Consider the following 111,396-nt stretch of genomic DNA (forward strand, 5'->3'; position numbering starts at 1 on the left):
AATGCTCCGGGTTGCCGACACGGGCGGCCACGCCCTTAAGTCACGGCTTAAGGGGCCACTGCCGTGCCCGGGTGGCGCTACCGGTTCCCGTCGAGCAGCTCGCGGCCCAGGGCGGTGGCCATGTGCAGCACGGAACTCCCGCGCCGGCTGGTGGTGATGAGACGTGCGTCGCGCAGCGCCTTGGTGTGCTGGCTGACCGCCGGCGCGGAGACGCCGAGCCGCGCGGCCAGCTCGGTGGTGCTGCACCCGCCGGCGGCGACCCGCAGGGCGGCGGCCCTGGTACGTCCGAGCAGGGCGCCCAGGGGATCGTCGGTGACCGCGCCCCCGGTGTGCCACAGCGCCGCGCCGACGGCCGGGTCGGTCACGGCGGGCACGGTCAGCCGCGGCACCGCCTCGTCGTCGTACGGGTCGTACAGCAGGCTGAACCGGCGCCAGGAGAACACGGTCGGCACGAGGATCAGCCCTCTGCCGCCCAGCTGGACCTCGACCGGGCGGGGGTGGCGCAGCTCCAGCACGGGCGGCCGCCAGCGCACCAGCTGAGGGCTCAGTCCGGCCAGCAGGGCTTCGACGCCGCCCTCCATCACCGTGCTCGCGTACTGCGCGCGGACGACGTCCAGTTGAGACCGCAGCGCCGTCCAGTACGGGGCGACGGCCACCCGGTGGCACGCCACGAGGCCGGCCGCGAGGGCTCGCCGGGCGTCGGCGCCCCCGTCGGCCACGGATCTCGCCCACGGCATGTGGGCGGGGCTGACGCCGACGGGCTCCAGCTCGCGGCGTAGCAGGGTGCGCGGTGCCCGCAGCAGGGCCTCCACGGCGTGGTCGATGTCGGGCGAGTCGCCGGCGAGCGCCAGCAGATCGAGGCCGGGGCCCCGGCTCGGCAGCAGGGCGAGGAGCGGCCCGGCGTCCTCGCCGAGCCGGCCGGCCACAGAGGCCCGCCACCGCCGGAAGGGTCCCGGGAGGGAACGCCCGCGCAGCATCTCCAGGCCGTAGTACGTCTCCGCAGCGGCCCCGACGGTGCCGGCGACGCGGGTGCGGGCGAGATCCTCCGCGGTGAAATGAATGCGCAGCACCACACACCCCCGTCACGGAGCGGGGACACCCTCGGCTGCGGGGTCGGTCCCGGCTGCCGCCCCCGTGGCGACCGACACATCGTCGTCCGGGACGAGCGCAACGGACAACGCGTTTTCCGGACCTTCGCCACGGGGGGGGCGTCCACGGTTCCGGGGAGCCCCTCGGTGCCTGGCCGGTCAGGATGCCGTACCCGTCCGAAGGGGGGCGGTCCGCCGCTCCCGACACCTCGCGGCCCCGGGGGTCACGTCACGGACCCGGGGTCTTGCCCTCGGCCGCTCGCGCCGTCGCCACGTAGTCCCGCAGCATCGCCTCGAACTCCTCGGCCGCGAGTTCGCAGTCCTCGAACTGCCCGTGGAGGTCGACCAGTCCGACGGTCCCGGCGCTGACGCGTTCGACCCCGGCCGACATGGTCGACAGGGAGAATCCCGACCCCCACCGCCGCGAGTCCGCGCACCACGCCGCCAGGTACGTCTCCGCGGCTCCGGCCGAGGCGATCCCCATGACCAGGGTCTCCACCGCGAGTCGCAGGTTCTCGTCGTCGGCGGGTTCCCTGGCCGCGACCCAGTCGTCGTCCTCGTCCAGGGTGAACGTCCATACGGCTGGGCGGGCGGGGCTGGCCATGACACCTCGTCGTCTGCGGACCGGAGCGGTTGCCACCACCATGGTGCCAACAGCTGCCGCGCCCACCGCCGCCCGCCCCGGAAGCCGGGGCGCCCGCGTCGGGTTGCGCTCCGGGCGGACGTGTCGACGCCGGCGTCCGAGGGGTCAGCGGGTGGTGAGCATGCCCTCGCGCAGTCGCGCCAGCGTGCGGGTCAGCAGCCGGGAGACGTGCATCTGCGAGACGCCCAGGCGTTCACCGATCTGCGACTGGGTCAGCTCCTCGACGAACCGCATGTGGATGATCTGCCGGTCCCGCTCGCCCAGTTCGGCGATCAGCGGCGCCAGCGCGTGGAAGTCCTCCACCAGCTCCAGAGCGGCGTCGTCGGCGCCGATGAAGTCCGACAGCGCGCTCTCGCCGTCCTCGCTGCCCGAGATCGCGGCGTCGAGAGAGGCGGAGTTGTAGCCGTTCGACGCGAGCCGCGCCTCGATGACCTCTTCCTCGGTCAGGCACATCAGCTCGGCGAGTTCCTTCACGGTGGGCGCCCGGTCCAGGCGTCCGCGGAGCTCCTCGGTGGCGCGGGCCAGGTGGACCCGGGCCTCCTGCAGCCGCCGCGGCACGTGCACGGCCCACGAGGTGTCGCGGAAGAACCGCTTCATCTCGCCCACGATGTAGGGAATCGCGAAGGTGGTGAACTCCACTTCGCGGGACAGCTCGAACCGGTCGATCGCCTTGATCAGCCCGATCATGCCGACCTGGACGATGTCCTCCATCTCCTGCGGCCCGCGGCTGCGGAAGCGTCCCGCCGCGAAACGGACCATGGACATGTTCATCTCGATCAGCGTGTTGCGCGCGTAGCTGTACTCGGGTGTCCCCTCCTCCAGACGCGCCAGCTGGTCGAAGAAGAGTCGGGACAGCTCGCGGGCGTCCCGCGGAGCGACCTTGCAGGGATCCGCGACCTCCGGTAGCTCGGCTATGTGCGTGTCCGCCGTCACCGTGCCCGTGAGTGCCATGATGTTCCCCTCCAGTAGCCGATCGACCGCTTCCGTCCTCTGTGAAGCCGCCGACGACAGGTCGCCTACCCCGGCATCCCCCGTGCATGCCTGCCATCTCCTCGACGTCCCCGAGGTCGGTGACGTGCACGCGGCCGCCGCCCGGGGTCACACGACCTCCGAGACCGTTTCGAGCCAGGTGAGGAGCAGGCGGTTGACCTCGTCGGGGCGCTCCTCGGGGAGCCAGTGGCCGCAGCCGTCGAGCAGGTGGGAGGAGACCAGGCCGGGCAGCGTCACCGGGTACGCCTCGATGGCGTCCGCCATCCAGGTCGTGGAGGCGTCGAGCGTTCCGCCGATGAACAGGGACGGTTGCGTGACCGGCGAGCCGTCGAGTCGCCTGAGGTCCTCCCAGTCGCGGTCCATGGCGCGGTAGCGGTTGATCGCTCCGGTCACGCCGGTACGTTCGAACTCCCCGGCGTAGAAGTCGAGATCGGCCTCGGTGAGCCAGGACGGCAGGCGCCCCTGGGGGAACCGTTCGCGCAGCGTGCCTCCGTCGGCGACGAAGTGCGGGTCGGGTTCGTGCGGCCCCGGCATGGTGTCGGCGGACAGGGCCGCGTAGAAGCCGGCGAGCCAGCCGCGGACGTCGGGTTCGATCTCGGCCTCGGCCCGGCCCGGCTCCTGGAAGTACGAGACGTAGAACTCCTGGTCCCCTCCCATGCCCGCGAAGACGTCACTGGGCCGGGGGCCTCCGGGCGGGGCGTAGGGGACGCTCATGAGGCCCACCGCGCGGAAGACCTCGGGGTGGAGCAGGGCCGAGGTCGCCGCGATGTTCGAGCCCCAGTCGTGCCCGACGATCACGGCCGTCTCCTCACCCAGGGCGTGGACCAGGCCCACGTTGTCCTGGACGAGGGCCCGCATCCGGTACTCATCGGTCGCGGACGGCGTGGAGGAGCGGCCGTAGCCGCGCACGTCGAGGGCCACGGCGCGATATCCCGCCGCCGCGAGCGCCGGGAGCTGGTGACGCCAGGCGTACCAGGACCCGGGGAATCCGTGGACGAGCAGGACCAGTGGCCCCGCGCCCTGTTCGACCAGGTGCAGTCGTACGCCGGATGTCTCGATGGTGCGGTGGCGCGGCGTCGCGGACGGCTGGCGCTCGTTCATATTCTCTCCTCGCACTGGCGGTGGCCTCGGCCCCGCACCGATCATGCGTCGCGCCGCCCGGGGAGGGCGACTACCCTTGTCAGATTGGCAAATGGCCACGTCAGAGACCCGGAGTACGGGCACTGACCGAAAAGGGGCGATGTCGATGACGGACGAGGGCATCGCTCGATCCCTGGCCGCCATCGGGCCACGGCTGCGGGCCGTGCGCGAGGGGCGCGGAGCGACACTCACCGAGGTGAGCCGCGCGACCGGCATCTCCCTGAGCACGCTGTCCCGGGTCGAGAACGGCAGGCGCACACCGAGCCTGGAGCTGGTGCTGCGCCTGGCCGGGGAGTACGGCTCCTCACTGGACGAGCTGACCGGCCTCGCCCCGGGCCCCGCGCGGAAGCCGGCGGGCCCGCCGTCCCGGCGTCCGGTGTCCGGCAAGGTGGTGTTGCCGCTGACGCACTACGTGGGCGGCCTGCACGCCCACAAGCACGTCCTGCCCCCGGCGGACGAACAGCCGCAACGGCCACGGCAGATGACGCACGAGGGGTACGAGTGGCTGTGCGTGCTGTCCGGGCGCCTGTGGCTGGCGCTCGGCGACCACGACCTCGTCCTCACGGCGGGCGAGGTCGCCGAGTTCGACACGCGCACCCCGCACGGAGTGGGCAACGCCGGGACCGGCGGCCCGACCGAATACCTGATCCTGTTCGGCCCCCAGGGCGAACGCCCGAGACCACGGGTCCAGCCGACGGCCGGGTGAGTGCCATGGGGGGCCCATCGCGTCCGAGAACTCGCAACCTGAGGGCGATCGAAGCCCGGCCGACCACGCTATTCAACCATTCGGTTGACAACGCAGCGAGCCGGGTCGTACGGTTATTCAACCGACTGGTTGAGGATGTGAGGTGCGAGGTGGGCGACGACCGGCTTTCCCGGGTGTTCTCCGCTCTGGCCGACCCGACCCGGCGCGACATCGTGGCGAGGCTGGCCTCCGGGGACGCCACGGTCAACGAACTGGCCGAGCCGTACGACGTGACCGTGCAGGCGGTGTCCAAGCACATCAGGGTGCTGGAGGACGCCGGTCTGGTCAGTCGCGGCCGGGACGCCCAGCGGCGCCCCTGTCGCCTGGAGGCGGACGTGTTCGACCTGATGACGAAGTGGATCGAACGGTACCGGCGTGAGGCGGAGGACCGCTTCCGTCGGCTCGACGCCGTCCTCGAGCAGACGGCGCGGCAGCCGGTGACGGACAGCGCGACGAAGGAGGCGGCATCATGAGCGCCGCGACGACGAACGGCCGGCACGAGACGCGGATCGTGGCCGACCCGGATCTGCCCACCATCCTCATCACCCGGGAGTTCGACGCCTCGCCAGACCGCGTGTTCCGCGCGTACACGGACCCCGAGCTGGTCGTCCAGTGGCTCGGGCCGCGCCGGCTCACGATGCGGATCGAGGAGTACGACGCCCGCAGCGGCGGGTCGTACCGCTACGTGCACAGCGAGGACGACGGCACCGAGTACGGCTTCCGCGGCGTCTTCCACGAGGTGCGCCCCGCCGAGCGCATCGTGCAGACCTTCGCCTACGACGGCTTCCCGGACGGCGTCAGCCTGGAGACCACCACTTTCGAGGACCTCGACGGCCGCACCCGCGTCACCACCAAGTCCCTGATGGACTCCGTCGAGGCCCGCGATTCGATGATCAAGAGCGGTATGCAGCGCGGCGTCCGGGAAGGCCACGAGCGCCTGGACGAACTGCTCGGCCGCCAGAGCGGCAGCGCCGACCGGCGTACCGAAACGAAAGGCGCAAGATCATGACGAGTGCAGCCGACGAACACCGCGTCGTAGCAGGGGTGTTCACCGAGCGCGTGCGCGCGGCGAGTCCCGCCTCCTGGGACGACCCGGCGCCGTGCGAGGGGTGGGTCGCCCGGGACGTGGTGCGCCATCTCGTCGAGTGGTTCCCGGCCTTCCTGAAGGCGGGCGCCGGGGTCGAGCTGCCCACGGGGCCGTCGGTCGACGACGACCCGGTGGCCGCCTGGACGGTGCACAGCGACGGCGTGCAGGCCCTGCTAGACGATCCGGCCACGGAGCACAAGGTGTTGTCGAACCCGCACATCGGAGAGGTCCCGCTGGACCAGGCGGTGGACCGGTTCTACACCGCCGACGTCTTCATGCACACCTGGGACCTGGCGCGGGCCACCGGCCAGGAGGAGCGCCTCGACCCCGGCAAGTGCGCCCAGCTGCTCGACGGGATGCTCCCGCTCGACGAGGTGCTACGCGCCAGCGGCCAGTACGGGCCGCGAGTGGAGGTGGCCGAGAGCGCCGACGTGCAGACCCGCCTGCTGGCCTTCATCGGCCGCAACCCCTGACCTACGGGCCCGCCGCCTCGACGGCGAGCCCGGAGGCCTGGACCTCGGTCCCGTGCCCTGGGCGAGAGACCGCCGCCCGCCGATGTGCGGACGGCGGCTGTACGGCTACTTCCACATGCCTCCGTGCTGGGAGCCGTGCTGGTTGCCGTGGTGGGACCCGTTGACGCACGCGTTGCCGAAGGCCGGGTTGAGCAGCCCGATGACGTTGACCGTGTTGCCACAGACGTTGACCGGCACGTGGACGGGGACCTGCACGACGTTGCCGGACAGGACACCGGGCGAGTTCGCCGCGACCGCCTGCGCGTCGCTGTCGGCCGCCGCCACGGCGGAGCCGCCCAGTACGGCGCCGCCGACAGCGGCCAGCAGGGACAGGCTCTTGATCACACGAAGCATGGAACTACCTCACAGACAGGTGCGTTGCGCTGCCGCTGGTCGCGGCCGCCCGGGCCGCACTCTTCGCGACCCTCGTACGCTGGTCCGTCCGCCGACCCCGCCCGGATTGCCCCGACGGGACTTCTTCACTCGTATGGGGCACGTTTTCATATGGACGTCGGCCGTCGTCACCGTCGACCGCCCGACAGCAGTTCCCCCTCAGCGACTCCTCAGCGCCCCGACCAGGTCAGCGAGGTGAGCTCGCTGACGGGAGGTCTGGCTGGCCCGGCCTACGGGTGCGTGTCCGTGATCGCGATGACCTCGTCGAGGCGGTCCAGGGCAGCCCGCAGGTCGTCGGCCTTGGCCTGGATGCGCTCGCGCTCGGCTCGCAGCATGGCTCGTTGTTCCGCATCGGTGTGCCCGGCGTCCCAGCACGGAAGGAGTTCCGCGATCCTCTGGCTGGTCAGGCCGGCGGCGAACATCTGCTGGAAGAAGCGGACCCGGGGGATGGCGTCCTGCCGGTAGAGGCGCTGGCCGGACGGGCTGCGCTCCGCGATGAGCAGCCCCTGCTGCTCGTAGTAGCGCACCGCGCGTACCGAGACGCCCGCGCCCCGCGCCACCTCGCCGATGCGGATCAGCCGCTCGGCCGCGGCCCCTGTGACGGTCATGGTGATTCCTCTCACCCCGGCCCTGACGGTCGGCACTTGCCCCTGACGTTGGCGTCAGGTTTTAGCGTACCGGGCATGGACATCAACAACTCCGTCGCCCTTGTCACCGGAGCCAACCGCGGCCTGGGCCGCGCATTCGCCCAGCGCCTGCTCGAAAGGGGAGCCCGCAAGGTCTACGCGACGGCACGCCGGCCGGAGACCGTGGACCTGCCCGGGGTCGAGGTGCTGACCCTCGACATCGCCGATCCCGCATCCGTGAGGGCCGCCGCCGAGGCCGCCCCGGACGTCTCGCTGCTCATCAACAACGCGGGAATCAACACGGGGACCGACCTGGTGACCGGTTCCCTGGACGCGGTACGGCACGAGCTGGAGACCAACATGTTCGGCCACCTGGGAATGATCCGGGAGTTCGCGCCGGCCCTCGCCAGGAACGGCGGGGGCGCGATCGTCAACGTCCTCTCCGCCATGTCCTGGTTCGGGGGCAAGGGCGCCAATACCTACCACCTGACCAAGGCCGCCGCCTGGGCCATGACCAACGGCGTCCGCCTGGAGCTCGCCGAGCAGGGCACGCTCGTCACAGCGGTACACCTCGGCCTGGCCGACACCGACATGGCGGCGGGCTGGCCCGTGGACAAGATCGCGCCGTCGGACCTTGTCGACGCGGCGCTCGACGGAGTCCAGGCGGGCTCCGCCGAGGTCCTCGCCGACCAGTGGAGTCGGGACGTCAAGTCCCGTCTGCCGCTGACACCGGAAGAGTTCGACGCCGCGATGGACCGCGCCCTGGCGGCGCTGATGGCGGCCTGAGAGCCCCACCGAACGGACGCTCACCCGAAGGCCTTCGGCGATCACCGAGCTCGCCTCAAGTAGCTCGCGACGACATCGAGCAGCCCCTCCCCGCACGGATTGCGGGGAGGGGCTGCTCGCGGAAGTACGGCCTGAGGGACGATCGCCCACGCGGCGAAGGCGGTCTGACGGCGAGGCGCCGACCACCCGTCGCTCAGGTGCAGTTGCCGTTCTCCGAGTTGTAGTAGATGTCGAACGAACCGCTCCACGTCAGGCACTGGCCGTCGTCCGGGACGTCCTTGTAGACCGGGCCCGCGTAGCTGCCGTAGGAGCCGGAGTCCTTGGCCTCGCCGCTGCTGTAGGGCCAGGTGTCCAGCGTGACCTCCATGAAGACCCGGGTACCGGGGTTCGTGCGCACGGTGACCGCGCAGACCTTGCCGGCACTGCTGTTGTAGGTCACGAACGTGGTGGCGGGGACGGTGGACTGCGACGAGCGGATCGGCGTCGCCCTGATGACGTCGTAGCCGGTGCCACAGGCACCGTTGTACTGAGTGGGCGTGGCGGCCGAGGCCGGCGCGGTCGCGGCGAGCGTGCCACCGAGGGCGAGTGCGGCCAGGACGGTTGCGGTGACTGCCTTGCGGCGGGTCGACTTCATGATGTGTTCCCCCTGTTGTGGTGTGCGCGGATGCGCTGCGAACGGCCGGTCGTCGCCGTCCACGGAAGATGAGACCCGGCGTGCCCCCTGATAGTTGTGGGGCATCCCGTCACCGTTCTGTCACCAGTGTCACGACAGCGAACGACAACAACGGTGCAGAGCAAGGCGGTTGGGGTGCCGCGGACTTCGGGGTGGGCCCGCGCGCCTCACTCGCGCCGGCTCCACCGCGCCGCGAGTGCCGATCGAGTACCGCATGGAACGCTCTCGGTTCGTGAGCTCCGATGCAGCTGGTCATGAACCTCCGCGGAGCGCCGAACCGTCCGCTGGTGCCCCCACCATCCCCCGAGGGCACCGGCGGGCTCTGCTGCGTGCGCGCACGGTCCGGCCGCCCCGGGGCCTCCCGTGCACCCGGGCCGCCCCGAACCGGTCCCCAGTGCGCCACTCGGCCGACCCCGGCGCCCGCGGTACCCCACCGAAGGCCTCCCCATCGGACGTTCCAATAAGAAACGTTGCCACCATGACGCCAGTGTGGCGCGCGCTTTCACCTGCATAAACCTAAGATTTACCCCGGCCGTGGTTACGTGACCCCAGCATGTGGCGCCAATCACGGCTCCACATGGCGCCAAATATGTGCCACCATGGGGTCACGGAAACGGAGCGACGCCGGGAACGGTGTTCGACGTACTAAGGAGCCCCCCATGTCTGTCACCTTCAGCGACCAGGACAAGGTCACCCTGCGCAACGCCGCTTACGGGGCCGTCACGCTGATGGCCGCCGCCGCCGGGGCCGACTCCCCGCACAAGGTGGCCACCCCGGGCAGCATCGCGCTGACCTCGGCGACCGGCCCGGTCGGGCACGTGCTGGCGGAGAAGTCGTCGGTGGGTGACCTGGGCGGCAAGTCCGCGGCCGAGATCGCCGACCGTGTCCTGCCCGCCCTCACCCAGGCCATGGACCTGCTGAGGAAGCAGGCGCCCGAGGAGGCCGGCAACTTCCGCGACACCGTCCTGGTCGCCGTCGAGGCCGGCGCCCGCACCGCCAAGGGCGCAACCGCCAACCCCACCCTGGCCGCCATGACCCGCAAGATCACCGACGCCCTCGACGCCGCCTGAGTCACTGACAGGAGGAGATCCCGTGACGCTGACGGGAGTTGACCCTCACTCGACGCCCGGGCCCCGCCGGACAGCTCTCCGGCGGGGCCCGGGCGTCGGCCGTACCACTTGTCCTGTCCCGCCGGCGGGACAGGACAAGTCCTCGGGCCGTGCGCCCCCTCACGGGACCGGAATGCCTTGAACCGCGTGCCCCGCGTGCGTGACGGTGGAGGCGACGACGTGACGGGCGCAGCGTGACAGAGGGGGACGACGTGGGAGACGCCGGCATGGACACGGATGTGGTGATCGCGGGCGCCGGGCCCACGGGCCTGATGCTCGCCTGCGAACTGCGGCTGGCGGGTGCCGACGTGGTGGTGGTCGAGCGACTCGCCGAGCGGTCGGGCGAGTCACGGGCCGGCGGGATCCACTCCCGCACCCTGGAGGTGCTGGACCAGCGCGGCATCCTCGACCGCTTCCTCGCCGAGGGCTCACTCCAGCCGGTGGGCCACTTCTCCGGCCTCTACCTCGACTTCGACGAGTCCGAGTCGAGGCACCCCTACCCGCTGATGATCCTGCAGTCCGCCATCGAGCGGCTCCTGGAGGAGCGGGCGGAGGAACTCGGCGTACGGGTGCGCCGGTCCTGCGAGGTGAGTGCGCTCCGGCAGGACGAGAGCGGCGTGAGCGTCGAGCTGGACACCGCACGGGGGCGCGCAGCGCTGCGCGCCCGCTATCTGGTGGGCTGCGACGGCGGGCGCAGCACGGTGCGCAAGCTGGCGGGCATCGGCTTCCCGGGCACCGAGGCGACGATGACCGCGCTGATCGGCGACGTGGAACTGCCCGATCTGCCCGAGGACTACGTGTGGGTGCGGCGCACTCCCGGCGGCGACTACTCCGCGATCGCCTTCGAGCCGGGGTGGTACCGGGTGATCACGTCCGAGTTCGACCGGGTCGCGGACCGCGACGAGCCCGCCACCTTCGACCAGTTGCGGGAGTCCCTCGTCCGGGTCGCGGGCAGCGACTTCGGGATGCGCAACCCCCGGTGGGTCTCCCGGTTCAGCGACGCCGCACGGCAGGCCGACCGGTACCGGGCGGGCCGGGTACTGCTCGCGGGCGACGCGGCGCACATCCACTTCCCGGCCGGCGGGCAGGGGCTGAACATGGGAGTGCAGGACGCGGTCAACCTCGGCTGGAAGCTCGCCTCGGTGGTGCGCGGCCAGGCCCCGGAGAGTCTGCTGGACACCTACCACGCGGAGCGGCACCCCGTCGGGGAGCGCGTGCTGCACAACACGCGGGCGCAGTCGGCGCTGGTGCGGCCCGGCCCGCAGACGGACGCGCTGCGCGAGGTGTTCAGCGCCCTGATGGTGTTCGACGACGTCAACCAGTACCTGCGTCACCTGCTGACGGCGCTGGACCTGCGCTACCCCGTCGACGGCGAACACCCGCTGGCGGGACGGCGGGTGCCGGACGCCGACCTCGAAGGGTACGAGGGCGCGGAGGGGGTGCACGAACTGCTGCACGCCGCCCGCCCCGTGCTGCTGGACCTGCGCGGCAGCACCGAGGTCGCGGCGGCCGCCAAGGGCTGGGCCGACCGTATCGACCTGATCGAGGCACGCAGCGCGGACGAGCACTGGCCCGTCCCGGCGGTCGGTGACATCCCCGCTCCCGACGCGCTCCTGATCCGGCCCGACGGCCACGTCGCCTGGGCGGCCTCCGGCGGCGTACCCGACACCTCCGCACTGCGTACGGCGCTGGCCACCTGGTTCGGGCCGCCGCTGCGGGGATGAGACCACCACCGAGACCGACAGGCCCAGGGCGCGGGCGCCGCTCGCCCGGCCCGGACGAAGGGACACACCGACAGTGAACAGCACGTGGTTCCGACGCTTCACCACGGTCACGGGAGACGGGCCGCGGCTCGTGTGCTTCCCGCACGCGGGGGGCTCCGCGACGGCCTTCAAGGACCTGACGCACGCCTTGCCGGGGCACGTCGACGTGGTGTGCGTGCAGTATCCGGGGCGTCAGGACCGTTACCGCGAGGAGCCGTTCACCGCTCTCACCGCGCTCGCGGAGGCGGTCGCCGAGGAGCTGGCCCGCGAACTGGCCGCGGGCGGCGCGCGGCCGTACGCCCTGTTCGGGCACAGCATGGGCTCGCTCGTCGCGTTCGAGACCGCGCGGCTGCTCGCCCGGGACGGACTGCCGGGCCCCCAGCGGCTGTTCGTGTCCGGCCGGGGCGCGCCGGACACCCCCAACGACGTCCCCTACCACCTCTACGACGACGCCGACGTGCTGGCCGACGTGCGCAGGCTCGGCGGCACCGACCAGGCCATGCTGGAGGACCCCGACATCCTGGAGCTGGTGATGCCGGCGCTGCGGGCCGACTACGGCGCCCTCGGCACCTACCGCTGGCAGGCCGGTGAGCCGATCGCCGCCCCGGTGACGGCCCTGATCGGGGACAGCGACCCGATGGTGAACGAGCGGCAGGCCCGGACGTGGGCCGCGCACACCACCGGCGCGTTCGACCTGAAGGTCTTCCCCGGCGGTCACTTCTACCTCTTCGACCACCTCGGCGAGGTCGCCGCGGCCCTAGCCGAGGGGCTGCTCACCGAGGCCGCCGCTTCCTGACATCGCGCACCACGCGGTCGCCGGGCCACAGGTCCCACTCGACGAACCGCCCGTCCCCCGCCACCGGCATACCCGGGACGGTGGCGGCAGGGCGGCGTCGGGTACCGGCGGGCGCGGAGCGTACGGCCGCCCCCACCGCGTTCCTGTCGAGGCTGGACGGGCGTCGGTCTCGGCCGATGTGACGGCGGCGGGGCCGGACGGTGTGAGGGCGGTGGACGCCTCGGTGTAACGGGGGTGGCCACGGTGGCGCTGGTACTGGTGTCCGCGCGGGCGCCGCGTCCCGAGCCGGGCGTGACCGAGCCCTCGCGACGCGAGACCACGGCACCGTAGCGGCAAGGCGCTGACCTGGGCTTCAATGGTTCCGTCGCGGTCGGCCGACGGGAAACGTGGCTCCTGGAACCCCGGATTCCGCGCCCGGGACCCGGGGCGGCCAGCCCGGTGAGCGGGTCGTACAGATTCCGTGGAGATTACGCCACCGAAACTTACCGAGCCGTAAGTAATCTGTCCGCCCCTTCCCCATGTGCGCGCATTTTCTCGGCTGACCTGTGCGTACGGCGTGGTGTCCCGCTCCTCGGCCCCCCTCCCGTCCGCTCCCGGGGTGGGGTAGCTTTCACGGCGCTGTGCCGAGCGCCACAAGGAGCGGGTTTGCGCGAGTTCACCAACCCTCCGCCGGCGTCGCCGCCGCCCGTGGGCGGTCTGGCCGACGTCGTGTTCGACCATGCGCAGGAGGACCCGCTGCGCGTCGCCCTCGGCCGCAAGGACGAGCGGGGGCAGTGGCGTGACGTGACCGCCGCCGAGTTCCGCGACGAGGTGCTGGCCCTGTCCAAGGGGCTCCTCGCCCAGGGCGTCCGCTTCGGCGACCGCGTCGCGATCATGTGCCGCACCCGGTACGAGTGGACGCTCTTCGACTACGCGCTGTGGACGATCGGCGCGCAGGTCGTGCCCGTCTACCCGACCTCGTCCGCCGAGCAGGTCTTCTGGATGCTGCACGACGCGCAGGTCGCGGCCGTCATGGTCGAGCACGAGGACCACGCGATGACGATCGCCACGGTCGTGGACCGGCTGCCGCAGCTGCACAAGCTGTGGCAGCTCGACGCGGGCGCCGTGCAGGAGCTGTACGAGGCCGGCGCGCACATGGACGACGAGGTCGTGCACCGGCACCGGCGCGCGGTCACCCCCGAGTCGGTCGCGACCGTCATCTACACCTCGGGCACCACCGGCCGCCCCAAGGGCTGCGTGCTCACCCACGCCAACTTCATGTTCGAGGCGGACACCGTCATCGACAGGTGGGAGCCCGTCTTCCACTCCAAGCGCGGGGACGAGGCGGCCACGCTGCTGTTCCTGCCGCTCGCGCACGTCTTCGGGCGGATGGTGCAGGTCGCCGCGGTCCGGGGCCGGGTCCGGTTCGGGCACCAGCCGCAGCTCAACGCGTCGGCCCTGCTGCCCGACCTCGCCGCCTTCCGGCCGACCTTCTTCCTCGCGGTGCCGTACATCTTCGAGAAGGTCTTCAACGCGGCCCGCCGCAAGGCGGAGAAGGAGGGCAGGGCGGCTGCCTTCGAGAAGGCCGTCGACGTCGCCGTCCGTTACGCCGACGCGATCGAGGCGAAGGCCTGGGGCATCGGCCCGGGCCCCTCCGCCGCCCTGCGGATGCAGCACCAGGTCTTCGACAAGCTCGTCTACGCCAAGGTGCGCGCGGCGATGGGCGGCCGGGTCAAGCACGCAATGTCGGGCGGCTCGGCGATGGACCGCAGGCTCGGCCTGTTCTTCGCGGGCGCCGGGGTCACCATCTTCGAGGGCTACGGGCTCACCGAGTCCACGGCGGCGGCGACCGCCAATCCGCCCGAGCGCACCCGGTTCGGCACCGTGGGGCAGGCCATCCCGGGCACCACCGTGCACATCGCGGACGACGGCGAGATCTGGCTGCGCGGCGGCAACGTGTTCCAGGGCTACCTGAACGACACCAAGGCCACCGACGCCACCCTGCACGACGGGTGGCTGGCCACCGGCGACCTCGGTTCCCTCGACGAGGACGGCTATCTCACGATCACCGGCCGCAAGAAGGAGATCCTGGTGACCTCCGGCGGGAAGAGCGTCTCGCCCGGAGTGCTGGAGGAGCGGGTGCGCGACCACCCGCTGGTCGCCCAGTGCATCGTCGTCGGCAACGACCGGCCGTACATCGCGGCCCTCGTCACCCTCGACTCGGAGGCCGTCGAGCACTGGCTCCAGATGCGCGGCAAGCAGCAGATGACCCCGTCCGAGCTGGTGCGCGACGCCGACCTGGAGACCGAGGTGCGGCGTGCCGTGGTCGCCGCCAACACGCTGGTCTCGCAGGCGGAGTCCATCCGTACCTTCCGGATACTGGCCCACCAGTTCACCGAGGAGCAGGGGCTGCTGACGCCTTCCCTCAAGCTGAAGCGGAAGGCCATCGAGAAGGCGTACCTCTCCGAGGTCGAGGCGCTGTACCGGGCCTAGGGCCTGTCGTTTGGATCAGGCCGACCCGTCTGTCACGGCCGACCTGATCCAAACGACAGGCCCTAGGTGTATTGACCCGCAGGGCTGTTCACACGGCTGATGGGTGGCTGGCCTCGGGGAAAGCGGGTTCCGCCGACCCGTGCCCGTCGCCGGATCGCCCGCTTTCCCGGCCCGGGATGCCTCCCGTACTCCGCCCCCGCCTCGGCGCGCGGCGGCCTCGTACCGTCCCTGCGCCCCGGTGCCGTGCTCCTACTCCCTCGCCCCGATCGCGTCCGCCGGACGTGCCCGCAGCACGAGGCGCGTGGGGAGCATCGTCCCGGCCAAGGTCAGTACGGCGGTGGAGCCGAGGACGGCCACCCAGCCGAGGACCGGGGCGGTCGGCAGCGGTCCGCCGGTCAGCGCCGTCGCGACGAGCACCAGCGGCGGCACGGACGCGAGGACGCCCACCACGGCGCCGACGGCCACCACCGTCAGGCTCTCCCGGCGCATCATGCCGAGCACCTGCGAACGGCTCGTGCCGGTCAGCCTGAGGAGGGCGAACTCCCGCCTGCGGGCGACGGTGTTCATGGCCTGGGTGTTCACCACGGTGATGGCGGTGTAGCCGATGATCAGGCCGACCACCACGTAGTTCACCCACGCCGTGGCCCGCTGCTCCTCGATCTGCTGATCCGCCGCGAGGGCGTCGCCGAGGACGGTGCCCGGGTAGTCGTGCGCGAGCGCGGCGAGCCGGCGTCCGGTGCCGGCGGCGCCCGGCTCCGAGCGGACCAGGACGGACTGGTCGACGCGGTCGGTGGTGTGGGACAGCAGCAGGTCGTGGTCGAAGGTGAGGTCGGCGAAACCGGACCCCCTGCCGTAGAGGGCGATCACCTTCCCCTCGAAGGCCGTGCCGTCCCCCAGCCGCAGGTGTGCCCGGTCGCCGACGTCCAGCCCCAGCCACGAGGCCGCCGTCGTACTGAGGGCCACCGTGTCCGGCGCGAGGGAGGACAGGTCGCCCTCGCGCGCGTCGAGGTCGAGTGTGTCGGCCAGCGCCCGGGGCCGCACGCCCTGCGCGCTCAGCGACACGGTCTCCTGTTCGCCCAGCATCGAGCCCACCCCGACGACCTTGGAGCGCACGACGCCCGTCGCGGCCTTCACGCCGGGCAACTCCGCTGCCTCGCGCGCCAGTTGGGGGGACACTCCGGCCGGTGCGGTCAGGACGCGGTCGGCGACGGTGCCGGAACGGACCTGCTCGGCCGCCTCGTCCAGCTGCGTGGTCTGGGTGAACACCACCGTCGCCGCGAAGGAGACGGCCAGGACGAGCGGGGTGACGGCGGCGGCCGTACGGGCCGCCGCGCTGCGGGAGTTGGCCGCGGCGAGCCAGCCGGCGACACCCGTCCGGTTCAGCGCCGGCGCGAGCAGCCGGACCGCCGTACGGGTGAGCAGCGGGCCGAGCACGGCGACGGTGACGGCGAGGAGCAGCACCAGGGAGTTGGCCAGTCCCACCAGGGTCAGGAAGTCGGCCCGGTACCCGAGGCCCAGGCCGAACACGGCGACGGCCAGGACCAGCAGGGCACCGCCGGTGACGGTGCTCCCGCGGCCGAGCCGGGCGGGTTCGACCGCAGCCTCCCCGAGCGCCTCGGTGGGGCGGATACGGGCCGCCCGCCGGGAGGCGACGAAGCCGGCCGTCACGGCGGTGGCCACGGTCGCGGCGACGGCGGCCAGGAACGGCAGCGGGCCGATCACCGGGCGGAAGTCGGGCGGCACGATGCCCCGGCCGGCGAACTGCGAACTGAGCCAGTGCACGACGCCCACCCCGAGCGGGCAGCCGAAGACGCCCGCGACCAGGCCCGCCGTCGCGGACTCCGCGGCGATCATGCGGTGCAGCTGGCGCGGTGTGGTGCCGACGGCCCGCAGCAGCGCGAGTTCCCGGCGGCGGTGGCGGATCGCCAGGGATGTGGTGGCGCACAGTACGAAGACGGCCACCAGCAGGACGTTCCCGCCGATGCCGGTGGCCAGCTCGACCACGTTCGCCGCGCCGACGGCGAGGTCGGTGAACTCGGCCCGGCCGCGGTCGTCACCGGCGTACACGGAGACGGACTCGCCGGTCAGCGCCCGTTCGATCCGCGCGGCGACCCGGGACGGCGGGACACCGGAGGCGGTGACCACCCCGAAGGCGTCCGCCTGGCGCGCGGTGCCGGGGGCGAGCCGGTGGAGCGCGGGGTCGGCGGCGAACAGCACCGACTGGCGCGGGGTCCGGCCGCCGTCCAGGGCGACGAGCCCGGACACGTGGAAGGTGACCGGGGTCGAGGACGTCATGAGCCGTACGTCGGAGCCGACCCGCAGGTCGCCGCGGGCGGCGAGGTCGGAGTCCAGGACCACCTCGCGGGCGCCGTGCGGCGGGCCGCCCGAGGCGAGGCGGAAGCCGCCGAGCGAGAGACCGTCCCAGTTGTGCAGCCGGGGCGACGCGCCGTTGCGTCCGCCGACGGTCCGGTCGCCGTCGAGCAGCCGGACCGTGGCGCCGCGGTCCGCCGTCACGGAGGCGACGCCGTCGACGGCGGCGAGGTCGTCCCCGAGGGAGGCGGGCAGCCGGAGCCGCTCGGACAGCGGCCGGGAGCTGCGGTAGGTGGAGCCGTCGGCGGACCTCACGTCGACTTCCGCCCGCTGCCGGCCGGCGACGATCAGCGACGCCTTCTCGTAGCGCTCGGGCGGCAGGCCGGAGCGCAGACCTGACTCCAGCAGCACCCCGCAGGCGCTGACGACGGCCGCGGCGAGCAGGAGGGCGAGGAAGCTCGCGGCGAAGGCACCCTTGCGGGCGCGCAGGGTCGCGAGGGCGAGGCGCAGCATCAGCGGGTCCTCCGCAGCTCGGACATGGCGTCCTTGACCTGGTCGGCGGAGGGGCGGTCGACGTGCCGCACGACGCGTCCGGCGGACAGGAGGAGGGCCCGGTCGGTGTGCTCGGCCGCCACCGGATCGTGGGTGACCATGACGACGGTCTGATGCAGGTCGGTGACCGCCTGCCGCAACAGGAGCAGGATGTCCTGCGCGGTGTCGGGGTCCAGGGCGCCGGTGGGCTCGTCGGCGAAGACCACCTCGGGCCGGGTGATCAGCGCCCGGGCGATCGCCACCCGCTGCTGCTGTCCCCCGGAGAGCTCGGCGGGCCGGCGGCTCAGCAGGCCGGTGAGGCCGACGCCGTCCGCGACGCTGTGCACGGACACGTTGTCGGCGGCGGTCCCGGCCAGCCTCAGGGGCAGGGTGATGTTCTGCTCGACCGTGAGGGAGGGCAGCAGGTTGAACGCCTGGAAGACGAAGCCGACGCGGGTCCTGCGGTACTCGGTCAGCCGGGTCTCGTCGAGTTCCCCGAGGTCCTGGCCGTTGAGGTGGACGGTGCCGGACGTGGGCCGGTCGAGTCCGGCGGCGCAGTGCAGGAAGGTGCTCTTGCCCGAGCCGGAGGGCCCCATGACGGCCGTGAAGGTGCCGGGGGGTATCCCCAGGCTGACGTCGTCGAGGGCGACCGCCGCCGCGTCACCGTGGCCGTAGCGCTTGGTCACGCGGGTCAGTCGTACGGCGCTGTCGGTGGTGCGGAGGGGGGCGGGCGCCGGTGTCCTGCGGGTGCGTGCTCCGAGCATGGGGTCCTCGCTGGGTGGGGGGCGGCGGGTGGTACTCCGAGTCCATCGCCGGAAACGCCCCGCGGCCTCCGTCCCCGCGTCGAATCGGGGCCTCCGCCGGCCGGTGGAGGGGGGCGGCCGGGCTCGGCCGCCGGGAGGAGGGGATGCGGGTGTGCGCCCCGGCCGGCGGGGGCCGTCTCCTCCTTGAGGAGGGGACGGCAGGGAGGACGGGGGCGGGGGCGGCTCCACCCTGGGTACGGCGGTCCGGGACGGGCGCCGCTCTAGGGTTGAGGCATGAAAGCGATGAGCTCCCCGGCCGGAGGGGGCCTACAGGCCGCGCTGGCCGACACGGGGCTGGCCGTCCTGGCGGCGGGCGGCTGTCTCGCGCTGCCCGCGGTGATCCCCGCGGACGGTCCCCAGCTGCGGTCGCCGGACGCCTGGTGGTTCGTCCTCGTGCTGCTGACGGCGCTGCCGTTCACCGTGCACCGCAGACTGCCCCTGGCGAGTCTGCTGGTCACGGCGTCGGCGGCGACCACGCTCCAGGCGCTGGAGTACGTGCCTCATCTCGCGGGGCCGGACGGCACGTCGATCGGGCCCACGTACCTGGCCGTCGCGACGGCCGTGTTCCTCACCGCCGCGCGCCGCGGGCCCCGGGTCACCACCCTGGTGGCGGCGGTGTTCATCCCGCTCGACGCCCTGCTGGAGGCGCTGCTCGCGCCGGCGGGGCACCGGATCACCGCGTTCCTGACCGTGGCCGTGCTCCTGCTGGCCGCCTGGGCACTGGGCCGCCTGGCGCGGGCGCGGGCCGCGATCCGGGACGAGGCGGTGGAGCGCGCGGCCGCGCTGGAGCGGGAGCAGGCCGCCAACGCCCGGGCGGCGGTGATGCACGAGCGGGCCCGCATCGCCCGCGAGCTGCACGACATCGTCGCCCACAACGTGAGCCTCATGGTCGTGCAGACGATCGCCGCGGACCGGGTGCAGGACCGGACCCCGGCGAAGGCGCACGAGCTGCACGCGGCGGTCGAGCAGACCGGCCGCGCCACCGTCACGGAGCTGCGCCGCCTGCTGGACGTGCTGCGCACCGACGAGGAGGCCGGGGCCGATCCCTCGAAGGAGCCGCCGCAGCCGACCGTCGACGCGCTCCCCGCCCTGATCGAGTCGGTGCGCGCCGCCGGTCTGGACGTCGACTTCGGGGTGACGGGTTCGGCGGTCCCCCTGCCGGCCGGTACCCATCTGACGGCCTACCGGGTCGTGCAGGAAGCGCTGACGAACACCCTGAAGCACGCCGGTTCCACCCGCGCCCGGGTGCGTCTCGCCTGGGAGGACGGGCCGCGGCGGCTCAGTCTGCGGATCTGCGACGACGGCCGGACCGACGCCTCGCCGCCCGTCCGGGTCCCCGCGGCGAGCGCGCACGGCACCGGGCACGGACTGGTCGGCATGCGGGAGCGGATCGCCGCCGTGGGCGGCACCCTGCACACCGGGCTGCGGCCCGGTGGCGGCTTCTGCGTGCACGCCGTACTCGACCTGCGGTGATCCCGCACCGCGGCACCCCGACGGAGGAACCGAACCGTATGCGTCCCATCACCGTTCTGCTGGCCGACGACCAGCCCATGATCCGGACGGGTTTCCGGCTCATCCTGGAGGCCGAGGGGGACATCGAGGTCGTCGCTGAGGCGGCCGACGGCCGGGAGGCCGTCGCCGAGACCGCGCGGCACTCACCCGACGTCGTCCTCATGGACATCCGGATGCCGCACATGGACGGGGTGGAGGCCACCGACCTCATCGTCCGGAGCAACCCGTCCACCCACGTCATCATCCTCACCACCTTCGACCTGGACGCCCACGTCGTGGACGCGCTGCGGGCCGGGGCGAGCGGCTTCCTGGTGAAGGACGGGCCGGCGGACTCCCTGGTGGAGTCGATCCGTACGGTGGCCACCGGCGACGCCGTGCTCGCTCCCCGCGTCACCCGCCGGCTCCTGGACCGCTTCGCCGCCATGCCCTCCGACACGGCGCCCGCGGTGCCGCCGCGGCTCGACTTGCTGACGGCGCGCGAGCTGGACGTGCTGCGCGCCCTGGCCCGGGGGCTGTCGAACGCGGAGATCGGCGGGGACCTCGGGATCGGGGAGACGACCGTGAAGAGCCATGTCGCGCACATCCTGGAGAAGTTCGGGCTGCGGGACCGGGTGCAGGCCGTGGTCCTCGCGTACGACTGCGGGCTGGTCGCACCCCGTGCGGCCCGCCCGGCCGACCCCGGCTGAGCGGCCCCGGACGCGTCCGCCGACGGGCGTGCCGGGCCGGTCACGGGCCGCGTCCCCGCACTTCGGGGCCATTTCCGGCCAATATCCGGTTCTCATCGCTCATCCCCGAGCGTTTTGGGCGCTCAGGAATGCATCACGCGCTGTGATCGTTGACGATGGGAGTACCACCCGACGAACTGAAGGATCGAGAGCTCGTGAGCAAGGTCCCCCCGATCATCCTGAACAACGGCGTCGAGATGCCGCAGCTGGGCTTCGGCGTCTGGCAGGTCCCGGACGACGAGGCGGAGCGGGCCGTCACCACGGCGCTGGAGGCCGGGTACCGCAGCATCGACACCGCGGCGATCTACGGCAACGAGGAGGGCACGGGCAAGGCGATCGCCTCGGCCGGCGTCCCGCGTGCGGACCTCTTCGTCACCACCAAGCTCTGGAACAGCGACCAGGGGTACGACTCCACCCTGCGTGCCTTCGACACGTCCCTGGAGAAGCTCGGCCTCGACTACGTGGACCTGTACCTGATCCACTGGCCGCTGCCCTCCCGGGGCACCTACGTCGACACGTACAAGGCGTTCGAGAAGATCCACGCGGACGGCCGCGCCAAGGCCATCGGTGTCTCCAACTTCCTTCCGGAGCACCTGGACAAGCTGATCGCCGAGACGTCCGTCGTCCCGGCGGTCAACCAGATCGAGCTGCACCCGCACCTCCAGCAGGGCGAGTCCCGCGCGTACCACTCCCAGCACGGCATCGCCACGGAGGCCTGGTCCCCGCTCGGCCAGGGCAAGGGCCTGCTGGAGGTCCCGGCGATCGTCGCCATCGCCCGCAAGCACGAGCGCACGCCGGCCCAGGTCGTGCTGCGCTGGCACCTCCAGCTCGGCAACGTGGTGATCCCCAAGTCCGTGACGCCGTCGCGGATCCGGGAGAACATCGAGGTCTTCGACTTCGAGCTGGACGCCGAGGACATGGCGGCGATCAGCGCGCTCGACGAGAGCCGCCGCATCGGCCCCGACCCGGCCTCCTTCGACGTCGTCTGAGACACGGCACGTCCTGACGGCCGCCGGGACACGCACCCGGCGCCCCGTCGGCGGAACACATTCGGGCGGGCGCCCCGGCTTCACCACCGGGGCGCCCGCCCGCCGCGCTGTCGGGGCACGGGACGCGCCCGGTGCCAAGGCGTCCGGTGCTGGCTACTCCGCCTTCACCCCGACGTGGACGGTCTGCGCCGTCAGCAGGAACACGTCCGGGCGGTGGTGCACGCTCGCCTTGTCGTCCGGGTCGAGGAGCCGGTCGAGGGTCGCCAGGTCCTCGGCGCCGAGACCGTCGGCGAGGCCCTCGCGACGGCGGGTCAGCGAGGTGACGACGAAGGCGCGGCCCTGCTCGGACAGCGGTGCGGGAAGGTCGAGCAGGAACGTGCGCGTCGCCACGTGCCGCAGGCCCACAGCGGTCAGCAGGGCGGGCCAGTCCTCCGTCTCGGACACGGCGCCGGGCAGATCCGCGCGCATCTCCTCGAACCAGTGCTCCTGCACGGCGTCCAGCCGGGACTGGAGCCCCGGGCGGCCGATGCCGATGGCGCGCGGCAGGAAGCGCGGGGCGAGGCCGCCCTCCAGCAGGGCGAGCGTGCCGCCGGGCGCGAGGCTCCGCGCGAACCCGGCGAGGGCGGCCCGCTGGTCGCCCACGTGGTGCAGGGACCTGCTCGCCCACAGGAGGTCCGCCGGGTACTCCAGGTCGCCCAGCCCGTCGGCGAGGTCGGCCTTCAGGGTGCTGAAGCGGTCGGTCAGGCCCCGGTCGGCGGCGCGGTCGGCGGCGCGGTCGAGGAGCGCCTGCGCTGCGTCGACGGCCACGACACGCGCCCGCGGGAAGGTCTCGGCGAGCAGGCACGAGACGACTCCGGGGCCGCTGCCCGCGTCCACGACGAGCCCGGGTTCCGGCTCCAGCTCCCGCAGCCAGGCCGCGGCGCTCGTGTAGAGGGGCGTGAAGAGTTCCGCCTCCTGCTCCAGCAGGGGCAGCATCTGGGCGAAGTCCGTGACGGTGTGGTCGTGGCCGGACGGTCCGGCGTGGTGGTGAGCGTGCGCCATGTCTGCGAGCCTCTCGTTCGGCATGCGGACAGCGTGCTCCACCCCTCCCGGAAACGGCCAGTCGTGTTGCGCGAACGGCAAACAAGAGGGTGCGAACGAGGCGGCACCTGTCGCGTCGGACCGAGCGGCGACGGGACGACTGCGGTCCGCCAGGGGCCGGGGCCCGCGTGACACACGCGGCCGGCTCCTGGCGGACCCGTTCACCCGGTGACTACAGCGCCGGGTAGGCGTTCTTCATGAGCTCCTGGAACTGTGCCGAGAACCAGTGGCCCGACAGCGGGGCGTTCGGCAGCGCGCCGGACATGTTGTTGTTGTTCCGCGGGTTGCCGGTGTACGTCGGGTCGCACATCCGGTCGAAGCCCTTGCCCTCGTCGTTGTCGATGGCGGTGCTGGAACCGTCCGACTCCCCCGGGGGCTTCATCCACACGTAGGCGTCGATCCCGGCCGCCGGTGCCGCCTGCGGCCGTTCACCGAGGCCCGCACCCGCCTGGTTGCACCAGTTGCCGAGGTGGATGCGCCGGTCGTAGCGGCCGCCGTTGACGTAGGTGTCGACGTTGGTCAGGGCGCCGGGTCCGGTGGGCCGTGCCGTGCCGCCCCAGCCGTTGCGGGAGGTGTCGATCAGCATGCCGAGCTTGGAGTCGAAGCCGATCGAGACCAGCTGGTTGCGCATGGCCTGGGCGTACGACAGCTCGTCCACGTAGCGGTTCCAGTCGATCCACTTCGAGGTGCGGACCGAGGCGCCGTTGACGGTGTCGTTGACCGTGAAGTGGTCCTCCTTCAGGGCGCTGTAGTTGGCGGTGTTGACGATGAAGCCGTGCACGTCGGCGACCGTGGCGCCCTCGGCGGTGGCGGCCTGCTTGAAGAGGTCGGCGGAGGGACCGAAGTTGTCGTCCCAGCCGAGCCAGCCGTGGTGTCCGGCGTCCACGTAGTTGTAGACGTTGGGCACGTCACCGAGCTTGTTCAGCGCGTAGCCGACGCCCTTGATGTAGTTGCCGTTCGCCTTCATGGTGTCGCAGTTGGGGGTGGCGGTGGCCCGCGGCGTGACGTTCGTGACCAGGTTGGGCAGCGAGTCGATCTCGACGGTGGTGACGATCCGCAGTCCCGCGTACTTGCTGTCCTTGAGGATCGCCGCGATCGGGTCGATGTACTGCGTCCTGTACTTGTCGATCTCCGTCGGGCCGAGTTCGCCGTTGGAGGCGAGGGCGGCGCAGTCCCGGCCGGGCAGGTTGTAGATGACCAGCTGGACGACCAGCTCGCCGGAGCCCTTCTGCTTCAGTGCCTCGTCGAGGTGGTCCCGCAGCCCCATGCCGCCGCCGGCCCCCTCGATGGCGGCGATCCGGTCGAGCCAGACGCCGGTCGGCTGGTTGGCGATGCGGCTGCCCCCGGGCTCGGCGGCGGCCTTCGCCGCCCACTCCGGGTTCACGTACACCTTGGCACCGGCGTACGGGTTGTCGGCGCGTCCGGACGGCTCGGGATCGGGGTCCGGATCCGTGCCGCCCCCGCCGTCCACGTTGCAGGTGACGCCGTCGAGGGTGAACGTGGCGGGCAGCGCGTTGCTGCCGCTGTACGAGGCGTTGAAGCCGAAGCTGACCGAACCGCCGTTGGCCAGCGTGCCGTTGTAGCTCTCGTTGGCGGCGGTGACGGCCGTGCCGCTCTGGCTGAGCTTCGCGTTCCAGCCCGAGGTGACCTTCTGGTTGCCGGCGTACGACCACTTCACCGCCCAGGACGACTTGGCGGCGCTGTGGTTGGTCACCGTCACGGCGGCGGTGAAGCCGGAGTCCCACTGGTTCTGCACCTTGTAGTCGACGGTGCAGGGGACGGCGGCGGGGCCGATGTCGCCGGGGACGGCCGCGAGGGCGGTGCCCGAACCGCCGGCGACCAGGGCGAGTGCCGCCAGGAGGGCTGTTCTTGTACGGCTCATGTGCGGGTTCCTATCCGTTGAGGGAGCGCAGGTGGTCGCGCAGCCCGGTGCCGTAGGACGTGGGTGTCCCGTCGTAGTCGGAGATGAGGGAGGGGCCGGAGGAGCAGTCCCAGGTGTTCCAGGTCCAGCCCAGGTAGGAGAGGTTCCGAGCGTCGAACCAGGCCATGACACGGTCGACGAAGGAGTGGGCGCAGGTGTTCTCGCCGATCTCGCCCGCCACGAGCGGGACCCGCTCGGCGACGGGGGCGAGTGTGGAGTTCCAGCAGCTCTCGGTGGCGCAGGAGTTGAAGTTGTAGACGTGCCAGGCCGCGGCGAGATTGCCCGCCGGGTCGCTGGGCCGGTACGTCAGCCACTGGCTCAGGTCGTTCGAGTACGCGAGCCCGCCCGCCAGGATCAGGTTCCTGGCGCCGGTGCCGCGGACGGCGTCGACCAGGTCCTGCATGCCGGCGACCTCGTAGCCGATGCCGGGGCAGGTCCCGCCGTCCCGCCAGCAGGTCCACGCCTGGGCGGCGGTGGACGTCGCGCGGTCCGGGTAGGGCTCGTTGAACAGGTCGAACGCCGCCGCCGGGTCGTCCTTGAACGCGCTCGCGACGGACGCCCAGAAAGCGGGTCCGTACCGGGCGTCCGGCATCGGTTTCTGGCAGCTGGCGTGCACGTCCGAGCAGCCCGCCGAGTTGCCGGTGTACTGCCCGTACGTCCAGTGCAGTTCGAGCACCGGTGTCATGCCGTGCGCCTCGATCCTGGACACGAGGTCCCGGACCGCGGCGACGTAGTCACCTCCTCCGTAGCGGGGGTCGATGTTCGAAAGTCCCAGCCAGCACTCCTCGTTGAGGGGAATGCGGACCGTGTTCGCCTTCCAGTCGGCGATCGCCTTCACCGACGCGTCGTCGACCGGGCCGTCGAAGATGCCACGGCCCTGCACGCACATGAACTCGCCGCCGGAGCGGTTGACGCCGAGCAGCCTGCGGGTGCGGCCGTCGGTGTCGACGAGCTTGTCGCCGTCGACGTGCAGCGCGGGCGGCGCGCCGGAGGGCGGCGGCTGCGTGGGCGACGGAGTCGGTGACGGCTCCGCGTCCGTGTTGCACAGCGTGCCGTTGAGCCGGAACGCGGTCGGTGTCGGGGCGCCTCCCGTGGAGGAGGCGATGAAGCCGGCGCCGACCTCGGCGCCCGTGGCCAGCGAGCCGTTCCAGCTCTCGTTGGCCGCGGTGACGGTCGAGCCGGTCTGGGACCACTTGGCGTTCCAGCCCTGGCTGACCTTCCGACCGTCGGGGAGTTCGAAGGTGAGGCTCCAACCGCTCACCGCTGCGCTGTTGTTGGTGATGCGCACGGCACCCTGGAAGCCGGTGTCCCACTGGCTGGTGACGGAGTACTCCACCGTGCACGCGGGTGCGGCTCCTGAAGCCGTGACGACCGGCGCGATCGCGGTCCCGGCAAGGGCGACCGCGATGCCGGCCACTGAGAGTGCCAAACGCGGGGGGTGTCGCATGAGCGACTCCTTGCAGTTCGGGCGCGTCGTGTTCGACGCGTCGACTGATGGAACCGCTCCCACTGGTGCCGAAGAAGGTAGCGGCAAGTCACGGCGAAGAACAGAGGGGTCGCACTGTCGATCAATCGAATCATTTCGACTCTTCAAGCACCTTGACCCCCCACACCCCCCTCCCCATCATGGGAGCGCTCCCACTGGTTCAAGGCTTGTTGCTCCTCCCCCACTTCTCCGAGCCGCAAGGAGGAACCAGCACATGCACTCCAGACCCGCACGCCGCACCGCGCGGCGGATGTGGACCGCCGTCGCGGCGGCCCTGGCACTGCCGCTCACGATGCTCGGCACCGGCACGACCACCGCACAGGCGGCGGCGGTTCAGTGCAGCGTCGACTACAAGACCAACGACTGGGGCTCCGGCTTCACGGCGGATCTGACGATCACCAACCGCGGCTCCGACGCCATCAGCGGCTGGACCCTGACGTACGCCTACACCGGAAACCAGTCCCTCACCAACGGCTGGAACGGCACCTGGTCGCAGTCCGGCAAGACGGTCACCGCGAAGAACGCCTCCTGGAACGGGACGATCGCCGCCGGGGCCGCCGTCACCACCGGCGCGCAGTTCACGTACAGCGGCACCAACACCGCGCCCGCCTCCTTCGCCGTGAACGGCACGACCTGCGCCGGCGCGCACCGGCCGCCGGTCACCGTGCTGACGTCCCCCACCGCGGGCGCCGTCTACACACAGGGCGACCCGGTCCCGCTGGCCGCCACCGCCGCGGCGGCGGACAACGCCACCGTCAGCAGGGTCGAGTTCTACGACGACACGACCCTGCTGGGCACGGACACCAGCTCCCCGTACACGCTCTCCACCAGCTCGCTGACGGCCGGCAGCCACTCCCTGGTCGCGAAGGCGTACGACAGTCTCGGCGCCTCGGCGGACTCCACGCCGGTCGGCATCACCGTGGCCTCCGGGCCCGCCGTCGTCGCCTCGCCGGCCCAACTCGGTGTCCAGCAGGGCAAGTCCGGGACGTTCGACGTGAAGCTGTCGACGCAGCCGAATGCGAACGTCACGGTCTCCGTGGCCCGTACCGACGGGAACACGGGTCTGTCCGTGACGGGCGGCTCCTCGCTCACCTTCACGCCGTCCAACTGGAACACGGCGCAGAAGGTGACCGTCACCGCCGACTCCTCGGGCACCGGTTCGGCGACCTTCACGGCGTCCGCGACCGGCCACACCAAGGCGACGGTCACCGTGACACAGCTGGCCGCGGCCAAGGAGTACGACGCCCGGTTCCTCGAGCTGTACGGCAAGATCACCGATCCGGCGAACGGCTACTTCTCCCCCGAGGGCATCCCCTACCACTCGGTCGAGACGCTGATCGTCGAGGCTCCGGACCACGGGCACGAGACGACGTCGGAGGCGTACAGCTACCTGATCTGGCTGCAGGCCATGTACGGCAAGGTCACGGGCGACTGGTCCAAGTTCAACGCCGCGTGGACGATCATGGAGAAGTACATGATCCCCACGCACGCCGACCAGCCGACGAACTCCTTCTACAACGCGTCCAAGCCGGCGACGTACGCCCCCGAGCACGACACTCCGAACGAGTACCCGGCCAAGCTCGACAGCGGAGTCCCGGTCGGTTCGGACCCGATCGCCGGCGAGCTGAAGAGCGCGTACGGCACGGACGACATCTACGGCATGCACTGGCTCCAGGACGTCGACAACGTCTACGGCTACGGCAACGAACCCGGCAAGTGCGAGGCGGGCCCCACGGCCACCGGACCCTCGTACATCAACACCTTCCAGCGCGGACCGCAGGAGTCCGTCTTCGAGACGATCCCGCAGCCGACCTGCGACGCGTTCAAGTACGGCGGCCCCAACGGCTATCTGGACCTGTTCACCGGGGACGCCTCCTACGCCAAGCAGTGGAAGTTCACCAACGCACCCGACGCCGACGCACGCGCCGTGCAGGCGGCCTACTGGGCCGACGTCTGGGCCAAGGAGCAGGGCAAGAGCGGCGAGGTGTCGGCGACCGTCGGCAAGGCCGCCAAGATGGGCGACTACCTGCGCTACTCCATGTACGACAAGTACTTCAAGAAGATCGGCAACTGCGTGGGGCCGTCGGCGTGCCCGGCCGGCACCGGCAAGGACGCCTCGCACTACCTGATGTCCTGGTACTACGCCTGGGGCGGCGCCACCGACACCTCGGCGGGCTGGGCCTGGCGCATCGGTTCCAGCCACACCCACGGCGGCTACCAGAACCCCCTGGCCGCCTACGCCCTCAGCTCGAACGCCGACCTGAAGCCCAAGTCGGCGACCGGGCAGGCGGACTGGGCCAAGTCGCTCGACCGGCAGCTGGAGTTCTACCGCTGGCTGCAGTCGGACGAGGGCGCCATCGCGGGCGGCGCGACCAACAGCTGGGGCGGCCGGTACGCCACCCCGCCGACCGGGACGCCCACCTTCTACGGCATGTACTACGACGAGAAGCCCGTGTACCACGACCCGCCGTCCAACCAGTGGTTCGGCTTCCAGGCGTGGTCCATGGAACGCGTCGCCGAGTACTACCAGCAGACGGGTGACGCGGACGCCAAGGCCGTGCTCGACAAGTGGGTCGACTGGGCCCTGTCCGAGACGACCGTCAACCCGGACGGCACCTTCCAGGTCCCGTCCACGCTGAAGTGGTCCGGCAAGCCCGACACCTGGAGCGCGTCCAGCCCGGGCGCCAACAGCGGGCTGCACGTCACCGTCGCCGACTACACGAACGACGTCGGAGTGGCGGCCGCCTACGCCAAGACCCTGACGTACTACGCCGACCGGTCCGGTGACACCGAGGCGAAGACGACGGCGAAGGCCCTGCTCGACGGCATGTGGGAGCACGACCAGGACGCCCTCGGTGTGGCCGTCCCGGAGACCCGCGCCGACTACAACCGCTTCGACGACGGCGTGTACGTCCCGAGCGGCTGGACCGGCAAGATGCCGAACGGCGACACGGTCAACTCCTCGTCGACCTTCGCCTCGATCAGGTCGTTCTACAAGAACGACCCGGCCTGGTCGAAGATCGAGAGCTATCTCGCGGGCGGCGCCGCCCCCGTCTTCACGTACCACCGGTTCTGGGCCCAGGCGGACATCGCACTCGCCATGGGCTCGTACGCGGAGCTCCTCGAATAGCCCCGCTCGCTCCGCGTACCGAGGTCCCGCCGCCCGTCCCACGGCCGGCGGGGCCAGGGCCGGGCGGGTCCCTCGCCGCACCGAGGGACCGCCCGGCCTTCGCGTCTTTCCACGTCCCTCGTCCCCCGGGGAGGACCTCACCGTGCGAAGAACCCGCATCCTCACGGCCGTACTGGCCCTGGCCGCCGGTCTGCCGGCCGGCAGTCCGCCGGCCATGGCGGCCGAGGCCCCGGCGCGGACGGCCGCCGCCGACACCTACACCTGGAAGAACGCCCGCGTCGACGGCGGCGGCTTCGTCCCCGGCATCGTCTTCAACCGCTCCGAGAAGAACCTCGCCTACGCCCGCACCGACATCGGCGGCGCCTACCGGTGGGTGCAGTCGTCGAAGACCTGGACACCACTGCTCGACTCGGTCGGCTGGGACGACTGGGGGCACACCGGAGTCGTCAGCCTCGCCTCCGACCCCGTCGACCCGGACCGGGTGTACGCGGCGGTCGGCACGTACACCAACGGCTGGGACCCGGGGAACGGCGCCGTCCTGCGCTCCGCCGACCGCGGGGCGAGCTGGCGGAAGGCGGACCTCCCCTTCAAGCTCGGCGGCAACATGCCCGGCCGCGGGATGGGCGAGCGCCTCGCCGTGGACCCCAACCGCAACAGCGTGCTGTACCTGGGGGCGCCCAGCGGCAAGGGCCTGTGGCGGTCGACGGACTCGGGGGTGAGCTGGTCCCAGGTCGCGGACTTCCCGAACGCCGGCACCTACGTCCAGGACCCGGCCGACACGAGCGGCTACGCCAGCGACAACCAGGGCATCGTGTGGGTCACCTTCGACGAGTCCACGGGGTCGGCCGGGCACACCACGCAGTCCGTGTACGTCGGGGTCGCCGACAAGGACAACGCGGTGTACCGCTCGACGGACGGCGGCGCCACCTGGTCGCGCCTGCCGGGGCAGCCCACCGGGTACCTCGCCCACAAGGGCGTCCTCGACGCCGGGAACGGCTACCTCTACCTCGCCTACAGCGACACGGGCGGCCCGTACGACGGCGGCAAGGGGCGGCTGTGGCGGTACGCCACCGGGACGGGGACGTGGACGGACATCAGTCCGGTGGCGGAGGCCGACACGTACTACGGCTTCAGCGGGCTGACCGTCGACCGGCAGCACCCCGGCACGGTGATGGCCACGGCGTACAGCTCCTGGTGGCCGGACACGCAGATCTTCCGCTCCACGGACCGCGGCGGCACCTGGACGAAGGCCTGGGAATACACCGCCTACCCGGAGCGCTCGAACCGCTACACGATGGACGTCTCGTCCGCGCCCTGGCTCTCCTGGGGCGCCAGTCCCGCCCCGCCCGAACAGGCCCCGAAACTCGGCTGGATGACCGAGTCGCTGGAGATCGACCCCTTCGACTCCGACCGGATGATGTACGGCACCGGTGCCACGGTCTACGGCACCGAGGACCTGACCGACTGGGACCACGGGGAGAAGTTCACGATCACTCCGATGGTCCGGGGACTGGAGGAGACCGCGGTCAACGACCTCGCCGCTCCCCCGTCCGGCGAGGCCCGGCTGTTCAGCGCGCTCGGCGACATCGGGGGCTTCCGGCACACGGACCTCGGCAAGGTGCCGCCGATGATGTACACCTCGCCGAACTTCACGACGACCACGAGCCTGGACTACGCGGAGACCGACCCGGGGACGGTGGTGCGCGTCGGTGACCTGGACTCCGGACCGCACGTGGCGTTCTCCACGGACAACGGCGCCCACTGGTCCGCGGGCACGGACCCTTCGGGGGTGAGCGGCGGCGGGACGGTCGCGGCGGCCGCCGACGGCAGCCGCTTCGTGTGGAGCCCGCAGGGCACCGGGGTGCGGTACACGACCGGGTTCGGCACCTCCTGGTCCGCGTCGAGCGGCATCCCGGCGGGCGCGGTCGTCGAGTCGGACCGGGTGGACCCGAAGACGTTCTACGGCTTCAAGTCGGGCCGTTTCTACGTGAGTTCGGACGGCGGCGCCACGTTCACCGCCTCGTCCGCGACCGGTCTGCCCGCCGGTGACAGCGTGCGCTTCAAGGCGCTCCCCGGCACGAAGGGGGACATCTGGCTGGCGGGCGGCGCGAGTGACGGCCCGTACGGCCTGTGGCACTCGACCGACGGCGGCGGCACGTTCACCAGGCTGGCCGGGGTGGATGAGGCCGACGCGATCGGCTTCGGGAAGGCGGCGCCGGACGCCTCGTACCAGACGCTGTACACGAGCGCGAAGATCGGCGGCGTGCGCGGTGTCTTCCGCTCCACGGACAAGGGCGCGAGCTGGACCCGCGTCAACGACGACGCCCACCAGTGGGGCTGGACCGGAGCCGCCATCACCGGCGACCCGCGGGTGTACGGGCGGGTGTACGTGTCGACGAACGGGCGGGGGATCGTCTACGGGGACGTCGCCGGTACGGGGGACGGTGGCGGCCCCGGTCCGGAACCGGCGGCCGACTGCACGGTGACGTATCGCGTCACCAACCAGTGGGCGGGCGGTTTCCAGGCCGACGTGACGCTCGCCAACACGGGTACCACCGCCTGGAACGGCTGGTCGCTCGGCTGGACCTTCCCGGACGGCCAGCGGATCACCCAGATGTGGAACGCCGACCCGGCCCGGTCCGGCCCGGCGGTCACGGCGAGGAACCTCCCCTGGAACGCCCGCGTGGCCCCGGGCGCCGCGGTGAGCCTCGGCTTCACGGGGACCTGGTCCACCACGAACACGAAACCGACGTCGTTCCGGGTGGGAGAGGGGGTGTGCGGGGTGGGCTGATCCGGGGGGACCACCACCCCGTGGGCGGGCTCCAGGTGGGCGTGACGCTCACGGAGGGCCGGATCGGACCCATTCCCAAAGCCTTCCGGCACGTAGTCACAGGGCTACTCGGGAGCCTCGCCCGTGACGGGCGGGGCTCTTGCCACACCTGGTTTGTGGCCCTCCTCACAGACCCGTCGGTAGACCTTGCTGCCCGCCGGACCGCTGGTCAGGCTGCCGCCAACCCGGTGCGAGACTCTGGAGGTCGCGGTGGTGTGTCCGAAGTGCCAGTCGCCGAACGTGCGGCGGCTGCGCGGGTATTGGGAGGATCTTCCGGCGGAGTCGCCGAACCGGCGGCGGTACGCGCCTCCGGACGCGCCGAAAGGGCAGCCCATGGTGGCCCTCGTCGCGGTCGTCGTGGGGATCGCGCTGGCGGTGTCGGGCGACGTTCTGCCCGGGCTGGTCGTCGCGGCGGCGGGCCTGTTGTGGGGTGCGGCGATGCGGCGGCGGTCGACGCGCTACCAGGGGTCGCTGACCACGTACGACGCTTCCCGCATCTGCCTCGCCGAGTACTACGTGTTCGCGTGACCGGCCGCACGACGCCCCCGCGGCCTCTCCGGCACCGACGGTACGGGGACCACCGGCGCCGGAGGGGCAACTGGGCCAGTGTGCAGGCTATTTGATGGTGCCGGTCCAGTTCGGCTCGTCGCCGAAGGCGTCGTCGCTCTTCATCCACGCGTCGTCCATGCGGGCCACCTCGACGACGACTTCCTTGCCGTCGGCCTTGGGCAGCGAGTACTCGCCGGTGTAGGTGCCGGAGCGACTCGGGGCGAGGCGGCCGGCCATCTGCTTGGACCCCTTCTCGACGTAGATGAACTTGGTCTCCCCGCCGGTGGTGGCACCTTGGGGGTTGAAGCCCCACGAGTCGAGGTCGACGGGCTTGCTCGTGCCGTTCTCGACGGTCCACGTGACGCGGAACGCGGTCTCGTCGGCGTCCGGCCGGTCATCGAATTCGCCGAAAGCGGTGACCTTGGCGATGCGGTCGACGGTGACCTTGACCCCGTCGGTGTAGCGGAACGTGTCGCCGACGGCGAGTTCGGTGTCGGGCTTGTCGTCTTCGGTCGGCTCGTCCGCCGCATCCTTCTCGTCGTCGGTCTTCGTGCCTCCACCACTGCTGTCGGCCTTCGTCTGGCTGCCGGCACGTTCGGCTGTGCCCTGGTCACTGTCGCCGCAAGCGGAGACGAGCGGGAGGAGCATCGCAGCCAGGACGACTGCGGCTCGGAATCGGATGTGCACATTCCCCCCTGAGAAGTTGAACGACGAATGGAGGACTCGTGAAGACCGGACATGGTTGTGCTGAAAGCGCCAGGTGTTTCGGGAACTGCGGTCGACCACGACGCGAGGGTGTGGACGCTGACCAGGCCGCGGGGCGAGCCTCTCCACCTGGCGGGCGGTCAGCGGCGGCGCGGTGAGGGTGGTGAGTCCGGCGGCGCCGAGCGCGCCGCAGACGGCTGCGGTCAACGCGGGTGCGGGAGACCGCGCGTCTGTGCGTGCAGTGCGGTTGCGGGTGCCTCACGTTGGTTCCTCCAGAGGGGAACAGAGGGGTTCTGTTCCCCTCAGTCGCCCCCGGCGAGAGCGGAGTTGCCGTACCGGGCGGCCAGTACGCGGACGGTGTGCGCGATACGGTCACGCAGCTCCGCCGGCTCCAGCACCTCGATGTCCGTGCCGAGGCCTAGGAACTCGTCGTGGGCCCGCTCGACGGACTCGACGGGGACGACAGCGCGCACCCAACCGCCCTGCTCAGGGCGGCCGTTGACCTCGACCGCGCGGGCCGCCGGGCCGGACAGCCGGGCTGCGGCGCCCGGTGCCAGCCGGACCACCGCCTCTCCCTGGCGCAGCCTTTGGTGGAAGTCCCGCTGGTACGCCGTCCAGTAGGCCGCCAGGTCGAAGTCCTCGGGACGGGTGAACTCCTCCTCCGACGAGGTCAGTTCGAGGATCTGGTCGACGCGGAACGTCCGCGGTCCGGGTCCGGCGACCACGTACCAGCGGCCGGCCTTCAGGACCAGGCCGTACGGTTCCAGGCGCCGCTCCACGTCGGTGGGCGCGCGCCAGCGCCGGTAGCGGACGTGCAGGACCCGGCTGTTCCACACCGCGTCGGCGACGGCCGGCAGGTAAGGGGTCGCGTCGCCGTCGGCGTACCAGCCGGGCGCGTCCAGGTGGAAGCGGCCCCCGACCCGGTCGGCGTGCTCGCGCAGCTCCGGCGGCAGAGCGGCCCGCACCTTCAGCTGGGCGGCGGCCAGGACCGAGCCGAGGCCCAGTTCGGCGGCGGGGCCCGGAACGCCCGCCAGGAAGAGGGCCTCGGCCTCGTCGGCGTTGAGGCCCGTGAGGCGGGTGCGGTAGCCGTCGAGGACCCGGTAGCCGCCCGCGTGACCCGCGTCCCCGTAGAGCGGGACACCGGCGGCGTGCAGCGCCTCCACGTCCCGGTAGACGGTGCGCACCGAGACCTCCAGCCGCTCGGCGAGTTCGGCCGCAGTCATCCGCCCCCGGGTCTGGAGCAGGAGCAGGATCGACACGAGGCGCGCTGACTTCACCCGTGAAGAATCCCAGATCCGTACGGGCTCCACTGACAGGAGGTGTCAGGGAAGGCGTCCTAGCTTCGCCCCATGACATCCAGCGACAGCCCGACCGCCCCCGCCGTGCCCGTTCCCGCGCACACGCCCGCCCCGACGGCCACCGCGAATTTCTCCGAGAAACTGCTGACCGTGCTGCCCCCGGTCGAGGTGGCCGGGCGGTGGATCAAGCGCTACCACGTCACCGCCGACCCGGCGGGCATCGCGCCCGACGTGCGGCGCGCGGCGTACGCGATGCTGCCGCGGCTGCTCCCGGAGGCGGACGGCACCCCGCCCGCGACGTTCGTCGTGCTGCACCGGGGCGGTGACGACGGCGCGTACCTCAACGCGTACAGCTGGGTGTGGGACAACGTCCTGCACTTCCGCGGGGCGGCGGCCGGCCAGCCGGTGCTCGGCTGCCCCGACCGCGACCCGGCGCACTTCGTCACCCTGGAACGCCCCTGGATCGGCTGCGTGTGGGAGCTGCCGCCGGTCCTGCACGAGCGCGACGCGTGGGTGCGGCACGTACTGGCGCCCGGCTCCCCCGACCTCGGCGCCTACCTGGCGGACTCGCTCCCCGAGGGCACCACGGGAGACCGCCGATGAGCAGCCCGCACGACTTCGACTTCCTGCACGGCACGTGGGACGTCGCCCACCGCCGGCGCACCGACTTCCTCGACCCCGGCAGCGACTGGGAGGAGTTCCGGGCAATGGGCCGCTGCTGGAGCCTGTTCGGCGGGGCCGCGAACATCGACGAGATGAAGGTGCCGGACCAGGGCTGGACCGGGCTCACACTGCGGCTCTTCGAGCCGGAGAGCGGGCAATGGTCGCTGCACTGGTCGTCCAGCCGAAGCGGCCGGCTGTTCCCGCCGGTGGTCGGCGGGTTCACCGAGGGCCTGGGCACGTTCCACGGGGACGACACGCACGACGGCAGGGACGTACGTGTGCGGTACCTGTGGTCGGGCATCTCGCCCACCACGGCCCGCTGGGAGCAGGCCTTCTCCGTCGACCACGAAGAGACCTGGCTGACCAACTGGGTCATGGACTTCGCCCCGCGAGCAGTTCCCTAGGCGAGCGGCGACGGGACACCGGGGCGGGAGCCGTGCCGCCGCTCAGCGTGCGCCGTGGGCGGCGGCCAGCGCCTCCACCCTGAGGGCGAGATCGAAGTCGAGCGCCGTGACCGCGCCGCCGACGCTGTGCGTGTTCACGGTGAGGGAGACGGTGTTGTAGCCGAGGGTGAGGTCCGAGTGATGGTCGAGCTCCTCCTGCACCTGCGCGATGTGCACGACCATCGCGGTCGCCGCGAAGTGCGAACCGAGCCGGTAGGAGCGGGCGATCCGATCCCCCTCCAGCGACCAGCCCGGCAGCCCCGCCAGACGGTCCTCGATCTCCTGCTGCGACAGCGGCTCGACGGCCATGACCTGGGTCCTTCCTCACGGCGGGGGTGCGCACGGGCTGCGGCCAGCGTGCCACAGGGAGCCGGTCCGGACCCGGTCCCGGCCGCCCGGACACGCCAGGCACCCCAGGCATCCGGCCCCGCCGGCCCCGGAACCGCACAGCCGCCTCCGCCACCCCGCCCCGCCCTCGGTTACGGTCCTCCCATGACCCGAGTCGCCTCCGGTGCCGTCCCGCTCCCGACCGCTCCTCCCGGCAAGGGCGTCGGCCCCCTGCTGCGCGGCTGGCGGGAGCAGCGGCGGGTGAGCCAGCTGGAGCTGGCGCTCCGGGCGGGCTCCTCGGCCCGCCACATCAGCTTCGTCGAGACCGGCCGCTCGCGCCCCAGCGAGGAGATGGTCCTGCGTCTCGCGGAGCACCTCGACGTCCCCGTCCGCGAGCGCAACGCCCTTCTGCTGGCGGCCGGTTACGCGCCGCACTACCCGGAGACCCCGCTCGGCGACCCGGCGATGGACGCGTTGCGCCAGGGCATGGAGCGCCTGATCCAGGGTTACGAGCCGTATCCGGCGCTCGTGGTCGACGCCACGTACACCGTCCTCGCCGCCAACCGCGGCATCACCATGCTGCTCGACGGCGTTCCCGGCTTCCTCCTCGAACCCCCGCTGAACGCGATGCGGCTCACCCTGCACCCGCAAGGGCTGGCTCCCCGCATCCGGAACCTTCGCGAGTGGCGGGGCCATCTGCTCGCGCAGATGGAGCGCCAGATCGCCCTGCACCGCTCGGACGCGCTGCGCGCGCTGTACGAGGAGGTGGCGGCCCACCCGGTGCCGGAGCGGGCGGCCGATGACGAGAGCGCCGAGCCGGTCGCCCACTTCGCGCTGCCGATGCGGATCGAGCACGAGGGGCGGGTGCTGTCGTTCATCTCGTCCATCTCGACGTTCAACACCCCGATGGACGTGACCGTCGCCGAGCTGGCCATCGAGACGTTCCTCCCGGCCGACCCGGCCACCGCCAAGTACCTTCACGAGATGCATTTCTGACGCTCCGTCGGTCCACGTGTGTGACAGGTGCGATGCGTACGCACCCGTGAGTGTTCCGGGGGAACATGACACACTGCCCGGGTACTTCGGCGCGTGGGGAGGCGTGGCGTGAGTGAGCGGCGGGCGGCGCCCACCGTGGGGCAGGTGATCCTGGGGCGGCGGCTCCAGGAGTTGCGGGAGGCCGCGGGCCTGCGGCGCGAGGAAGCGGCGCGCGTGCTGCGCGTGGCCCCGGCGACGGTGCGGCGCATGGAGATGGCGGAGGTCGCGCTCAAGATCCCGTACGTCCAGGTGCTGTTGTCGACCTACGGGGTGCCCGACGACGAGGTCGCGGCGTTCGTCGCGCTGACCGAGGAGGCGAACCAGGCGGGCTGGTGGCAGCGGTTCCACGACGTGCTGCCGGACTGGTTCAGCATGCACATCAGCCTGGAGGGCGCCGCCCGGATGATCCGGTCCTACGAGCCGCACTTCGTGCCGGGGCTGCTCCAGACCGAGGAGTACGCGCGCGCCGTGATGGAGGCGGGGACCGTCGGACAGAGGGACCCCGCGGCGGTCGAGCGGCATGTCACGCTGCGCATGACCCGGCAGAAGCTGCTCACCCGCGAACAGCCGCCCCGCTTCTGGGTGATCATGGACGAGACGGTGCTGCGGCGCCCGGTGAGCACGCGCGCGCAGGTCATGCGCGACCAGATCGACCGGCTGCTGGAGGCGACCGAGAACGACGACGTCACGCTCCAGATCGCCGAGTACGCGGACGGCCCGCACCCGGGGACGTACACGTCGTTCACGCTGTTCCGTTTCGCGGAACCGGAGTTGCCCGACATGGTCTACAGCGAGTACCTGACCGGCGCCCTGTATCTCGACTCGCGCCAGGAGGTCGCCCTGCACCTGGAGGTGCTGGACCACATGTCGGCGCGGGCGGCCTCCGCCGAGCGGACCAAGTCGCTCCTGCGGGAGTACCGCGAGAACTTCTGAGCCCGCCCGGCCGCTCGGCAGGCGCTCAGCCCGTGCCCGGACCGCCGTCCTTGCCGTCCCGGCCGCTGCGGTCGCCGCGGTCGTCGTCGACGATCTCGGCGTCCACCACGCCCTCCTCGTCCGCCGGTGCGGACCCGTCGGCTCGCGGCTCCTGCGGGGGCGACTGCCTGGCCTGCTCGTACATGGCCTGGCCCATCCGCTGGCTGACGGCGGCCAGCTTCTCGATGCCGGCCCGCAGGGCGGCGGTGTCGGCGGGGTCGTCGAGGAGGGCCTTGAGTCCGGTGATCGCCGAACCGACCTCCGTCCTGGTGTCGGCGGGTACGCGCTCCTCGTTCTCGCGGAGGAACTTCTCGGTCTGGTAGACGAGTTGCTCGGCCTGGTTGCGGGTCTCGGCTGCCTCGCGGCGCCTGCGGTCCTCGTCGGCGTACTGCTCGGCCTCGCGCATCATGCGGTCGATGTCGTCCTTGGGCAGCGCCGAGCCGCCCGTCACCGTCATCTTCTGCTCGCGGCCCGTGGCGAGGTCCTTGGCGGAGACGTGCATGATGCCGTCGGCGTCGATGTCGAAGGCGACCTCGATCTGCGGGACGCCGCGGGGCGCGGGCGGCAGCCCCGTCAGGTCGAACACGCCCAGCTTCTTGTTGTAGGCCGCGATCTCCCGCTCGCCCTGGAAGACCTGGATGCCGACCGAGGGCTGGTTGTCGACGGCCGTCGTGAAGATCTCCGAACGCCGCGTGGGAATGGTGGTGTTGCGCTCGATCAGCTTGGTCATGATGCCGCCCTTGGTCTCGATCCCGAGGGACAGCGGGGTGACGTCGAGCAGCAGGACGTCCTTGACGTCACCGCGGATGACGCCCGCCTGCAGGGCCGCGCCGACGGCCACGACCTCGTCGGGGTTGACGCCCTTGTGCGGGTCCCTGCCGGTGAGTTCCCTCACCAGGTCGGTCACGGCGGGCATCCGCGTGGAGCCGCCGACCAGGATGACGTGGTCGACGGCGGACAGCTTCACACCGGCGTCCTTCACGGCCTGGTGGAAGGGGGTCCGGCAGCGGTCGAGCAGGTCGGCGGTCAGTTCCTGGAAGCGGGCCCGCGTCAGCTTCTCGTCCAGGTGCAGCGGTCCCTCCGCGGAGGCCGTGATGTACGGCAGGGAGATCGTCGTCTCCAAGGAGCTGGACAGCTCGATCTTGGCCTTCTCCGCGCCCTCGCGCAGGCGTTGCAGCGCCATCTTGTCCTGCCCGAGATCGACGCCGTACGCGCCCTTGAAGCCCTTGACGAGGTGTTCGACGATCCGCTGGTCCCAGTCGTCACCGCCCAGCTGGGTGTCGCCGTTGGTGGCCTTGACCTCGATGACGCCGTCCCCGATCTCCAGGAGCGAGACGTCGAAGGTGCCGCCGCCCAGGTCGAAGACGAGGACGGTCTGCTCCTCGCCCCGGTCGAGCCCGTACGCGAGGGCGGCGGCCGTCGGTTCGTTGATGATCCGCAGCACGGTGAGGCCCGCGATCTCGCCGGCCTCCTTGGTCGCCTGGCGCTGGGCGTCGTCGAAGTAGGCGGGCACGGTGATCACGGCTTCCGCGACGTCCTCGCCGAGGTAGGACTCCGCGTCCCGCTTCAGCTTCTGCAGGACCCGCGCGGAGAGTTCCTGCGCGCGGTAGCGGGTGCCGTCGACGTCGCCCCGGTCGGGGAAGCGCCAGGCGGTGTCGCCCATGTGGCGCTTGACCGAACGCGCGGTCCGCTCCACGTTCGTGACGGCCTGCCGTTTGGCCACCTCACCGACGAGGACCTCGCCGTTCTTCGCGAAGGCCACCACGCTGGGGGTGGTGCGCGCACCCTCGGCGTTGGCGACGACGGTGGCATCACCGCCCTCCAGGACGGCCACCACCGAGTTCGTCGTACCGAGATCGATCCCGACCGCACGTGCCATGTCCGTCCCCTTCCGACCGGCCGCTACCCGCCTCCAGCACAAAACTTGAGTGCGCGTCTGTCAATGCCGCGTGCCGGGAAAACGGCGATGCCGCGCCCCTCGCGAGGGGCGCGGCATCGCCGTCGTGCGTGCGCGGGATCAGGTGAGCTTGGCCGACAGGGTGATCGTCGTGCCGGTGAGGGCCTGGCTGACCGGGCAGTTGACCTTGGCGTCCTCGGCGGCGGCGGCGAAGGCCTGCTCGTCGATCCCCGGCACCGTGCCCTCGACGCTGAGGTGGATGCCGGTGATGCCCTCGCCGGGCTGGAAGGTCACGTCGGCGGAGGTGACCAGCTTGGTCGGCGGCGTGCCGGCCTTGTCGAGGATGTTCGAGAAGGCCATCGAGAAGCAGCTGGAGTGGGCGGCCGCGATCAGCTCCTCCGGGCTGGTCTTGCCGTTCGCCTCCTCGGCGCGCGACGCCCACGACACCGGCTGCTCACCGATGCTGCCGGAGGAGTCGAAGGTGACGACGCCGTTGCCCTTGAACAGGTTGCCTTCCCACACAGTGTGGGCGGAGCGCGTGGTTGCCACGATGAGTCCTTTCGGATGGGGTCCCGTACCCGGGTGTTCGTGACCCCTATCCGATCACACTCCGGCTCAGGTCACGCGAAAGACCGGCCCACGTGAGGTGAACGGCAGGCGTGCGCCCTGGGGAATCAGGTACGCGTGCTCGCGCCGGATCCGCAGCACGTCGCAGTACCCGTCCGTGATCACCAGGACCGGCGCGCCCGGCGGGAAGTCGTCGGCGCGGTGCAGCAGGTCGACGCCGGGCTGGAGCACCGTACCGCCGCGGCCGTGGACCCGGACCCGGCCGGCGATCTCGGTGACCGGGAGGTAACCGGCGTCGTGGGGCGCCGCGTCGCAGAACACGACGCGTGCGGCCGGTACGTCGCGGGCCTCGGCGTACGAGGCGATCGCCCCCAGGGCCTTGCCGAGCAGGGTGCTGTTCATGGAGCCGGAGGTGTCGAGGACGACGCCGAAGGTGCAGCGGGCGACCTCCTCGGGCGGGAAGTGGCGCCCCGCGCGCGGGATGTCGGGGGTGGCGGCCTGGCGGCGGGCGGGGCGGGCGTAGGTGCGGACGGGCTCGGGCCGCGGCACGAACTCGTCGAACCAGCGCGCCAGCCGGGCGTCCCAGGGCAGGGGCGGATGGCTGAGGGTACGGATCTCCTGGACCAGTCCGCCGGGCAGGAAGCCGCGCTCCTGCTGCTGGTGCAGGTCCAGGCCCCGGGCCAGCCCGCGGCGGTAGAACTCGTCGAGGTCGACGACGTCGCGGGGCGGGCCGAGGGGTCCGCCGAGGATGTCCGGCCGGCCCTTCCCGCAGAGCGTGGACCTGCGCCGCATCCGGCGCAGATCGCCCACGATGCGGTCGTACACCTCCTCGGCCGAGAGGCCCCGCAGGTCCGGGTCGTACAGCAGCCCTTCGGGCATCGTGCCGATCTGCATCTCCAGCAGCCAGGCGTTGACCACGTAGTCGCAGGCGACGTTGAACAGGAGCGGGTCGCGCGGGCCGCAGCGGTCGCCGTGGCGCAGCGCGGCGTGCAGCATCTCGTGGGCGAGGACGAACCGCCATTCCTCGTCGTTCAGCCGGAGCAGCGGGTTGACGTAGATCTCGCCCGCCTCGGCGTCGACCGCGGCGACGGAGATGTCGTGCGCGCGGGCGAGTTCGGCGTCGGCGACGAGGGTGATGCCGGCCGCGATCCCGCCGAGCAGTGGGTACGAGGAGACGAACCAGCCGAGCGCCCGCTCCCAGGGCTGGAGCCGGGTGGGGCCGCCGCCCATCGAGTCGCGCCGGCCGCCCGCCAGGTCCATCGCGGTGGCCATGGTCCGGGTCAGGGCGTGCGCGAAGGCGAGCTGCCAGTCCGGCACCTGCCCGTTCCAGCTGTTCCACGGCAGCAGGATCTGGTCGGGTGCGCCGCCCGCGGTACCGCAGCGCTCGTAGGCGGGCGGGATGCCGTCGCGGCGCCAGCGGGCGGCGAGTTGCTCCTCGTCGCCGTCCGGGTAGGCGGCCGGCAGGTGCTCGGGGGTGAGCCCGACGGAGAAGGTGAGCAGGAAGCGGTTGACGACGACGCAGCGCGCGGCGAGGTCGAAGCGGTCGGGCTGCTCGCGCTCGCCGGTGGCCGCGGGTACGTGGCCGAAGCCGACGTGGATGAGTCCGTGCGCGATGGCCCAGGCCCACTCGGCGGGTTCGGTGACGGGCGCGCCCCCGTTCGGGCGGCGGGGATCCCGGGGCCGGACGGGGTGGGCGTGGAGCGTGCTGCCGGAGTCGACGCGGACGAGGCCGTCGTGCGGCGCGACGGTGCAGCTCTCCTCGCGGCAGATGCTGACGTCCAGGGCGGCCAGCGCCGGATTGGCCCGCACGAGCCGCAGTCCGGCGGCGAACGCCTCCGCGGCCCGGTCCGGCTTCTTCGGCGTCCGTTTGGCGGCCCGGCTCACCGGCGCGCCTCCACCAGGCGCGGCAGGTCGCGGGCCGCCTCCACCAGGAACCAGGCGGGCAGGACGGGGTTGCCGTCGGCGTCGGAGGCGATGACGTTCTGGGCGACCTCGACGGAGATCTCGGCGAGCTGCACGAGCAGCGACTTCGCGCGGTACGCCGTCTGCCGTCCGTTCGCCGAGAGGTGCTCCTTGCTCGCCGGCAGCTCCTTGACGAGGCGGCCGCGGAAGGACTCGGCGAGGTAGTAGAGCAGGTCGCGGTCCTCGAGGCGGCCCGGCCAGCGGGCGTCGCCGCGGATGACGGCCTCGATACCGAACCGGCTGCGCACGACCTTGACGTAGCCGCAGAAGGCGACGGCGTGGGCGGGGGTGAGTGTGCCGTGGGCGACGACCTTGAGGGTGTCCTCGTCGAGGTCCGGCCCGAAGGAGTGCAGCGCGTCGGAGAGCATGTGCCACGAGCGGGGCGTGGAGAACGGCTCCTCGGTCTTCGGCGGCTTGGACCAGAGGTGGTCGGGCCGGTCGGTGAGGTGGTCCAGGATCCACGGGTGGATGCCGTTGGCGGCGGCCCAGGCGAGCCAGTCCTTCGGCGAGGCCTCCAGGTGCACGTGGGCCAGGCGGTTGACCAGCGCCGAGGCGATCGGGCGGGCCAGCGCGTTGTCGGTGGCGCGGTTGCCCGCGCCGATCACGATCGACCCGGCGGGCAGTTCGTAGGCGCCGATGCGGCGGTCCAGGATCAGCGAGTAGAAGGCCTTCTGCACATCGGGCGTGGCCGCGTTCAGCTCGTCGAGGAACAGGCAGTACGGCTCGTCGCGGGCGATCGCCTCCGGCGGGCAGAACACCGAACGCCCGTCGCGGATCTGCGGGACGCCGATGAGGTCCTCCGGCGCCAGCTGGGTGCCCAGCAGGCTCACGCACTCCAGCCCCAGCGACTCGGCGAACTCCCTGACCAGGGAGGACTTTCCGATGCCGGGGGCGCCCCAGATGAAGACCGGCCGCACGGTCGCGAGGCCCAGCAGCAGTTCGGGTATCCGGGCGGGGGTGACGGTGGCGGCTGCCTGCACGCGGGGCTCCTGGGAGGGGGTCGACGGGGCGCGCAGGTGCGCGGTGTCCGAGACGGCCAGTGTGGGCGGGAACGTCCCCGCACCGCAGCCCATTTTTTCCGGCGGCGCCGGTCCCGCTCAGGAGGGCGGCGCGCCGGCGGGTGGCCGCCCCGCCCGCCCGGGGGCGCCCGTCAGGCGGCGCGCCGGTCCTTCCGGCGGGCCGTCAGCGGCACCTGGGGGCCGTCGGACTCGCGCAGCCAGCGCCGCAGCACGTGGTGGACCCGCTCGGCGCCGACGAGTTCGCCGCCGTCCTCGACGGGTGCGGACAGCGCCACCGGCGACATCAGGAAGGGGCGCCCCTGGGCTCCGCCGAGCCCGCCGTGCGAGCCGATCTGCTCCTCGAAGGCGAGGACCTCGCCCTCCTCCGGGTCGTACCAGGAGTTGACCATGAGGTCGGCGGTGTGCGGGAACCCGTGCGTGCGCCGTACGGCGTCGGCGGCGCCGGGCCCGAAGTCGGCCAGCGGGCCCGGGTGTTCGTCGCTCAGCTCGTCCACGGGCACCTCCGCGCCGTGCGCGCCGAGCACGAGCCCGCCGTGCTCCTCGCTGCGGACCAGCACGAAGCCGACGCCGGGGTGGTTGGCGAGGGTGGACAGCAGCGCCGGGTGGCGGCGGTCTATCTCCTCCCGGCTCATCCGGTGCGGCACGTCGGGGAACGAGACCAGACCGAGGTTGCCGGAGGCCAGCACGAGCGGTTCCGCGGGGCGGTGCGAGGGCCGGTACTGCCCGCCCTCCTCGACGGGGCGGCGCAGCGCGGCCCGTACGGCCGACCGGGCCTCGGCGCCGCTGTGGGTGCGCCGCACCCGGCGCGGCACGGGCAGTCCGCAGCCGGCCCGCACGAGATCGCCCAGCGTCAGCCCGTACCGGGTCAGGAAGGTCTCCCCCGGGCTCTGCCCGTGGTCGGACAGCAGCACGATCCGGTACGGCCGCGGGGCGTGCTCGGCGACCTTCGCGATCAGCGCCAGCGAGCGGTCGAGCCGCTCCAGGACCCGTTGGGCGTCCCGGCTACGCGGCCCGGAGTGGTGCGCCACCTCGTCGTACGCCACCAGGTCGGCGTAGACCGCGGCGCGGCCGGCGAGCATGTCGCCGATGACCGCGGCGACCACCACGTCCCGTTCGACGACGGTCGCGAAGGCCCGGATGAACGGGTACAGGCCGCCGCGCTTGACCCGCGGCCGGCACTTGCCGAGGCGGGCCCGGGTGGACTGGCCGATCTCCCGGAAGACCTCGGCGACGAAGGACATGGCGGTCCGCACGGCGTTGGCGGGGTCGCTGAAGTACGCGAAGTAGCCCGCCCGGGAGCGGTTGTCCGGGCCGCGCCGGGCGGCCATGGACAGCACCAGCGCGAGCTGCTCGGCGCCGCCGCTGAAGAGGTTGCCCCGGCTGGCGCCGTCGAAGGCCAGGAGTCCGCCCTCGCCGGTGCGCTCGACCGCGCGGCGCTGGAGTTCGGCGGCGCTGGAGGGGCGGTTGCACACCATCACCTCGCCGCTGTCCTTCTCGTACCACCGGAAGGCGGGCACGTCGTGGTTGGTGCCGTGCAGGATGCCGAGCTGGCTGGCGCCGGTCTGGCTGGACCAGTCGGTGCGCCAGGAGGTGAGCCGGTGGGTGGGCCCGCGGCCGGCCCGGGGCAGGGTTCCGCGCCCGGTGCCGGGGCCCGCGCCGAGCCATTCGGCCACGGTCGGCATCAGTCCCTTGGCGACGGCCTCGCACAGCACGTCGTGGCCGACGCCGTCGAGCTGGAGGAAGACGGTGCCGGGGCTGGAGGGCCCCGCTCCGCCCGTCGCGCGCCGCCGCCGGTCCGCGAGGCGGTAGAGCCTGCGCCGGTACGCGTCGTCGTCCCGGACCGCGAGGGCGGCGCCGGTGGCCGAGGCGACGGCCGACATGACTGCGGCCACCACCACGGCGGTCTCGGGCGCGGCCTCGCCGCGCCCGGAGGGGTTGATGCGCAGGGCGATCAGCAGCAGGGAGCCGTTGAGGAAGAAGACGAGCAGCCCGAGCACGAGGGCGGGCACGAGGAGCAGCGCCCGCACGAGCAGCGGCCAGACCAGCGACGACAGCAGTCCGAAGACCCCGGCGCCGGCGGCCGCGGTGAGGGCGATCCGGGTCGCGCTGTCCCCGGTGTCCGACTGGAGCTGGAAGTCGGGCAGCACTCCGGCGAGGACGAGCATCGTGACCGTGGACGCGGCCCACACGGTGATGCTCCGCCACACCCCGCTCAGCACGCTCCGCCAACGCCCGCCGCCCACGCCCAGCCACCTCACGTCCCGACCCGCCGGAACGCGAGCCCTCACGGCCCGCCCGGTGCGCGGACCGTCTCCCACCCTGTCACAACGCCCGGAAGGGCCCGGATGTCACCCGTGGGACGAGAGCGCGAGCGGCCCGCCGGTGCCGCGGGCGCGGCTCAGCGGCCGTCGTACCCGGCGGTCGGCATCGACAGGCGCCGGTGCACGCGGGCCTTCATCTGGGCGTCGTAGGAGGGTTCGGCGCGGCCGACCGTCTCGACCCGCACCCCGCGCCGCGCGCACTCGGCGGTGAACTCGTCGACGGAGGCGAGCGCGCGCTCCAGGACGCGGCGGCTCGGCGCGACGAACAGGTCGACGAGTCCGGCCTCGACGTCGTCCCACAGGGCGCAGTGGTCGGAGCGCAGTCCGCCGACGAGGAGTTCCCGGGTGACGACGTAGCCCCGCTCCGCGGCCCAGCGGGCGCACATCGCGTGCTGGCTGCGGGAGTCGACGAGGAAGGGATCGGCGTCCAGTTCCTCCAGCGGCGTCAGACTCGCGATCGCCGTGACACGCACCAAGGCGTCTCCCCCCTGCTCGTACGAAGCGGAGAACGTGAGCCGGGGCACGCCGGAGGCGGCGCCTGCTTCTCCCATGCGTCCCCTCACCTCCCGGTTTCGCCGCCGACCCTACTCCTGCCCGTAGGCTCGGGGGGAGTCGCGCGAAGGAGGCAAAGGGAGTGCCGGTGGAGATCACCTGGTGGGGTCACGCCACCTGCACGGTGGAGGACTCGGGGACACGTGTGCTGACGGACCCGCTGTTCGCGCGGAGGCTCGCGCATCTGCGGCGCCGGGGCGGACCCCCGCCGCCCCCGCGGGCGGCGGTCGCGGACGTGGTGCTCGTCTCGCATCTGCACGCCGACCACCTGCACGTTCCCTCGCTGGCACGCCTGGAGCCGGGTACGCGGCTGCTGGTGCCGCGGGGGGCGCCGCGGGCGGTCGGGGGGTTGCGCAGGCTCCGTCATCTGCGGCTGACGGAGGTGGCACCGGGCGAGAGCGTGAAGCTCGGCGAGCTGAACGTGCGGGTGGTGCGCGCGGCGCACGACGGGCGCAGGCTGCCGTTCGGACCGCACCGCGCGCCCGCGCTCGGTTACGTGGTCGAGGGCGAGGCCCGTACGTATTTCGCCGGGGACACCGGGCTGTTCGACTCGATGGCCGAGGAGGTCGGGGAGGTCGACGTGGCGCTGCTGCCGGTCGGCGGCTGGGGGCCGCACCTGGGCGAGGGGCACCTGGACCCGGAGCGCGCCGCCCGGGCGCTGGCCGGTCTGGCGCCGCGCACCGCCGTGCCGGTGCACTACGGCACGTACTGGCCGATCGGGATGGACGCCGTGCGCCCCCATGAATTCCACACGCCGGGCGACGAATTCGTGCGCCGGGCCGCGCGTTGGGCGCCGGGTGTCGCGGTGCACCGGCTGGGACAGGGCGAGAGCATACGTCCGGAGGTCGCCCGGTGATCCTCCGGTCCGCGGTGGTGCTGTCCGCGGCGGGTACGGCAGGGGCGACGATCCCGCCCGAGTCCACTCAGCAGGCGCTCGGGTATCCGTCGCTGTTCCTGCTGGTGCTGATCGGCGCGCTGGTGCCGGTGGTGCCGACGGGGGCGCTGGTCAGCTCGGCGGCGGTGGTGGCCTTCCATCAGACGGCGCCGTTCTCGCTGGCGCTGGTCTTCGGGGTGGCGTCGCTCGCGGCGTTCCTCGGCGACATCTCGCTGTACTGGCTCGGCCGGCGGGGCATGCACTCGAAGAACGGCTCGCGCTGGCTGGCGGCGATCCGCGACCGCGCCCCCGAGGACCGCCTCGCCCAGGCCCAGCGGAAGCTGGACGACCACGGTGTCGCCGTACTGGTCCTGTCCCGGCTGGTCCCCGCCGGGCGTATCCCGGTGATGCTCGCCTGCCTGCTGGCGAAGATGCCGCTGCGCACCTTCGCGCGCGGCGACGTCCCGGCCTGCCTCGCGTGGACCTTCACCTACCAGCTCATCGGCATCCTGGGCGGCTCCCTGTTCGAGGAGCCCTGGGAGGGCGTGGCCGCCGCGGTCGTCCTGACGCTGCTGGTCGGCGCGGCGCCCGGGCTGTGGCGCCGGGTGCGCGGGACCTCGTAGGGCGTCCTCGGGCGTGCCGGGACCGGCGCCCGGCGGGATCGCCTCGGTTCAGTCCAGGACGCGTGAGCCGCCCACCGGCAGGTCCCACAGGTCGTCCCGGTCGAGGCCGGCCTTCTCCCAGGCCGCCCGCACCCGGGTGAGCGGTTCGAGCACGGGCTCCGCGGACAGGACGAACGTGCCCCAGTGCATGGGGGCCATGCGGCGCGCGCCGAGGTCGACGGCGGCCCGCACCGCTTCCTCCGGGTCGCAGTGGACGTCCCTGAGCCACCAGCGGGGCTCATAGGCGCCGATGGGGAGCAGGGCGAGGTCGATGCCGGGGTGGCGCCGGCCGATGCGGGAGAACCAGTGGCCGTAGCCGGTGTCGCCCGCGAAGTACACGCGCTGTCCTTCGCCGGACGTCAGGACCCAGCCGCCCCACAGCGTGCGGCAGGTGTCGATCAGGCTGCGCTTGGACCAGTGGTGGGACGGCACGAAGTCGAAGCGGACACCGCCCAGTTCGGCCGCCTCCCACCAGTCCAGCTCGGTGACCGCGGTGAACCTGCGGCGCCGGAACCAGCGGCCGAGCCCGGCCGGCACGAGGACCGGGGTGTCGCGCGGCAGGCGGCGCAGGGTCGGGGCGTCCAGGTGGTCGTAGTGGTTGTGGCTGATGACCACGGCGTCGATGCGGGGCAGTGCGCTCCACGGCACGCCGACGGGCGTGACGCGGGCCGGGGTGCCGAGGATCCGGCGGGACCAGACCGGGTCGGTGAGCACGGTGAGGCCGCCTATGCGGATCACCCAACTGGCGTGCCCCGCCCAGGAGACGGCGACGGTGCGGGCGTCCACCTCGGGCAGCGGGCCCGGTTCGAAGGGCAGGCGCGGGACGTCGGCGAGGCCGGCGGCGTCGGGCCGCAGGGCGCCCTCGCGGGCGAACCGCGCGAAGGCCCGCAGGCCGGGCAGCGGCGCGGTGAGCCGGTCGGTGAACGACCGTGGCCAGACGCGCTGTTCGCCGAGCGGGCGCGGCTCGGCGGGCGGCGGGAGCGGGGCGGGCGCCTCCCGTGGTTCGTGCAGGACGAGGGAGTCGTGGGGACCCAGTACGGCCGGTGTCCCGGCCGCGGGTGCCGTCGCGGACTCCGGTGCCACCGCGTCCTGTTGTGTCGTCGTGGTCGACTCGGACCGCTGCGTCATCGAGGATGCTCCCATCGCTGAGCGTCGTCGCGTAGTTCGTCGAAGGCCGACCCCAGGTGGGTCAACGCGCGTTGCACGTACGGCAGTTCCAACGGCGTGGGGGACGAGAGGCATTCCTCGCGCTCCGCGTCCGTCGTGCCGAGCAGGGGGGCGGTGGACAGCCGTACCCGCGGCGCCGCCAGGTCGTCGCCGAAGCGGTGGCCGCCCGGCGCCGGGTATCCGAGGCGGGCGGTGAGGAGGTCCTCCAGCTCCTGGGCGTCGCCGACACCCCGGGCGGTGAGCTCGCCGTGCAGCGGGCCGAGGTCCACGTAGAGGTGCCGGCCGGCCCGCGGGGGTCTGGCGAGGGCGCCCGCGGCGACCACGGTGCGGTGCACGGCGTCCGCGACGGCCGCGTGCAGGCGGGCCGAGGCGGTGAGCCGCCCGTCGACGTCACCGGGTTCCTCCAGCGCGTACGCGGCGGCCGCGGCGACCGGGTCGGCCGGGCGGGCGCCGAGCGCGGTGAGCACGTCGAGGACGCGGGCGCGCAGCGTGGAGCCGTACGGGTTCGCCGGGAACCGGGCGACGGCGGCGGGCCAGCCGAGCGGCAGGAAGGGGCCGGAGAGGTCGGTGAGCACGGTGACCTCGTCGGGCAGCATCTCGGCGGGGCTGAGGAACACGGTGTCCAGGGGCCGGTGCAGGGTGTCCCGCCAGGTCTCGTCGCTGACCACGTGCAGGCCCTCGGCGACGGCGGCCTCCACGGTCTCGTGGACGGTCTCGGGGGGTGCGACCGTGGCCGTGGGGTCGTCGGCGACGGACAGCAGGAGCAGTCGCGGGTCGCCGCCCTCGGCGCGGACCCTGCGCACGGTCTCCAGGAGCGCGTACGGGTCGGGGACGCCGCCGCATTCGGCGGGGGTGGCCACGTGGAACGCGTTCCTGCCCAGCAGCCTGGTCTGCGGCGCCCACCAGGCGGCGCAGGGCCGCGGGAGCAGGACGTCGCCGCCGACCGCGGCGGTCAGCGCGAGCAGCAGGGAGGCGGCGCCGGGCGCCGCGGCCACCCGGCCGGCGGTGGCGGGCAGTCCGCGGCGGGACCAGTAGCCGCAGGCGGCGTCGAGCAGTGCCGGGCCGCCGCCCGCGGGTTCGGCGCCGGACCGGCCCGCGGACCGGGCGAGGACCTCGCGGAGTCCGGGCAGCAGGGGCAGCCCCTGGTCGGGGAGGGTCGGGCCGTAGCGAACGGGCCCGTGCCCCTCCGGGTACGTCCGCCCCATCCGTGACCTCCGCGCAGTCCGTGGTGCCGTGTCGCCGCCGTGCCGTCCGTGGCCGGTGGCCGGTCCTGTGCCGTCCCCCGCCCCACAGGCGTCTCCCTACCCCCGGACCAGGCGACCATGGCCGGTCACCGGGTCGCGCGGTCACGGCCTCAGTAGCGGCGGTGCGTCGAGCCTCCGCGGCGCAGCCGGTAGACGGCGGCGCCGACCGCGCCCGCGATGAGGACGCCGCCGGTGATCAGGGCCGGGAGGGAGTCGGTGAAGGCGCCGCCCTGCCCGGCGCGCACGCCGTGCCGGCTGTCGACGCCGGGGTGCTCGCGCGGCTCGTGGGGCGCGGTGCCGTCGTGGGCCGTGCCGTCGCGGGGGGTGTGCCTCTCGCCGGGTACGGGTTCCAGGGCGTCCGGCGCCGCCTCCTGGGGCGCACGGTCCGGGCCGACCGGTTCCGGCGGCACGCCTTCCGGGACGCCGTCCGGGCCCACGCCTTCGGGGACGCCGGCCGGTCCCAGGTCCTCCGGGACGCTGTCCGGGCCGACGGCGTCGGGGCCCACGTCGCCGGGGCTCGTCCCGTCCACGCCGCCGTCACCGGGCTCCACGGCGTCCGGGACGGTGTCGGCGGGCCCGGCGGCTTCCGGGCCCAGCGCCCGGGAGCCCGCGTCGCCCGGCTCCGTGCCGTCCGGTGCCAGGACACGCCCGTCACCGCCCGCGGTGCCGTCGGCCCCGGCCTGGCCCGCACCGCCGTCCTCGTAGGTTTCCGGGTCCACGCTGCGCGGGCCGAGGGGGCCGAGGGCCCGGGCGGTGTGCGCGGGCACGTGCGCGCCGGTCCCGTCGCGGAACGCGGAGGCGCTGACCGTGCCGCCGGGGCCGACGGCGCGGAAGCCGGCCTCCGCGGCCCGGTCCGCGAACGCGGCCGAGGCGGTCGCGCCCAAAGCGGCACTGGCCAGGGCGGTGGCGGACAGGACACGAGCGGTACGGCGCATGGGATGGGCTCCTTCGGCCGGCTCTGCGGTGAGGGCACGGCCGTCGTGCCCCCAGAGCCCATCACAGCCCCGGCGGCGGCCGGGCGCGCGCCGCCGGGCACCATTCGCGCTACCCGGGCCGCCGGACGGGGGACCCGGGAGCCCGCGGGGGCGCGAAACGGTGGCCACGGAAACGGCCCCCGGGCGAGGGGGGCGACATGCGAGGGGGCCGGGCGCTCCCGCGCGTCCGGCCCCCTCGCGATGCTGTGCCGGTTCACCCGGCGGAACGCCTACGCGGCGTCGCGCATCACCTGGTCGCGGAGCCTGCTGCAGCAGCGGCTGATCAGGCGCGAGACGTGCATCTGGGAGATGCCCAGTTCGTCGGCGATGCGGCTCTGCGTCATGTCGTTGAAGAACCGCATGTAGAGGATGGCGCGCTCCCGCTCCGGGAGCGCCTGGAGCCGGGGCTTGACGGCCTCGCGGTCGATGACCGTGTCCAGCGCCGGGTCGGCCGAGCCGAGGGCGTCGCTGAGCGAGTAGCCGTCCTCGCTGCCCGGCAGCTCGGCGTCGAGGGAGAGCGCGGTGAAGCTCTCCAGGGCCTCCAGGCCGGTCAGCACGTCCTCCTCGCTCATCCGGGCGTGCTCGGCGATCTCCGCGACGGTGGGCCTGCGGCCGGTGATCGTCTGCGACAGGTCCTGGCTGGCGAAGCGCACGCGGTTGCGCAGGTCCTGGACGCGCCGCGGTACGTGCAGGGTCCACATGTGGTCGCGGAAGTGGCGCTTGATCTCGCCGGTGATGGTCGGCACCGCGTAGCTCTCGAAGGCGTTGCCGAGCTCGGGGTCGTACCGGTCGACGGCCTTGACGAGCCCGAGCGCCGCGACCTGCCGCAGATCCTCGTAGCTCTCGCCGCGGCTGCGGAAGCGTCCCGCGAGACGTTCGGCCATGGGCAGCCAGGCCTCCACGATCCGGTCCCGGAGTGCGTCTCGCTCGGGGCCCGCGGGCAGCTCGGCGAGCCTGCGGAACGCCTCAGCCGTGTCGGGGGCGTCGTCGTGCGGGTGGTGCTTCACGCTCGCTTGGGTTCGCATGGTGCCTGCAACTCCCTTGGGGGGTGCCTTAGATGGACAGTCACCGTGGGAGCGCGCCCGCGCGCCGGACGGGTACACCCGGGGCGCGGTTCCACCGCTCCCACGGACGTGCCTCCTGTCCGAAGCACTCTCACGCGCCTGCCCCGAGTCATGCGTGGCAAACACCCGAGGTTTTCCGGCGTCTGGGGTGGTGACTCGGAAGGTGTTGTGTCCGTCCCCCCTGCCTCCAGGAGGTTCCGTCATGAGCACCAAGGTCGCCGATCACGTCCTGCAGCGCCTGCGTGAATGGGGCGTGGAGCAGGTCTTCGGCTATCCGGGGGACGGCATCAACGGTCTGCTGGCCGCCTGGGGCAGGGCCGAGGACCGGCCACGCTTCGTGCAGTCGCGGCACGAGGAGATGTCCGCGTTCCAGGCGGTGGGATACGCCAAGTTCAGCGGCCGTCTGGGTGTCTGCGCGGCCACCTCGGGGCCGGGCGCCATCCATCTGCTGAACGGGCTGTACGACGCCAAGCTCGACCACGTCCCGGTGCTGGCGATCGTCGGCCAGACGCACCGCACCGCGATGGGCGGCTCGTACCAGCAGGAGGTCGACCTCCACACGCTGTTCAAGGACGTCGCGTCCGACTTCGTGGAGACGGTGAACGTCCCCGAGCAGCTGCCGAACGTCCTGGACCGCGCGATCCGCACCGCGTACGCGCGCCGGGCCCCGACCGCCGTGATCATCCCCGGTGACGTGCAGGAGCTGGACTACGAGCCGCCCACGCACGAGTTCAAGATGGTCCCCTCCAGTCTCGACCTGGGCTCCTGGACGACGACTCCCTCGCAGGAGTCCCTGGAACGCGCCGCCGAGGTCCTCAACTCCGGTGAGCGGACGGCGATCCTGATCGGGCAGGGCGCTGCGGGCGCGCGGGCGGAGGTGCGGCGGACCGCGGAGCTGCTCGGCGCGGGCGTCGCCAAGGCGCTGCTCGGCAAGGACGCCCTGAGCGACGAACTCCCCTACGTCACCGGGTCGATCGGCCTGCTCGGCACGCGTCCCTCGTACGAGCTGATGCGCGACTGCGACACCCTGCTCACCATCGGCTCGTCCTTCCCGTACTCGCAGTTCCTGCCGGAGTTCGGCAAGGCGCGGGCGGTGCAGATCGACCTGGACCCGCACATGATCGGGATGCGTTATCCGTACGAGGTGAACCTGGTCGGGGACGCGAAGGCGACGCTTCAGCGGCTCATCCCGCTGCTCGACGGGGACCGCGGGCGGGAGTGGTACGACACGGTCTGCGCCAACGTCACGCGCTGGCACGAGGTGATGCGGCGGCGGGCGGAGGTCTCGGCGGACCCGATCAACCCGGAGTACGTCGCCCGGGCGCTGGACCCGCTGCTGCCCGACGACGCGATCGTCACGTCCGACTCCGGCTCGACGTCGAACTGGTACGCCCGGCACCTCACCCTGCGGGACGGCATGCGGTCGTCCCTCTCCGGCACGCTGGCGACGATGGGCTGCGCGGTGCCGTACGCGATCGGCGCGAAGTTCGCCCACCCCGACCGGCCCGTGATCGCGCTCGCCGGGGACGGGGCAATGCAGATGAACGGGCTCGCGGAGATGATCACCGCGGCGAAGTACCGGGACCGCTGGGAGGACCCGCGGCTGGTCGTGGGCGTCTGGAACAACCGGGACCTGAACCAGGTGACCTGGGAGCTGCGGGCGATGGGCGGCGCCCCCTCGTTCCTGCCCTCGCAGGAGCTGCCCGACGTGCAGTACGCCGCCTTCGCGCGCTCCCTGGGGCTGACCGGCATCCGGGTCGAGAAGCCGGAGGAGGTGGAGGACGCCTGGCGCGCCGGGCTGGCGGCCGACGGCCCCGCGGTGATCGAGTTCCTGACCGATCCGGCGGTCCCGCCGGTGCCGCCGCACGCCACCTGGGAGCAGATGGAGGCCACCGCGGCGTCGATCCTCAAGGGCGACGCCGACCGCGGCTCGGTGGTCCGCCAGGGGCTGAAGGCCAAGGTCCAGGAGTTCCTGCCGGGCCGCGACAAGCGCGGGAAGTGAGGTCCGGGCGGACGTGTCGACCCCGGGTGCTCGGGTACGCGTCGACCACTCCCGAACCTCTGGAGGGAAACATGCAGCGAGGCAGTGACCGGCTGAGCGTCCACCGGGACGAGGAGATGAAGCACGAGCTTCAGGGACTGCTCCGGTCCGGGCATCCGACCCGGGCCGAGGAGTGGCACGACCCGGAGCCCACGGCCGACGACGATCCGGTGATCGCGGGCGGTCCCGTGGTACCGGGTCGGGGGGCCGCCTCCCTGGAGACGGTGCGTCTGGAGATGGCCCGGATCCTGGGCCGGACCTCGTTCCCGGCGGGCCCGCGCGAGCTGGGCGGCGTACTGCGGGAGAAGCACGCGCCGGACGCTCTCGTGGAGGCCGTGGAGCGGCTGCCGCGCGAGGCGCACTACGGCACGGCCGGGGAACTGGCCGAGGCGGTCGTGCGCACCGGGCCGTCCTGAGGCCCGGAGTACGGCGAGGAGACACCGTGCCGCCCGAGGGCGGCGGACGACCGGCGGGCGGGCCGCGGACGCGGCCCGCCGGACGCCGGGAAAGGAGAAGGGACACCATGCGCATCGCGTTCCTGGTGGCGCCGGAGGGCGTCGAGCAGATCGAGCTGACCGATCCCTGGCAGGCGGTGACCGACGCGGGCCACGAGCCCGTCCTCGTGTCGACGCAGCCCGGGGAGATCCAGGCCTTCAACCACCTCGACAAGGCGGACACCTTTCCCGTGGACCAGGTGGTCACGGACGTGTCGGCCGACTCCTTCGACGGACTGGTCCTTCCGGGTGGCGTCGCGAACCCGGACTTCCTGCGGACCGAGGAGAAGGCGGTGTCTTTCGTCCGCGACTTCTTCGAGTCGGGGCGTCCGGTCGCCGCGATCTGCCACGCGCCGTGGACGCTCGTGGAGGCGGACGTCGTCTCCGGCCGGGTCCTCACCTCGTGGCCCAGCCTGCGCACGGACATCACCAACGCCGGCGGCACCTGGGTGGACGAGCAGGTGAAGGTCTGCGACCACGGACCGAACACCCTCGTCACCAGCCGCAAGCCGGACGACCTCAAGGCGTTCGACCAGGCCCTCCTCGCCGAGTTCGCGAAGGGTCGCCGGAGCGGCTGACGCCCGCGGCGGCGACGAGCGAGTCCGTGCCCGGGTCCCCGCGGGGCCCGGGCACAGCCGTGTCAGCGCTCGCGAGCGCCCTCGCGGGTGCGGCCCGCCACGATCGGGCGGCGCGGGTGGCGGCGCAGGTACTCGCCCTCCAGCTGCGCCATGCGCTCGTTGTGGATCCGCAGCGCGTCGTTGGACCCGTGCAGCAGCGTGTCGTGGCGGGTGCGGTGGATCGTCTCCAGCTCCCGCATCAGCTGCTGGTCGTCCAGCCGGTCCGGGTCGACTCCGGTCATCGCGGTACCCCGATCGTCGTGGTCCTCTGCGGTCCGGGTACCCACCCGGCACGCGATAGCCGGGGCCTCCCGGAGAAGGCCGTGGCATCGCTGTCTCCACTCTACGAACATCCGGCGCGCCGGGCCTGCGCACCCGCGGGCGGCCCCTCCCGCGCGGGGAGGGGCGGCCTGCCTACCGGGCCCGCTCCACCCGGCGCTCGTCCCACACGGGCTCGGTCGTCTCGCGCACCCGGCCGTCCGACCCGAAGACCAGGTAGCGGTCGAAGGAGCGGGCGAACCAGCGGTCGTGGGTGACCGACAGGACCGTCCCCTCGTACGCCTCCAGCCCCTCCTGGAGGGCCTCCGCCGACTCCAGGTCGAGGTTGTCGGTGGGCTCGTCCAGGAGCAGCGCCGTGGAGCCCTCCAGCTCCAGCAGCAGGATCTGGAACCGGGCCTGCTGGCCGCCGGACAGCTTCTCGAAGCGCTGCTCGGCCTGCGCGGTCAGCTCGTAGCGGCGCAGCCTGGACATGGCCGCGCCGCGGTCCTGCGCGTGCTCGGTCCACAGGATGTCGAGCAGCGTGCGCCCCTCCAGCTCGGGGTGGGCGTGCGTCTGCGCGAAGTGGCCGGGCACGACGCGGGCGCCGAGCTTGAACTCCCCCGTGTGCGCCACGTCGCCGCCGGCGAGCAGCCGCAGGAAGTGCGACTTGCCCGAGCCGTTGGAACCCAGCACGGCGACCCGTTCCCCGTAGAAGACCTCCAGGTCGAAGGGTTTCATCAGGCCGGTGAGTTCGAGGCCCTTGCAGGTGACGGCCCGGACGCCGGTACGGCCGCCGTGCAGCCGCATCCTGATGTCCTGCTCGCGGGGCGGCTCGGGCGGCGGACCGGCCTCCTCGAACTTCCGCAGCCGGGTCTGCGCCGCCGCGTACCGGGACGCCAGCTCATGGCTGATGGAGGCCGCCTGACGCAGGTTCAGCACCAGCTTCTTCAGCTGGGCGTGCTTCTCGTCCCAGCGGCGCCGCAGTTCCTCGAAGCGGGCGAAACGCTCGCGCCGCGCCTCGTGGTACGTGGCGAAACCACCGCCGTGCACCCAGGCGTCCGCGCCGGTCGGGCTGGGCTCGACGCTCACGATCTTCTCGGCGGCACGGGCGAGCAGCTCGCGGTCGTGGGAGACGAACAGGACGGTCTTGCGGGTCTCCTTGAGCCGCTCCTCCAGCCAGCGCTTGCCGGGGACGTCGAGGTAGTTGTCCGGCTCGTCGAGCAGCAGCACCTCGTCGCCGCCGCGCAGCAGCGCCTCCAGCACCAGCCGCTTCTGCTCGCCTCCGGACAGCGTCCGCACCTGGCGCCACTGCGCCTTCTCGTACGGCACGCCGAGCGCCGCCATGGTGCACATGTCCCAGAGCGTCTCGGACTCGTACCCCCGCACCTCGGCCCAGTCGGAGAGCGCCTGCGCGTACTTGAGCTGGGCTGCCTCGTCGTCGACGGTCATGATCCCGTGCTCGGCGACGTCGACCGCCCGCGCGACCTCGCGGATCCGTGGGGGCGCCACCGACACCAGCAGCTCGCGCACGGTCGTCTCGTCCCGTACGGAGCCGACGAACTGGCGCATCACACCGAGGCCGCCGCCCACGGTGACCGTGCCGCCGTGCGGTTTGAGCTCTCCGGAGATCAGGCGGAGCAGGGTGGTCTTCCCGGCGCCGTTCGGGCCGACGAGGGCCACGACGGACCCTTCTCCCACCCGGAACGACACGTCGCCGAGCAACGCCCTCCCGTCGGGGAGGTAGTACTCAAGATGCGCGGCTTCGAGGTGTCCCATGGTCAGGCATTGTCCGGGGCGGCGCCCTCGCCGGGCAAACGCATATCCGCACGCCCCCGACGTGGCCTGCGTCACCCCGGCCCGCGCTAGCCCCCGGTGCGGCAGGAATCCCGCGCCCTTGGGTACCCGAACCCCCATGACTGCGACCCCAGACGTCGACCTCACCGTCCGCCCGCCGGGCCATCACGTGCTCCGGGACCGGCTCCTGGCCGCCGACTGCCGGCTCTTCGAAGCGGTCGCGGCGCGGCACTGGCCGGGCGGCGACCGCGTGCTGCCGAGGCTGACCCGGAGCGCGAACCACGGCGTGCTCTGGTTCGCCACGGCGGCGGCGCTCGCCGCGAGCCGCAGCCCCCGGGCCCGTCGTGCCGCCGCCCGCGGTCTCGCCTCGCTCACCCTGGCGTCCGCCACGATCAACACCCTCGGCAAGCGCTCGGTGCGCCGCGCCCGGCCGGCACTGGACCCCGTGCCGCTGGTCCGGCAGCTGAAGCGGCAGCCGATCACGACCTCGTTCCCGTCCGGGCACTCGGCGTCCGCCGCGGCCTTCGCGACGGGGGTGGCCATGGAGTCCGGCGGCCTGGGTGCCGCGGTGGCTCCAGTGGCCGCGGCGGTGGCCTTCTCCCGCGTCTACACGGGCGTCCACTTCCCGAGTGACGTGCTCGTGGGCGCGGCGCTCGGGGCGGGCGCCGCGTACGCGGTGCGCGGACTCGTCCCGACCGGGGACCGGGACGGGCTGCCGCCGCCCGGCCGGACGGCCGCGGAGGCCCCCGCCCTGCCCGAGGGCGAGGGCCTGGTCATGGTGGCCAACAAGGGTGCCGGTACCGCGGGCCGGGCCCGCGCGCTGCTGGAGACCCTGCCGGGGGCGGAGCTCGTGGAGTGCGAACCCGCCGACGTGCGCGCCGAGTTGGAGAAGGCGGCGACGCACGCCCGGGTCCTCGGCGTGTGCGGCGGCGACGGCACGGTGAACGCGGCGGCGAAGGTGGCGCTGCGGCACGGCCTGCCGCTCGCGGTGCTGCCCGGCGGCACGCTGAACCACTTCGCGTACGACCTCGGTGTCGAGGACGCGCGGGGGCTTGCCCGTGCCCTGCGGCGGGGCGAGGCCGTCCGGGTGGACGTCGGGCTGTTCTCCTCGGACGCCGCCGAGGGGTGCTTCCTGAACACGTGCAGCCTGGGTGTCTATCCCGAGCTGGTGCGCGAGCGGGAGCGCTGGTCCCGGGCGGTCGGCGGCTGGCCCGCCGGGGTGATCGGGGCGCTGCGCGTGCTGCGTGCCGACCGCCGTCCGCTGCGGACCGGGTTCGAGGGCCGTGAGCACCCGCTGTGGCTGCTGTTCGCGGGCAACGGCACGTACCACCGGGTGGGTCTGGCGCCCGCCCGGCGCTTCGATCTCGCGGACGGCCGGCTGGACGTACGGGTGGTGCACGGCGGCCGGCGGCCCGCGGTGCGCCTGCTCGCGGCGGCTCTCGCGGGACCGCTGACCCGCTCCCCCGCGCACGCCGCGGTGCGGGTGGACCGGCTGCGGGTGGACGGCCTCCCGCCCGGCACCCCGCTGGCGTACGACGGGGAGGTCACGGAGGCCGCGGGCGAGCTGACCCTCGGCAAGGCCCGAGAGGCCCTGACGGTCTACCGCCCGGCCGACCGGGACTGACACTACGTCAGACCGCATGGTGAGATACGGATCTCACCATGCGGCCAAGGCGCGTACCGTGGCGCACATCGCCCCGCGGAGCAGCGGCTCCGCGGGCCCGTACGCCGCGAAGGGGAACGGTCATGCCGAAGTCGCAGGAGAGCGCCGTCTACACGCACGGCCACCACGAGTCCGTACTGCGCTCGCACACCTGGCGCACCGCCGCCAACTCGGCCGGCTACCTCCTCGGCTCCCTGAAGCCGCACATGCGCATCCTGGACATCGGCTGCGGCCCAGGCACGATCACCGCCGACCTGGCGGCGCTGGTGCCCGAGGGCCGGGTCACGGGCGTGGACCGCGCGCCGGACGTCCTGGAGCAGGCGCGGGCCACGGCGGCGGAGCGGGGGCTGCCGAACGTCGACTTCGCGGTCGCCGACGTGCACGCGCTGGACTACCCCGACGACACGTTCTGCGTGGTGCACGCGCACCAGGTCCTCCAGCACGTCGGGGACCCGGTGGCCGCGCTGCGGGAGATGGTCCGGGTCACCAGGCCGGGCGGGCTCGTCGCGGTCCGGGACTCCGACTACTCGGCGATGACCTGGTATCCGCGCTCCCCCGGCATGAGCGACTGGCTGGAGCTGTATCTGCGGGTGGCGCGCGCCAACGGCGGTGAGCCGGACGCGGGCCGCCGTCTCAAGTCCTGGGCGCTGCGAGCCGGGCTGGACGACATCACGGCTACGTCGAGCACCTGGACCTTCGCCACGGACGCCGAACGGCAGTGGTGGAGCGGGCTGTGGGCCGACCGCACCCTCGCCTCGGCCTACGCGGACCGCGCCGTCGAGGGCGGTCACGCGACCGGGGAGGAACTGCGGGCGGTGTCGGAGGCGTGGCGCGCGTGGGGCGAGGCAGAGGACGGCTGGTTCGCCGTGCTGCACGGCGAGATCCTGTGCCGCAAGAACGCCTGACGCGCGGGGCGGGGTCCGGCCGTGACAGGCACGGGACCACTGGGGCATGCGTTCGGATCAGGCCGGTGGGGGGGGGGGGGGGGGGGCGGGGGGGCGCCGCCGGGGGGGGGGGGGGCGGGGGTGATCCGCGGGGGCCGGGGGGCCCCCGGGGCCCGCGGGCCGGTTAAGTGCACGGGGGGGCCAGGGGCCGGCCCGCCCGCGGCCCGCGCCCCGGGGGCGCGGCGCCCCCCCCGGGCGGGCGGGGGGGGGGGGGGGCCCCCGCCCCCCCCCGGCCTGATCCGAGTGACAGGGGCTAATCCCTGGGCAGCAGCGGTCCCAGCGGGCCGAGGTCCAGGTTCAGGTCCTCGGGCCGCAGACCGTAGCGGTCGCGCAGCTCGGCCATCCGCTCGTCGAGGAGCATCAGGGTGAGCCCGATCCGCTCCTCCTGGTCCTCGGACAGGTCACCCGTGTCGAACCGCCGCACGGCCTGCCGCTCCATGAGCTGGCGCAGCAGCTCCACCACGGTCAGCACCAGCTTGACCAGGTCCCGCTCCACGGTGTCCGGCTCCAGCTCCAGCCGCTTCCGGCCGGCCGACCTGCTCCCGGACGGCGCCGCGTCCTCCGTCGGGGCGGTCCCCTCGGCGGACGGTGCCGTCTCTTCGGCCGACGGGGGCGTCTCCCGCGCGGACGGGACGGGACCGCTGCCGGGAACCCGCTCGTCCGCGGACCCCGGGTCCTCCTCGCGCCCGATCCCGGCGAACCACACGTAGTCGTCGCCGGACGCCCGCTCGGCGCCCGGCGCCCGGCCGGTCACAGCGAGTCCCGGAACGGCGAGGGCACCTGCTCGTTCACCGAGCTGATCAGGGCGTTCAGGTCGATGCGGACGAGGTCGACGTCGGCGATCCGCAGGGTGATGTCCCCGGTGATGACGACCCCGCCCGCGAGCAGCCGGTCGAGCAGGTCGACCAGCGCGACCTCACGCCGTTCCACGACCGTCACAGTCCCGCCTCCCGCGACCCGTCCGCGTCGTCCTCCAGGCCGGCGAAGGAGTACGCGGCCCAGGGCCCCGTGAGTTCCACCCGCAGCCCCGGCTCGTCGTCCTTCGTACGGTCGACGAGTTCGACGAACGCCTCCGAGTCCGAACGCGGCACCAGGTAGGCGGCGTTCAGGACGTTGCGGCCGCTCTGCCGGGAGATCGCGGCGTTCTGCGGGGCGTGCAGCCGGGCGTCCTCCGCGTGCGCGGACAGACCGTCGTGCAGCCGGCGCGCGAACTTCTCCGCCTTCTCCCACATCGCGTCCTGCGACCGGGAGCGCATGCGCCGCTGGCGCAGGTAGTCCCGCCCGGACGCGGGCTTCGCCGGCTCGGCGGCCTCGGCCTGCCCGGAGTCGGCGTAGACCTTGACGCCCCACTCCACCCGGCCGTCGAGCCGGTCGAGCGTGCGCCGGAACGCGTCCTCCCGGGCCTCCATCATGGACCGGACACCGCTGTCGTCCCGGAACACCGTGGCGAGCCGCAGCGGCAGCGGCGTCGTCACGGCGGTGAGCGCGTCGATCACGCTCTGGTGGGCGCGCGCGGTGTCGCTGAGCCAGTCCAGATCCTCCAGATGGCGCCGGAGCGGCTCCTCGGCGAAGTCGCGCTCCGGCACCGTGCTGACCACGGCGACCAGGCCGTTGTGGGTCAGCAGACCGGGGGGCGCGCCCGCCACCCCCGTCACATCGGCCTGCAGAGGCGCGCCGAAGGGGCGGCAGACGGCGTAGACGTACCGCAGTCCGCTCATGGTGCTTCCTCCTCCTTGGGCTGGGCCCGTCCCTGCTCCAACTGTTCCATCTCCGCGAGATGGGCGCGCAGCTCGGCGTTCTCGCGGGCCAGCTGGTTGTGGTGCGCCCGGGAGGACAGCGCGGGGTCGTCCTCCCACCAGTCGATCCCCATCTCCTTCGCCTTGTCGACGGAGGCGACGATGAGCCGGAGCTTGATGGTGAGCAGCTCGATGTCGAGCAGGTTGATCCGGATGTCACCGGCGATCACGATGCCCTTGTCGAGCACCCGCTCCAGGATGTCGGCGAGGTTCGCGCTTCCGCCCTGTCCGTACGGCTCAGGGATTAGACCGGGCGTCGTCATCGGCGACTCCCGCTGACGGCCGGCTCTTCCTCTTCCTCGTACTCCGCTTCCTCGTCGCCCTCGGGCTCGGCGTACTCGCCCTCCGGCTCCTCCTCGTCGGCGTACTCGGCCTCGGCCTCGGGCTCTTCCTCGTCGGCGTACTCGGCCTCGGGCTCCTCCTCGGCCTCGAGTTCGTCCTCGTCCTCGTAGGACTCCTCCGGCTCGTCCGTCTCCTCGGCCTCCTCGGCCTCGGCTGCGGTGTCGGCGTCCTCGTGGTCCGCGGCTTCCTCGTCGCCCTCGTACTCGCCCTCGGGAGCGTCCTCGGACTCGGCCTGTTCCTGTTCGGCCTGCTCCTCCTCGACCGCGTCCTCGTGGCTGCGGACCACCTCGCCGTCACGGATCTCACCGCGCCAGCCGTCCTCGGCCTCGCCCTTGAGCGTGATGAAGCGGGCGTAGTTCTTCAGGTCGAGCCGTGCCCTACGGCCCTGGGCACGCCAGATGTTGCCGGTCTTCTCGAACAGGCCCTTGGGGTAGTACTCGATGACCAGCAGGACGCGCGTCAGGCTCTCCGCGAGCTCGTGGAAGGTGACGACACCCTTCGTCGTGCCCTTGGCGCCCTCGGACGTCCAAGAGATGCGCTGGTCCGGCACCTGCTCGGTGGTGTGCGCCTTCCAGCTGCGGCTGGACCAGAACACCTTCATCTGCCAGTCGGAGGTGGTGTCGTCGGCGCGGTTCGCGCTCTTGACGCCCTTGGCGAAGGTGCTGAAGTCCTGGAACTGGGTCCACTGGTCGTACGCGTCGCGCAGCGGCACGCCGACGTCGATGAACTCCATGATGACCGTGGGCTTCTGGCCGGCGCCGCCCTTGCGCTTGCCCTTGCCCTTGCCGCCGAACATGTTCTTGAACGCGCCGACCACGTTGTCCTTGGCCCGGCCGGCGCCGACCTCCACCGCGGACCGCAGTGGGCCCTTGCCCTCCGCGAGCTTGCGGCCGCCGTCGAGGGCGAGCTTGGCGAACCCGGGGCTGTTGCCCTCGGCTATGTCGTTGAGCTTGACGGTCGTCTGTCCGAGCTTCTGTCCCACGCCGACCAGCAACCGCTGGGCCTGCGCGGCCAGATACTCCTGGACCTCCGACTTCAGTCGGTCGGCCGCCTCGCTCTGCACGACCGCCGTGACCGGGTTGTCCTTCGCCTTCTTGGTGGCGGAACCGAGTACGTCAGCCATCGTCGCGGCCTCCCTCCGACTGCCGGGACCGCGGGATGCGGCGGGCGGCGGTCTTCGTCGCGGCCTTCTTCGCGGGCGCCTTCCTGGCCGCCGCGGCGGTCTTCTTGGCCGGCGCCTTCTTGGCGGTGCCCTGCTTCTCGGCCGCCTTCTTGGCCGTGGCCTTCTTCGCGGGGGCCTTCTTGCGCGGACGCGGCTTCTCCTCGGCGGACTCCTGCTCGGCAGCCTCGTCCCGGCCGTCGTCCTCGTCCTCGGGCTCGTCGTCGTAGCGGTCGTCCGGCTCCTCGTCCTCGTCCTCGTGGCGCCCGGACACGTCCGGGCTCACGCCGGCGAGCTGGTTGCGGACGTCCGCCGTACGGCCGTGCAGCCGCTTGGCGAGACCCTCGATCTGCCGCTCCACCAGTGCCCCGGAGGCGGCCTTGCCGACCCCGCGCAGGTCCTGGCGGAGCTGGTCGTTGATCTCCTTGAACGCCGGGTTGCCCAGCAGCTGCTTGGACACCAGATCGCCGATCGCCTTCGGGCTGAGCTGCATCCGCTTGCCTGCGACCATGGTGCCGACCGCGAAGGCCAGCTTCATCTTCTTGGTACGTCCGAGGACGTACCCGGCCCCTACGGCGAGGCCCAGTCCTAGTCTGTTCATCGTGTCGTCCCGTAGTTGGGTCCCGCGTCTTTGCGCAGGGCGGCTTCCAGCCGGTCCAGCAGGACGTCCTCCTGCTGGTCGAACTCCTCGTCGGTGATCTCTCCGGCCTCCAACCTGGCTTCGAGCTGGGCGAGTTCGGCGCGGATCGCTGACGGGTCGTAGTACTGGCGCTCGGCCTCGGCCACCACCTGTTTCATCGCCCAGAGGCTGCCGCGCACCGGAGCGAGCGGCAGCATCAGCACCTCGCCGATGAGTCCCATGGGGCTACTCGCCGCCCGTCCGGGCGCCCGACGAGATGCCGGTGGCGGGCTCGGAGGGGCCGGGCTCGACGAAGCTGTAGGGCGGCAGCGGCCCGTTCACACGCAGCTCCAGGTGCGGCTGGCCGCCGCGGATGTCGTCGACGGCGCTGAGGAACGCGTCGGCCGACTTGCGGTCCACCAGGAACGACAGGTTGGCCAGCCAGCCGGTGGACTCCGGGCCCTCGCTCACGGCCTCGGCGGTCGGTTCGAGCGTGCGCCTGAGCCCTTGGGCGTCCTCGGCCTCGCGGGCCTGGAGCGCGGCCACGACCATCTCGCCGAGCCGCATCTTGTCCTCGTGGGAGCCGCCGCCCGCCTGCCGGTTGGCCTCGGTGAGGGAGCGGATCTCGGGGTTCTCACCCATCACGCGGTGCAGCACGGCCTCTTCGTCGTGGCTGGCCTTGACGTTGTACTCGACCTTGCCGGCCAGCGCCTTGAGCCGCTCCTGGTAGTGCGCCGCACGCTCGGCGAGCACGGAGACGACGGTGTCGTCGTCGGCCGCGATGCTGCCGAAGCGCATGGGCAGCACCGCGCCGCCCTCGCCCGCCTCGCTCAGCACGTTCTGGTGGGCGAGCAGGTCCCTGCGCTTGGGCCGCAGTCCCTCGGGGGCGTCGCTGACGATCGCCGCCAGGTCGCCCTCCCTCAGGATGCGTACGGGGCGCGCCGGTTCACCGACTCCGTCGATGCCGTCGGGAAGCGAGGGGTGCGTTCCCTCGGCGATGCCGTAGACGTACGTGCTCACTCCTGCTCCTCCTTCCGGCGCGAGGCCGCGGTCTTACGGGTACGGGGCCGGGACTCGGACTGGCCGTCCTCGCGTGCCTGCTTGAACGCGTCCGATATGGTCTCGGCGGCGCCGGACAGGGCGCCCTTGGACTTGCCGCGCGCACCGGACTCGGTGAGCTCGCCCATCAGGTCGGGCAGTCCGGGGTTCTTGTGCGGGCCCGCTTCCAGGTCGAGGCGGTTGCACGCCTCGGCGAAGCGGAGATAGGTGTCGACGCTCGCGATGACGACACGTACGTCGATCTTCAGAATCTCGATGCCTACGAGGGAGACCCGTACAAACGCGTCGATGACGATTCCGCGGTCAAGAACGAGTTCGAGGACGTCGTAGAGGCCACTGGTGCCCCCCGATCCGCCGCCTTGCTGTGCCGGGACAACGGTCATACCGTCCAGTCCTCCTAGTCTGTTGGATGTCTCCGCGGGGAAGGGGCGGTGCCTATCGGCCGCCCGGCCTGCGCTCCGCCCGTCCGCGTTCGTAGCGGCGGACCCGGCGATACCCGGTGAGCTCTCCGTCGTTGTCGAGCTCCACCTGATAGGTCGCCAGCAGGCTCATCGTGTCCGGGATCTTGGCGAGTTCCAGGACCTCGACCTCCAACGCCCAACCGTCTTCGGTGCGTTCGAAGGACGAGACCGACTCGGCCGCCATGCCCGTCAGCTCCTGGAGCTGGGCGCGCGCGTGGCGCAGCACCTCCATCGGCTTCGGCTGGCTGTCCGCCGCGGTGTTCTCCTTGCTGTTTCCCTTGTTCTGGGAAGAGTTCTGTGAACTCTGTGATCTGGATGTGTTGGATGTGTTCGACATGGCCACCTCGAACACCGGGTGCTCGCTCGTTTGTTGGCCAAACCTCACGGACGGCGGGACTCAGCCACGCAGGGCGTCCAGCCGGCGCCGGGCCGGGCCCAGAGCGCGTCCGTGGCCGAGCAGGCCCGCCCACGGGTTGGTGCGGGCCTGCTCGACGGCGTCGGCGACGGTCCAGCGGCGGGCGTGCAGACGCGGGTCGTCGAGCTGCCCCCACGAGATGGGGACGGCGACGGGCGCGCCGGGCAGGGCGCGGACGGTGAAGGGGGCGACGGCGGTCTGCGCGTACGCGTTGCGCTGGACGTCGAGGTAGAGCCGGTCGCCGCGCTCCTTCTTGCGGGCCGCCGTGGTGAACCGGTCGGAGTGCCGGTCGGCGAGCGCGTCCGCGGTGTCCTTGGCGAAGGCGCGGACCTCGTCGAAGCCGTGACGCCCGTTCAGGGGGACCACGATGTGCAGGCCGCGTGAGCCGGTGGTCATCAGCGCGGACGGCAGCTTCAGCTCGTCGAGCAACTCGCCGAGCAGCTGGGCGGCTTCACGTACCACGGCGAAGTCGTCCGTGCTGGGGTCCAGGTCGAAGACCATCCGGTCGGGCCGGTCGACCGAGTCGGCGCGCGACAGCCAGCGGTGCAGGGTGATGCCGGCCTGGTCGGCGAGGTAGACGAGGGTGGCGGCGTCGTCGCACACGGGGTGCAGGACGGTGCCGCCCTCCTTGGCCACCTCGACCCGGCGGATCCACTCCGGGTAGTGGTCCGGGGTGTTCTTCTGCATGAACGAGGGGCCGTCGAGCCCGTCGGGGTGGCGCTCGACCATCAGCGGGCGGCCCCGCAGATGGGGCAGCATGAAGGGGGCGACGGACCGGTAGTACCCGATCAGGTCGTCCTTCGTGTACTCCTTGCCGCCCCCGTCGGCCGGGAACAGCACCTTCTCCGGGCGGTGGATCTCCACGGTGCGGCGGCCGGCCCGCACCGTCCGTGCGCTGCTCATGGTCGTTCCTCTCCGGCCGAAAGGCCCTCGGTGTCCTCAGCGCACGACGGCGTTCTCCACCAGCAGCCGGACGGCGGCCGTGATCGACTCGGCGTCGATGCCGGCCGCGTGCAGCTGCTCCTCGGGGCTCGCCGAGCCCGGCATCGTACGGACCGCGAGACGGACCAGGCGGGGCGTGGGCCGGCCGTCCAGGAAGGCGTCGAGGACCGCGTCCCCGAGGCCGCCCTCCTCGCGGTGGTCCTCGACGGTGATCAGGCAGCCGGTGTCCTCGGCGGCCTCGCGCAGGGTTTCCCGGTCGACGGGCTTGACCGAGTAGAGGTCGACGACCCGGACCTGGATGCCCTCGGCGTCGAGCGCCTCGGCCGCCTTCAGCGCCTCGTGGACGGTGACGCCGGCCGCGACGAGGGTCAGCCGGTCGTCGGAGGAGGCGCGCAGCACCTTGCTGCCGCCGACCGGGAAGTCCTCGTGGGGCTCGTAGATGACGGGGCCGGCGCCGCGGGAGGTGCGCAGATAGCGGATGCCGTCCAGGTCGGCCATGGCGGCGACGAGCTTCGCCGTCTGGTTGGCGTCGCACGGGTAGAGCACGGTCGAGCCGTACACCGCGCGGAACATCGCGAGGTCCTCCAGGCCCATCTGGGAGGGCCCGTCCTGGCCGATGGAGGCTCCCGCGTGGGAGCCGACCACGTTGATGCCCGCGCCGCTGACCGACGCCATCCGCACGAAGTCGTAGGCGCGGGTGAGGAACGCGGCGAACGTGGAGGCGTAGGGCGTCCAGTCACGGGCGGCGAGGCCGACGGCGGTCCCGATCATCTGCTGTTCCGCGATGTAGCACTCGAAGTAACGCTCGGGGTGCTCCTTGGCGAAGAACTCGGCGCGTGTGGAGTCGCCGACCTCGCCGTCCAGGGCGACGACGTCGCCGCGGGCGCCGCCGAGCGCGGCCAGCGCCTGTCCGTACGCGTCGCGGGTGGCGACCTCGTCGCCGACCTCGAAGCGGGGCAGTTCGGGGTGCCCGGTCCGTACGGCGTGCAGCATCCGGGTGGCCGGGGGTTCCTGCACCTGTACGCGCAGGTCGCGGACGCCGCCGAGTTCGGCGATCGCCTCGTCGGCGTCCGGCAGCGGCTTGCCGTGCAGTCCCTCGCGGTCCTGGACGGAGGCGACGCCCTTGCCCTTGAGGGTGCGGGCGAGGATCACGGTGGGCTGTCCGCTGGTGGAACGCGCCTCCGCGAAGGCGCGGTCGATGTCCTCGACGTCGTGTCCGTCGACCTCGACGGGGTGCCAGCCGAAGGCGTGGAAGCGGCGGGCGTAGGCGTCCAGGTCGTGGCCGTGCCGGGTCGGGCCGCGCTGGCCGAGCCGGTTGACGTCGACGATCAGCGTGAGGTTGTCGAGGTGCTCGTAGGCCGCGTGCTCGGCGGCCTCCCAGACGGAGCCCTCGGCGAGTTCGCTGTCGCCGCACAGCACCCACACGCGGTAGCCGGTGCGCTCCAGCCGCTTGCCGGCGAGCGCGATGCCCACGCCGACCGGCAGGCCCTGGCCGAGCGAGCCGGTGGCCGTCTCGACCCAGGGCAGCCGGCGGGGTGTGGGGTGCCCTTCGAGACGGCTGCCGAGCTTGCGGAAGGTGAGCAGTTCGGTGTCGTTGATCGCGCCGGCCGCCTTGTAGGCGGAGTACAGCAGCGGTGAGGCGTGCCCCTTGGAGAGGACGAACCGGTCGTTGCCGGGGTGCTGGGGGCGCTCGAAGTCGTAGCGCAGGTGCTTGGCCAGCAGGACGGCCATCAGGTCGGCCGCGGACATCGAGGAGGTGGGGTGGCCGGAGCCCGCGGCGGCCGAGGCGCGCACGCTGTCGACGCGCAACTGCTGTCCGAGTTCGGCGAGTTGGCGGGTGTTCATGAGTCTCCTATCGGTAACTGTCGCGCGTGGCGGGAGCGCCGCCCGGCATCCGTGCCTGCTCGGGCGACGCGGTGTCCAGCGGCACCGACCACGACCGGACCAGGCCCAGCTGGACGCCCTGGCGGGGCAGCGCGGCCTCGAGGAGCCAGTCGGCGGCGACGCGGACGCGGTTGCCGGGCATCGCGGCGAGGTGGTAGCCGCGGGTGACGGCTCCGGCGAGCGGACCCGAGAGCGGTACGCCGAGCGGGTTGGCGGCGGCCTCGGCGCCGCCGAGGTCGACGGTGAAGCCGAGGTCGCGGTGCCGGTAGGGGCGGCGCTCGCCGGTGCCGAAGGAGGCCGCGACGTTGCGGGCCGCGACCTTGCCCTGGCGCCACGCGTGCTGTGCGGTCATGGGGGTGTACTGGCCGGGCTTCTCCAGGTCCGGCACGGCGGCCGCGTCACCGCAGGCGTAGACCTCGGGCCGTCCCGGCACCTGGAGGTAGGGGTCGACGAGGAGCCGGCCGCGTTCCATGGGCAGGCCCAGGGTTTCGGCCAGCGGGTCGGGGCGGACGCCGACGCACCAGATCAGGGTGCGGGTGTCGACGAACTCGCCGTCGCTGAGCAGGACGCCGTCCGGGGTGGCCTCCTTGACGGAGGTCCCGGTGCGTACGTCGACGCCGCGCCGCCGCAGCACGCGGTCCGCCGTCCTGGAGAGCCGTTCGTCCAGTTCGGGCAGGACGCGTGGGGCGATGTCGAGCAGCAGCCAGCGGGGCCGCCTGGCTTCGGGCAGCGGCCGACCGCGGGTGAGCGCGTCGGTGAGGAGCTGCCCCTGCGCGGCGACCTCCGTACCGGTGTAGCCGGCGCCGACGACCACGAAGGTGCACCGCGCGTCGGCGCTGACGCCGTCGTCGGACGCGGCGGCCAGTTCGATCTGGCGGGTGACGTGGTCGCGCAGGTACAGCGCCTCGGGCAGGCCGCGGAAGCCGTGGGCGTGCTCGGCGACCCCGGGGACGGGCAGCAGTTTGTTGACGCTCCCGGCGGCGAGCACCAGCCGGTCGTAGGCCAGCGTCCCTTGGCCTCCCTCGGGGTCGCGGTAGTGCACGGTCCGTGCGTCGAGGTCGATCCGGTCGGCCTCGCCGAGGGCCAGGCGTACGCCGGGCAGGGTGCCGGTGAGCGAGACGGTGACACGGCGTGGCTCCAGGACCCCGGCGGCGACCTGCGGCAGCAGGGGCAGGTACAGGAAGTAGTCGGTCGGGTTGAGCAGGGTGATGTCGGCCCTGCCGCGTGCCTGCCGGGACAGGGCGCGGGCGGTCCGGTATCCCGCGAAGCCGGCACCGACGATCACGATGCGGGGTCGAGCCACGGTTCGCCTCCGGCATGGTCGCTCGTACGGGCTTACCGCGTCCCCCTGGGTGGACCGGCCAAACGTCGTGGCGGCCGGGGGCACGGGCCCGGCGTACGCGTATCGGCCGGGTCGCGCAACCCGGCGTCCGGTGTTCCCCCGCGTATCCGTCATGTCCGGGACCGCCTCGGGTGCGGGCGTGCGGGTGTGCGGGCGGCGTTTCGCGGGCCGCGGCGGGGTTACCCGGGCCGTCCCTGAGCAGCCCGTCGCGGAGGTGCCCCCCATGGCCGAGTACGGCTACTTCCTGTCGACCGAGGAATTCGGTCCCGCGGAACTCGTCGAGCAGGCGCGGATGGCGGAACAGGCCGGATTCCGCTCCCTGTGGATCTCGGACCACTACCACCCGTGGAACGACGCGCAGGGGCAGAGTCCGTTCGTGTGGTCGGTGATCGGCGCGCTCTCCGAGGCCGTGTCCCTGCCGATCCAGACGGCGGTCACGTGTCCCACCGTGCGCATCCACCCGGCGGTGCTGGCGCAGGCCGCGGCGACGACCGCGGTGATGACGAACGGCCGCTTCCGGCTCGGCGTGGGCTCCGGGGAGGCGCTGAACGAGCACATCCTCGGTGACGCCTGGCCGCCCGCGCACGTGCGCCTGGAGATGCTGGAGGAGGCGATCCAGGTGATGCGCGGCCTCTTCACCGGCGAGGAGGTCAACCATCACGGTACGCACTACACCGTGGAGAACGCCCGCCTCTACACGGTTCCCGACGAGCCGGTCCCGATCGACATCTCCGGCTTCGGCCCGCAGGCGACCTCGCTGGCGGCCCGGGTCGGCGACGGCTACATCACGATGATGCCCGAGGAGTCGATGGTCTCCCGGTTCCGCAAGGGCGGCGGGGGCGCAAAGCCCGTGAGCGGCGGCACGAAGGTCTGCTACGGGCAGGACCGCGACGAGGCCGTGCGCACCGTGCACCGGCTGTGGCCCAACCAGCTGCTGCCGGGCGAGATGGGCCAGATCCTGCCCACACCCCGCCACTTCGAGCAGCTGCAGCCGCTGGTCACCGAGGACATGGTCCGCGAGAACACGGTGTGCGGCGACGACGTCGACGAGCACGTCTCGGCGCTGACCGCCTTCGCGGACTCGGGCTTCGACCACGTGTACGTCAATCAGATCGGCCCGGATCAGCGGGGCTTCTTCGACTTCTACCGCACCAAGGTGCTGCCGCAGCTCCAGCAGAACGCCGGCTGACGGAACGCCGGGGGCCGGCGGGGCCGCCGTGGACCGTACGTGCCGGATGTACGTGCCGGATGATCCCTAGACCCCGGCGAGACCCGCACGACAGGCCCTAGGCTCGGGGCATGGAGATTCTGGGAGCCACGCTGCGTATCTGCGTCGACGACCTGGAGGGTTCGGTCCCGTTCTACGAGAGACTGGCGGGCGGACGCGCCCTGCGTTTCGAGCGCGGCGGCGTCTCGGTCGCCGCCGTCGGCTGCTTCCTGCTGATGAGCGGCCCCGAGGCCGAGCTGGAGATCCTGCGCAAGGTGGCCGCCACCATCGCCGTCACGGACGTCGACGAGGCGCACCGAGTGCTCAGCGACTCCGGTGCACGGGTGCTGGCGGGCCCGGTCGCGACCCCGGTCGGCCGGAACCTGATCGCGATGCATCCCGACGGCATGGTCTACGAGTACGTGGACCGGCGCGCGGAGAGCCCGACCGGCGTCTGACGGCGGACGCGGCTCCCCGGGCCGGGGAGCCGCCCGCTCCTCACCGCGCCGGGGGCCGCATGCGGAACTCGTACCGGGCCGGCAGCGGTTCGTCGGTGATCCGGGCCCACAGCTCGCTGATGACCTCGGCGCCCTCCCGCAGGTCCGCCACCTCGAAGCCGTCGTCGAAGACGGCCCGCGCGCCCGCGCGGTCCCCCTCGGCGAGCAGCAGACGCGCCTCGATCAGCCGGAACCGCCCCCGCTCGCGCGTGGCGTCCCGCAGCCGGTCCCACACGGCCCGCGCGTCCGCCACCCGCCGCACCGCCAGCAGCGCCTCGATCGCCTCCCGCCCGAGCGCGGCCGTGGCCGCGGTCCACGCCTCCCCGTCGTCGCGCCGCTCCTGGCACAGGTCGTCGAAGGCCTCCGCGTACCGGTCGGCGGCCCGCTCGTGGTGCCCGGCCACCTGGTCGGCGACGGCGAGGCAGCGCAGCAACGGCCAGACGGACGGGGCCAGTTGCAGTCCGCGTTCCCAGCTGCGCACGGCCTGCGCCTGATCGCCCGCGTGCCACTGTGCGACGCCGAGGTGGTACTCGGTGAGCGGCCGGGCGGGCGCCGTCTCCAGCATGTCGCGCCAGTGCCGGGCGACGAGCGTCGGCCCGGGCGGGCCGGCCCGGCGCGGCTCCGGGAAGGTCCCGGACCTGAGCAGTTCCGCCCACGGCGCCTGCTCGTCGCCGAGGGTGCTCTCCTCGAAGGGGGTGCCCGGCAGCTTGTAGGAGGCGCGCAGCACTTCGAGGGCGCCCCAGCCGGAGCCGGCGGCCAGCGTCTCGCCCGGCTCGGTGTCGGCGTACGGCAGCCAGGCCCGGTACGCCGCGTCCACGTCTGCGCGCGGGAGGGCCGCCTCCAGACGGTCCTGCGTCTCGGCCCGCGCCGCGTCCCAGTCACCGCCGTGCACGGTCGCGGCGTCGGCGCTCAGCGGCCCGTACGCCTCCAGCCAGGACACCTCGCTCTCCGGCTCCAGCCGGACGTGCTCCAGCTGGGTGCGGGCGAGCCCGGCCTGGATCTCGCAGTACCCTCCGGTGCCGGGCTCGGTCAGCCACTCCTGCCAGCGCCGCCCGCCGGTGCCGGAGCCCCAGACGAAGAGCTTGCGGCCGCGCAGGACGTCGGTGGACGTCTGCACGAGCCCGTGCCCCTCGTCGTCCAGGGCGGCGATCCACCGGCGCCGCCCGTCGGGCACCTCGTAGAAGTAGTCGGCGGGGAACGTGCTCGCGAGCGGATACGTCCGGTCGACGCCGTCGTACGCGGGGACGGACACCCGGCGCAGCCGGCGCTCGTATCCGAAGTGCCAGGCCTCCTCGGCCGGGGCCAGCACCCGGCGTTCCTCGGGCACGGCGATGTTCGACCACCAGTAGGTGGGCGCGGGCTTCTCGTGCGGGTTGCGGATGCGCACGCCGACGTACAGGAAGTCCGAGTCCCTCGGCAGCCACAGGTCGACCTGGAAGGGCAGGTCGCGCAGCCGCTCCCACTCCCACAGGCGCAGCATCTCGCCGCCGTCGGGGGCGGTGACGCGGGCGGCGTGCACCGGCGCGCACGAGAGGGCGGTGTGGCCGGTCGCGCCGATGTTCCACTCGACGCCGCCGGAGAACCAGGCACCGTTCAGGGCGAAGCAGGCGGGCTGGAACACCGGGTTGCGGTACAGCAGTTCGCGGCCCGAGGACTTGTGGAACAGCGAGGCGACGCGGCCCCCGAGGCCGGGCAGCACGACGGCCCGCAGCCGTTCGTTCTCGATCACGATCGTGTCGATCCCGCGCGGCGCTCGCGTTCTGCCGTAGCCGTCCCGGACGCGCTCGGGCAACACGCTGCGCAGTGGCTCGTAACCGATCTGGCGGGCCATCTCGCGGGGCAGGCCCACGCGGTCCCGCTCCTCGACACGGTGCACCTCGTCGAGCGTGCGCAGCGGCGGCAGGGGGTTGTCGGGGCCCAACTCGGCTGCGGGGAGCGTCAGTACGTCACGTCGGATCGTCGTCACGATGACCATGGAACAGCGTCTTCGCGGACCTGACCAGGGGCGGCGCTCGTCAGGATTGCGCAAAGGCGTCCGACGCCGACTCGGGCGGGCGGGCGGTACGAGGGCCGTCGGATGAGGGCCGGCGCCGGGAGCGCGGCGGATGACGGCGCCTGGCGAGGGCCGGGGCTGCGGGGTGTACGGCCTCCGGGGGCGCGGAGGCGGTCGCGGCCGGCCTCGGCCCGGGTCACCGCCGCGGGGGCCTCCTCCGCGTCATCTCGACGGTCAGCGCCCACCGTTCGTGGTCCCGCCAGGCACCGTCGATGTGGAGGAAGTCCGGGGAGAAGCCCTCCAGCCGGAACCCGCCGCGCCGGGCCAGCGCGATCGACGCGGCGTTGCCCGGCTGCACGTTGATCTCCAGCCGGTGCAGCCCCATCGGCCCGAAGGCGTGGGCGACGACGAGGGCGAGTCCTTCGCTCATCAGCCCGCGTCCGGCGGCGTGCGCGAACGCCCCGTATCCGAGCGCGCCGCTGAGGAAGCCGCCCTCGACGATGTTGTTGATGTTGACGAACCCTGCGAGGGCCCCGGTGTCCCGCTCGCAGACCAGGAAACCGGCCTTGGTCGGGTCGCCGATCAGCCGCTGGGCGTAGGAGGCGTACGCCTCGGCGTCGGTGGGCGGGAAGAGCCACGGGTGGTGCAGGTCCTTGCTCTCCCGCGCCCGCGCGGTGAACTCGGCGCCGTCGTCCGAGGTGTAGTGCCGGATGCCGACCCGGGGGCCCTCGGCAAGGTGACGGGAGTTCTCAGGCATCCGGCCACAGTACGCGAGCAGCCGCCCGCGCTCCGGCCCGTGACGCGGGCGCGCGCCTTCCGGGGCCTCCTGGTCCGTCCCGGCGCGGCGGAGGCAGCCCACGCGGCCGTGGGGACATGGGAATGCGGCGCCCGGCGCCTGGCGCCCGGGGTGGAGACGCGGCCACGCGACAACCCGGCCGCAGGGGGACGCGGGCACGCGGCAACACTGCTGGGGGCGAGGGCGCAAGCACACCGCGCCCCCGCCATGAGTCAGGGCACGAGCACTCCCGACCCGGCGTTGGTCAGGGCACGAGCACTCCCGACCCCGCCGTGGGTCAGGGCACGTCCACGCGGTGGCGGCCCGGTGCTCAGCGTAGGGCCGGCTCGTCCAGCGTCAGCGTTCCGGCCGCCGCGTCCAGCTCGGCGGTCACCCCGAAGGGGATCGTCAGCGCACCCTCGCCGTGCCCGAACCCGAACTCCTCCACCACCGGCACGCCGAGGCCCACGAGCCGGTCGGCCAGCATGGCCCGCACCTCGGAGTAGGGCGAGCACTCCACCCACGAGCCGAGCAGGATCCCGGCGACGCCGTCGAGCCAGCCGGCGCGCAGCAGCTGGGTCAGGTAGCGGTCCAGCCGGTACGTCTCCTCGCCCACGTCCTCCAGGCACAGCAGGCCGCCGCGCGCGGAGGGCCGGGCGTACGGCGTGCCGAGGTCGGCGGCGAGGAGGCTCAGGCAGCCGCCGAGCAGTCGTCCCCTGGCCCGCCCCGGGACGAGAGCGGCGCCGTGCCCCGGGGCGGCGACGGTGCGGACCGTCTCCGGTTCGAAGAGCGTCGCGCGCAGATGCTCCTGCGCCCGCTCGTTCTTGACGAAGTCGACGCCGGCGACCATGGGTCCGTGCAGGGTCACCAGGCCCACGCGGGTGGCGAACGCCTCGTGCAGAGCGGTGATGTCGCTGTAGCCGACGAACACCTTGGGGCCCGCCGCCGCGATCGCGCTCCAGTCGAGCAGGTCGATCATGCGCTGAGCCCCGTAGCCGCCGCGGGCGCAGAGCACCGCGTCGACGTCCGGGTCGCACCAGGCGGCCTGGAAGTCGGCGGCCCGGTCGGTGTCGGTCCCCGCCAGGTAGTCGAACTCGCCGTGCCGGTCCAGCACATGGGGGGCGACGACGGGGTCGAGGTCCCAGCCGCGCAGCAGGTCCAGTCCGGCCTCCAGGCGCTCCTCGGGGACCGGGCCGCTGGGGGCGACGACGGCCACCCGGGCCCCGGGGGCCAGGCGTGCGGGGCGGGTCAGGGACTTCACTTGAGCAGCTCCAAGGTGGGGACACCCGGCGGGTTCAGGCCGAAGACCTGGGCGTACAGGGAGAGTTCGGACTCCAGGACGCGCACCATCGTGTCGGCGCGCCGGAAGCCGTGGCCCTCTCCCTCGAAGGCGATGTAGGCGTGCGCGACCCGTCTGCCCTCCCCCTCCATCCTGGCCAGGAACCGTTCGCACTGGGCGGGCGGGCAGATGACGTCGTCCAGGCCCTGGAGCAGCAGGAAGGGCGCGGTGATGCGGTCGGCGTGCTCGGCGGGCGACCGCTCCGCGTACCGGCCGGGCACCTCGGCGAGCGGCCCGACCAGCGTCTCCAGGTACCGCGACTCGAAGTCGTGGGTCTCCCCCGACCCCCAGCTCGCGAGATCGAGGATCGGGTAGAGGATCGTGCCGCAGGCGTAGACATCGGTGGCGGCCAGGGAGGCGGCCGTCGTCCAGCCGCCCGCGCTGCCGCCGCGGATGGCGAGCCGACCGCGGTCCGCGGTGCCCTCCTCGGCGAGGGCGAGTGCGACGGCCGCGCAGTCCTCGACGTCGACCACGCCCCACTGCTCGCGCAGCCGGTTGCGGTACTCCCGCCCGTACCCGGTGGACCCCCCGTAGTCGACCTCGGCGACCCCGATGCCGCGCGAGGTGAAGTAGGCGATCTCCAGGTCCAGGACCAGCGGTGCGCGGCTCGTCGGGCCGCCGTGCGCCCAGACCACGTACGGCGGCAGCTCCTCGCCGGGGGCCACGTGGCCGGGGTTGTGGGGCGGGTAGACGTGCGCGTGGATCTCGCGGCCGGCGGGGCCGGTGAAGGTCCGGATCTGGGGCTCGGGGTAGTAGGCCGGGTCGACCGGGTCGTCGTGCGGGGCGCCGATCACCCGGGCGCGGCCGGTGCGGGCGTCCAGCTCGACGACTTCGTAGGCACTGCGGGGACTGGCCCCGACGGCGACGACCCGGGTGCCGTGCGCCGCGAGCGCCGGCGTGAACTCGGTCCACGGGCCGGCCGCGTCGACCACCTCGCCGGTCTCCGGGTCGAGTATGCCGAGGGCGGTGGAGCCGCGGCCATGCACGACGGCGACCAGCCCGCTGTCGAGCGGCGCGAACCAGCTCTGCCCGATCTGCCACAGCGGGCCGCCGAACTCCTCCTCGCGCGGGCACAGCGCCTTCTCGCCGCCGTCGGGGCCGACGCGGTACAGGTTCCACCAGCCGGTGCGGTCGCTGGAGAACAGCAGGCTTCCGTCCCCCGCCCAGTCGGCCTGGGCGATGGACTCCTCGGGGCCGCCGGCGACGGTCCGCGCGCCGTGCAGCGTGCCGTCGCCGGTGACGTCCGCGACGATCAGCTCCGTGCCGTCCCACGGCATCCGCGGGTGGTCCCAGGCGAGCCAGGCCGCGCGCCGCCCGTCGGGCGAGAGCCGGGGGCCGGTGACGAACCGGTGGGCGTCGTCGGTCAGTTCGCGCACCGAGTCCCGGTGCCCGGCCGCCGACCCGTCCAGCGGCACCGCGGCCACCAGCCGGCGCACGTCCGCGGGTCCATCCCCGGTGAACTCCTCCAGGACGCACCACACCTCGCCCAGCTCGGGCCGCAGCTGCGGGTCGGCCCAGCGCAGTCCGCCGCCCACCGGCGACACCGGTGTCAGCGGGACCGGTTCACTGCCGGGCGTGTCGGGCTCGTACCGGTACAGCCGCTGGTCGGCGAAGTCGACGAAGACCACCAGGGGCCCCTCCGGGCGCATGATCCCGGTCCAGGGCAGGCCGCCGTACTCGATGACGCGGCTGCGCACGTTCCACGGGGCGGGCAGCACGGAGCGCTCCGTGCCGTCGGCCGCGCGGCGGACGAGGGTGCGCCGGCCGCCCTCGCCGGGCCGTGGCTCGGTCCACCATGCCTCCTCGCCCACGAAGCCCACGAAATCGGGCCGCCCGTCGTGCGCGGCGGCGAGCGCCGCGTCGATGGGCGACGGCCACGCTCCGTACGCCAGGGTCTGCACCATGTCCCCCACTTCGTCAGGCCGTTCGCAGAAAGCGGTCGAGGACGCGGACGCCGAAGTGCAGCGCCTCGACCGGGACACGTTCGTCGACGCCGTGGAAGAGGGCCTGGTAGTCGAAGCCCTCCGGCAACTTCAGCGGCGCGAAGCCGTATCCCGTGATCCCCAGGCGTGAGAACTGCTTGGCGTCCGTGCCACCCGACATGCAGTACGGCACCACATGTCCCTCGGGCGCGAACTCCTCGACGGCGGCGCGCATCCGCGCGTACGTCGCCGAGTCCACCGGCGCCTGGAGGGCCACCTCGCGGTGGTGGAACTCCCACTCCACGTCGGGTCCGGTGAGCAGGTCAAGGGTCGTGCGGAACTCGTCCTCGCCGCCTGGCAGAAAACGGCCGTCGACGTAGGCCACCGCCTCCCCCGGAATCACGTTCACCTTGTAGCCCGCGGAGAGCATGGTCGGGTTGGCGCTGTTGCGGACGGTCGCCTCGACGAGGGAGGCGGCGGGGCCCAGCTTCTCCAGGAGGGCGTCGACGTCCTCCAGGCCGGTGTCGATGCCGTAGAGCGCCGCCAGCTCGGCCAGGGACGCTCGGACGGTCGGGGTGAGGCGCAGCGGCCACTCGTGGGCGCCGATGCGGGTGATCGCGGCGGCCAGGCGTGTGATCGCGTTGCTGTCGTTGACCTTGGAGCCGTGCCCGGCCCGGCCGCGGGCGGTCAGCTTGAGCCAGCCCGTGCCGCGCTCACCCGCGGCGATCGGGTACAGCTGCCGGCCGGCGCCGTCGTGGAAGGTGAACGCCCCGGACTCGCTGACGCCCTCGGTGCAGCCCTCGAAAAGGTCCGGATGCCGGTCGGCGAGGAACCCCGACCCGTCCTCGGCGCTGGCCTCCTCGTCGGCGGTGAACGCGATCACCAGGTCGCGCCGGGGCCGCACCCCGTGCCGGGCCCAGTGCCGGACGACCGCGAGGATCATCGCGTCCATGTTCTTCATGTCGACCGCGCCGCGGCCCCAGACCACCCCGTCGCGGATCTCCCCGGAGAACGGGTGCACGCTCCAGTCCTCGGCCTGCGCGGGCACCACGTCCAGATGGCCGTGCACGAGGAGCGCGTCCGCCGCGGGGTCGGTGCCCTCGATGCGGGCGACGACGTTCGTACGGCCCGGGGTGCGCTCCAGGAGCGCCGGTTCCAGGCCCGCTTCGGCCAGCAGGGCCGCGGCGTACTCGGCGGCCGGGCGCTCGCGGCAGTCACCGCCGCCGCGGTTGGTGGTGTCGATGCGGATGAGCTCGGAGGTGAAGCGGACGACCTCGTCGAGTGCCCGCCCGTCGGCCTGACCCGCCCGCTCCGGCGCGGCGTCCTGTGCCGTGTGCTCAGCCATACTGCTCCTCCACGGCGGCGGAGACGATCGTCGTGACCGCCTTGAACGTGCGGATTCCCTCGTACATCGTCCCGCTGGTGTACTCCACCTTGCGCTCCCCCGTGCGCGCCACGCCGGGCACGACGGTGGCGGCCATCGCCAGGTGCTCGGCGTCGAACTCCAGCGCCACGGTGAACGGCTCGCCGGTGACCGGTTCGTGCCGCACGGCCAGCGCCGCCGCCTCCTTGGCCGCGGCGCGGATGTCGGCCGCCGTGCGCGCCGGGGTCCGGCACACGGCCGCGTAGCGCGACACATGGTCCTTGACGGCGACCTTCAGCGCCTCCGGCGCGTAGCCCAGGGCGTCCTCGCAGGCCACGTCGTCGCCGGTGACCAGGACGACCGGCACCCCGAACTCGGCGACGACGTGGGCGTTGAGCAGGCCCTCGCTGGCCCGGACGCCGTTCACCCAGACCCCGGTGATCGAGTTGGCCAGGTACGTGTGCGCTAGGACGCCCTCCATGCCGGCTCCGGCGTGGTAGCCGACGAAGGCGATGCCGTCCACGTCGCCGTGCTGCACGCCTTCCACCATGGAGAGCGACTTGTGCCGCCCGGTGAGCATCTGCGCCCGGTCGTCCAGTCGCTCCAGGAGCAGGTTCCGCATCGTCCAGTGCGCCTCGTTGACGACGACCTCGTCGGCGCCGCCGTCGAGGAAGCCGAGCACCGCCGCGTTGACGTCCGAGGTGAACATCGCGCGGCAGCGCTCCCACTGCGGGGTGCCCGGCAGCACGTCGGCCGGCCAGGTCACGCCCGTGGCGCCCTCCATGTCGGCGCTGATGAGGATCTTCATGCCTCGAAACCGTACGCGCTTCCGCCCGGGGGCGAACAGGCCTGTGGACAACTCCTCACCCGTCCGCCCGCGGGCGGCTCCTCACCCCGCCGTCCGCGGGCGGCTCCTCACCCGTCCGCGCGGCGTCCCGCCAGGACGAACCACCGTGCGGGCAGGTCGATGCGGGTGCCGTCCGCCATGTACTCCGTCTGCGGCAGCGTCGTGTCGCCCTCGGCGAGGATCTCCAGGCCGGCCTCCCCGAGCACGCGCGGCACCTCGTCGTCCGCCGCGTCGGCCGGCTTCAGCCCGTGGTGGAAGACCCGGAGCAGCTTCGGCGGCGGCCCGTCCGGTCCGGACGCGGCCTGCTGGAGCACCTGGCGCGAGGCGGCCGTCAGTTCCACCACGAAGGCGCGCCCCTCGACGCCGACGATCTCGGCGACGGCGGCGGCCACCGCGGCCCGGGCGCGGGGTTCGCTCTGGTGGATGACGGCGCGCATGTAGACGTGGCTGTCGCCGAGGCGGGCGTGCACGGCGCGTACCGCCTCGCTGTCGGTCAGGTCCAGCTGCTGGAACTCGGCGTCGCTGCCGTCGTCCCGGCCCGCGCGCCGGGCGTGCTCTATGGCGGCGTGGGACAGGTCGACACCGACGGCGCGCGCGAACCGGGTGGCGAGGTAGCGGGTCTGGGTGCCGTTGCCGCAGCCGAGGTCGACGATGGTGCGGGCGGTGTCCGCGTACGGCAGGAGCAGTTCGCTGTGGGGTATGGAGGTCAGTGCCGGGTCGGCGTCCCAGATCGCGTCACCGGGCGCGTCGGAGGTCTCCTTCCAGTAACCCTCCCAGGCGTTGCGGTAGTCCTCCGAGACGTTCATGTGTGCTCCCCAGGGTCGGCGTCATGATCGGAGTATCGCGACCGCCGGGCGGGGGGCAAGGGGCAAGTGCCTTTCCTTCACCGGAAATTCGAGCCCGCGCACGCCGATGGCGCGCTCGGAAGCCCCGCGCGCCCCCGGGGGGTGTCAGGGGTGGCGCGGACCGGGTGTGAGCGCCTGCTCGAACCAGACCGTCTTGCGGTGCCCGGAGGCGCTCGCGCCCCACTCCCGCGCGAGCCTGCTCACCACCCGCAGACCCCGGCCCCACTCGCCGTCCGGGCCCGCGCTCGTGAGCGCGGGCAGCGCCGGCTCGTCGTCGAGGACCTCGCACAGCAGGGCGTCGGTGCGGACCAGCCGCAGCCCGACCTCGGCGCCCGCGCCGTGCCGCACCGCGTTGCCGACGAGTTCGCTGACCAGCAGTTCCGCGGTCTCGATCGCGTCGGTGAGGCCCCACGCCGCCAGCCGGTCACGGACGAGCCGCCGGGCCCGGGACACCTCGCGGGCCTCCCTCGGCAGCTGCCACTCGGCGACGTGGTCGTCCGGGATGCCGTTCAGCCGGGCCATGAGGAGCGCCACGTCGTCCTTGCGTCCGCCGTGGGTGTTGAGCGCGCGGATGATGGTGTCGCAGGCGTCGTCCATCGAGGCGGCGGGATGGGCCGCCGACTCGCAGAGCGCGGCCAGGCCCTCTCCGATGTCGCCGCCCCGCACCTCCACCAGGCCGTCGGTGCACAGCACGAGCCGGTCCCCCGGCGCGACGCGGACGACGGCGGTCTCGAAGGGCACCCCGCCGACCCCTATGGGCGCGCCGGTCGGCAGGTGCAGCAGTTCGCTGCGGCCGTCCTCGGCACGCACCAGGACGGGCGGGATGTGGCCGGCGTTGGAGAGTTCCAGTTCACCGCGGATCGGGTCGTACACCGCGTACAGGCAGGTGGCGAGGTAGTTCTCGCCGAGCCGCCGCGCCAGGTCGTCCAGGCTGCGCAGCAGTTGGGCGGGCCGGGTCCCCATGGTGGCCATGGTCTGCACGGCGGTGCGCAACTGGCCCATCATCGCGGCCGAGTTGAGGCCGTGGCCCATGACGTCGCCGACCACCAGCGCGGTGCGCGAGCCCGGCAGCTTGATGCTGTCGAACCAGTCGCCGCCGACCCGGCCGAGGCGGGTGCCCGGGAGGTAGCGCGTCGCGATGTCGCAGCCCGCCATGCGCGGGGAGACCTGCGGCAGCATGCTGTCCTGGAGCGTGTCGGCGACGTTCTCCTGGTAGGTGTACATACGGGCGTTGTCGAGTACGAGACCGGCCCGGGCGGCGAGTTCGGCGCCCGTCGTGCGGTCCATGTCGTCGAACACCTCGCGGTCCGCGCGGCGCATGAGCACCATGAACCCGAGCACCACGTTGCGCGCCTTGAGCGGGACGACGAGCAGGGAGCGGCCGGTGATGAGGGGCCGCAGGTCGCGCTTCTCGAACTGACCCGAGATGCGGTTGCCCAGCTCCTCGTCGATGCGCGGGATCAGCACCGGCTCCCCGGTGCTCATGCACTGGAAGAACGGCGTGTGCTCGGGGAAGGCGATGGCCTCGCCGACCGGCACGGTGTCGTCCCAGCGGCCCGGCTCGTCGTTGTGCTCGACCCAGACCCGGTGCCACACGGTCGTCACGTCCGGGGCGCCGTCCGGGAAGCTCTCGCCGGCGAGGACGGCGGCGCGCAGGTGCGTACCGGCGAAATCCGCGAAGCGGGGCACGGCGGCGCTGGTGACCTCGCGGATCGTCTCGCCCAGGTCGAGGGAGGAGCCGATGCCGGTGCTGACCTCGTTCAGGAACTCCAGCCGCTCGCGGACGGCGGCGTACTCCAGGTCGTGCTCGGCTCCGGACGGCACGAGGGCCTGGGCCGGCGTCCCGGTCCCGGCGGCCCGCTGCCTGCCCGCGCGGCGCGGCACGCCCCAGTCGGGGGTCACCGGCACCCGCTCGTACTGGCTGAACTCCAGGATGGGGTAACCGAGTTCCAGGACCTGCGCCACGATGCGGCCGCTGAGCTCCGGCCCCATGTTCGGCAGGACCTCGGGCAGCCGCTTGGCGAGGTCGTCCGGCGCCGGGAGTTCGGTGTACGGGGCGAAGCCGGGTGCGATGCGTTCGACGACCTCGTCGTCGTACCCCCGCTCGGCCTTCAGGCGTTCGGCGTCCGCCGCGAGCACCAGGAGCCGTGCGGGGCCCGGTCCGATCAGGGGGTAGCCCCACCACAGGATGTCGAGCCGTTCCCGGTCCGCTCCGGTGAGCCGGGCCCGGCCTGCCGCCGGGTAGGAGGTACGGCCGCCGAGGGATGCCTCCAGGTCGGGGCCCAGGCCGTCGTACATCTGGTAGGGCCCGAAGGCGTCGGTGAGCGGCTCGGGGTCGAGGACCTCGGGAAGGGCGCCGGACACGGGGAGCAGGTCGGCGGCGGGCCGGCCGAGCGCCTCCTCCCGGGTGGCGCCGAAGAGGCGCCGCGCACCCGTGCTCCAGTGCGAGACGAGGCCGTCGCGGTCCACGACGACGACGGCGAGCGGGATGCGCCCCTCGGCGGCGTACCGCGCCGTGGGGCTCTCGTGGGCTCCCGCTCCGGGATGTGCGCCCACTTCCGTGCCACGGTCCATGGCCAGGCCCTTTCTCCCCACGGATCCGCAAGATCTGCGTCGTCGTCACCACGGTACGGCGGCGACCGGCCGGGATGTGCGGCAACACCGGAATTGCCCGCGCCGGGGGCGGCTCCGGCGCGGCGGGGCCTTCCGGAGCCCCAACGGTCAGTCCTCGTGGCCCAGTTGGAGGTCCCGCTCGGTCCTGCCGCCGCCTGCCATCCGGAGCACCGTGGCCACCGGCGGGTACCCGGCCGCGATCACGGTGTACTCCCCCGAGGACAGGTCGACGAAGCGGAAGGTGCCGTCGGCGCCCGTGGTGAGGGTGTCCACGACGTTGCCCGCCGCGTCGAGGAGCGTGACGCGGGCGTCCTCGACGGGCCGTCCGCCGCCGCCGCGCACGGTCCCCCGCAGTACGGCTCCGCCGGCGAGTTCGACGTCCTGGCGGGTCTCGCGGGCGGCCTGCACGGTGACGGGCAGGGCGGTGGGGCGGAACGCGGGCGCGCTGGCGGCCAGGGTGTACTCCCCGGCGACCAACTCGGTGATGACGTAACCGCCTTCGGGGCCGCTGCGGGTGGTGGCCACCACCTCGCCGTGGACGTTGGTGAGCGTGACGGTCGCCTCGCGAACCGGGGTGCCGTCGGCGGTGAGCACGCTGCCGGCCAGGCGTCCGGCGCCGCCCAGCACGACGTCCAGTTCCACCGGGCGCTCGCCGACGGTCACGGAGACCGCCTGCGGCTGGTGGCCGCCGGCCGCCGCGATCAGGACGTACGAGCCGGAGCCGGGCGTGGAGAGCGCGTACCGCCCGTCCTCGCCGCTGGCGCCCCGCCCGATCTGCCGCCCCACGACGTCGATGAGGGTGAGGGCGGCCCGCGGCACGACGGTGCCGTCGTGGTGCTGGACCGTGCCGCACACCGGGACCCCGGCGGTGTGGGTGCGCGACTGCGGGACCTTGGCGAGGGAGGCGGGCTCGGCGGGGGCGTTGTGGGACACCAGGGGTTTCTCCTTGAGGAAGAAGGCGATCAGCAGGCCGAGGACGAGCACCGGCACCAGGTAGAGGAAGATCCGCGGCATCGCGTCGGCGTAGGCGCGGATGTACTCGTCGCGCAGCGCGGCGGGCATCGCGTGGACGAGCTGCGGGGTGATGGACTCGGGGTCCGGGCCGTCCGGGCCGTCCGCGCGCGCGGGCAGGCGTTCGGCCAGCGCGTCGGCGAGCCGGTTCGCGAAGAGGGTGCCGAAGACGGCGGCGCCGACGCTGCCGCCGATCTGCCGGAAGTAGTTGTTGGCGCTGGTGGCGGTGCCGAGGTCGGCGGGGCGCACGGAGTTCTGCACGGCGAGCACCAGGACCGGCATCACCATGCCGATGCCGGCGCCGAGCACGGCCATCCAGACGCTGTAGTGCAGCCGGGGCGTGTCCACCTCCAGCCGCGACAGGAGCCACATGCCGACGACCGAGAGGGCGGCGCCCAGCACGGGGTAGACCTTGTAGCGGCCGGTGTGGCTGATCAGCTGTCCGGAGATCACCGAGGCGCCGACGATGCCGCCCATCATCGGGAGCATGAGCAGGCCCGACTCGGTGGCGGTGGCGCCGTCGACCATCTGGAGGTAGGTCGGCAGGTAACTGGCCGCGCCGAAGAGCGCGATGCCGATGACCAGCCCCACCAGAGCGGTGACATTGAAGACACCGTCCCTGAACAGCCGCAGCGGGATGAGGGGTTCGGGGGCGAAGCGTTCGACGACGAGGAAGAGCGCCGTCGCGGCGACGGCTCCGGCGGTGAGGCCGAGGATGACGCGCGAGCCCCAGGCGTACTCGGTGCCGCCCCAACTGGTCAGCAGGACCAGGCAGGTGGAGGCGGCGGCGAGCAGCAGCGTCCCGAGGACGTCCAGGCGTCCTCGGGTGGCGGGCTTCGGGAGTTTGAGCACGACGGTGACGACGGCGAGCGTGAGCAGGCCGAACGGCACGTTGATGTAGAAGCACCACCGCCAGGAGAGGTGGTCCGTGAAGTAGCCGCCGAGCAGCGGGCCGGCGACGGAGGCGAGGCCGAAGGCGGCGCCGATCAGCCCCATGAAGCGGCCGCGCCGGCGCGGCGGCACGATGTCCGCGATGATCGCCTGCACGCCGATCATGAGGCCGCCCGCCCCGACGCCCTGGACGGCGCGGAAGGCGATCAGCTGGTCCATGCTCTGCGCCCGGCCGGCCAGCGCGGAGCCGGCGACGAAGACGACGATGGCGAACTGGAAGACGCCCTTGCGGCCGAAGAGGTCGCCGAGCTTGCCGTAGACGGGCAGTCCGACGGTCGAGGTGAGGAGGTAGGCGGTGATCGCCCACGACATCCTGTCGAGGCCGTGCAGCTCGCCGACGATCTTCGGCAGGGCGGTGGCCACGATCATCTGCTCCAGCGCCGCGAGGAGCAGCGCGAGCATCAGCCCGACGAAGACCATGCGCACCCGGCGCGGGCTCAGGCCCGGCGTGCCGGATGCGGGTTCCCGGGGTGGCGCTTCGACGACGGGAGCCGTCTCCCGCTCGATCTCCACCAGCGTCGTGCCGCCCACGTACCGCTCCCCTCGTCGCGCCTGCGCCGCCCATTTCTCGCATTACGCGACAACTGGGAGCAAGCGCGACGAGTCGCCCCACACCCCGGCCCGGAGGACGTAACCGCCGGTCGGAGCCCTACGGCGTACGGGGGAGCCGTACGGAAAACCACTCGAAACGGTGAGTTCCACCGGGGCCCCGAGCGGTCAACTCCGGGCCCCGGGACATCAGTTCCGGGTCGGCTCCCGGCTACTTCTCGACCTCGGCGGCGAGCTTGGCGAGCTCCGCGTCGTAGATCCGGGCGAGGCCCTTGGGCGCGAAGGTCCGCTCGAAGAAGCCGCCGATGCCGCCGGCGCCGTTCCACACGGAGGTGACGACGACGCGCGACCGGCCCTCGCCGGCCGGGGTGACCCGCCAGGTGGTGACCATCGAGGAGTTGCGGTCCTTCTCGACGAGCTCACCGTCGGTCGGCTCGCTGACCTCCAGCAGGCAGTCGCGGACGCGCTTGCTGGTGGCCTGGAGCTTCCAGTGCACGAGGGTGCCCTCGCCGTCGCCGCCCTCGCGCACCTCGTACTCGCTGAAGTGCTCGGGCAGCAGCTTCGAACGCGTGCCGTTGTAGTCGGCCAGGGCGTCGAAGACCGCCTCCGCATCCGCCGCGATGACCCGTTCCGTGGTGGCCTCGACCTGCGCCATTGACTTCCTCCAGCACTTGGTTTTACGGGGTGTGCGGCCAGCCAACCACCAGGCGGCCGGGCCGCCCAAATCGGGGCCCGGAGGGGGCCCGGACGGGAGCCGGAAAACCGGGTCGCACGATCAAGGGAACATGTGTTCTATTCTGGGGTCAGTGCTACCTAGGAGGACTCATGCGCTGGGAGAACCTCACGGCGGACCCCGAGGCGGACCGTGGCCGGGACGCCGCACTGTTCGGCGCGGACGCGGTGACCACCCGTACCTTCGACAGCCCGGAGTTCCGGGGGATCACCTTCCACGAGATCCGGGCCCGCTCGATCGTGAACCGGGTGCCGGGCGCCTCGCGCATGCCCTTCGAGTGGACCGTCAACCCCTACCGGGGCTGCACACACGCGTGTGTGTACTGCTTCGCGCGCAAGACGCACAGCTATCTGGACCTCGACACCGGCCTCGGCTTCGACTCCCAGATCGTGGTCAAGGTGAACGCGCCCGAGCTGCTGCGCCGCCAGCTCGGCTCGCGCCGCTGGAACGGCGAGCACATCGCCATGGGCACCAACGTGGACTGCTACCAGCGGGCCGAGGGCCGCTACCGGCTGATGCCGGGCATCATCGCCGCCCTGCGCGACCACGCGAACCCCTTCTCGATCCTCACCAAGGGGACGCTGATCCTGCGCGACCTCGATCTGCTGACGCAGGCGGCCGAGGTCACCGACGTCGGGATCTCCGTCTCGGTGGGCTTCACCGACCGCGAACTGTGGCGCACCGTCGAGCCCGGCACGCCCGCTCCGGAGCGGCGGCTGGACGTGGTCCGCGCCCTCGGCGAACGCGGCATCGCGTGCGGGGTCCTGATGGCCCCGGTGATCCCCTTCCTCGGCGACGGTCCGGACCAACTCCGCGCCACGGTGCGGGCGATCGCGGCGTCCGGCGCCACCTCGGTGACCCCCCTGGTGCTGCATCTGCGGCCCGGGGCCCGGGAGTGGTTCATGGCCTGGCTCGGGCACCACCACCCGCATCTGGTGCGCCGCTACGAACGGCTGTACGCGGAGGGGGCCTACGCGCCGAAGTGGTACCAGCGCCGGATCACCCGTCAGGTCCACGAACTGGCGCAGGAGTACGGCATCGGACCCGCGCGCGCGGGCGCGACGCGCAGGATCACCGTCCCCGAGCCGGTGCCGGCCGCCCCGGAACCGACGCAGCTCACGCTGCTCTGAGGCGGCGCGCGCGGCCCGGCGGCATCCGAGCGCATCACGCTGCTCAATCGGGTCAAGACGGCGCAGAACGCGTTCTTACGGGCGCGCTTTCCGGGACGATACGGCGGAGGCCGTGAGGTGCACGGCTCAGTTCCTCCGCCCTGGGAGCCCCATGAGGAAACGCGCAGCCGCTCTGTGCGGCACCGCCGCCGTACTGGCCACGGTGATCACGTCGGTGCCCGCCGGCGCGGACGCCGACGCCGCGTCCGCCCCGCCCGCCGCGGCGAAGCCCGCCTGGAAGAAGTGCGGCACCAGCGCCTACCCGACGCTCCAGTGCGCGTCCCTGAAGGTGCTTCTGGACCACGACAACCCGGACGGCCGGCGCGTCACGATCGCGCTGTCGCGGGTCCCGCACACCGCGAAGACCTACCAGGGGCCCCTCCTGGTGAACCCGGGCGGCCCCGGCGGCAGCGGGCGCAGGCTGGCCGGTTTCGTCGCCTCCACGCTGCCGAAGAAGGTGGCCGCCCAGTACGACGTGATCGGCTTCGACCCGCGCGGGGTCGGCGCGAGCAAGCCCGCCCTGAACTGCCGGCCGAAGCACTTCGCGCCGGTGCGGCCCGACACCGTGCCGCTCACCCCCGCCCTGGAGAAGGCCAACCTCGACCGGGTGCGGGCCTTCGCCGAGGCCTGCGGCACCAAGTACGCGGACGTGCTGCCGTACATCGACACGGTCAGCGCGGTGCGTGACATGGACGCCGTCCGGGAGGCGCTCGGCGCCGAGCGCATCAGCTACTTCGGCTACTCGTACGGCACCTATCTCGGCGCCGTCTACGCGAAGCTGTACCCGGAGCGGGTCCGCCGCCTGGTCCTGGACTCCGTCGTCGACCCCACGGGAGTCTGGTACGACGACAACATCCAGCAGGACTACGCCTTCAACGACCGCCACATGGCGTTCATGAAGTGGATCGCCAAGCACCACAAGACCTACCGGCTCGGCACCGACCCCGCCAAGGTGGAGGCCAAGTGGTACGGGATGCGCGAGGCTCTGGCGAAGAAGCCCGCGCAGAAGAAGGTCGGCGCCTCCGAACTGGAGGACACCTACATCCCCGGCGGCTACTACAACGGCTACTGGCCCTACCTGGCCGAGGCGTTCGCCGCGTACGTGAACCGCAAGGACACCGACCCGCTCGTCGAGGCGTACGAGAACTTCGGCGCGGTCGACACCGCGGGCGACAACGGCTACAGCGTCTACAGCTCGGTGCAGTGCCGTGACGCGACCTGGCCCCGGGACTGGGAGCAGTGGCGCAAGGACAACTGGGCGGTGTACGACGAGGCGCCGTTCATGGCCTGGAGCAACGCCTGGTACAACGCGCCGTGCGCCTTCTGGCCGGCCGAGCCGCTGCGGCCCGTGGACGTCTCGAACGACGAGCTGCCCCCGGTGCTGCTGTTCCAGGCGACGGACGACGCGGCCACTCCCTACCCGGGCGCCGTCGCCGTCCACGAGCAACTGCGCGGCTCCAGCCTGGTGGTGGAGGAGAAGGGCGGCAACCACGGCATCACGCTGAGCGGGAACGCCTGCCTGGACAAGCACCTGGCGGCCTATCTGACCAGCGGTCAGGTGCCGCGCGGTGACGGCGAGGCGGACGCGGTGTGCAAGGCGCAGCCGGACCCGAAGCCGCTGAGCGCCAAGAGGAAGGGCGCCTCGCGCGGTTCGACCCTCCACGGCCTCCTCGGCTTCCACGGCTGACCCGGCCCGACGCGCCGTCGGCACCACCCGGTGCCGCCGACCACGGAACCGCCCCCGACGGCACCGGCCGGCGGGGGCGTTGTCCGACCCGTGGTCCACCATGGACGCATGACCGAGCCGACCCGCATCCCCGCCCCCGCCGGGGTCGCCCCCGCCGCCGCGTACACGCACGTCGTCATGGGCACGGGACGCTTCGTGGCCGTCTCGGGCCAACTCCCCCTGGACGAGCACGGCGAGCTCGTCGGCCCGGGCGACCCGGCGGCACAGGCCCACCAGGTCTTCGAGAACCTGCGCCGCTGCCTGGCCGCCGCCGGCGCCACGTTCGACGACGTCGTCAAACTCACCTATTTCGTCACGGACATGGCCCACATGCCCGCCGTCCGCGCGGCCCGCGAGACCCACATACCGTCCGACCGCCTCCCGGCGGCGTCGGCGGTCCAGGTCGCGGCCCTGATCAGCCCGGACTTCCTGATGGAGATAGAGGCCTACGCGGTCCTCGCCGAGTGAACGGCCTCCGCCTTCCAGGTCACCGATTCCGCGGGAAGACCGCCCCGGTCACCGTTTTTCCAGGCGGGCCAGGGCGTGGACCGCGGCCTCTGCCAGGAGGGGGTGGGCCAGGCAGTCGGTGAGGACCGGGCGGGCGCGTTCGTCGCCGAGGGCTCCGAGGCCCTCCACGCAGGCGAGAGCGACCCTGCGGTACGGGTCGTGGGGCCGCAGCCTGCGCCGCAGCGTGGTGATCAGGGCGGGCACCGCCTCGGGCGCGCGCAGGGCCACCAGGAGCCGGACCGGTTGCAGCGCGTAGGCGACGCGCAGTTCGTTGGTGGCGAGGGCGGCGGCGGCCCGGGCGGTGCGCGGGTCACCGAGCGCGGCCAGCGCGTGGGCGGCGGACGCGCAGCGCTGCGGGTCGCGGTGGTTGAGCAGCAGGACGAGCGCCTCGAAGGCCCGCCGGTCACCGGCGGTCCCGAGCCGGAAGGCCACCAACTCCCGCGCCCACAGCGGCTGTCCGGGTTCGGTGAGCGCCGCCGCCAGTTCGTCGAGGTCCTCGGTGCTCACCAGCCGGTCGTACGCGGCGCAGGCTCCCGCCTCGGTCCGTAAGCGCTCCGTGAGTGATCGCGACTCCTCGTCCATGAAGCCGAGCCTAGAGGGGCGCCCGGGACGCGGGGACCTACATCACAAACTGAGGGCTGGCGCGCTCGTTACCGGCCGGTTAAGCTCAGACGAGCGAGTTACCCACTCGCGATCCGCTTGCGGTGGCCTGGTGACGCAGCCGCCGCGAGTGCCAGTCGGTTCGGTGCCTCAGGTACCGCAGTTCGACCCGGCTCCGGGACAGAGCCGGTCGGTCCTCATCCGCCTCGGGGCGCCCGTGTTCAGGCCCCTGGACGGCACCGGGCGTGTGCGCTCGTCAGCCCGGCAACACCCGCATCCCTCGCACCGTGTGCGCCTCTCAGGCGCACCCGCGTGCTCCCCAGTCGTCACCCTCTTCCTGGAGTCCCGCGATGGCCACTCCCCTGTCCGACACCCCTCTGTCCCCGCTGAAGACCGTCGCCGTCGTCGGCCTCGGCACGATGGGCACCGGCATCGCCGAGGTCCTCGCCCGGGCCGGCCGCGAGGTCGTCGGCATCGACATCAGCGAGGCCGCGGCCGCCCAGGCCGTCACCGCGCTCGAAGCCTCCACCGCCCGCGCCGTGCAGCGCGGACGCCTCACGGAGCAGGAGCGCGGCGACGTCCTCACCCGCTTCCGCACCTTCACCGACCTTCAGGCGGCGGCCGACGCCGACCTGGTCATCGAGGTGACCCCGGAGTCGTACGACATCAAGCAGCAGGTGTTCCGGGCGCTGGACGACGTCGTGCGCCCGGACACCATCCTGGCGACCGGCACGAACGCCCTGTCGGTGACGCGTCTGGCGGCCGACTCGGCCCGTCCGGAGCGCGTGCTCGGCCTGCACTTCTTCAACCCGGCCCCGGCCATGAAGCTGGTCGAGGTGGTCTCCTCGGTGCTGACCGCGCCGCAGGCCGTCGCGGCCGTCACGGACCTGGCCGTGCAGCTCGGCAAGGAGCCCGTCGCGGTCGGCGACCGCCCCGGATTCGTCGCCGACGGCCTGCTGTTCGGCTACCTCAACCAGGCGGCCTCGATGTACGAGGCCAAGTACGCCTCCCGCGAGGACATCGACGCGGCGATGCGGCTCGGCTGCGGGCTGCCCATGGGCCCGCTCGCGCTGCTCGACCTGATCGGCATCGACACCGCCCGCACGGTCCTGGAGGCCATGTACGCGGAGTCCCACGACCGGCTGCACGCCCCGGCCCCCGTCCTCAAGCAGCTCAGCGAGGCGGGCCTGACCGGCCGCAAGTCGGGGCGCGGCTTCTACTCGTACGAGGCGCCGGGCAGTGCCACGGTCGTGCCGGACGCCCTCACCCCCGGGTCCGAGCAGTCGGGGACGCCGGGCCGCGCCGTGCGCTCGGTGGGCGTCGCGGGCTCGGGCACCATGGCCTCCGGCATCGCGGAGGTCTTCGCCAAGGCCGGGTACGACGTGGTCCTGGCCGCCCGCAGCGAGGAGAAGGCCGAGGCCGCGAGGGCCCGGATCGGCAAGTCGCTCGCGCGCTCCGTCGACAAGGGCCGGATGACCGCCGAGGCCGCCGCGGGGACCCTGGACCGGATCACCCCGGCCGGCTCCTACGACGCCTTCGCCGACGTCGACCTGGCCGTCGAGGCCGTCGCCGAGGACCTGGAGGTCAAGCAGCATCTGTTCGCCGCGTTCGACAAGGTCTGCAAGCCGGGCGCGGTGCTCGCCACCACCACCTCCTCGCTGCCCGTCGTCGCCTGCGCCCGCGCCACCTCGCGCCCGCAGGACGTGATCGGCATGCACTTCTTCAACCCGGCCCCGGCCATGAAGCTCGTCGAGGTGGTCCGCACGGTGCTGACCGCGGACGACGTGCACGCGACCGTCCGGGAGGTCTGCGCCAAGATCCGCAAGCACCCGGTGGACTGCGGCGACCGCGCCGGTTTCATCGTGAACGCGCTGCTCTTCCCGTACCTGAACAACGCGATCAAGATGGTCCAGGAGCACTACGCGACGCTGGACGACATCGACGCCGCGATGAAGCTCGGCGGCGGTTACCCGATGGGCCCCTTCGAACTGCTCGACGTGGTCGGGCTCGACGTGTCCCTGGCCATCGAGAAGGTCCTGCACCGCGAGTTCCGCGACCCGGGACTGGCCCCGGCGCCGCTGCTGGAGCACCTGGTGGCCGCGGGCTGCCTCGGCCGCAAGACGGGCCGCGGCTTCCGCGAATATGCCCGGCGCTGAGGCCCGCGAGGACCGGTACGGGGAGTCCGCCGACTGGGGCGGGCTCCTCGACCCGGCGGGAGGCCCCCCGCCCGGGGACGGCGGGGGGATCTCCGCTCATGCGCACTCCCCTGCGCAGATGCAGTACGTTCGGGTCATGTCCCAGCCCGCCAAGTCCTCCCGTACAACAGCCACGCCCGACGCGCCGGAGAGCGCCGCGGGCGGTCGCGCGGCCGCGCAGCGGCTCAAGATGCGCCGCGAACTGGCGGCGGCGGCCATGGAGCTGTTCGCCACCAAGGGGTACGAGGCGACGACCGTCGACGAGATCGCGGCGCAGGCCGGGGTGGCACGGCGTACGTTCTTCCGCCACTTCCGTTCCAAGGAAGAGGCGATCTTCCCCGACCACGACGACACCCTGATCCGCGCGGAGGCGGTGCTCAACGCGGCACCCGCCCACGAGCACCCGCTGGACACGGTGTGCCGCGGCATCAAGGAAGTCATGAAGATGTACGCCGCGCGGCCCGAGATCTCCGTCTCGCGCTACAAGCTCACCCGCGAGGTGCCGACGCTGCGCGAGGCCGAGATCGCCTCCGTGGCGCGCTACGAGCGGCTGTTCACCCGGTACCTCCTCGGCCACTTCGACGAGCACGCGCACGACGACGACGCCAACGACGATCCGCTGCTGGCGGAGGTCGCGGCGTCGGCCGTGGTCACCGCGCACAACCACGTGCTGCGGCGGTGGCTGCGGGCGGGCGGCCAGGGCGACGTGGAGGCCCAGCTGGACCACGCCTTCGCGATCGTCCGCAAGACGTTCGGCTCGGGCATCGGGGCGGGCCGCGAGGTCGCCCCGCAGTCGGCGCCGGCCTCCTCCTTCACCGAGGGCGACGTGCTGGTGACCGTCGCCCGGGTCGACGCCCCGCTCGACCAGGTGATGCGCACCATCGAGCAGGCACTCAAGGAACGGTCGTAGCGCGCTCGCGCCTCCTCTCTCTCCATCGCACTTCCCCAGCGCCGGACGGGCTCACTTTGGGCCCGTCCGGCGTTTTCGTACCGCTTTTCGCGCCCCACCTGATCGATCATCGCTCACGTGTTACGTAAAGATTTCACCTGAGCGCAACTTCTGGCACTCCGTGCCTTGTCAGGTGACACGGCGTGCCATACGTTGAAGTCGTCCGGGCGGCCGGCGTGCAGAGACCTCACGTACGCCGGCTGTCCCCGCAAGCCTCCTCCGGGCGCCGCTCGGAGGTACCCCGGCAAGCGCGCCCGGACGCCTGCGTCACAGGCAACCTTCTGCGCCACAAAGCGCTGCCAGCAGCACGTCCGCCGAACCGACGGCACCTCACATCCACAGCAGCAGCACCGACGTGACCCCCAGCGTCTCCCCTCAAGACGCCATTCGCCGGAGGCAACACAGTGAAGGAAATCCTGGACGCGATCCAGTCGCCGGAGTCGACTTCCGCCGACTTCGCCGCCCTGCCGCTCCCCGAGTCGTACCGCGCGATCACCGTGCACAAGGACGAGACGGAGATGTTCTCCGGGCTCGCCACGCGCGACAAGGACCCCCGCAAGTCGATCCACCTGGACGACGTGCCCGTGCCGGAGCTCGGCCCGGGCGAGGCCCTGGTGGCCGTCATGGCCTCCTCGGTCAACTACAACTCGGTGTGGACCTCGATCTTCGAGCCGGTGTCGACGTTCAGCTTCCTGGAGCGCTACGGCAGGCTCAGCGAGCTCAGCAAGCGCCACGACCTGCCGTACCACATCATCGGCTCCGACCTCGCGGGCGTCGTCCTGCGGACCGGCCCGGGCGTCAACTCCTGGAAGCCCGGTGACGAGGTCGTCGCGCACTGCCTCTCGGTCGAGCTGGAGTCCTCGGACGGCCACAACGACACGATGCTCGACCCCGAGCAGCGCATCTGGGGCTTCGAGACGAACTTCGGCGGCCTCGCCGAGATCGCCCTGGTGAAGTCCAACCAGCTCATGCCGAAGCCCGACCACCTCAGCTGGGAGGAGGCCGCCTCCCCCGGTCTGGTGAACTCCACCGCCTACCGGCAGCTGGTCTCCCGCAACGGCGCCGGCATGAAGCAGGGCGACAACGTCCTGATCTGGGGCGCCAGCGGCGGACTCGGCTCCTACGCCACCCAGTTCGCGCTCGCCGGCGGCGCCAACCCGATCTGCGTCGTCTCCTCGCCGCAGAAGGCGGACATCTGCCGGGCGATGGGCGCCGAGGCGATCATCGACCGCAACGCCGAGGGCTACAAGTTCTGGAAGGACGAGAACACCCAGGACCCGAAGGAGTGGAAGCGCTTCGGCAAGCGCATCCGCGAGCTGACCGGCGGCGAGGACATCGACATCGTCTTCGAGCACCCCGGCCGCGAGACCTTCGGCGCGAGCGTCTACGTCACCCGCAAGGGCGGCACCATCACCACCTGCGCCTCGACCTCGGGCTACATGCACGAGTACGACAACCGCTACCTGTGGATGTCCCTGAAGCGGATCATCGGCTCGCACTTCGCCAACTACCGCGAGGCCTGGGAGGCCAACCGGCTGGTGGCCAAGGGCAAGATCCACCCGACGCTGTCCAAGGTGTACTCCCTGGAGGAGACCGGGCAGGCCGCGTACGACGTGCACCGCAACCTCCACCAGGGCAAGGTCGGTGTGCTCGCGCTCGCCCCCCGCGAGGGCCTCGGCGTGCGCGACGAGGAGAAGCGCGCGAAGCACATCGACGCCATCAACCGCTTCCGGAACGTCTGAGGTCCCCCGATGACAGAGCGCCAGAAGGACCGGCCGTGGCTGATGCGCACGTACGCCGGTCACTCCACCGCCGAGGCGTCCAACGAGCTGTACCGGCGCAACCTCGCCAAGGGGCAGACCGGTCTGTCGGTCGCGTTCGACCTGCCGACCCAGACCGGCTACGACCCGGACCACGTCCTCGCCCGCGGCGAGGTCGGCCGGGTCGGGGTGCCGGTCTCGCACCTCGGTGACATGCGCCGGCTGTTCCAGGACATCCCCCTGGAGCAGATGAACACCTCGATGACCATCAACGCCACCGCCATGTGGCTGCTGGCGCTCTATCAGGTCGTCGCGGAGGAGCAGGGTGCGGACATCACCAGGCTCCAGGGGACGACCCAGAACGACATCGTGAAGGAGTACCTGTCGCGCGGGACGCACGTCTTCCCGCCGGGTCCGTCGCTGCGCCTGACGACGGACATGATCACCTACACGGTGAACCACATCCCGAAGTGGAACCCGATCAACATCTGCAGCTACCACCTGCAGGAGGCGGGGGCCACCCCGGTCCAGGAGATCGCGTACGCGATGTCCACGGCGATCGCCGTGCTCGACGCGGTGTTCGCCTCGGGCCAGATCCCCGAGGAGCGCCGGGGTGACGTCGTCGCCCGTATCTCCTTCTTCGTGAACGCGGGCGTCCGCTTCATCGAGGAGATGTGCAAGATGCGGGCGTTCGGCCGGATCTGGGACCGGATCACGCGGGAGCGGTACGGCATCGAGGACCCCAAGCAGCGCCGCTTCCGGTACGGCGTCCAGGTCAACTCCCTCGGTCTGACCGAGGCGCAGCCGGAGAACAACGTCCAGCGGATCGTGCTGGAGATGCTGGCCGTGACCCTCTCCAAGGACGCACGCGCGCGTGCCGTGCAGCTGCCGGCGTGGAACGAGGCGCTGGGCCTGCCCCGGCCCTGGGACCAGCAGTGGTCGCTGCGCATCCAGCAGGTGCTGGCCCACGAGAGCGACCTGCTGGAGTACGAGGACATCTTCGAGGGCTCGCACGTCATCGAGGCGAAGGTGGCGGAGCTGGTCGAGGAGTCCTTCGCGGAGATCGACCGCATCCAGGAGATGGGCGGCGCGATGGCCGCCGTCGAGTCGGGCTACCTGAAGTCGCAGCTCGTCTCCTCGCACGCCGAGCGGCGGGCCCGGATCGAGGGCGGCACCGAGAAGATCGTCGGCGTCAACGTCTTCGAGTCGACCGAGCCGAACCCGCTCACCGCCGACCTGGACGCGGCGATCATGACGGTCGACCCGGCCGTCGAGGCCGGTGTGGTGGCCGCGCTGAAGGACTGGCGCGACAACCGCTACCAGCCGCCCTTCAACCACCCGCGCCCGTGCAAGGCGCTGGAGCGGCTGAAGGAGGCCGCCAAGGGCACCGAGAACCTCATGGAGGCCACCCTGGAGTGCGCCCGCGCCGGCGTCACCACCGGCGAGTGGGCCGGGGCCCTGCGCGAGGTGTTCGGCGAGTTCCGGGCACCCACCGGCGTCTCCTCCGCGCCCGTCGCGGTGGCCGCCGAGGAGGGCACCGCGCTCGCGCTGGTCCGCCGCAAGGTGGAGCTGACCGCGCGGGACATGGGCGTCGGCAAGCTCCGCTTCCTGGTGGGCAAGCCGGGCCTGGACGGGCACTCCAACGGCGCCGAGCAGATCGCCGTGCGGGCCCGCGACGCCGGGTTCGAGGTGGTCTACCAGGGCATCCGGCTCACGCCCGAGGAGATCGTGGCCGCGGCCCTCGCGGAGGACGTGCACGGCGTCGGCCTGTCCATCCTGTCCGGCTCGCACGCCCAGCTGGTGCCGGACGTGCTGGACCGGCTGCGCGAGGCGGGCGCTGCCGATATTCCGGTGATCGCCGGTGGGATCATCCCGAACGCCGACGCGGAGCAGCTGCGGGCCGCCGGAGTGGCCGCCGTCTTCACCCCGAAGGACTTCGACATCACCGGAATCATCGGCCGTATCGTCGACGAGATCCGCAAAGCGAACAAGCTCGACCCCCTGGAGGTCCCCGCATGACCACGCCCGTCAACCGCCTTCGTCCGCGGCGCTCCTGCCTGGCCGTACCGGGCTCGAACCCGCGGTTCCTGGAGAAGGCCCAGGGCCTCCCGGCCGACCAGGTGTTCCTCGACCTGGAGGACGCGTGCGCGCCGCTCGCCAAGCCGGAGGCGCGGCACACCATCGTGAAGTTCCTCAACGAGGGTGACTGGACCGGCAAGACGCGGGTCGTGCGCGTGAACGACTGGACCACCGAGTGGACGTACCGCGACGTGGTCACGGTCGTCGAGGGCGCGGGTCCGAACCTCGACTGCATCATGCTGCCGAAGGTCCAGGACGCCCAGCAGATCGTCGCGCTGGACCTGCTGCTGACGCAGATCGAGAAGACGATGGGCTTCGAGGTCGGCAAGATCGGCATCGAGGCGCAGATCGAGAACGCCCAGGGCCTGAACAACGTCAACGAGATCGCGACCGCCTCGCAGCGCGTCGAGACGATCATCTTCGGCCCGGCGGACTTCATGGCGTCGATCAACATGAAGTCGCTCGTCGTGGGCGAGCAGCCGCCCGGCTACCCGGCGGACGCGTACCACTACATCCTGATGAAGATCCTGATGGCCGCCCGCGCCAACAACCTCCAGGCGATCGACGGCCCCTACCTGCAGATCCGCAACATCGACGGCTACCGCGAGGTCGCCCAGCGCGCCGCGGCCCTCGGGTTCGACGGCAAGTGGGTGCTGCACCCGGGCCAGGTCGAGGCGTCCAACGAGATCTTCTCGCCCTCCCAGGAGGACTACGACCACGCCGAACTGATCCTGGACGCCTACGACTTCTACACGTCGGAGGCGGGCGGCAAGAAGGGCTCCGCGATGCTCGGCGACGAGATGATCGACGAGGCCAGCCGCAAGATGGCGCTCGTCATCTCGGGCAAGGGCCGGGCCGCCGGCATGCAGCGCACCAGCAAGTTCGAAGCCCCGGAGGCCTGAGCACCATGCAGTTCGGACGCACCTACGAGGAGTTCGAGGTCGGCGCGGTCTACAAGCACTGGCCCGGGAAGACCGTCACGGAGTACGACGACCACCTCTTCTGTCTCCTGACGATGAACCACCACCCGCTCCACATGGACAGCAACTACGCGGAGCGGACGACCGACTTCGGGAAGAACGTCGTCGTCGGGAACTACATCTACTCGCTGCTGCTCGGCATGTCGGTCCCCGACGTCTCGGGCAAGGCGATCGCCAACCTGGAGGTCGAGTCGCTCAAGCACGTGGCGCCGACCTTCCACGGCGACACGATCTACGGCGAGACGACGGTCCTCGACAAGACCCCGTCGAGGTCCAAGACCGACCGCGGGATCGTCTACGTCGAGACCAAGGGCTACAAGCAGGACGGCACGCTGGTGTGCGTGTTTCGCCGCAAGGTGATGGTCCCCACCGAGACGTACATCAAGGAGCGCGGCGGCGAGCAGCCCGGCCGCCCGGAGCTGAAGGCACAGGAGAAGTAGCCATGGCGCGACTTGCCCAGACCGCCGGTCTCACCGACATCCAGCGGGAGATCCTCTCCACCGTCCGCGACTTCGTGGACAAGGAGATCATCCCGGTCGCGACCGAGCTGGAGCACCGCGACGAGTACCCGCAGGCGATCGTCGACGGTCTCAAGGAGTTGGGCCTCTTCGGGCTCATGATCCCCGAGGAGTACGGGGGTCTGGGTGAGTCGCTGCTCACCTACGCGCTGTGCGTGGAGGAGATCGCGCGCGGCTGGATGTCGGTCTCCGGCATCATCAACACGCACTTCATCGTGGCGTACATGCTCAAGCAGCACGGCACGCAGGAGCAGAAGGACCACTTCCTGCCGCGCATGGCGGCGGGCGACGTGCGCGGCGCGTTCTCCATGTCGGAGCCGGCGCTCGGCTCGGACGTGTCGGCCATCACGTCGAAGGCGGTGAAGGACGGCGACGAGTACGTCCTGAACGGCCAGAAGATGTGGCTGACGAACGGCGGGACGTCGACTCTGGTGGCCGTTCTGGTCCGGAGTGACGAAGGACACCCCGAGGGCACCGCGCCCCACAGGTCGATGACGACCTTCCTGGTGGAGAAGGAGCCCGGCTTCGGCGAGGTCCGCCCCGGCCTCACCATCCCCGGGAAGATCGACAAGATGGGGTACAAGGGCGTCGACACCACCGAGCTGATTATGGACGGACTGCGCATTCCGGCCAATCGTGTGCTCGGCGGGACCACCGGCCGAGGGTTTTACCAAATGATGGACGGCGTGGAGGTCGGCCGCGTGAATGTGGCGGCCCGCGGCTGCGGCGTCGCCCAGCGCGCCTTCGAGCTGGGGGTTTCCTACGCGCAGCAGCGCCACACCTTCGGCAAGCAGATCGCCCAGCACCAGGCGATCCAGTTCAAGCTGGCCGAGATGGCTACCAAGGTCGAGGCCGCGCATGCCATGATGGTGAACGCAGCACGCAAAAAGGACTCCGGGGAGCGAAACGACCTCGAAGCAGGGATGGCGAAGTACCTCGCCTCCGAATACTGCAAGGAAGTCGTGGAAGACGCCTTCCGGATCCACGGCGGCTACGGCTTCTCCAAGGAGTACGAGATCGAGCGTCTCTACCGTGAGGCGCCGATGCTGCTGATCGGCGAAGGTACCGCCGAAATCCAGAAAATGATCATCGGGCGCCGGTTGCTCGAAGAGTATCGACTGCAGGGCTAGATGTCCTGATTCGGGGTGTTTTCTTCGAGAAGAAGATCACACCCCGTCAACACTCTTCGGCCGCCGACTCAGCTTCCTGGCTTGCCCAGTTGTGGCCCGCGACCGGTACGATCCCGGGAAAGCCGCCGTCCCCCGTTCAGCGCGGCATCATCCGCTACGAAGGTCATCCATGCCCCACAGCCAAACCTCTGCACCTCGCGACAGCCGAGTCGGCGTACGCCTCGCGCGCGGAGCATCGCCGTGGCTTCTCCCGACCGTCGCCACCGCAGCACTCAGCCTCGCCCGCGCGCGCCGCTCCGGCGCCGCCAAGGCCGTGGCCGTACCCGTCACCGCGCTCGCGGCGGGCATGCTGTGGTTCTTCCGCGACCCCGAGCGCGAGATCACCCAGGGCCGGGTCATCTCGCCGGCCGACGGTGTGGTGCAGAGCATCATGCCGTGGAAGGACGGGCGCACCCGCGTCGCGATCTTCATGAGCCCGCTGAACGTCCACGTCAACCGCGCGCCGCTGGCCGGCACGGTGACGTCCGTGGAGCACATCCCCGGCGGGTTCGTCCCGGCGTTCAACAAGGAGAGCGAGAACAACGAGCGCGTCGTCTGGCACTTCGACACCGAACTCGGTGACATCGAGATGATCCAGATCGCCGGTGCCGTGGCCCGCCGCATCGTGCCCTACATCCCGCAGGGCACCAAGGTCGAGCAGGGCGAGCGGATCGGCCTGATCCGCTTCGGCTCGCGTGTCGACATCTATCTCCCCGAGGGTGTCGAGGTGGACGTGGAGGTCGGTCAGAAGACCGTGGCTGGGGTGACTCGCATTGACCGTGGTTGATCCCGAGACACAGGCCGGCTGGGTGCCGGAGGCCGACGAGCTGGACGACGCGGAGGAGATGCCGCTGTCCCTCCGCCTCTCGATAGCGGACACGCTCACGCTGGGTAACGCCACGTGCGGCTTCATGGCGGTGTACTTCACCACCACCGGCATCCTGATCCCGCACCTCACCGGCAGCCAGGAGACGGGCATGGCGCGGCACAGCGCCGCCACGGCCGTCATCCTGATGCTCTGCGCCGCCGTCTTCGACCTGTTCGACGGCCTGGTCGCCCGCAAGCTGCGCTCGTCCCCGATGGGCGCGGAGCTGGACAACCTCTCCGACCTGATCAGCTTCGGACTCGCCCCGGCGTACTTCGTGCTGGTCTACGGGATGGTCGCGGACGACGCGCACCAGCGGGTGGCCGCGGTGGGCGCCATCGTGGTCCTGCTGGCGGTCGTGCTGAGACTCGCGCGCTTCTCCTGCGTGACGGTGAAGGACGGCACCTTCCAGGGCATGCCGAGCCCCTTCGGCGCGCTGACGGTGGTCTCGATCGTGCTCCTGGAGCTGCCCTTCGTGGCCACGCTCCTGGCGATCATCGGCACCGCCTGGCTGATGGTGAGCCGCGTCGAGTACCCGAAGCCGCGCGGTCCGCTGGCGGTCGCGATGCTCTCGTGGATCGTCGCCGCGATGGGTCTGCTGGCGGCCTGGGCCTTCGAGGCCCCCGGCGGTCAGCTCCTGCTCCAGACGGGCTGTGCGCTCCAGCTGGTCCTCGGCGCGGTGATCCCGCTCTTCGCGACGGCCCGGCGGGTGAACACCTTCCGGGACAACCGGCGCGAGGCGCGTGCGGCGCAGCTGCCGTAACCCCTGTACGCGAGCGAAGGGCCCCGAACCGGTCGGTTCGGGGCCCTTCGTCCGTCCCGGGTACCGCCCGAGCCGGCGCCCGCCTCACCGCCGCCCCCGGGGCTTCCCGGCCCCCGACGTCCGGCTTAGCGGCGTGGGTGCTTTCCCGGCCGCCGACACCCGGCTTACCGCCGTGGGTGCTTTCCCGGCCCCCCGTCCGGCGCCTCCCCGGCCCGACGTCCGACGCACCGATGTCCTACGCACCGCAGTCCGGCGCATCGCCGTCCTTCGCCTCCCGGCTCGACGCCCGCCTCGCCGCCGTCCGGCGCCTCCGTGGCTCGACGCCCGCCTCGCCGCCGTCCGGCAACTCCGTGGCGTAAGCGGCCCGGCGCTCGGTCACTCCGCGCCCCGCTTCGGCCACCCCGCCCCTACGCGTTCCCGGCCCAGGCCGCCCTGCGGACGCCCTACGCGACCCCAGGACGCCCTCGGGCCGCCTCCCGGGGCCCCGACGTCATTCCCGGCCTCCTGGGCGCTCAGTGGGGCATACAGGGCTTTCCCGGGGATCTCGTGTCATGCGGCCCGGTTCCGTACGAAGGCGAGGGCTGTCCGGGCCCCTGAGCGGGCCCGTACGGCCGCCTGGGCGCGTGCACAGCCGTGGGGCCCCGCACCGGACTCGGTGCGGGGCCCCACGGCTTCAGGAGCGGATCAGCCGGCCGGGGTGTAGCTCTCGGCCACCGACGCCGCCTCGGGCTGCCGCACGACCTTCGTGCCGCCCACCGCGCTCTTGTCGGGCTGCAGGATGACGCTCTGCTTGGAGGACGGTGCCGCCGGGTCCGAGAAGTTCTGCGGGATCCCGAAGCCCGTGTCGACGTCGTTCAGGGTCAGCAGGGCCTTGTCGACGCCCTCCCGGGTGAGGTCCTTGCTCTTGCAGGCCGTCTTCAGCGCCTCGCCGAAGACGGAGGCGGCCGTCCAGCCGGCCACCACGCCGTTGTCGAGCGAGTCCTTCGGGTACGCGGCCTTGTAGTCCTTCACCAGCTTCTTGGCGGCCGGGGTGTCGCCGCCGATCGGCAGGGCCGGCGAGGCCACGTAGTAGTTCTTCTCCAGGGCCGGGCCCGCCTGGGTGGCGAGCAGCTGCGGGGCGAACGCCGAGTTGTTGCCGATCACCGGGACGCCGAAGCCCCCGGCCGCCGCGACGCCGACCAGCGAGGCCGCCTGCCGCGGGCCCGCGCTGATCACGATCCCCTTGACGCCCGCCTTCTTCAGCGCGGCGACCTGGGCGGTCATGTCGTTGTCGGTCGGCTTGATCTTCTGCTCCACGATCTTGAGACCGGACTCCTTCGCCATGTGCTTGGCGCCGGCCAGGGCGCTCTCGCCGTAGTCGCCCTCGAAGTACACGTGACCGATCTTGTCGCCCTTCTTGACGCCCTTCTCCTTCATCAGGAAGTCGATGGCGTTGATCGTCTCGACGTCGTAGGTCGAGCCGATGACCCGGATGTACGGGCTGCCGAGCAGCGAGTTGGACCACGCCTGCGGCAGCACGAGGCCCTTGTCCTGGCCGTCGATGCGCTTCTTGACGGCGGCGACGAACGGCGACCCGATGAACTGGGCGAAGCCCAGCACCTTCGGCTCCAGCTCGGTGTAGCCGGCGACCGCCTTCTGCGGGTCGTAGCCGTGGTCGCGGATGGCGAGGTCGACCTTGTAGCCGCAGACCCCGCCGTCCGCGTTGAGCTGCTTCACGTACAGCTGCTGGGCCTGCGTGACGCTCTTGCCGAGGGTGGCGTAGACGCCGGTCATGTCGGTGAGGACGCCCAGCGTGATGGTCTTGCCGGAGATGCCCTCGCCGGTCTTCACCCCGCTCGCGTTCCCCTTGTCGCCCTCGTCGTCCTTGGCCTTGGAGCTGCAGCCGGACAGTACGATCAGCGCGGCCAGCGCGCCCGCGGCGGCCCGGGTCGCGTACACCCGAGACCTGCCAGTGGTACCCGTAGTCATCGTTCCTCCACAGAAGTCGTCCTGACGCGACGCCGCGCGGCCACCCTGACCAGGCCGCCCGGCAGAAAGAGCACCACCGCCACGACGGCGGCGCCGTACAGGTACCGGGACGCCTCGCCCGGTGTGATCCCGCCCGTCCCCGGTGCGGAGACGAGCGGCAGTGCGTCGCTGTACCGGGTCAGCAGCTGCGGCAGCAGCGAGACGAACGCCGCGCCGACCACCGCCCCGGAGACCGAGCCGAGCCCGCCGATGACGATCATGGCGAGGTACTCGAGCGAGAGCGTGATGCCGAAGTAGTCGGGCACGGTCCGCTGGAAGATCAGGGCCAGCAGCACACCGGCGAGGCCCGCGTACATCGAGGACAGGACGAAGACGGCGGCGCGGTAGCGGGCCACCGGCACGCCGATCACCCCGGCCGCGATCCGGTGGTCCCGGATCGCGTTCATGGCACGCCCCGGGCGGCCCCGCAGGACCCCGCGGGCGAACAGCGCGCCGGCCAGCAGCAGTACGAGACCGAAGTACCAGAGCTTCTCCGCCGAGCCGAAGGGCACGGCGGCCACCACGGTCTCCTGGTCGTCGAAGGTGAGGCCGAACAGGCTCAGGGCCGGTACGTCCCGGCCGTTGAAGCCGCCCGTGAGGTCCCGCGCGTTGAACAGCACGTGCTGGCCGATGAAGATCAGCGCGAGGGTGGCGATGCCCAGGTAGGCGCCGCGCAGCCGGCCGGCGATGGGGCTGAACAGGCCGCCCGCCGCGCCCGCCACGAGCACGGCGAGGATCACCGCCAGCCAGGTCGGCAGCCCGAGTCCGGTCAGCCCGTCGGAGCCGTCCCCCGCGAACACGCAGTAGCCGTAGGCGCCGATCGCGAGGAAGAAGGCGTGCCCCATCGACAGCTGGCCGGTCGCGCCGGTCAGCAGGTTGATGCCGATGGCGCCGATCGCCGCGGCCATGGCGAACAGCCCGGCCTGGAGCCAGAACCGGTCCAGGTAGAACGGGAACGCCAGCAGCAGGACCGCTCCGGCGGCCAGGACGTAGGGCCGCGGGCGGGTGAGCCCGGCCGGACGGCGGCGCACCGGGGCCGTCTCGGTGCGGGTGAGGACCTCAGACACGGGCCAGCTCCTTCGTGCCGAACAGTCCGGCGGGCCGGACGAGGAGGATCGCGACCATCACCAGGTAGGGGGCGAGGTCGCCGAGTCCCCGGCCGAGGAAGGTCAGATCGCTCTGGTAGCCGGTGGCCAGCGACTCGGTGATGCCGACGAGCAGGCCGCCGACCAGGGCGCCCGTGGTCGAGTCCAGGCCGCCGAGGATCGCGGCCGGGAAGGCCTTCAGCGCGGCCAGCGAGGTGGCCCGCTCCAGTCCCGGGGTCGGGAAGACCGTCAGGAACAGCGCGGCCACGGCCGCGAGACCGCCGGCCACGGCCCAGGCGCCCAGGGACACCCGGCCCAGTCGTACGCCCATCAGCGCTGCCGTCTCCGAGCTCTCGGCCGCCGCCCGCATCGCCACGCCCCAGGAGGTGTAGCGGAAGGCGAGCAGGAAGACCGTGATCAGCAGCGCGGCGGCGACGAACGCGGCGATCCTGGTGTGGGCGAGCGAGATCGGCCCGAGACTGAGGACCGCGTCGCCCCACGGGTCGCCCAGGGAGAGGACGTCGGTGCCGATACGGCGGGTCAGCTCGGTGGTGAGCAGGATGTCGACGCCGATGGTGACGATCGCCAGCACGCTGTGGTCGGAGCCCCGGTAGCGGCGCATCACGAGGAACTCGACCGCCGCGCCGACCAGCGCGGCGCCCAGGATGCCCACGAGCAGGGCGGGCCAGAAGCCGATGTCGTCGTGCAGGACGGCGGTGACGTAGCCGCCCGCCAGCAGCAGTGAGGCGTGAGCGAAGTTGACGACCTCGGTGGCCCGGAAGATGACCACGAAGCCGAGTGCGATGAGGGCGTAGACGGAGCCCATCGAGACGCCGTTGAGCAGGAGTTCGGCGAAGGTGCTCATGAAGCGGTCTCCTCCCCAAGGTAGGCGCGGACCACGGCCGGGTCGTTCTGGACGTCCGCGGGGGCGCCGTCCGCGATCCGGCGCCCGAAGTCGAGTACGGTCACCGCGTCCGCGAGCCGCATCACCACCCCCATGTCGTGTTCCACCAGGACGATCGAGATGCCGAGGCTGTCGCGGACGCCCGCGATCACCGCGGCGGTGCGGCGCCGTTCGTCGCCGGTCATGCCGGCGACGGGTTCGTCGAGGAGCAGCAGGCGCGGCTCCATGCACAGCGCCCGCGCCAGTTCGGCGAGCTTCTGCTGCCCGTACGGCAGGGAGCCGGCCGGGCGGTCCAGGCAGTCGCCGAGACCGACGAAGTCGGCGATCTCACGGACGCGTTCACGGTGCCGACGCTCCTCGCGGGCCGCCGCCGGCAGGCGCAGCCCGGCGGCGACGAAGCCGGACCGGGTCAGCCGGTGCCTGCCGAGCAGGAGACTGTCCTCGACGGTGGCGAGCGGCGGCAGGGCGAGGTTCTGGAAGATGCGGGCCACGCCGAGCCCGGCGATGCGGTGCGGGGGCAGCCCGGTCAGCTCGTGCTCGCCGAAGCGGACGCTGCCCGCGGTGGCGCGGTAGACGCCGGACAGGACGTTGAAGCAGGTCGACTTGCCCGCGCCGTTCGGCCCGATGAGGGCGTGCACGGTGCCGGGGCGGACGGTGAAGCTCACGTCGTCCAGGGCGAGGAGCCCGGAGAAGCGCACCGTCAGCCCGCTCACCTCCAGGGCGGGGACGTCGGTGGTACCGGTGTCGGCGGCAGCGGCGGTCTTGGTCTCCACGCGGCGCGTCACCCCTTCCATCGGGTCAGGGCCGGCAGCGTGCCGCCGGCCCGCGAGGCGTCGGCGGCCGCGTCCTCGTCTACGACGCCCAGGTAGCGGCGGCGCACCTCGTCGGAGGCGGCGAGTTCCTCCGCGGGGCCGGAGAGGGTGACCTCGCCGACCTCCAGGACGTAGGCGCGGGAGGCGAGCCGCAGCGCGAGCGCCGCGTTCTGTTCGACGAGCAGCACGGAGGTGCCCTGGGCGTTGATCTCGCGGACGGTGTCTGCGATCCGGGCGGCCATCAGCGGGGCGAGACCGAGCGAGGGCTCGTCCAGGAGGAGCACGCTGGGGGCCGCCATGAGCGCGCGGCCGACGGCGAGCATCTGCTGTTCGCCGCCCGACAGCAGGCCGGCGCGCTGCTGGGCGCGGTCGGCGAGCACCGGGAAGAGCTCGTGGACGCGGCGCAGGGCGGCGGTCCGCTCGGCGCGCCCCCCGCTCGCGCCGAGCGCTCCGGCCCGCAGGTTGTCCGCGACCGTCATGCGGGCGAACACCCGCCGTCCCTCGGGCACCTGGGACACCCCCGCGGCCACCACCCGGTCCGGCGACACGCCGTCCAGACGCCGGCCGCCGAGGGTCACCGTGCCCTCGGTCACCGCCCCTCCGTGGAACGACAGCGTCCGGCACACCGCCCGCAACAGCGTCGACTTGCCCGCTCCGTTGCCGCCCAGCACCGTCACCACGGCGCCCTCAGGCACCTCCAGGGACACCCGGCGCAGTGCGCGCACCGGGCCGTATCCGACCGACAGGTCCCGTACGACCAGACCGGAACCGTCCATGGCTTCTCCCTCCTGTCGTCCTCGCTCGCCGACCTCGCTCGGTGGCGCTCACAACAGCACCGGCGGAGCGCCCCGTCCACGGCCCGGTGGCGAAACGCTGCGGGTGACCAGCGAGTGCGGCCGGCCGTTGTGCGCGCGCACAACACCGCGTGTCAGGTGCCTGCCGAGGGCGTCGTACCGGTGGCATCCTGCGGCCATGGGAGCGCGCAGAAGGCGTACCGGTCATGACTGGAAACTGCTCGCGGAGGCCTGCACCGCGCTGCTGGAACGGCTGCCGGAGCTGGTCGACGAGCACGTGCGGCAACTCGCGGAGCACTCCCCCGTCTACGGGCAGGTGCTCGCGTACGACCAGCAGTGGCGGGAGGCGGAGGAGGCGATGCGGATCGGGATCGAGACGATCTCCGCGCCGCGGTCCTCCCCGCGCCGTGACCTGGAGTACGCGGAGGACGCCGGACGGCGGCGCGCCCAGCAGGGGCTGCCGCTGGAGTTACTCGTGCACTCCTACCGCAGCGCGGGCTATCTGGTGTGGGACGCGTTGATGGAGGGCGCCGCGGGCAGGGAGCCGGAGCGGCTCGGGGCGCTGATGCGGTCGGCGACGATGGTGTGGTCGGCGGTGGACGCCCAGGCCGCGGCGGCCTCGGAGGCGTACCGGGCGACCGAGATGGAGCTGCGGAGGCGCACCGACGAGCAGTTGCAGGCCCTGCTGGACGCGCTCCTGGAGGGCCAGGAGGCCCCGGGGCTCGCGGCGCGGGCGGCGGCCGGCCTCGATCTGCCGGAGCGAGGGCCCTATGCCGTGGTGGTGCTGCGGTCGGAGCGGCGGGACGGCCGGGAGGCCTTCCACCGGCCGGTGCAGGGGGCGGGGTTCCGGTTCGTCTGGCGGATGCGGGCGGACTGCGAGGTCGGGGTGGTGGCCCTGGGTCCCGGCCAGGACCTGGACGGTGTCGCCCGCGTGCTGGCGGGCCGCTGCGTCGGTCCCGGCGGGATCAGTCCCGTCGTGGCGGGCCTCGCCGAGCTGGGGCGGGCCCGGCGGCTGGCCGAACTGGCGCTGCGGACGTGTCCGCCGGACGCGAGCGAGGTCGTACGGCTGGACCAGCGGATGCCGACGGCCCTCGTGGTGAGCCAGCCGGAGCTGGCGGGGCGGCTGGTCTCCGACATCTTCGGCGAGCTGCTCACCCTGGAGCCGGCGGACCGGGCGGTGCTGCTGGAGACGCTGGACGTGTGGCTGGCCTGCGAGGGGTCGGCCGGGCGGGCGGCGGGCCGCCTGTACTGCCACCGCAACACGGTCTTCAACCGGCTGCGCCGCCTGGAGCAGCTGACCGCCCGTTCCCTGGCCCGGCCCCGGGACCTGATCGAGATGACGCTGGCACTGGACGCGTACCGGTTGTCGGGGGCGCGGGGGTGAGACGGGGCGCGGGGTCCGAGGGGGCGACGGTCGGATGGCCGGACGGGCCGGTGAGCGTCCGTTTCCCGCAGGACGGCAGGGGCCGGCCCTCATGCGCCGCCCAGCTGGGGGTGAGCGCTCGGGCCGGCCCGAGTCCGGACGGCAGGGGTCAGATCAGGAAGTCACGCCCGATGTTCTCTGCGACCCGCTCCAGGATGGGGCCCGCGTCGGCGATGCACTTGGCGATGTCGGGCTCGACCTCGGTGAGGGCGTACGCGCGGCGGATGCCCGCCTTGCCGAGCGCCTCCGGGGGAAGGGCCAGGCGGCCGCAGACCGCGACGACCTCCTTGCCCGCCGCGCGGGCCGCCGTGGCGACGCCCGCGGGTGCCTTGCCGTGCAGGGTCTGCTCGTCCAGGGAGCCCTCGCCGGTGATCACCAGGGTGGCGCGCTCCAGGGCGGGCGCGAAGCCGAGGACGTCGAGCATGACCTCGATGCCGGGACGGAACCGGGCGCCCAGGACCAGGGCCCCGTAACCGATGCCGCCCGCGGCGCCCGCGCCGGGCGCCTGGGCGTACTCGGCCGCCTCGGTGCCGACCGCCTTCTCCAGCACGGTGGCGAAGTGGGCGAGCGCGGCGTCCAGGGCCGCCACCTCGTCGGGGCTCGCGCCCTTCTGCGGCCCGTACACGGCGGGCGCGCCCTTGGGGCCGGTGAGCGGGTTGTCCACGTCGCTGGCGAGGACGAGGTCGACCTCGGAGACCCTGGGGTCGAGGCCCGACAGGTCGGCGGTAGCCAGACCCGCCAGAGGGCCGCCGCCGGGGGCGACGGGCTCGCCGTCGGCGTCCAGGAAGCGGGCACCGAGGGCGGACAGCATGCCGGCGCCGCCGTCGGTGGTGGCGCTGCCGCCGACACCGAACACGATGGTCCGCGCCCCCGCGTCCAGGGCCGCGCGCAGCAGTTCGCCCGATCCGTACGTGGACGCGGTGAGCGGCGCGAAGACGCCCGCGGGCAGCCGCTGGAGGCCGCTCGCCTCCGCCATCTCCACGACGGCCGTGTCCCCGCGCAGCGCGAACGCCGCCTCGACCTCGTCGCCCAGCGGCCCGGCGACGCGGACCGTACGGCGCTCGAACCCGGCCGCGACCGCCGCGTCCACGGTGCCGTCGCCGCCGTCGGCCACGGGCAGCGCCTCGACCTCGGCGTGCGGGGCGACCCGGTGCAGCCCGGCCGTCACCCGCTCCGCGACCTGCACGGCCGTCAGCGATCCCTTGAACTTGTCCGCGGCGATGAGCACGCGCGCCGCCCGCGGAGTCCGATTCACAGCGTCCGCCACCTTGCATTCCCCTTGCTTTCGCGCCTTGCTCACGTCAAGGCAGTCGCGCCGCTGCGACCTTAACCGCAGGAGGGGCGCCCCGTCATGCCCCGTCCCGCGCCTCGAAACCCGCGCGTCGGGGCCCGTCAGCGGGTACACCGGAGCTATGACCCCTGTGGGCAACGAACTCGACGACCGCGTCCTCGGGGGCTGGCTGGGCCGGATCGCGGGCAACATGCTCGGCAAGCCGGTCGAGCAGGGCGACCACTGGACGCGGGAGCGCATCGACCGCTATCTGCGGCAGGCCGGCGCCCTGCCGCTCACCGACTACCTACCCGAGCCCGCCGACGAGAGCACCGCTCTCGCGCTGCGTCCCGAGTGGCGGCAGTGCGTCCGGGGCCGGATCCACGGCAGCTGCCGCGACGACGACGTGGACTACGCGATCCTCGGCCTGCACCTGCTGGAGACGTACGGCTTCGGGTTCAGCACCGAGCAGGTCGGCGACCTGTGGCTGCTGCGGCTGCCGTTCCTCCAGACGTTCACCGCGGAGCGGGCGGCCTACCGGAACCTCGCCAACGGCCTCAAGCCGCCGCTGACGGCGACGTACGACAACCCCTACCAGGAGTGGATCGGCGCCCTGATCCGCGCCGACGTCCACGGCTGGACCCACCCCGGCCGGCCCCGGCTCGCGGCCTCGCTGGCCCGCCGGGACGCCGTCCTGTCGCACACGGGGAACGGGGTGTACGGGGCGATGTGGGCGGCGGCGCTGATCTCGGCGGCGTTCACCGCGCCCGGGGTGCGGCACGCCCTCGACACGGCGCTGACGGTGATCCCGGCGAGCAGCCGGCTGTCCCGGACCGTACGCCGGGTGATGACGCTGCACGAGACGCGGCTGAGCTGGGAGGACACGCTCACCACGCTGGCCGACGAGACCG

99 protein-coding genes (1 of these 99 cut by a window edge) are annotated in these 111,396 nt (G+C 72.5%); 42 read left to right on the forward strand and 57 right to left on the reverse strand.

Going from position 1 to position 111,396, the window contains the following annotated elements:
- Positions 1-77 precede the first annotated feature (77 nt).
- The 4 genes from ACFYQQ_RS01915 to ACFYQQ_RS01930 all read right to left on the reverse strand — a co-directional run bounded on the left by ACFYQQ_RS01915 (position 78) and on the right by ACFYQQ_RS01930 (position 3,822).
- Positions 78-1,070, reverse strand: coding sequence for an ArsR family transcriptional regulator (locus tag ACFYQQ_RS01915; RefSeq protein ID WP_355786774.1), 993 nt, complete (start codon positions 1,068-1,070; stop codon positions 78-80).
- Between the two features lie 247 nt (positions 1,071-1,317).
- The gene (locus ACFYQQ_RS01920; RefSeq protein WP_355786777.1) at positions 1,318-1,692 is read right to left on the reverse strand and encodes a hypothetical protein; all 375 of its coding nucleotides are present in this window, start codon (positions 1,690-1,692) and stop codon (positions 1,318-1,320) included.
- Between the two features lie 144 nt (positions 1,693-1,836).
- A complete protein-coding gene (locus ACFYQQ_RS01925) occupies positions 1,837-2,682 on the reverse strand; it encodes an RNA polymerase sigma factor SigF (protein ID WP_355786778.1) in 846 nt (281 codons plus the stop codon).
- 147 nt (positions 2,683-2,829) lie between these two features.
- Complete coding sequence (locus ACFYQQ_RS01930; RefSeq protein WP_355786781.1) at positions 2,830-3,822, reverse strand: alpha/beta hydrolase; 993 nt, start codon at positions 3,820-3,822, stop codon at positions 2,830-2,832.
- A gap of 145 nt (positions 3,823-3,967) precedes the next feature.
- On the opposite strand from ACFYQQ_RS01930, the gene ACFYQQ_RS01935 reads away from it, so the two are divergent.
- The 4 genes from ACFYQQ_RS01935 to ACFYQQ_RS01950 all read left to right on the forward strand — a co-directional run bounded on the left by ACFYQQ_RS01935 (position 3,968) and on the right by ACFYQQ_RS01950 (position 6,166).
- Positions 3,968-4,567, forward strand: a complete 600-nt coding sequence (locus tag ACFYQQ_RS01935) for a helix-turn-helix transcriptional regulator (RefSeq protein WP_355786783.1) — start codon at positions 3,968-3,970, stop codon at positions 4,565-4,567.
- A 149-nt stretch (positions 4,568-4,716) separates the two neighbouring features.
- Complete coding sequence (locus tag ACFYQQ_RS01940) at positions 4,717-5,079, forward strand: metalloregulator ArsR/SmtB family transcription factor (protein WP_355786786.1); 363 nt, start codon at positions 4,717-4,719, stop codon at positions 5,077-5,079.
- On the forward strand, positions 5,076-5,615 hold the full coding sequence (locus ACFYQQ_RS01945) for an SRPBCC family protein (RefSeq protein ID WP_355786789.1): 540 nt from the start codon (positions 5,076-5,078) through the stop codon (positions 5,613-5,615). Before ACFYQQ_RS01940 ends, ACFYQQ_RS01945 begins: the two co-directional genes overlap by 4 nt.
- Positions 5,612-6,166: a TIGR03086 family metal-binding protein gene (locus ACFYQQ_RS01950; protein WP_388902917.1), complete on the forward strand. Its 555-nt coding sequence runs from the start codon at positions 5,612-5,614 to the stop codon at positions 6,164-6,166. The genes ACFYQQ_RS01945 and ACFYQQ_RS01950 overlap by 4 nt, the downstream gene beginning before the upstream one ends.
- Positions 6,167-6,271: 105 nt before the next feature.
- On the opposite strand, the gene ACFYQQ_RS01955 is transcribed toward ACFYQQ_RS01950, so the two are convergent.
- Positions 6,272-6,559, reverse strand: coding sequence for a chaplin (locus tag ACFYQQ_RS01955; protein ID WP_355793895.1), 288 nt, complete (start codon positions 6,557-6,559; stop codon positions 6,272-6,274).
- A 269-nt stretch (positions 6,560-6,828) separates the two neighbouring features.
- A complete protein-coding gene (locus ACFYQQ_RS01960; RefSeq protein ID WP_355793896.1) occupies positions 6,829-7,206 on the reverse strand; it encodes a MerR family transcriptional regulator in 378 nt (125 codons plus the stop codon).
- 75 nt (positions 7,207-7,281) lie between these two features.
- On the opposite strand from ACFYQQ_RS01960, the gene ACFYQQ_RS01965 reads away from it, so the two are divergent.
- On the forward strand, positions 7,282-8,010 hold the full coding sequence (locus ACFYQQ_RS01965) for an SDR family oxidoreductase (RefSeq protein WP_355793897.1): 729 nt from the start codon (positions 7,282-7,284) through the stop codon (positions 8,008-8,010).
- Positions 8,011-8,203: 193 nt separating this feature from the next.
- Here the strand turns inward: ACFYQQ_RS01965 and ACFYQQ_RS01970 are convergent, their stop codons facing one another.
- The gene (locus tag ACFYQQ_RS01970) at positions 8,204-8,644 is read right to left on the reverse strand and encodes a hypothetical protein (RefSeq protein WP_355793898.1); all 441 of its coding nucleotides are present in this window, start codon (positions 8,642-8,644) and stop codon (positions 8,204-8,206) included.
- A gap of 698 nt (positions 8,645-9,342) precedes the next feature.
- On the opposite strand from ACFYQQ_RS01970, the gene ACFYQQ_RS01975 reads away from it, so the two are divergent.
- The 4 genes from ACFYQQ_RS01975 to ACFYQQ_RS01990 all read left to right on the forward strand — a co-directional run bounded on the left by ACFYQQ_RS01975 (position 9,343) and on the right by ACFYQQ_RS01990 (position 14,823).
- Complete coding sequence (locus tag ACFYQQ_RS01975; protein ID WP_388902921.1) at positions 9,343-9,753, forward strand: hypothetical protein; 411 nt, start codon at positions 9,343-9,345, stop codon at positions 9,751-9,753.
- A 266-nt stretch (positions 9,754-10,019) separates the two neighbouring features.
- Positions 10,020-11,516: an FAD-dependent monooxygenase gene (locus ACFYQQ_RS01980; RefSeq protein ID WP_356176360.1), complete on the forward strand. Its 1,497-nt coding sequence runs from the start codon at positions 10,020-10,022 to the stop codon at positions 11,514-11,516.
- 73 nt (positions 11,517-11,589) lie between these two features.
- Positions 11,590-12,351: an alpha/beta fold hydrolase gene (locus ACFYQQ_RS01985; protein WP_356176363.1), complete on the forward strand. Its 762-nt coding sequence runs from the start codon at positions 11,590-11,592 to the stop codon at positions 12,349-12,351.
- 645 nt (positions 12,352-12,996) lie between these two features.
- Entirely contained in the window at positions 12,997-14,823 is a 1,827-nt protein-coding gene (locus tag ACFYQQ_RS01990; protein WP_356176366.1) for an AMP-binding protein, read from the forward strand.
- Positions 14,824-15,072: 249 nt separating this feature from the next.
- Here the strand turns inward: ACFYQQ_RS01990 and ACFYQQ_RS01995 are convergent, their stop codons facing one another.
- The gene (locus ACFYQQ_RS01995; protein WP_388902926.1) at positions 15,073-17,646 is read right to left on the reverse strand and encodes an ABC transporter permease; all 2,574 of its coding nucleotides are present in this window, start codon (positions 17,644-17,646) and stop codon (positions 15,073-15,075) included.
- Positions 17,646-18,428 (reverse strand): ABC transporter ATP-binding protein, encoded by a 783-nt coding sequence (locus ACFYQQ_RS02000; RefSeq protein ID WP_355794907.1) that lies wholly within the window; start codon positions 18,426-18,428, stop codon positions 17,646-17,648. The genes ACFYQQ_RS01995 and ACFYQQ_RS02000 overlap by 1 nt, the downstream gene beginning before the upstream one ends.
- Before the next feature lie 273 nt (positions 18,429-18,701).
- Here ACFYQQ_RS02000 and ACFYQQ_RS02005 point away from each other — a divergent pair, with 273 nt between their 5' ends.
- The 3 genes from ACFYQQ_RS02005 to ACFYQQ_RS02015 all read left to right on the forward strand — a co-directional run bounded on the left by ACFYQQ_RS02005 (position 18,702) and on the right by ACFYQQ_RS02015 (position 21,693).
- Entirely contained in the window at positions 18,702-19,940 is a 1,239-nt protein-coding gene (locus tag ACFYQQ_RS02005; protein ID WP_356175005.1) for a sensor histidine kinase, read from the forward strand.
- Between the two features lie 38 nt (positions 19,941-19,978).
- Entirely contained in the window at positions 19,979-20,665 is a 687-nt protein-coding gene (locus ACFYQQ_RS02010; RefSeq protein WP_388902930.1) for a response regulator, read from the forward strand.
- Positions 20,666-20,901: 236 nt separating this feature from the next.
- On the forward strand, positions 20,902-21,693 hold the full coding sequence (locus ACFYQQ_RS02015; protein WP_388903380.1) for an aldo/keto reductase: 792 nt from the start codon (positions 20,902-20,904) through the stop codon (positions 21,691-21,693).
- 153 nt (positions 21,694-21,846) lie between these two features.
- Here ACFYQQ_RS02015 and ACFYQQ_RS02020 read toward each other — a convergent pair whose 3' ends face one another.
- The 3 genes from ACFYQQ_RS02020 to ACFYQQ_RS02030 all read right to left on the reverse strand — a co-directional run bounded on the left by ACFYQQ_RS02020 (position 21,847) and on the right by ACFYQQ_RS02030 (position 26,141).
- Positions 21,847-22,758, reverse strand: a complete 912-nt coding sequence (locus tag ACFYQQ_RS02020) for a class I SAM-dependent methyltransferase (RefSeq protein ID WP_388902933.1) — start codon at positions 22,756-22,758, stop codon at positions 21,847-21,849.
- Positions 22,759-22,945: 187 nt separating this feature from the next.
- Positions 22,946-24,655, reverse strand: a complete 1,710-nt coding sequence (locus ACFYQQ_RS02025) for a glycoside hydrolase family 6 protein (RefSeq protein WP_355787896.1) — start codon at positions 24,653-24,655, stop codon at positions 22,946-22,948.
- A 10-nt stretch (positions 24,656-24,665) separates the two neighbouring features.
- Complete coding sequence (locus ACFYQQ_RS02030) at positions 24,666-26,141, reverse strand: cellulose binding domain-containing protein (protein ID WP_355787894.1); 1,476 nt, start codon at positions 26,139-26,141, stop codon at positions 24,666-24,668.
- A gap of 253 nt (positions 26,142-26,394) precedes the next feature.
- Here ACFYQQ_RS02030 and ACFYQQ_RS02035 point away from each other — a divergent pair, with 253 nt between their 5' ends.
- The 3 genes from ACFYQQ_RS02035 to ACFYQQ_RS02045 all read left to right on the forward strand — a co-directional run bounded on the left by ACFYQQ_RS02035 (position 26,395) and on the right by ACFYQQ_RS02045 (position 32,668).
- A complete protein-coding gene (locus ACFYQQ_RS02035; protein WP_388902937.1) occupies positions 26,395-29,310 on the forward strand; it encodes a glycoside hydrolase family 48 protein in 2,916 nt (971 codons plus the stop codon).
- 142 nt (positions 29,311-29,452) lie between these two features.
- Positions 29,453-32,101 carry a cellulose binding domain-containing protein gene (locus tag ACFYQQ_RS02040; protein WP_356174992.1) on the forward strand — a complete coding sequence of 883 codons (2,649 nt, stop codon included), beginning with the start codon at positions 29,453-29,455 and terminating at the stop codon, positions 32,099-32,101.
- Positions 32,102-32,473: 372 nt separating this feature from the next.
- Positions 32,474-32,668 carry a hypothetical protein gene (locus ACFYQQ_RS02045; RefSeq protein WP_355780777.1) on the forward strand — a complete coding sequence of 65 codons (195 nt, stop codon included), beginning with the start codon at positions 32,474-32,476 and terminating at the stop codon, positions 32,666-32,668.
- Between the two features lie 87 nt (positions 32,669-32,755).
- Here ACFYQQ_RS02045 and ACFYQQ_RS02050 read toward each other — a convergent pair whose 3' ends face one another.
- Together ACFYQQ_RS02050 and ACFYQQ_RS02055 are read right to left on the reverse strand one after the other, a co-directional pair.
- On the reverse strand, positions 32,756-33,376 hold the full coding sequence (locus ACFYQQ_RS02050) for a hypothetical protein (RefSeq protein WP_356174986.1): 621 nt from the start codon (positions 33,374-33,376) through the stop codon (positions 32,756-32,758).
- Between the two features lie 320 nt (positions 33,377-33,696).
- Positions 33,697-34,671 (reverse strand): YafY family protein, encoded by a 975-nt coding sequence (locus ACFYQQ_RS02055; RefSeq protein WP_356174983.1) that lies wholly within the window; start codon positions 34,669-34,671, stop codon positions 33,697-33,699.
- Positions 34,672-34,842: 171 nt separating this feature from the next.
- On the opposite strand from ACFYQQ_RS02055, the gene ACFYQQ_RS02060 reads away from it, so the two are divergent.
- Positions 34,843-35,295, forward strand: a complete 453-nt coding sequence (locus ACFYQQ_RS02060) for a hypothetical protein (protein ID WP_356175013.1) — start codon at positions 34,843-34,845, stop codon at positions 35,293-35,295.
- A complete protein-coding gene (locus ACFYQQ_RS02065; RefSeq protein WP_355782512.1) occupies positions 35,292-35,759 on the forward strand; it encodes a hypothetical protein in 468 nt (155 codons plus the stop codon). The genes ACFYQQ_RS02060 and ACFYQQ_RS02065 overlap by 4 nt, the downstream gene beginning before the upstream one ends.
- 42 nt (positions 35,760-35,801) lie before the next feature.
- Here the strand turns inward: ACFYQQ_RS02065 and ACFYQQ_RS02070 are convergent, their stop codons facing one another.
- Positions 35,802-36,107 carry a 4a-hydroxytetrahydrobiopterin dehydratase gene (locus ACFYQQ_RS02070; RefSeq protein ID WP_355782515.1) on the reverse strand — a complete coding sequence of 102 codons (306 nt, stop codon included), beginning with the start codon at positions 36,105-36,107 and terminating at the stop codon, positions 35,802-35,804.
- A gap of 183 nt (positions 36,108-36,290) precedes the next feature.
- On the opposite strand from ACFYQQ_RS02070, the gene ACFYQQ_RS02075 reads away from it, so the two are divergent.
- Both ACFYQQ_RS02075 and ACFYQQ_RS02080 read left to right on the forward strand, forming a co-directional pair.
- Positions 36,291-37,121, forward strand: a complete 831-nt coding sequence (locus ACFYQQ_RS02075) for a helix-turn-helix transcriptional regulator (protein WP_355782518.1) — start codon at positions 36,291-36,293, stop codon at positions 37,119-37,121.
- A 108-nt stretch (positions 37,122-37,229) separates the two neighbouring features.
- Entirely contained in the window at positions 37,230-38,093 is an 864-nt protein-coding gene (locus tag ACFYQQ_RS02080; RefSeq protein ID WP_355782521.1) for a helix-turn-helix transcriptional regulator, read from the forward strand.
- 25 nt (positions 38,094-38,118) lie between these two features.
- Here ACFYQQ_RS02080 and dnaK read toward each other — a convergent pair whose 3' ends face one another.
- From dnaK to ACFYQQ_RS02110, 6 genes are all read right to left on the reverse strand, one after another.
- Positions 38,119-40,011: a molecular chaperone DnaK gene (gene dnaK, locus ACFYQQ_RS02085; protein ID WP_355782524.1), complete on the reverse strand. Its 1,893-nt coding sequence runs from the start codon at positions 40,009-40,011 to the stop codon at positions 38,119-38,121.
- 138 nt (positions 40,012-40,149) lie between these two features.
- A complete protein-coding gene (locus ACFYQQ_RS02090; protein WP_355794099.1) occupies positions 40,150-40,578 on the reverse strand; it encodes an OsmC family peroxiredoxin in 429 nt (142 codons plus the stop codon).
- Between the two features lie 66 nt (positions 40,579-40,644).
- A complete protein-coding gene (locus tag ACFYQQ_RS02095; RefSeq protein ID WP_356174974.1) occupies positions 40,645-42,480 on the reverse strand; it encodes a hypothetical protein in 1,836 nt (611 codons plus the stop codon).
- Positions 42,477-43,538, reverse strand: a complete 1,062-nt coding sequence (locus tag ACFYQQ_RS02100) for a MoxR family ATPase (protein WP_355794415.1) — start codon at positions 43,536-43,538, stop codon at positions 42,477-42,479. Before ACFYQQ_RS02100 ends, ACFYQQ_RS02095 begins: the two co-directional genes overlap by 4 nt.
- A gap of 170 nt (positions 43,539-43,708) precedes the next feature.
- Entirely contained in the window at positions 43,709-45,820 is a 2,112-nt protein-coding gene (locus ACFYQQ_RS02105) for a phage holin family protein (RefSeq protein WP_356174968.1), read from the reverse strand.
- Between the two features lie 155 nt (positions 45,821-45,975).
- Positions 45,976-46,449, reverse strand: a complete 474-nt coding sequence (locus ACFYQQ_RS02110; protein ID WP_388902946.1) for a hypothetical protein — start codon at positions 46,447-46,449, stop codon at positions 45,976-45,978.
- An 83-nt stretch (positions 46,450-46,532) separates the two neighbouring features.
- On the opposite strand from ACFYQQ_RS02110, the gene ACFYQQ_RS02115 reads away from it, so the two are divergent.
- On the forward strand, positions 46,533-47,306 hold the full coding sequence (locus tag ACFYQQ_RS02115) for an MBL fold metallo-hydrolase (protein ID WP_356174962.1): 774 nt from the start codon (positions 46,533-46,535) through the stop codon (positions 47,304-47,306).
- Positions 47,306-47,947: a DedA family protein gene (locus ACFYQQ_RS02120; protein WP_388903383.1), complete on the forward strand. Its 642-nt coding sequence runs from the start codon at positions 47,306-47,308 to the stop codon at positions 47,945-47,947. The genes ACFYQQ_RS02115 and ACFYQQ_RS02120 overlap by 1 nt, the downstream gene beginning before the upstream one ends.
- A 48-nt stretch (positions 47,948-47,995) precedes the next feature.
- Here the strand turns inward: ACFYQQ_RS02120 and ACFYQQ_RS02125 are convergent, their stop codons facing one another.
- The 4 genes from ACFYQQ_RS02125 to ACFYQQ_RS02140 form a co-directional block, all read right to left on the reverse strand.
- On the reverse strand, positions 47,996-49,114 hold the full coding sequence (locus tag ACFYQQ_RS02125) for an MBL fold metallo-hydrolase (RefSeq protein WP_356174958.1): 1,119 nt from the start codon (positions 49,112-49,114) through the stop codon (positions 47,996-47,998).
- The gene (locus ACFYQQ_RS02130) at positions 49,111-50,358 is read right to left on the reverse strand and encodes an aminotransferase class I/II-fold pyridoxal phosphate-dependent enzyme (protein ID WP_356237851.1); all 1,248 of its coding nucleotides are present in this window, start codon (positions 50,356-50,358) and stop codon (positions 49,111-49,113) included. The genes ACFYQQ_RS02125 and ACFYQQ_RS02130 overlap by 4 nt, the downstream gene beginning before the upstream one ends.
- Before the next feature lie 149 nt (positions 50,359-50,507).
- Positions 50,508-51,332: a hypothetical protein gene (locus ACFYQQ_RS02135; protein ID WP_388902951.1), complete on the reverse strand. Its 825-nt coding sequence runs from the start codon at positions 51,330-51,332 to the stop codon at positions 50,508-50,510.
- 269 nt (positions 51,333-51,601) lie between these two features.
- Positions 51,602-52,396 (reverse strand): RNA polymerase sigma factor SigF, encoded by a 795-nt coding sequence (locus tag ACFYQQ_RS02140; protein ID WP_355793803.1) that lies wholly within the window; start codon positions 52,394-52,396, stop codon positions 51,602-51,604.
- 241 nt (positions 52,397-52,637) lie between these two features.
- On the opposite strand from ACFYQQ_RS02140, the gene ACFYQQ_RS02145 reads away from it, so the two are divergent.
- The 3 genes from ACFYQQ_RS02145 (at position 52,638) to ACFYQQ_RS02155 (ending at position 55,548) form a co-directional block, all read left to right on the forward strand.
- On the forward strand, positions 52,638-54,437 hold the full coding sequence (locus ACFYQQ_RS02145) for a thiamine pyrophosphate-requiring protein (RefSeq protein WP_356174946.1): 1,800 nt from the start codon (positions 52,638-52,640) through the stop codon (positions 54,435-54,437).
- A gap of 71 nt (positions 54,438-54,508) precedes the next feature.
- Positions 54,509-54,892, forward strand: a complete 384-nt coding sequence (locus ACFYQQ_RS02150) for a DUF2795 domain-containing protein (RefSeq protein ID WP_356174943.1) — start codon at positions 54,509-54,511, stop codon at positions 54,890-54,892.
- 107 nt (positions 54,893-54,999) lie between these two features.
- Positions 55,000-55,548 (forward strand): type 1 glutamine amidotransferase domain-containing protein, encoded by a 549-nt coding sequence (locus ACFYQQ_RS02155; protein WP_388902955.1) that lies wholly within the window; start codon positions 55,000-55,002, stop codon positions 55,546-55,548.
- A gap of 62 nt (positions 55,549-55,610) precedes the next feature.
- On the opposite strand, the gene ACFYQQ_RS02160 is transcribed toward ACFYQQ_RS02155, so the two are convergent.
- Positions 55,611-55,829 carry a DUF6158 family protein gene (locus ACFYQQ_RS02160; RefSeq protein WP_356174937.1) on the reverse strand — a complete coding sequence of 73 codons (219 nt, stop codon included), beginning with the start codon at positions 55,827-55,829 and terminating at the stop codon, positions 55,611-55,613.
- Positions 55,830-56,001: 172 nt separating this feature from the next.
- Positions 56,002-57,621 carry an ATP-binding cassette domain-containing protein gene (locus ACFYQQ_RS02165; RefSeq protein ID WP_355791108.1) on the reverse strand — a complete coding sequence of 540 codons (1,620 nt, stop codon included), beginning with the start codon at positions 57,619-57,621 and terminating at the stop codon, positions 56,002-56,004.
- A 136-nt stretch (positions 57,622-57,757) separates the two neighbouring features.
- On the opposite strand from ACFYQQ_RS02165, the gene ACFYQQ_RS02170 reads away from it, so the two are divergent.
- Together ACFYQQ_RS02170 and ACFYQQ_RS02175 are read left to right on the forward strand one after the other, a co-directional pair.
- The gene (locus ACFYQQ_RS02170) at positions 57,758-59,263 is read left to right on the forward strand and encodes a bifunctional phosphatase PAP2/diacylglycerol kinase family protein (RefSeq protein ID WP_388902960.1); all 1,506 of its coding nucleotides are present in this window, start codon (positions 57,758-57,760) and stop codon (positions 59,261-59,263) included.
- 122 nt (positions 59,264-59,385) lie between these two features.
- Entirely contained in the window at positions 59,386-60,207 is an 822-nt protein-coding gene (locus ACFYQQ_RS02175; protein ID WP_355795914.1) for a methyltransferase domain-containing protein, read from the forward strand.
- Positions 60,208-60,499: 292 nt separating this feature from the next.
- Here the strand turns inward: ACFYQQ_RS02175 and ACFYQQ_RS02180 are convergent, their stop codons facing one another.
- The 13 genes from ACFYQQ_RS02180 to ACFYQQ_RS02240 form a co-directional block, all read right to left on the reverse strand.
- Positions 60,500-60,763 (reverse strand): gas vesicle protein K, encoded by a 264-nt coding sequence (locus ACFYQQ_RS02180; RefSeq protein ID WP_356237967.1) that lies wholly within the window; start codon positions 60,761-60,763, stop codon positions 60,500-60,502.
- 233 nt (positions 60,764-60,996) lie between these two features.
- Positions 60,997-61,185, reverse strand: coding sequence for a gas vesicle protein (locus ACFYQQ_RS02185; protein WP_121407056.1), 189 nt, complete (start codon positions 61,183-61,185; stop codon positions 60,997-60,999).
- Complete coding sequence (locus ACFYQQ_RS02190; protein ID WP_355789063.1) at positions 61,182-61,964, reverse strand: GvpL/GvpF family gas vesicle protein; 783 nt, start codon at positions 61,962-61,964, stop codon at positions 61,182-61,184. Before ACFYQQ_RS02190 ends, ACFYQQ_RS02185 begins: the two co-directional genes overlap by 4 nt.
- Complete coding sequence (locus ACFYQQ_RS02195; RefSeq protein WP_355789060.1) at positions 61,961-62,305, reverse strand: gas vesicle protein; 345 nt, start codon at positions 62,303-62,305, stop codon at positions 61,961-61,963. Before ACFYQQ_RS02195 ends, ACFYQQ_RS02190 begins: the two co-directional genes overlap by 4 nt.
- Positions 62,302-63,507: an SRPBCC family protein gene (locus ACFYQQ_RS02200; protein ID WP_355789057.1), complete on the reverse strand. Its 1,206-nt coding sequence runs from the start codon at positions 63,505-63,507 to the stop codon at positions 62,302-62,304. Before ACFYQQ_RS02200 ends, ACFYQQ_RS02195 begins: the two co-directional genes overlap by 4 nt.
- Entirely contained in the window at positions 63,500-64,144 is a 645-nt protein-coding gene (locus ACFYQQ_RS02205; RefSeq protein WP_355789055.1) for a DNA primase, read from the reverse strand. The genes ACFYQQ_RS02200 and ACFYQQ_RS02205 overlap by 8 nt, the downstream gene beginning before the upstream one ends.
- Complete coding sequence (locus tag ACFYQQ_RS02210; protein WP_355789052.1) at positions 64,141-64,404, reverse strand: gas vesicle protein GvpG; 264 nt, start codon at positions 64,402-64,404, stop codon at positions 64,141-64,143. Before ACFYQQ_RS02210 ends, ACFYQQ_RS02205 begins: the two co-directional genes overlap by 4 nt.
- A 4-nt stretch (positions 64,405-64,408) precedes the next feature.
- Entirely contained in the window at positions 64,409-65,182 is a 774-nt protein-coding gene (locus ACFYQQ_RS02215) for a GvpL/GvpF family gas vesicle protein (protein WP_355789049.1), read from the reverse strand.
- Complete coding sequence (locus ACFYQQ_RS02220) at positions 65,179-65,604, reverse strand: gas vesicle structural protein GvpA (RefSeq protein WP_355789046.1); 426 nt, start codon at positions 65,602-65,604, stop codon at positions 65,179-65,181. Before ACFYQQ_RS02220 ends, ACFYQQ_RS02215 begins: the two co-directional genes overlap by 4 nt.
- A gap of 52 nt (positions 65,605-65,656) precedes the next feature.
- Positions 65,657-66,019 carry a gas vesicle protein gene (locus ACFYQQ_RS02225; RefSeq protein WP_355789043.1) on the reverse strand — a complete coding sequence of 121 codons (363 nt, stop codon included), beginning with the start codon at positions 66,017-66,019 and terminating at the stop codon, positions 65,657-65,659.
- Positions 66,020-66,079: 60 nt separating this feature from the next.
- Complete coding sequence (ligD, locus tag ACFYQQ_RS02230) at positions 66,080-67,000, reverse strand: non-homologous end-joining DNA ligase (protein WP_356237844.1); 921 nt, start codon at positions 66,998-67,000, stop codon at positions 66,080-66,082.
- 36 nt (positions 67,001-67,036) lie between these two features.
- Positions 67,037-68,884, reverse strand: a complete 1,848-nt coding sequence (locus ACFYQQ_RS02235) for a transketolase (protein ID WP_356237843.1) — start codon at positions 68,882-68,884, stop codon at positions 67,037-67,039.
- Positions 68,885-68,891: 7 nt separating this feature from the next.
- A complete protein-coding gene (locus tag ACFYQQ_RS02240; protein ID WP_355788180.1) occupies positions 68,892-70,226 on the reverse strand; it encodes an NAD(P)/FAD-dependent oxidoreductase in 1,335 nt (444 codons plus the stop codon).
- 262 nt (positions 70,227-70,488) lie between these two features.
- On the opposite strand from ACFYQQ_RS02240, the gene ACFYQQ_RS02245 reads away from it, so the two are divergent.
- On the forward strand, positions 70,489-71,454 hold the full coding sequence (locus ACFYQQ_RS02245; protein ID WP_355788177.1) for an LLM class F420-dependent oxidoreductase: 966 nt from the start codon (positions 70,489-70,491) through the stop codon (positions 71,452-71,454).
- A gap of 110 nt (positions 71,455-71,564) precedes the next feature.
- A complete protein-coding gene (locus ACFYQQ_RS02250) occupies positions 71,565-71,930 on the forward strand; it encodes a VOC family protein (protein ID WP_355788174.1) in 366 nt (121 codons plus the stop codon).
- Between the two features lie 40 nt (positions 71,931-71,970).
- Here ACFYQQ_RS02250 and ACFYQQ_RS02255 read toward each other — a convergent pair whose 3' ends face one another.
- The 10 genes from ACFYQQ_RS02255 to ACFYQQ_RS02300 all read right to left on the reverse strand — a co-directional run bounded on the left by ACFYQQ_RS02255 (position 71,971) and on the right by ACFYQQ_RS02300 (position 86,832).
- Positions 71,971-73,944: a DUF5107 domain-containing protein gene (locus ACFYQQ_RS02255; RefSeq protein ID WP_388902970.1), complete on the reverse strand. Its 1,974-nt coding sequence runs from the start codon at positions 73,942-73,944 to the stop codon at positions 71,971-71,973.
- Positions 73,945-74,158: 214 nt separating this feature from the next.
- Positions 74,159-74,719, reverse strand: coding sequence for a GNAT family N-acetyltransferase (locus ACFYQQ_RS02260; RefSeq protein ID WP_355787553.1), 561 nt, complete (start codon positions 74,717-74,719; stop codon positions 74,159-74,161).
- 349 nt (positions 74,720-75,068) lie between these two features.
- Positions 75,069-75,998 carry an LD-carboxypeptidase gene (locus ACFYQQ_RS02265; RefSeq protein ID WP_388902974.1) on the reverse strand — a complete coding sequence of 310 codons (930 nt, stop codon included), beginning with the start codon at positions 75,996-75,998 and terminating at the stop codon, positions 75,069-75,071.
- Complete coding sequence (locus ACFYQQ_RS02270; protein WP_356175180.1) at positions 75,995-77,980, reverse strand: prolyl oligopeptidase family serine peptidase; 1,986 nt, start codon at positions 77,978-77,980, stop codon at positions 75,995-75,997. Before ACFYQQ_RS02270 ends, ACFYQQ_RS02265 begins: the two co-directional genes overlap by 4 nt.
- A 13-nt stretch (positions 77,981-77,993) precedes the next feature.
- A complete protein-coding gene (locus ACFYQQ_RS02275; RefSeq protein WP_355790124.1) occupies positions 77,994-79,343 on the reverse strand; it encodes a M20/M25/M40 family metallo-hydrolase in 1,350 nt (449 codons plus the stop codon).
- Positions 79,336-80,169, reverse strand: a complete 834-nt coding sequence (locus tag ACFYQQ_RS02280; RefSeq protein ID WP_355790127.1) for a M55 family metallopeptidase — start codon at positions 80,167-80,169, stop codon at positions 79,336-79,338. Before ACFYQQ_RS02280 ends, ACFYQQ_RS02275 begins: the two co-directional genes overlap by 8 nt.
- Positions 80,170-80,276: 107 nt before the next feature.
- On the reverse strand, positions 80,277-81,014 hold the full coding sequence (locus ACFYQQ_RS02285; protein ID WP_355790130.1) for a class I SAM-dependent methyltransferase: 738 nt from the start codon (positions 81,012-81,014) through the stop codon (positions 80,277-80,279).
- A gap of 144 nt (positions 81,015-81,158) precedes the next feature.
- Positions 81,159-83,627 (reverse strand): SpoIIE family protein phosphatase, encoded by a 2,469-nt coding sequence (locus ACFYQQ_RS02290; protein ID WP_388902979.1) that lies wholly within the window; start codon positions 83,625-83,627, stop codon positions 81,159-81,161.
- Between the two features lie 147 nt (positions 83,628-83,774).
- On the reverse strand, positions 83,775-86,159 hold the full coding sequence (locus ACFYQQ_RS02295) for a DHA2 family efflux MFS transporter permease subunit (protein ID WP_356175190.1): 2,385 nt from the start codon (positions 86,157-86,159) through the stop codon (positions 83,775-83,777).
- A gap of 229 nt (positions 86,160-86,388) precedes the next feature.
- The gene (locus ACFYQQ_RS02300) at positions 86,389-86,832 is read right to left on the reverse strand and encodes an SRPBCC family protein (protein ID WP_355780024.1); all 444 of its coding nucleotides are present in this window, start codon (positions 86,830-86,832) and stop codon (positions 86,389-86,391) included.
- Positions 86,833-87,002: 170 nt separating this feature from the next.
- Here ACFYQQ_RS02300 and ACFYQQ_RS02305 point away from each other — a divergent pair, with 170 nt between their 5' ends.
- The 3 genes from ACFYQQ_RS02305 to ACFYQQ_RS02315 all read left to right on the forward strand — a co-directional run bounded on the left by ACFYQQ_RS02305 (position 87,003) and on the right by ACFYQQ_RS02315 (position 90,273).
- A complete protein-coding gene (locus ACFYQQ_RS02305; protein WP_355780027.1) occupies positions 87,003-88,040 on the forward strand; it encodes an Rv2578c family radical SAM protein in 1,038 nt (345 codons plus the stop codon).
- 151 nt (positions 88,041-88,191) lie between these two features.
- Positions 88,192-89,766: an alpha/beta hydrolase gene (locus ACFYQQ_RS02310; RefSeq protein WP_388902983.1), complete on the forward strand. Its 1,575-nt coding sequence runs from the start codon at positions 88,192-88,194 to the stop codon at positions 89,764-89,766.
- Between the two features lie 108 nt (positions 89,767-89,874).
- On the forward strand, positions 89,875-90,273 hold the full coding sequence (locus tag ACFYQQ_RS02315) for a RidA family protein (RefSeq protein ID WP_388902986.1): 399 nt from the start codon (positions 89,875-89,877) through the stop codon (positions 90,271-90,273).
- A 48-nt stretch (positions 90,274-90,321) separates the two neighbouring features.
- On the opposite strand, the gene ACFYQQ_RS02320 is transcribed toward ACFYQQ_RS02315, so the two are convergent.
- Entirely contained in the window at positions 90,322-90,894 is a 573-nt protein-coding gene (locus ACFYQQ_RS02320) for an adenylosuccinate lyase (RefSeq protein WP_356175202.1), read from the reverse strand.
- 368 nt (positions 90,895-91,262) lie between these two features.
- Between ACFYQQ_RS02320 and ACFYQQ_RS02325 the strand changes: the two genes are divergently transcribed.
- From ACFYQQ_RS02325 to pssA, 9 genes are all read left to right on the forward strand, one after another.
- A complete protein-coding gene (locus ACFYQQ_RS02325) occupies positions 91,263-93,068 on the forward strand; it encodes a 3-hydroxyacyl-CoA dehydrogenase family protein (RefSeq protein WP_388902989.1) in 1,806 nt (601 codons plus the stop codon).
- A gap of 136 nt (positions 93,069-93,204) precedes the next feature.
- Positions 93,205-94,017 carry a TetR family transcriptional regulator gene (locus ACFYQQ_RS02330; RefSeq protein ID WP_355782016.1) on the forward strand — a complete coding sequence of 271 codons (813 nt, stop codon included), beginning with the start codon at positions 93,205-93,207 and terminating at the stop codon, positions 94,015-94,017.
- Between the two features lie 443 nt (positions 94,018-94,460).
- Positions 94,461-95,798 carry a crotonyl-CoA carboxylase/reductase gene (gene ccrA, locus ACFYQQ_RS02335; RefSeq protein ID WP_355782013.1) on the forward strand — a complete coding sequence of 446 codons (1,338 nt, stop codon included), beginning with the start codon at positions 94,461-94,463 and terminating at the stop codon, positions 95,796-95,798.
- A 9-nt stretch (positions 95,799-95,807) separates the two neighbouring features.
- On the forward strand, positions 95,808-97,835 hold the full coding sequence (locus ACFYQQ_RS02340; protein ID WP_355782010.1) for a protein meaA: 2,028 nt from the start codon (positions 95,808-95,810) through the stop codon (positions 97,833-97,835).
- The gene (locus tag ACFYQQ_RS02345; protein ID WP_121407000.1) at positions 97,832-98,797 is read left to right on the forward strand and encodes a CoA ester lyase; all 966 of its coding nucleotides are present in this window, start codon (positions 97,832-97,834) and stop codon (positions 98,795-98,797) included. Before ACFYQQ_RS02340 ends, ACFYQQ_RS02345 begins: the two co-directional genes overlap by 4 nt.
- A 5-nt stretch (positions 98,798-98,802) precedes the next feature.
- Positions 98,803-99,315 carry a MaoC family dehydratase gene (locus ACFYQQ_RS02350; protein WP_355782007.1) on the forward strand — a complete coding sequence of 171 codons (513 nt, stop codon included), beginning with the start codon at positions 98,803-98,805 and terminating at the stop codon, positions 99,313-99,315.
- A 2-nt stretch (positions 99,316-99,317) separates the two neighbouring features.
- Positions 99,318-100,523, forward strand: a complete 1,206-nt coding sequence (locus ACFYQQ_RS02355; RefSeq protein ID WP_355782004.1) for an acyl-CoA dehydrogenase family protein — start codon at positions 99,318-99,320, stop codon at positions 100,521-100,523.
- Between the two features lie 169 nt (positions 100,524-100,692).
- Positions 100,693-101,349 (forward strand): phosphatidylserine decarboxylase, encoded by a 657-nt coding sequence (locus tag ACFYQQ_RS02360; RefSeq protein WP_121406992.1) that lies wholly within the window; start codon positions 100,693-100,695, stop codon positions 101,347-101,349.
- Positions 101,336-102,190 carry a CDP-diacylglycerol--serine O-phosphatidyltransferase gene (gene pssA, locus ACFYQQ_RS02365; RefSeq protein ID WP_356175211.1) on the forward strand — a complete coding sequence of 285 codons (855 nt, stop codon included), beginning with the start codon at positions 101,336-101,338 and terminating at the stop codon, positions 102,188-102,190. Before ACFYQQ_RS02360 ends, pssA begins: the two co-directional genes overlap by 14 nt.
- A gap of 684 nt (positions 102,191-102,874) precedes the next feature.
- Here the strand turns inward: pssA and ACFYQQ_RS02370 are convergent.
- Genes ACFYQQ_RS02370 through ACFYQQ_RS02390 form a run of 5 tightly spaced genes read right to left on the reverse strand, consistent with a single transcriptional unit; the run spans position 102,875 to position 107,774 of the window.
- A complete protein-coding gene (locus ACFYQQ_RS02370) occupies positions 102,875-104,158 on the reverse strand; it encodes an ABC transporter substrate-binding protein (protein WP_355790619.1) in 1,284 nt (427 codons plus the stop codon).
- Positions 104,155-105,264, reverse strand: coding sequence for a branched-chain amino acid ABC transporter permease (locus tag ACFYQQ_RS02375; RefSeq protein WP_388902996.1), 1,110 nt, complete (start codon positions 105,262-105,264; stop codon positions 104,155-104,157). The genes ACFYQQ_RS02370 and ACFYQQ_RS02375 overlap by 4 nt, the downstream gene beginning before the upstream one ends.
- On the reverse strand, positions 105,257-106,147 hold the full coding sequence (locus ACFYQQ_RS02380) for a branched-chain amino acid ABC transporter permease (protein ID WP_355790622.1): 891 nt from the start codon (positions 106,145-106,147) through the stop codon (positions 105,257-105,259). Before ACFYQQ_RS02380 ends, ACFYQQ_RS02375 begins: the two co-directional genes overlap by 8 nt.
- Positions 106,144-106,980 carry an ABC transporter ATP-binding protein gene (locus ACFYQQ_RS02385; protein WP_388902999.1) on the reverse strand — a complete coding sequence of 279 codons (837 nt, stop codon included), beginning with the start codon at positions 106,978-106,980 and terminating at the stop codon, positions 106,144-106,146. The genes ACFYQQ_RS02380 and ACFYQQ_RS02385 overlap by 4 nt, the downstream gene beginning before the upstream one ends.
- The gene (locus ACFYQQ_RS02390; RefSeq protein WP_356166698.1) at positions 106,968-107,774 is read right to left on the reverse strand and encodes an ABC transporter ATP-binding protein; all 807 of its coding nucleotides are present in this window, start codon (positions 107,772-107,774) and stop codon (positions 106,968-106,970) included. Before ACFYQQ_RS02390 ends, ACFYQQ_RS02385 begins: the two co-directional genes overlap by 13 nt.
- Before the next feature lie 196 nt (positions 107,775-107,970).
- On the opposite strand from ACFYQQ_RS02390, the gene ACFYQQ_RS02395 reads away from it, so the two are divergent.
- Positions 107,971-109,176: a helix-turn-helix domain-containing protein gene (locus ACFYQQ_RS02395; protein WP_355794632.1), complete on the forward strand. Its 1,206-nt coding sequence runs from the start codon at positions 107,971-107,973 to the stop codon at positions 109,174-109,176.
- 148 nt (positions 109,177-109,324) lie between these two features.
- Here ACFYQQ_RS02395 and ACFYQQ_RS02400 read toward each other — a convergent pair whose 3' ends face one another.
- Positions 109,325-110,443: a glycerate kinase gene (locus tag ACFYQQ_RS02400; RefSeq protein ID WP_356166989.1), complete on the reverse strand. Its 1,119-nt coding sequence runs from the start codon at positions 110,441-110,443 to the stop codon at positions 109,325-109,327.
- A 184-nt stretch (positions 110,444-110,627) separates the two neighbouring features.
- On the opposite strand from ACFYQQ_RS02400, the gene ACFYQQ_RS02405 reads away from it, so the two are divergent.
- Positions 110,628-111,396, forward strand: partial view of an ADP-ribosylglycohydrolase family protein gene (locus ACFYQQ_RS02405; RefSeq protein ID WP_355786461.1) — the 5' portion only. The gene runs 308 nt beyond the window's last position; 769 of the gene's 1,077 nt are visible here — the first part of the coding sequence; it begins with the start codon at positions 110,628-110,630; its stop codon lies beyond the right edge, outside the window.

Source organism: Streptomyces sp. NPDC005496, from assembly GCF_042872045.1.
GTDB lineage: Bacteria > Actinomycetota > Actinomycetes > Streptomycetales > Streptomycetaceae > Streptomyces.

Excerpts from the sequence above, each read along its gene's own strand:
- ACFYQQ_RS01920 (WP_355786777.1), bottom strand. The coding sequence starts at position 1,692 with ATGGCCAGCCCCGCCCGCCCAGCCGTATGGACGTTCACCCTGGACGAG.
- ACFYQQ_RS01925 (WP_355786778.1), bottom strand. The coding sequence starts at position 2,682 with ATGGCACTCACGGGCACGGTGACGGCGGACACGCACATAGCCGAGCTA.
- ACFYQQ_RS01930 (WP_355786781.1), bottom strand. The coding sequence starts at position 3,822 with ATGAACGAGCGCCAGCCGTCCGCGACGCCGCGCCACCGCACCATCGAG.
- ACFYQQ_RS01935 (WP_355786783.1), top strand. The coding sequence starts at position 3,968 with ATGACGGACGAGGGCATCGCTCGATCCCTGGCCGCCATCGGGCCACGG.
- ACFYQQ_RS01945 (WP_355786789.1), top strand. The coding sequence starts at position 5,076 with ATGAGCGCCGCGACGACGAACGGCCGGCACGAGACGCGGATCGTGGCC.
- ACFYQQ_RS01950 (WP_388902917.1), top strand. The coding sequence starts at position 5,612 with ATGACGAGTGCAGCCGACGAACACCGCGTCGTAGCAGGGGTGTTCACC.
- ACFYQQ_RS01955 (WP_355793895.1), bottom strand. The coding sequence starts at position 6,559 with ATGCTTCGTGTGATCAAGAGCCTGTCCCTGCTGGCCGCTGTCGGCGGC.
- ACFYQQ_RS01960 (WP_355793896.1), bottom strand. The coding sequence starts at position 7,206 with ATGACCGTCACAGGGGCCGCGGCCGAGCGGCTGATCCGCATCGGCGAG.
- ACFYQQ_RS01965 (WP_355793897.1), top strand. The coding sequence starts at position 7,282 with ATGGACATCAACAACTCCGTCGCCCTTGTCACCGGAGCCAACCGCGGC.
- ACFYQQ_RS01970 (WP_355793898.1), bottom strand. The coding sequence starts at position 8,644 with ATGAAGTCGACCCGCCGCAAGGCAGTCACCGCAACCGTCCTGGCCGCA.
- ACFYQQ_RS01975 (WP_388902921.1), top strand. The coding sequence starts at position 9,343 with ATGTCTGTCACCTTCAGCGACCAGGACAAGGTCACCCTGCGCAACGCC.
- ACFYQQ_RS01980 (WP_356176360.1), top strand. The coding sequence starts at position 10,020 with ATGGACACGGATGTGGTGATCGCGGGCGCCGGGCCCACGGGCCTGATG.
- ACFYQQ_RS01995 (WP_388902926.1), bottom strand. The coding sequence starts at position 17,646 with ATGCTGCGCCTCGCCCTCGCGACCCTGCGCGCCCGCAAGGGTGCCTTC.
- ACFYQQ_RS02000 (WP_355794907.1), bottom strand. The coding sequence starts at position 18,428 with ATGCTCGGAGCACGCACCCGCAGGACACCGGCGCCCGCCCCCCTCCGC.
- ACFYQQ_RS02005 (WP_356175005.1), top strand. The coding sequence starts at position 18,702 with ATGAAAGCGATGAGCTCCCCGGCCGGAGGGGGCCTACAGGCCGCGCTG.
- ACFYQQ_RS02010 (WP_388902930.1), top strand. The coding sequence starts at position 19,979 with ATGCGTCCCATCACCGTTCTGCTGGCCGACGACCAGCCCATGATCCGG.
- ACFYQQ_RS02015 (WP_388903380.1), top strand. The coding sequence starts at position 20,902 with ATGCCGCAGCTGGGCTTCGGCGTCTGGCAGGTCCCGGACGACGAGGCG.
- ACFYQQ_RS02020 (WP_388902933.1), bottom strand. The coding sequence starts at position 22,758 with ATGCCGAACGAGAGGCTCGCAGACATGGCGCACGCTCACCACCACGCC.
- ACFYQQ_RS02025 (WP_355787896.1), bottom strand. The coding sequence starts at position 24,655 with ATGAGCCGTACAAGAACAGCCCTCCTGGCGGCACTCGCCCTGGTCGCC.
- ACFYQQ_RS02030 (WP_355787894.1), bottom strand. The coding sequence starts at position 26,141 with ATGCGACACCCCCCGCGTTTGGCACTCTCAGTGGCCGGCATCGCGGTC.
- ACFYQQ_RS02035 (WP_388902937.1), top strand. The coding sequence starts at position 26,395 with ATGCACTCCAGACCCGCACGCCGCACCGCGCGGCGGATGTGGACCGCC.
- ACFYQQ_RS02045 (WP_355780777.1), top strand. The coding sequence starts at position 32,474 with ATGGTGGCCCTCGTCGCGGTCGTCGTGGGGATCGCGCTGGCGGTGTCG.
- ACFYQQ_RS02065 (WP_355782512.1), top strand. The coding sequence starts at position 35,292 with ATGAGCAGCCCGCACGACTTCGACTTCCTGCACGGCACGTGGGACGTC.
- ACFYQQ_RS02070 (WP_355782515.1), bottom strand. The coding sequence starts at position 36,107 with ATGGCCGTCGAGCCGCTGTCGCAGCAGGAGATCGAGGACCGTCTGGCG.
- ACFYQQ_RS02075 (WP_355782518.1), top strand. The coding sequence starts at position 36,291 with ATGACCCGAGTCGCCTCCGGTGCCGTCCCGCTCCCGACCGCTCCTCCC.
- dnaK (WP_355782524.1), bottom strand. The coding sequence starts at position 40,011 with ATGGCACGTGCGGTCGGGATCGATCTCGGTACGACGAACTCGGTGGTG.
- ACFYQQ_RS02110 (WP_388902946.1), bottom strand. The coding sequence starts at position 46,449 with ATGGGAGAAGCAGGCGCCGCCTCCGGCGTGCCCCGGCTCACGTTCTCC.
- ACFYQQ_RS02125 (WP_356174958.1), bottom strand. The coding sequence starts at position 49,114 with ATGACGCAGCGGTCCGAGTCGACCACGACGACACAACAGGACGCGGTG.
- ACFYQQ_RS02130 (WP_356237851.1), bottom strand. The coding sequence starts at position 50,358 with ATGGGGCGGACGTACCCGGAGGGGCACGGGCCCGTTCGCTACGGCCCG.
- ACFYQQ_RS02135 (WP_388902951.1), bottom strand. The coding sequence starts at position 51,332 with ATGCGCCGTACCGCTCGTGTCCTGTCCGCCACCGCCCTGGCCAGTGCC.
- ACFYQQ_RS02140 (WP_355793803.1), bottom strand. The coding sequence starts at position 52,396 with ATGCGAACCCAAGCGAGCGTGAAGCACCACCCGCACGACGACGCCCCC.
- ACFYQQ_RS02145 (WP_356174946.1), top strand. The coding sequence starts at position 52,638 with ATGAGCACCAAGGTCGCCGATCACGTCCTGCAGCGCCTGCGTGAATGG.
- ACFYQQ_RS02150 (WP_356174943.1), top strand. The coding sequence starts at position 54,509 with ATGCAGCGAGGCAGTGACCGGCTGAGCGTCCACCGGGACGAGGAGATG.
- ACFYQQ_RS02155 (WP_388902955.1), top strand. The coding sequence starts at position 55,000 with ATGCGCATCGCGTTCCTGGTGGCGCCGGAGGGCGTCGAGCAGATCGAG.
- ACFYQQ_RS02160 (WP_356174937.1), bottom strand. The coding sequence starts at position 55,829 with ATGACCGGAGTCGACCCGGACCGGCTGGACGACCAGCAGCTGATGCGG.
- ACFYQQ_RS02165 (WP_355791108.1), bottom strand. The coding sequence starts at position 57,621 with ATGGGACACCTCGAAGCCGCGCATCTTGAGTACTACCTCCCCGACGGG.
- ACFYQQ_RS02170 (WP_388902960.1), top strand. The coding sequence starts at position 57,758 with ATGACTGCGACCCCAGACGTCGACCTCACCGTCCGCCCGCCGGGCCAT.
- ACFYQQ_RS02175 (WP_355795914.1), top strand. The coding sequence starts at position 59,386 with ATGCCGAAGTCGCAGGAGAGCGCCGTCTACACGCACGGCCACCACGAG.
- ACFYQQ_RS02190 (WP_355789063.1), bottom strand. The coding sequence starts at position 61,964 with ATGAGCGGACTGCGGTACGTCTACGCCGTCTGCCGCCCCTTCGGCGCG.
- ACFYQQ_RS02195 (WP_355789060.1), bottom strand. The coding sequence starts at position 62,305 with ATGACGACGCCCGGTCTAATCCCTGAGCCGTACGGACAGGGCGGAAGC.
- ACFYQQ_RS02200 (WP_355789057.1), bottom strand. The coding sequence starts at position 63,507 with ATGGCTGACGTACTCGGTTCCGCCACCAAGAAGGCGAAGGACAACCCG.
- ACFYQQ_RS02205 (WP_355789055.1), bottom strand. The coding sequence starts at position 64,144 with ATGAACAGACTAGGACTGGGCCTCGCCGTAGGGGCCGGGTACGTCCTC.
- ACFYQQ_RS02210 (WP_355789052.1), bottom strand. The coding sequence starts at position 64,404 with ATGGGACTCATCGGCGAGGTGCTGATGCTGCCGCTCGCTCCGGTGCGC.
- ACFYQQ_RS02220 (WP_355789046.1), bottom strand. The coding sequence starts at position 65,604 with ATGACCGTTGTCCCGGCACAGCAAGGCGGCGGATCGGGGGGCACCAGT.
- ACFYQQ_RS02225 (WP_355789043.1), bottom strand. The coding sequence starts at position 66,019 with ATGTCGAACACATCCAACACATCCAGATCACAGAGTTCACAGAACTCT.
- ligD (WP_356237844.1), bottom strand. The coding sequence starts at position 67,000 with ATGAGCAGCGCACGGACGGTGCGGGCCGGCCGCCGCACCGTGGAGATC.
- ACFYQQ_RS02235 (WP_356237843.1), bottom strand. The coding sequence starts at position 68,884 with ATGAACACCCGCCAACTCGCCGAACTCGGACAGCAGTTGCGCGTCGAC.
- ACFYQQ_RS02245 (WP_355788177.1), top strand. The coding sequence starts at position 70,489 with ATGGCCGAGTACGGCTACTTCCTGTCGACCGAGGAATTCGGTCCCGCG.
- ACFYQQ_RS02250 (WP_355788174.1), top strand. The coding sequence starts at position 71,565 with ATGGAGATTCTGGGAGCCACGCTGCGTATCTGCGTCGACGACCTGGAG.
- ACFYQQ_RS02255 (WP_388902970.1), bottom strand. The coding sequence starts at position 73,944 with ATGGTCATCGTGACGACGATCCGACGTGACGTACTGACGCTCCCCGCA.
- ACFYQQ_RS02260 (WP_355787553.1), bottom strand. The coding sequence starts at position 74,719 with ATGCCTGAGAACTCCCGTCACCTTGCCGAGGGCCCCCGGGTCGGCATC.
- ACFYQQ_RS02270 (WP_356175180.1), bottom strand. The coding sequence starts at position 77,980 with ATGGTGCAGACCCTGGCGTACGGAGCGTGGCCGTCGCCCATCGACGCG.
- ACFYQQ_RS02275 (WP_355790124.1), bottom strand. The coding sequence starts at position 79,343 with ATGGCTGAGCACACGGCACAGGACGCCGCGCCGGAGCGGGCGGGTCAG.
- ACFYQQ_RS02280 (WP_355790127.1), bottom strand. The coding sequence starts at position 80,169 with ATGAAGATCCTCATCAGCGCCGACATGGAGGGCGCCACGGGCGTGACC.
- ACFYQQ_RS02285 (WP_355790130.1), bottom strand. The coding sequence starts at position 81,014 with ATGAACGTCTCGGAGGACTACCGCAACGCCTGGGAGGGTTACTGGAAG.
- ACFYQQ_RS02290 (WP_388902979.1), bottom strand. The coding sequence starts at position 83,627 with ATGGACCGTGGCACGGAAGTGGGCGCACATCCCGGAGCGGGAGCCCAC.
- ACFYQQ_RS02300 (WP_355780024.1), bottom strand. The coding sequence starts at position 86,832 with ATGGCGCAGGTCGAGGCCACCACGGAACGGGTCATCGCGGCGGATGCG.
- ACFYQQ_RS02305 (WP_355780027.1), top strand. The coding sequence starts at position 87,003 with ATGCGCTGGGAGAACCTCACGGCGGACCCCGAGGCGGACCGTGGCCGG.
- ACFYQQ_RS02310 (WP_388902983.1), top strand. The coding sequence starts at position 88,192 with ATGAGGAAACGCGCAGCCGCTCTGTGCGGCACCGCCGCCGTACTGGCC.
- ACFYQQ_RS02315 (WP_388902986.1), top strand. The coding sequence starts at position 89,875 with ATGACCGAGCCGACCCGCATCCCCGCCCCCGCCGGGGTCGCCCCCGCC.
- ACFYQQ_RS02320 (WP_356175202.1), bottom strand. The coding sequence starts at position 90,894 with ATGGACGAGGAGTCGCGATCACTCACGGAGCGCTTACGGACCGAGGCG.
- ACFYQQ_RS02325 (WP_388902989.1), top strand. The coding sequence starts at position 91,263 with ATGGCCACTCCCCTGTCCGACACCCCTCTGTCCCCGCTGAAGACCGTC.
- ACFYQQ_RS02330 (WP_355782016.1), top strand. The coding sequence starts at position 93,205 with ATGTCCCAGCCCGCCAAGTCCTCCCGTACAACAGCCACGCCCGACGCG.
- ACFYQQ_RS02340 (WP_355782010.1), top strand. The coding sequence starts at position 95,808 with ATGACAGAGCGCCAGAAGGACCGGCCGTGGCTGATGCGCACGTACGCC.
- ACFYQQ_RS02345 (WP_121407000.1), top strand. The coding sequence starts at position 97,832 with ATGACCACGCCCGTCAACCGCCTTCGTCCGCGGCGCTCCTGCCTGGCC.
- ACFYQQ_RS02350 (WP_355782007.1), top strand. The coding sequence starts at position 98,803 with ATGCAGTTCGGACGCACCTACGAGGAGTTCGAGGTCGGCGCGGTCTAC.
- ACFYQQ_RS02355 (WP_355782004.1), top strand. The coding sequence starts at position 99,318 with ATGGCGCGACTTGCCCAGACCGCCGGTCTCACCGACATCCAGCGGGAG.
- ACFYQQ_RS02360 (WP_121406992.1), top strand. The coding sequence starts at position 100,693 with ATGCCCCACAGCCAAACCTCTGCACCTCGCGACAGCCGAGTCGGCGTA.
- ACFYQQ_RS02370 (WP_355790619.1), bottom strand. The coding sequence starts at position 104,158 with ATGACTACGGGTACCACTGGCAGGTCTCGGGTGTACGCGACCCGGGCC.
- ACFYQQ_RS02380 (WP_355790622.1), bottom strand. The coding sequence starts at position 106,147 with ATGAGCACCTTCGCCGAACTCCTGCTCAACGGCGTCTCGATGGGCTCC.
- ACFYQQ_RS02385 (WP_388902999.1), bottom strand. The coding sequence starts at position 106,980 with ATGGAAGGGGTGACGCGCCGCGTGGAGACCAAGACCGCCGCTGCCGCC.
- ACFYQQ_RS02390 (WP_356166698.1), bottom strand. The coding sequence starts at position 107,774 with ATGGACGGTTCCGGTCTGGTCGTACGGGACCTGTCGGTCGGATACGGC.
- ACFYQQ_RS02395 (WP_355794632.1), top strand. The coding sequence starts at position 107,971 with ATGGGAGCGCGCAGAAGGCGTACCGGTCATGACTGGAAACTGCTCGCG.